Below are 111,801 nucleotides of genomic sequence, written 5' to 3'. Positions count from 1 at the left end.
CGGATGAGTATAAGAGACAGGCTTCTCCGGCGGCGGAGGCTCGGCGTGCGGCGGGTCCTCCACCGGCACCTCCTGCGCCGGCGGGGTCGGCTCGGGCCGCGGGCCGCCGGACGCGGCGGCCCAGGTGGGCGTGACGGCGACGCCGGGGATGTGGGTGGCCACGACGGCGGGCACGCCGGTGACCGGCGCCCCGGTCACCCCCAGCGGCCGCGTGGCCGTGCTGTCGAGTACGGGCTCCACGGTCAACGGGACATCCTGGGGCTCGGCCTGCCAGGGCAGCCGGATGCCGGGCGGCTCACCCGTCGCGGGGAAGGCGGCCGTCGCGATGCCCGACGCGCCGCCGTTGTCCCGGCCGATCTGCTGGAAGATCACCGCTATCGCCACCACGGTCGCGACCGCCGCCAGCGCGCCTGCCAGCGCCTGAGGCCACGCCCGAACGCCCTTCCCCGAGGAAACGGGAAACCCGGCGGCCCCGAGTGCGCCCGTACGCCTGGCGACGTAACTGCGGTAGGGCAGCAGCTCGGGGTCGATGAAGCAGCTCATCACCCTGATCCGCAGCGACTCGGGCAGCGCGGGCAGCGGCGTCAGCTCGAAGACCTTGGCGGCCGACACCTGCCGGTTGCGGTGCGGCGCGCACGTCTCGCAGCGCGCGAGGTGCCTGACCAGGTGCTCGCGCATCTCCGGGGTCAGCTCCCCGGAGAGCCCGGCGAGGATGCGCGACCCCGGGCCGCAGTCCAAGGAGCCCTTCCTGGCCAGGACCTCGGCGGTGATCGCGTCGGCCAGCCGCGCCCGCGCCGCGTCCTGGACGGGCTCCACGTGGCGGGCCGGGATCCCGAGCACCTGGGCGAGCTCGGGGCCGGGCAGCTCGTGCCGGTAGGAGAGCTCCAGGACCTCGCGTTCGGCGACGGGCAGGCCGTGGACGGCGTTCCAGGCCATGATCCGCAGATCGGCGTCGGCCTGGTCGTCCAGCGGCGGCGCCTCCGCCAGCGCCTCGTCGGCGCCCGGCGGCGCGGCGGCCCGGCGGCGCAGGCACTCGACGCGGGCGAGTGCGTACAGCCAGGTGCGGAGCCTGTCCGGGTCGGACAGCGCGCCCGCGTGGGCCTCGGCGGCGATCAGCGTGTCGCGGAGCGCCACCTGCGCGCCGTCGGCGCTCAGCAGCAGGGACCAGCAGTAGCGGTAGACGCTCTCCGCGTACGCGTCGTAAAGCGCGGCGAGGGCCCCCTGCTCGCGCGCGCGGAGTGCTTCTACCAGGACGCGGTCATTCATGTAACTGAAGGTAATGGATCGGTAACTAGTAGTTCCACCTATTCACGCCGATGGCATCGGTTGTCGGGGTCGCGGGCTTGTTTTCCGCCCTCATATAAGGACAGAAACCACCATTTGCCCTGAAATTTCGGAGTCTTACTGCTTGTGCTCGGAAATGACCTGAGTGCTCCGGTCCTCCGCGAACGGCTCGGTCTTGGGCGCGACCGTGTGCACCGGCATCACGCCGCCGAGCGCCAGCTCCTCGAAGGGGCGGCCGGTCGAGCCCCAGGTCCTGGCCGTGATCTCGGTCTTGGCCACCTTCGCGCCCGCGGGCAGCCCCGTGACGGTCAGGATGAACCGGGGCGGGCTGCCGGCCTTGACGTCGTCCACGAACGTGCTGCCGCCGCCCAGCAGTTTGCCCGCGCTGTCACGGAGCAATGCGTTGACGACCAGGCTGCTGGCCGCCTCCTGATAGGGATTTCCGACATATCCCGTAATAAGATATGAGCCGTCCTTTTGGCGCAATGTCTGAGAACGTGAAATCGGGAACCGGTGGAAGGCCGAGGCGATCCTGGCCGCGGGGCGCCACTGCGCGGGGCGGTACTGGATCGTCACCTTGGCCGGCTTCTGGGCGGCGTTGGCCTGTCCGGTGAAGGCCAGCGAGCCGCCCGGCGGTACGGCGTCGAGCGGCTGGTCCATCCGGACGACCTCGGCGCCGGCGGCGTCGTGCCCGACGATCGTGGCCACCACGTGCTCGCCGAAGTGCCACGGGTTGGCGTTGCTGAGCACGCCCGCCCAGTTGACGGCGTATCCGTCGGACGACTTGACGATATTGGAGACCTGCTCCTTGAGAGCGAGCGGCTTGAGCGTTTGGACAGGACGGTCCTCGCTCGCGCACCCGGAGAGGCAGATCGCCCCGAGTGCGAGGAGGCTGACGGTTCGGCTACGCGGGATCACTTTGCCGTGATAACCCGTAGATGGGCACGGCAGGCAGGTGACACGCTCCTGCCGTACCAACTCTTTAACGGGGCTGATCAGCGGGGCCGCACGACCCGGGCCTCGTCCCAGACCGGCTCGGGCGACTCGTAGACCGCGCCATCGGAGCCGAAGACCAGGTAGCGGTCGAAGTCGGCGGCGAACCACCGGTCGTGGGTGACCGCCATGACCGTGCCGTCGAACGCGTCGAGGCCCGTCTGCAGCGCCTCCGCGCTGGCCAGGTCGAGGTTGTCGGTCGGCTCGTCGAGGAGCAGCAGCGTGGCCCCGGACAGCTCCAGCAGCAGGATCTGCAGCCGCGCCTGCTGCCCGCCGGAGAGCGTGTCGAAGCGCTGCTCGGCGACCAGCCCGGCCAGCTCGTAGCGGGCCAGCGTCTTCATGGCCTCGTTCTTCAGCTTGGCGTGCTCGCTCATGACGATCTCGACCGGCGTGCGCCCGAGCAGGTCGGGCCGGGCGTGGGTCTGGGCGAAGTGACCGGGGACCACGCGAGCGCCCAGCCGGGCCACGCCCGCGTGCGCGACCGGCTCGCCGGCCAGCAGCCGCAGGAAGTGGGACTTGCCCGAGCCGTTGGAGCCGAGCACGGCGACCCGCTCGGAATACCAGATCTCCAGGTCGAACGGCCGCATCAGCCCGGTCAGCTCCAGGCTCTCGCAGATGACCGCGCGCTTGCCGGTGCGCCCGCCCTTGAGCCGCATCTTGATGTTCTGCTCGCTCGGGGCCACCTCGGGCGGGCCCGCCTCCTCGAACTTGCGCAGCCGCGTCAGGGCCGCGTGGTAGGGGGCGGCCATGCCGTCGTTGTAGCGCGCCTTGTTCTTCAGCATGTTGACCAGGGCCTTGATCTTGGCGTGCTCCTCGTCCCAGCGCCTGCGCAGCTCGTCGAGCCGCTCGTTGCGGGCCTTGCGGGCCTCGGCGTAGGTCGCGAACCCGGCGCCGTGGATCCAGATGTTGCCCGACTCGACGGTGACGATCCGGTCGGCCGCGTTGGCCAGCAGCTGGCGGTCGTGGCTGACCAGCAGGACGGTCTTGGGCGTGTCTCTGAGCTGCTGCTCCAGCCACTCCTTGCCGGGGACGTCGAGGTAGTTGTCGGGCTCGTCGAGCAGGAGGGTCTGGTCGGGGCCGCGCAGCAGCGCCTCCAGGACCAGCCGTTTCTGCTCGCCGCCCGACAGCGTCGAGACGTCACGATATTTCACCTTCTCGTACGGCACGCCGAGCGCGGACACCGTACAGGTGTCCCAGAGCACCTCGATGTCGTAGCCGCCGGCGTCGGTGTAGTCGCTGATGGCCTGCGCGTAACGCATCTGCGTCTTCTCGTCGTCGCGCTCCATCATGACCAGCTCGGCGTCGTCGAGCCGGGCCGCCGCCTGGCGCACGGCGGGAGGCGCGACGCCGAGCAGCAGGTCGCGTACGTTGCTCCCGTCGCGCACGCTGCCGATGAACTGGCGCATCACGCCCAGCCCGCCGGAGCTGGCCACGCTGCCCTCGACCGGCTGGAGGTCACCGGCGACCAGGCGCATGAGCGTGGTCTTGCCCGCGCCGTTGGGGCCGACCAGCGCCGCCTTGACACCGTCGCCGATCCTGAAGGACACGTCGTTGAGCAACGGCCGGCCGTCGGGCAGCACGTATGTCAGGTGCCCTACTTCAACATGTCCCACGACTCATCCCTCCGAACCCCGGCTCGCAGGGTATCCGCCCGCCTGCGGCCGGGTCATTCGGATTTCCGCTCAGGCCCGGTGGCTCAGACGAGCTGGGTCTTGTAGAAGATGCTGGCCTTGCGCGCTTTCTCGACGCCCGAGGCCAGCCCGAGGCACAGCCGCGGGGCTCCGGAGACTATCTGGATGGCCATCCCCTCGGGCTCGCGGAAGTCCAGGGACTTGCCCGCCACGCTGCGCGCCCGCTGGACCTGCTCGCCCGTGCGCAGGTCCACGCACGTGATGTAGGTGTTGCCCTCAGGGGCGATCTCGTAGGAGTTGCCGGTGAGGATGTAGACGAAGTTCCCGTACGCCGCGTAGCCCTGGAAGGTGCCCAGGCCGGACGGCTGGTCGATGTCGTACAGCTTGCTGGGCGCACCCGCCTTGACCGACGCGAGCGTGAATGCGGCGATGCGGAACCCGGTCGAGCCGTAGTAGCGCATGATCAGCCGGTTGGTCGAGGGGTCGATGGCGCACGTGGTGTTGTCCACGCCCGCGATCGGCGAATACTTGGTGAGCGCCGATGACGACGTGGTCAGCGTCTGGCCGTTGACGAACTTGAACCTGGCCAGCCTGGAGCCCCGGGAGGTCTCGCCGTCGCTGATGCCGTCGGTCTCCGTCCACAGGTACGCGGAGGAGCCCGACGGCTCGACCCCGATCTGGACGCCGTGGCCGAAGCCCGTCAGGTACATGTGACCGAGGATCGTGCCGGTCAGGCTGAGCTTGGTCAGGCACAGGTTGCCGGCGGCGTCGGAGCCGCCGCCGTTCCGCACCTGGATCGTGTAGATGTGTCCGTTGGCGTTGTCGATCGCGAACGACTGCAGGACGGTCTCGTCGTACATCGCCTTCTTCCAGAGCAGCGACGTCGCCGGGGCGGTCAGCTCGAACCTCCCTTCCGCGGCGGAGGCGGCCAGTGGCTCGGCGGCGGCCAGCGCGGCGGTCGCGGCGGCTCCTGCGCCGAGCTTCAGCAGCCCTCGGCGGGTGACGGGGGAATGAGATGACATTTCCACATCCGTTCCATTTGGCGGAATTTCGCGATCATCACCATAGCCGCGGCACGTACTCACAAGGGCTCTAGACAACAAGTGATCTAATGACTAGAACTGTAGGGAACCCCCACCCCTAGGAACAGTGATGACGCGATTCCGCTCCGCCCTAGCACCCCTGGCCATCGCGTTGCTCGGTCTGACTGCCGCACCGCAGCCGGCCTGGGCGGCACCTCCCAAACCGGTGCCCTCGGTGGCACAGCAGCAGCAGTCGCCGGCCACGGCCGCCTCCGCGTGCGCCCCGGCCGTCAAGAGCGCCACCACCGACGCCCGCCTGACCAGCCTGTTCACCAACTACGGCAACGACAACAGCCGTCTGGACGACTGGACGGGCGCCGACGGCACCTACTCGCTCAAGCTGCCCAGCGGCAAGGAGCTGTGGGTGTTCTCCGACACCTTCCTCGGCCAGGTGAACCCCGACGGCTCGCGGCCCCCCGTGGTCGAGGAGGGCGGGACGACGGTCTTCCTGAACAACTCCTTCGCCGTCGAGCGGAACGGCCGGCTGTCCACGATCCACGACGGCACGGCCGCCAAGCCGACCGCCGTGATGCCGCCGCGCGACTCCAGCCACTGGTACTGGGCCGGTGACGCGACGCTGGCCGGCGGGATCGTGGAGGTGACCTACCAGGAGTACGAGCGCTTCGGCACCGGCGCGTGGGACTGGCGCTGGCACCGGAACGTGGTGGCCAGGTTCGCCCCCGGCCGGCTCGAACGGCCGATCAGCGTGCACGACCTCCCCTCGGCGCACGGCGTCGCCTGGGCCTCGGCGACGCTCAAGGACGGCGGTTACACCTACGTCTACGGCGTCGAGGACCTCGGCTCCCCCAAGTACATGCACATCGCCAGGGTCAAGGGGCAGAGCCTGCTGGGCCGCTGGGAGTACCTCAAAGCCGACGGCACCTGGTCGCAGGACGAGGCCGACTCGGCGCGGGTGATGAGCGGGGTGGCGAACGAGTACAGCGTGAGCCGCGTCGGATCCGGATATGTCCTGATCACGCATGACACGACCGAGGTGCTGAGCCCGAACATCGTGGCCTACTCCTCCTGCTCCCCCTTCGGCCCGTTCACCGGCAAGCAGCACGTCTACACGACCCCCGAGACCAGCGGGAACATCTTCACCTACAACGCCCACGCGCATCCCGACGTCGCGGGCGACGGGCTGGTCGTCTCGTACAACGTCAACAGCTTCGTGAACACCGACCACTACCGTGACGTGTCCATCTACCGGCCCCGATTCCTGGACGTGACTTTCGAGTGAGACGCAACTGGGCGGCCCGCCTGCGGCACGTCACGATCGGCGGGCTGCGGGCGGTCGTCCTGGAGAACGAGCGGCTGCGCGTGACCGTCGTGCCGGACAAGGGCGGCGATGTGGTGGAGTTCCTGCACAAGCCCACCGACACGGACTTCGTCTGGCTCTCCCCGCAGGGCCTGCGCGACCCGCACGACCATCTCCAAGGCGCGGCCGACGACGTCGCCCAGTTCATCGATCACTACGAGGGCGGCTGGCAGGAGATCTTCCCGAGCGGCGGCGCGCCGAGCGAGTATCGCGGCGCGCGGCTGGCCCAGCACGGGGAGGTCTCCGGGCTGCCGTGGGAGTGCGAGGTCGTGGCCGACTCCGAGTCGGAGGTCGCGGTCCGGCTGAGCGTGCGCACGCGGCGGCTGCCGTACCGGATGGAGAAGATCTTCAGGCTGAGGTCGGGCACGGCGGCGCTGGAGATCGAGGGGCGGGCCACCAACGACTCCCCCCTCCCGCTGCACGCGATGTGGGGCCAGCACATCGTGTACGGCCGGCCGTTCCTGCGCCCTGGGGCCACGATCCGGCTGCCGGAGGGCGTCACCGTGATCCCGCACGAGAGCGCGATCAACCCGGCCGGGCGCCGGGTCAGGGCGGGCGGCCCCTGGTCGTGGCCGGTCGTGCCGGCCGACGGCGGGGGCGAGACGGATCTGAGCGTGGTGCAGGAGCCGGGGTCGCCGAGCGACATCGTCTATCTGACCGGCTTTAACGAGGGTTGGTACGAAATTTCGGGGGATATCGGTATTCGGGTGATGTGGGACGCTGCCGTCCTGCCATACCTGTGGATGTGGCAGGAGCTCGGCGCGTCCACGGATTATCCCTGGTGGGGACGGGCTTACACGGTGGGCCTCGAGCCGTTCTCCAGCATGCCGACCGACGGCCTGGCCGCCGCGGTGGCCAACGGCACGGCCCTGCCCCTGGGGCCATATGAGACGAAGGTGTTGCAGTTGCGCGCGGAGGTCCTGGCGTGAGTGGCGAATTCAACGGCAAGGTGGCCCTGGTCACCGGAGGCTCGATGGGCATCGGGCGGGCGGTGGTGGACCGGCTGGCCGACGGCGGGGCGTCCGTGGTCTTCTGCGGGATCGGCAAGGAGGCGGAGCTCGACAGCGAGCACGTCACCGGGGTGGTCGCCGACGTGCGCCGGGCCGGCGACATGCGCGACCTGGTGGACCTGGCCGTGGCCAGGTACGGCGGGCTCGACATCGTCGTGACCTGCGCGGGCGTGCAGCGCTACGGCACGGTCGAGGACACGCCGGAAGAGGTCTGGGACGAGGTGCTCGACATCAACCTCAAGGGCGTCTACCTCGCCTGCAAGGCGGCCGTCCCCCGGCTCAGGGCCCGCGGCGGCGGCTCGATCGTGATCATGTCGTCGGTGCAGGCGTTCTCCTCGCAGGCGCAGGTGGCGGCCTACACCGCGAGCAAGGCCGCGCTCAACGGCCTGACCAGGGCCATGGCGCTCGACCACGCCTCCGACGGCATCCGGGTGAACGTGGTCTGCCCGGGCTCGGTGGACACCCCCATGCTGCGCTGGGCGGCGGACCTGTGGCGGGGCGACCTGTCGCAGGAGGAGCAGATCCAGCAGTGGGGCCGCTCCCATCCGCTGGGCCGGGTCGGCCGCCCCGAGGAGGTGGCCGAGCTGGTGGCGTTCCTGGCCGGGCCGCGCTCCTCGTTCATCACCGGGGCCGAGCACCGCGTGGACGGCGGCCTGCTGGCACAGAACCCGGCGGCACTGCCCGAGTAGGTCGAGCGCACCCCACGGGTTCCTCCAGTCGCCCACCTGAGCTGGCAACAGTTGCGTCAACGCGGCGAACACCCAGCTCACAGGGCTGATACCAGTGAGTCTGCGAGCCGGGGCACGCGACCCCTTCCTGGGGCGCGGAGCCCTTACGGGATCGGCGAGTCATCACGACTCGCATTCGATCAGGCGCGCTAAGTTACGAGGTCGAAACGACTCACCGATCGAGGAGAGACCTGTGAGGCTATCCAGAAAGGCCGCTGGTTTCATCGCCGCAGCTGCGATGTTCACCGTGGTCGCCCCCGCCACCGCCGCGGTGGCAAGCCCCCGCTCGACCTGCTACGGCGGTCGAGTCTGTCTGTACGCCGGCTTCGACTACAACCGCGGCCAGGCCGACCACTGGCGCGACTTCGTCCAGGACGACTCCGACCTGACGGACAACAACTGGCTGAACTGGGACTTCAGCAACAGCTGGCACAGCATGAACAACGAGACCAGCTCCGTCAGGAACCGGGTCGGCTGCAGCGCCACCCTGTGGCAGCACGCCGGCTACACGGGCGCTCACAGCACGTTCACGCACAACTCGAACGACGGTTTCCTGTCGAACAACGCCATCGGTAACAACCGCACCAGCGCGATCGACATCTGGTGCCGCTGAGCAATAACGGGAGTGCCGGTTTCCGGGCTTGGCCGCCGGAAACCGGCTGGCGCGGACTCGACGCGAGCGCACTGCCGCTGGTGTCCGTGCCCTTGGTGTCCGTACCACTGGTGTCCGTACCGCTGGTGTCCGTGCTGCTGATGTGCACGGCCTGCGCCGCCGACAAGCCCACGCCTCAGACGCCCGCGAAGGGCGTCGCGTCGGTGTCGGAGCTGGTGCTGCCGTTCGACGCCTACAAGACCACTCCCGAGCAGCGGGCCGTCCTGGGCAACGCCCACAACACTCTCGTCGTGCGCTGCATGCGCAAGCGGGGCATCACGCTCGCCCCACCCGCCGAGGATCCCGACACCCTCGCGGCGATCGATCCCGGCAACTCCCGCCGCTACGGCGTCGCGGACACCGAGGCGGCCCGCAGCCACGGCTACCACCTGGCCAGGCCGCCCTCCCCTGACACGACCGGCGCCTGGGCCGGCAAGCTGCCCAAGCGCACCCGCCACCGCCTGTACGGCACCGCCGCCGACCGGGGCTGCCTCGACCGCGCGACGCTCTTCCTGGACAAGGGAGCGCCGAAGGCCGACTGGTCGTGGCTGGGGCTGCAGGACTCTCTCACGCTGGAGCAGTCCGCGAAGGACCCGGCCGTGACCGGGGCCGTCAAGCGCTGGCAGTCGTGCATGAGCCAGGCCGGGCACTCCTACCCCTCGCCCGAGGCGGCCATCGCCGACGGCCGCTGGGACCTGGACAAGCCGGAGGTGAGCGAGGACGAGAAGCAGACGGCGACCGCCGACACCGCGTGCAAGTGGTCGTCGGGCCTGGTGGCCGCCTGGTACGCGGCGGACGCGGCGTTGCAGCGGGCCGTCATCCGCGACAACCCCGACCGCTTCGCCGCGCTCCGCGACAACCTCAAGCAGCGCCTGAGCCGGGCCTCGCACCTCTCGGCCGCGGACTGAGGCGCCCTGTCACGCCTCCTGGCCGGCGACGAAGGCGGCCAGGTCCGCCGACTGGCGCAGCCTGCTGGGCTCGTGGACGTACATCATGTGGCCGGCCTCGTAGTACTTGAACTCGACGTTGGCCGCCAGCTCCGCGGGCACCGGCAGGTGCGCGAACGCGTGCTCCGCCGCGTAGTACGGCGTCGCCCCGTCGTGGTAGCCGCAGGCCACGTGCACGCGCAGGTGCCGGTTGGCCCGCATGGCGCCGGCCAGCTGGCCGACCACGGTCACGTGCGCGCCCTCGAACTCCTTGTACGACCACGGCTGCACCCGCGAGGTGAGGACCTCGTAGGGCAGGTCGCTGGCGTAGCCCAGCTCCGTGCGCAGGTAGTGGTTGAGCGCGGCGCTGTAGGGGCCCATGATCGCGTTCATGCTGGGGTCGGTGGAGAAGCGCTCGCCGCCCGCGTCGGGCTCCCAGCCGGTGAAGCGGCCGTCCAGGCGCCCCACGGTCTGGCGGCGCGGGCGCAGCACCTCGGTGAAGAAGCGGTGGTGCTCGATCCTCAGGTCCACCCGGTCCACGTAGTCCTCGCTGAGCCCGGTCAGCGCGGCCACCCTGGCCACCGCGGCCGAGCGCTCCTCGGCGGTGAGGCGGCTGCCGCGGGCCAGCGCCCACGGGTAGTCGCGCTCGGCGTACGCCTCCGCCTCGCGCAGCACGTCGGCCAGCGGCCGGTCACCATGCAACCCGTGATAGTGCGCAATAGCCGCATAAGTCGGCAAATAGAGGGCGTAGGACAGGTCGTTGCCCTTGTTGAACCGCACGGTCGCGAAGTCGAGGATCGAGGAGATCAGCATCACGCCGTTGAGGAACATGCCGTAGCGCGACTGCAGGTGATCGGCCAGGCCGGCCGCCCTGACGGTCCCGTACGACTCCCCCGCCAGGAACTTCGGCGACATCCACCGGCCGTTCCTGGTGGTCCACAGCCTGATGACCTCGCCGACCGACTCGAGGTCGCCGGTGAAGCCGTGGTACGCCTCCGCCTTCTCCCCCTCGGCCGCCCGCGAGAAGCCCGTGGAGACCGGGTCGATGAAGACCAGGTCGCTCACGCCCAGCAGGCTCTCCTCGTTGTCGGCCAGCCCGTACGGGGGAGGCAGGAGCGAGCCCGCGTCCCCCATGACGACCCGGCGCGGGCCGAGCACGCCCAGGTGCAGCCACACGCTCGACGAGCCGGGCCCGCCGTTGAACGCGAACGTCACCGGCCTGCTCAGCGGCTCGGCCCCGTCGAGGGTGTAGGCGGTGATGAACATCTCGGCCTTGGGGCGCAGGCCGTCGAACTTGCCGTCGGTGACGACCTCCTCGCGCAGCACCATGGTGCCGGTGGTGGCGGTGTAGGTCTGGCCGGACGGCAGGGTGTGCGAGGTGGTGACGAGGTTGTCCGCGGGCGGGGCTGGCTGTGTTACTTCCGACATATCGCCCAATTATGGTGTGATTTCCAAGGACACGGTCGGGTCGGCGAAGCGCTCGTTCGGAACGGTGGCGTACCAGCCGGGCCGCCCCGGGTCGCGGTCGTAGGGATAGCCGCCCATCTCGCGATAGAGCTCGGCGTACCGGGCGACCCGCTCCTTGTCCAGCCGCACGCCCAGCCCCGGCCCGTCGGGCACCGCGATGGCGCCGTCCGCGTAGGCCAGCTTGCCGCCCTCGATCACGTCGTCGCGGAGCTGGTGGTAGTGCGCGTCGGCGGAGTAGGTCAGGTTCGGCAGGACCGCGCCCAGGTGCAGCATGGTCGCCAGCTGGATGCCCAGCTCACCCGACGAGTGCACGGCCACCCCGAGCTGGAACGTCTCGCACACGCCCGCGGCCTTCACGCACGGCCTGATCCCGCCCCAGAACGTCGTGTCCAGCAGGATCACGTCGGCGCCCCTGCGCAGGACGTTCGAGGCGAGCTGCTCGAAGTTGACCACGACCGTGTTGGTCGCCAGCGGCACCTTGACCTGCTCGCGGACGATCCTGAGCCCTTCGAGCCCCCAGACGGGGTCCTCCAGGTAGTCGTTGTTCAGCCCTTCGATGGCCCGGCCGAAGCGCAGCCCCTCGGCGACCGACAGCACGGCGTTCGGGTCGTACCTGAGCCGGTCGCCGGGGAACGCCTCGGCCAGCGCCCGATAGCACTCCAGCTCGTAGTCGGGCGGGAAGACCCCGCCCTTGAGCTTGTGCACGGTGAACCCGTGCGCCGCCTTGAGCCGCGCGGTGTGCTCGACGAGCTGGTCGGGCGTGCGGATCTCGGCGTGGCCCTCGGCCGCGTAGCGGAAGAACAGGTACGAGGCGAACGGCACGGCGTCGCGCACCCGCCCGCCGAGCAGGTCGCAGGCGGGCACGCCAAGGTGCTGCCCGATGAGGTCGATGCAGGCGAACTCGATCGCCGCCAGCAGCTGGGTCCGGTTGTTGTAGAGCGAGGCCGTCGGGTTGGCGATCTTGAACCGCAGCGCCTCCAGCTGGAAGGGATCATGATCCTTCAGGTACGGCATCAGCGCGCGGAACGCCGACTCCGCGCTCTCTCCCCCACCTCCCATCTCCCCCAGGCCGACCAGCCCGTTGTCGGCCTCGACCTCGACGATCGTGCGGACGAACCTGCCCCAGTGGGCGCCGTTGCTGTGCCGCAACGGCGCTTCGAGCGGGACCGCGACCGTCGTGGCCCGGATGTCAACGATCTTCACGAGCACGTCCCCCAAACGGCGGCCACCCCACAGGCGGGCAGCCGGACCTTGACCGATTCCGCGGTGACCTCCAGCGGCCGCATGTCGCGCGCCAGCCCCGCGCTCACCCTGGCCGAGCGCAGCCCGGGCAGCCGCACGGTCGCCTCGACCGGCTCCGCGGCCAGCGACTGCAGGCGCACGATCCGCTCGCCGCCGTCCTGCCCGATCGACGTGACGAGCACGTCGGGGTGGTCGACGGACACGTACGACTCGGTGACCGCCGGGCTGTCGCTGATCAGCGCGCCGACGAACGGCTCGGTCAGCCCGGACGCGGCCGCCGCGCCCAGCCGCCGGCCCTGGGCCGCCGGCTCACTCGTCACGGCGTAGCGGAAGGTGGTCTCGCCCTGCTGCTGCGCGGGGAAGTTGGTGTCCCAGATGTTGTTCAGCGCCCACGAGTAGACCGTGCCGTCCTCCTGGTCCAGGGTCGGCGGGAACGGCGCGTACGGCATGTGGATGGTGCCGAGCTGGACCAGCGGCGCCTCCAGCGTGGCCCAGGCGATGGTCAGCTCGGCGTCCTCGAACGCGATCCAGTGCCTGATCGGCAGCATGTACTCGGCCGAGCCCGGCACGCGTGCCACGCCGGGGCCGCCGACGCCGCCGGTCAGCTCCCAGGCGGTGGGCTCGCCCGCGGCGAACGGGAAGGCCAGGAAGACCGCCTCCTTGGCCGGGGTGCCCTGCTTGGCGAGCTGGTAGGTCAGGTCCACCCTGGGCACGCCGTAGTGCAGCTCGATCGTGGTGCGCAGCCAGTCGACGCCCTTGCCTTGGAGCTCCACCACCAGCTTCTCGCCCGCGGCCGTGCGCTGGGCCTTGACGACGGTCGCGTGCTTGCCGATGGCCCGGTCGCCGAGCAGCGTGCGGTCGTGCGCGCCCACGTGTCCCGACAGGTGGTTGAAGTGGGGGGCGGTGGCGTACTGGTCGTAGACGTACTGGCCGAAGCCCGCGGCGGCGTCACTGTTGACCAGCTCGCGGCCTGCCCGCTTGTCGAAGACGGAGCTGATGTAGCCCTCGCGGACGTCGTAGGCCACCCGGTAGAACTCGTTCTCGATCACGCCGCCCAGGTCCAGCTCGACCGGCTCGGGGGCCTGGCTCTGGCCGGGCACGACGTCGATGCGCGCGTAGCTGAAGCCGGGGAGCTCCGGGACGACGGCGTGGATGTGCCGCCCGATCGGCCGGGTCGGCCAGTCCACCGGGTCCACGAACTCCTCGTGGTGCGGCAGCGTCTCCCCGCTGCGCGAGTCGACCAGCGCGATCGGCACGTCCACGCCCACCACGTCCCGCGGCAGGAACGCGCGCACGACGTCGGTCCGCGTCCAGGTGCCCGGGTTGAAGACGGCGAAGGAGGCCAGCGCGCCGCCCTCGGTGCCCGACTCCGACAGCGCGGCGGCGTACCTCCGGGTCGCGGCGTGCAGCAGGTCGGCCGCGTCGTCCTGGGCGGAGTAGGCCCCCGACGACTTGCGCGTCCACTGCAGGCCGCCGGAGTCGCCGGCCTCCTCGGCGTCCTCCCACGGGTTGGCCGCGCCCCAGGTGTGCTCGTTGAACAGCGCCACCTTGTCGTAGGCCAGGTCGATCTGCTCGGTGGCGTCCGCGCCCGCGAGCGTGTGCAGCGTCTCGGCGACCCGCAGCGCGGACTGCGCCCGCCGCACGTAGCCGAGCGGGCGCGCGCCCGAGCCGAGCCCGTCGGCCCACCAGTCGGTCCAGTCGCCCTCGTGCACGGCCAGCCGGTCGTGGTAGCGCTCCTCGACGTGCTCGAAGAAGTCGCTGTTGACCGCCGAGCGCAGGCGCGGGTAGGCCCACTGCTCGTTCCACCTGCGGGCGATCGAGGCGGGCACGATCGAGGGGCCCGCGTTGTCGGCGTGCGCGCCCTGCACCCGCAGGTGCAGCACGTCCAGCTCGTACGGCTCCCGCGGCGCGTCCGGCCCCTGCCAGCCGAACGTCCCAGGCCCGTACGGATACCCCCGCGTGGCCAGCGCCGACAGGTACCGCGGCAGCAGGTCGTCGGCCAGCTCGTAGGAGTCGGTGAGCCCGACCGTGTTGCCCTCCATGTACGCCATCCCGTGCGGCGTGTCGGTGAACCACACGATGACCTCGTTCCCGCTGGGCGCCCGCCAGCGGAACGGCCTGGTCAGCTTGTCGCCGCCGTGCAGGTAGGGCACCGAGCGCCCGGCCCAGTTGTGCGCCGCGGCCAGGTAGCGCACGCCCGCGGAGTTGAGCGCGTCCACCAGGCCGACGACCGCGCCGGGCACGTCGGTGTGCATGGCCGACTTGGTGGCGAAGCCGTAGCGCTCCTGGAGCTGGGTGGTGAAGCGGAGCTGCCGGTAGAGCTCCTCGGTCGAGCACGCCTCGGTGTGCAGCTGGAACGGCAGCGCGGTCACCTCGATCACGCCCTCGCGGGCCCGCGCGGCGAACGACTCCACCATCTCGGCCGGCCGGGCGTCGAGCCACTTCAGCGCGGGCATCGACGACTCGACCGACCATCTGAACTTGGCGTCGTCCGGCCAGGACGCGGTCTCCTCCGCCAGCCGCAGCGCCGCGTCGAGGTAGTCGAGGTGGTGGCGCAGCACCGTGCCCTGCGGGTCGGTGTAGCCGATGTCCAGGTGCGAGTGGTGCACCACGAACACGCTCCACTTGCGCTGCGGCGTCACCGTGACCTGGGCGGTGCCGACCACTCCCGCGTCGTCGCGGCACTCCAGCGTGAACGTGCGCGGCGCGTCCACCTCGGGGACCAGCAGCGTCACGTCCTTGCCCGAGGCGCTGTCCACGCCCACCAGCACGTGCGTCAGCGGCTCGGTGCTCGACACCCGGACCGCCTGGCGGCCGTCATGGGTGAACAGCGGCAGCACCGCGACCCGCACCTCCACGCCGCGCACGCTGATCACGGGCGTCGAGGTGTCGTCGCGCAGCGCCTGCCGGATCCCGTCGTAGTCGGGGCTCCCCAGGCTCCGCTGGAGCAACCGGCTCGTCATCAAACACTCCCTAGAGACAGGCCCCTGGCGAAGAGGCGCTGGGTGGCGAGGAACAGCAAGACGGTCGGCAGCGAGACGACGAGCCCCGCGGCCAGGCCGACGGGCACGGGGGTGCCCGCGTAGACGTCGGTCATCAGGCCGGCGATGGCGGTCATCACGGGCCTTACCTCCTCGGTCTGCGTGAGGGTCAGGCCGAAGATGAGGTCGTTCCAGATGAAGGTGAACTCGAGGATGTACACGGCGGTCAGCGCGCTCAGCGAGATCGGCAGGTAGATCCGCCAGAAGATGCGCCAGGTGGAGGCGCCGTCCATCCGGGCGGCCTCGAAGATGGAGAAGGCCACGCCGGTGTAGAAGTTGCGCAGCACGAAGGCGGCCAGCGGCACGTTGATCGCGGTGTAGATGAGGATCATGCCGAGGCGGCTGTCGTACAGGCCGGCGTCGCTGTAGCCGACGAACAGCGGCACGAGCAGCATCTGCGAGGGGAAGATGGTGCCGCCGAAGATCAGCAGGAACCACCAGAACCCGTGCCGCAGCCGCAGCACCACGATCGTGTAGCCGGCCAGCGCGCCGATGAGGACGCCGAGCAGCGGGGAGACGATGCTGTAGAGCGCGGTGCTGGCCAGGCTCTGGGTCAGGTTCGCGCCTTCCAGCGCCTTCGCGAAGTTCTCGAAGAGCGCGAAGTCGCCGGAGGGCACCCACGCGTGGCCCGGATCGTACGAGCTCGCCGGCCTGGAGGCGTTGACGAGCAGCAGGTAGGTCGGCCCGAGCCAGATCAGCCCGAGCACGACGAGTACGGCACGCCTGATCACGGGGTGCTCACCTGCCTCTTGAGGTAGAGGTAGGACGCCAGCCCCGTGACGACGGTCAGCATCACGGCGACGGCCGAGCCGTAGCCGTAGTCGCTGGCCACGAACGTGTCCTTGTACATCGTCACCGCCAGCGTCTCGGAGTTGCGCCCCGGGCCGCCCTGCGTCAGCACCCAGACGATGTCGAACGTCTTGAGGCTGGCCACCAGCGCGAGCCCGACGACGACGGCGGTCAGCGGGCGCATCAGGGGCCAGATGACGTGCCGGAACAGCCGCCACCCCGAGGCCCCGTCGATCCTGGCCGCCTCGATCGGCTCCTTCGGGATGGACTGCAGGCCCACCACGAACAGCAGCGTGTTGACGCCGAGCTGCTGCCAGGTCCAGACCAGCAGCATCGCGATCGTGTTGGCCGGCGCCTCCTGGAGGAACGCGGTGTCCACGCCGAGCAGCAGGTTCGCGATGCCGTCGTGGGAGAGGATCGGGCTCCACACCATCGCCAGGCCCGCGCCGCTCAGCGCGTACGGCAGCATGAACGGCACGCGGAACCACGCGCCGCCCTTGATGTCGTAGGAGAGCACCGCGACCAGCAGGCCGAGCCCGACCGGCAGCACCATGGTGCCCACGACCCAGATCAGCGTGTTGCGGGTCGAGGTGAGCAGCGCGGGGTCGTCGAACAGCTTGGCGAAGTTGCGCAGGCCGATCCAGGCCGGCGGCTCCAGTCCGTCGTAGCGGGTCAGGCTCAGGTAGGCCGTCCAGAGGAACGGCGCGTACAGCAACCCCGCGACCAGCAAGGCGGCGGGAGCCACGTACCCATACCTGAACCTGCCGAGCATGGGCGCCCGCGTGCTCATGGCCTCACTCCGTGAGGCGGGCTCCCTCGCTTCACTGGTGGGTGCTCCAGTACTCGTCGGCTGCCTTCTGGATGGTCTCCAGGACCTCCTTGTAGGTGGCCGGTTCGGTCACGAACTTGCCGAAGCCGTCCAGCGCGGCCGTCAGCACGGGCGGCGGTGTGGCCTCGAAGTAGCGGTTGACCAGGCGGTACTTGCCGCCGCCCGCGTCCTTGGTGACCGTGCCGAGCGCCTCGTCCTGGATGCTCACCTTGGGGTTGGCGCTCACGTCGCCCCTGCTCGTCGCCCACTTCTCCTGGGCCTGCGAGGTCGTCCACCACTTGAGGTACTTCATGCTGGCGTCCGGGTCGGCGGCCTTGGTCAGCGAGCAGAGCGGGCCGCTCTCGAAGATCATCGAGGTCTTGGGCAGGGAGGCGTTGACGTTGGGGATGGCGAAGAAGCCGTAGTCGGTGCCCGCCTTCATGTCCCGCGAGGTCATGCTGGTGTTGAACCAGCTGCCGAACGAGACCATCGCCGCCTTGCCGTTCTTCAGCACGTCGCCCGGGTCGGTCTTGTCACCGGGGTTGATGAAGTAGCCGGCGTCGATGAGCGACTTCCACTTCTCCATCACCTGGACCACGCCGGGGTCGGTGTACTTGGCCTTGCCGGTGGACAGGCGGTCGTACAGGTCCGGGTCCGTGCCGGCCATGAGCTGCTCGAACCAGACGAAGGAGAACAGCACGCTGGTGTGGTAGAACGCCTTCACGCCGTTCTTCTTCAGCGTCTCGGCCGCCTTGATCAGGTCTTCCCAGGTGGCGGGCGGCGTGAGGCCGTACTTGTCGAAGATCTTCTTGTTGTAGAACATGCCCCAGTAGGCGACGTTCATCGGCACGCAGTACTGCTTGCCGCCGATCGTGTAGTAGGGGGCGAGATCCTGGGACAGGTCGCCGGCCTTGATCGCCTCCTGCCAGACGGCCGTGGTGTCGGCCACCTGCTTCTGCTTGACGATCTCCTCCAGCATCCCCCCGGTCTGCCAGGTGAACAGGTCCGGCTTGACGTTCGTGCGGAACGAGGCCTTGATGAACGCCTGGTACTGGGCCGAGTCGGTGTAGCCCGTCGGTTTCATGCCCAGGCCGATGCTCTGCTTGGACAGCGCGCCCATCTCATCGAAGTACTTCGTCCACGCACCCTTGTCGTTGTACAGCGTCAGCTCGGTCTTCTTCTGCGGCGCCTCCGCGCCGTTTCCACCGCAGGCGGTCAGGACGAGCGCCGCCACGCCGAGCGTGGCCACACGTGACCGGAACATGGGCCGGCCTCCTTGGTTCTATCGGGGGGATTGCAACCTGTGCTCTATTACCGTCTTCACGTCGACCAGGTGGGCCCGCATGCGCGACTCGGCCTGCGCCGCGTCGCGTGCTTCGATGGCCTCCAGGATCGCCAGGTGCTCCTCGTAGTCGCGGCGCCGGTCGTCGAAGATCTGCAGGATCTCCCGCTGCTCCGGTCCGTGGACGGTGAGCAGCGAGTCGACGACCTCGTGCAGCACGCTGTTGCCCGCCATCCGGGCGGTCGCCCGGTGGAAGGTCATGTTCGCATCGTGCAGCTCGGCGTCCTCGCCTCGCAGATGCCTGCCCGCCTCGTCGAGCACCCGCTGCAGCGCCGACAGCTCCTCGCGGCCGGCGTGCTCCGCGGCCAGGGCGGCCAGCGGCGGCTCGATGACGATTCGCGCGCCGAGCAGCTCCAGGAGCTGGGCGGCGTGGATCTCGCGCATGTTCGGGTTGGGCAGGACCAGCCGCTCGATGTCGGCTCCGACGTAGATGCCGGACCCGTGCCGCATCTCGATGGCCCCGGTGGCCTCGAGCCTGCGTAGCGCCTCGCGCAGCGTCGGGGTGGTGACGGCGAAGCGCTGGGAGAGCTCCCTGGTCGAGGGCAGCCTGTCGCCCGGCCGGTGCCCCCCAGTACGGATGAGCTCCAGCATGCGCTCGGTCAGAGCGTCGGAAAGCGTGGGCCGCGTAACCTCGGACATATCAAGTGATCTAATCACTTATTCCCATGGGCGTCTATGAGGAGAGTGGTTTTCGCGACATGAGGTAAGTGAGGAGCCGCCCGCTCCGCCGGGAAGGTCAGCGCTTGAGCAGGTCCAGCATCATGGCGACCTGCGCCTTGCGCGAGGACTGCACCTGGGCCGCCCACTCCTGCACCGCCGGGTTGACCCCGCCGGCCACCTCTCCCGCGGCCATCTGGATGGCGTCGTCCTGGTGCGCGACGAGCAGGTTGAGCAGGTCGTACTCGAAGTTCTTCGACTTCTTCAGCGCCTCGATCCGCTTGACGTCCGTCTCCGGCATGCCGCCATGGTGGTCGTGCGCGCCCGTGGCGGGGGTGAGCGGCTGGTCCCAGGAGTGCAGCCAGCGCAGCATCCGCTCGACCTCGTCCTGCTGGGTGGTCTCGATGGCCGCGGTCAGCGTCTTGATCTGGGGTGTGGTGGCGCGGGCGGTGCCCACCTTGGCGATCTCGATCCCCTGCCGATGATGTTGCACCATCATCTGCACGAACATCACGTCCTCGGCGTTGACCGGGGGCTCCGCGGGCTCCACCCCGCCACAGGCCGCGGTCAGCAGGAGGATGAGGACCGCCAAGACTCCGCGCACCTGGCCACTTCCTTCAACTAATAGGAAACCTTCCTAAGAGTTGACGATTTCCGCGAGTCGCGCAAGGGCTCGCCGTCACCTGCCGGACTCTACTCCGTAGCGCAAATAGACGATGCCGGACGCGAACGCCCGGGTCTCGATCAGCCGGGTCCTGACCAGGGCGTCGAGCTCGGGGAAGAACGGCTTGCCCCGGCCGGCCAGGAGCGGATGGATGAAGATCCGCAGCTCGTCGACCAGGCCGAGCCGCAGCAGGCTGTGCGCCAGAGTGGCCCCGCCGACCTCCAGGTAGCCGTCCCCCCGCGCCTTGAGCGCACGCACCTCCGTCTCGACGTCGCCGGTGACGAGCGTGCTGTTCCAGTCCACCTTGTCGAGCGTGGAGGAGAAGACGTATTTCGGCATGGCCCGCCAGATCCTGGCGAAGTCCACCTCGATGGCGGGCGCGTCCGCGCGGGCGTCGGCGGTGGGCCAGAAGGCCGACATGTTCTCGTAGAGTCGCCGGCCGTACAGCGCGCCGCTGATGTCGCGCGACATGTCGTTGATGAAGGCGTGGACCTCGTCGTCGGGCGCGGTCCAGCTGATGTCGCCGCCGGGCGACTCCACGTAACCGTCGAGGGAGATGAGCATCGAGTAGATGACTTTGCGCATATCCCATTAGACAGGGCCGCCCGGCGGAACTCATCGGTCAGGTCGTGGGCGGATCCGGTGGCTCGATGTTCCGGTGCGGGTCCGGCCAGGCGATGTTCGAGCGCTCGAACTCGTCATAGACCTTGAAGCGGAAGTCGGCCGGGCTGCTGACGTACCGGTTGTCCTGGATGACCTTCACCACCGCGCTGGTCCGCGAGTCCGTGAAGCTGCGCGGCTTCGGCACGTCGATGTGGTCGGGCTCCTCGGCCCACGCGACCCCCTTGACGACCTTGGAGTAGAACGCGCCGAACCGGTCGTCCCGATCCGCGTCGGGAACCGTGTCGTCGAGGAACTCGGCGATCTCGGTGCCGACCCTGTCGCCGTCCACGTCCCGCTCGTCGGTCCCGTAGTAGAGGACGAGCTTGTCGTATTTGACGGGCCCTTCCGTGCCGCCCGCCTTCGTGGACAGCTTCACCTTGAACTGCCTGAAATAGGGAGCGACCGCGCGGGAGTCGGTCAGGTCGAACAACCTGACCAGTTTGCCCGCCAGGCTCAGCGCGGCCTGCTGGCTCTTCAGGTTCACGACGAGGCGCCGCTCGTGGATCTTGCCGCCGTACGCTCCCTTGCTGCTGGTCTTCTGGCGGATCTTGCTGTCGAAGTAGAAGTAGTCGCCCTTCGCCAGGGCCTCCGACATCGTGCCCTTGCCCTGGGGGAACACCTCGCACAGGGGCGCGACGGTCTGCGCGAGCTGGAGGACGTCGCCCTCCTTGAGCGGCTTGCTGGTGTACTCGGAGGAGCCGTACCCCGAGAACCGGTACACGCTGTTGTTCAGATCGCCCTGTTCCACCCTCCTGCTGTTGCGGTAGTACCGCCGGTAGACGTCGTTCAGGAAACCCTGGTTGTCCCCCGCGGCGCTCGGCCGGCGCGGCGGGCGAGGCTGCTGCACCGAGCGCCGCCTGGTCTTGACCAGCTGTCGCGGCCTGATCGGGGAGCGACCCTGCAGCCGGTCGTCGTCCTGCTGGGCGCCCCGCCTGACGTCCGGATCCGACCGCCGTCGCTTCAGCGCCCGCTTGGGGCCCTGCTCCGGCTGATTTCTCTTCACGTGCCCTGCTCTCCTTCGTGAGTTCCGCTACTGGACGCCGGCCCGGTAGGTCAGGACCAGTCCCGCGCCGGCCAGCTCCGCCTTGTCCCCCTCCAGCACGAGGGTCCAGCCGGCGCCGCCGACCGCGAGGCCGGGCGTGGGCAGCAGCCTGCCCTCGTCCAGCGCGAACTGCCGGTCCCCGTTGAGCAGGAAGCGCACCGGGGTGTCGCCGGTCAGCTCGTAGCGCGGGTAGACGCCGGTGATCTGGCGGCCGACCATGCCGGGGAACATCTCCCGCGTCAGCGGCAGCGTCAGCCGGTCGGCGTCGCCCTCGACGAAGTCCGTCCACAGCTGGGGGAACGCGGTGGCGAGGTCGAGGAAACGGGCGGCCGGATACGGCCTGAGCATGCCCTTCACCGCGTTGGCGAACGGCTCGCCCCCCTGCTCCGCGGCGTACTTGACGGTGATGGTGACGTCGCGCAGCTCTGGCGCGCCCTTGGCCGACAGTTCCAGCCGCCATCTGGAGACGGCGCCCGTGCCCTCGAAGGGCAGGTAGCGGTCGTCGTCGTAGCGCAGCTCGAACAGCCCGTTGTTGTCCTTGTACGGTTCGAGGTCCGACAGCGCGATCTGCTGGCCCGGCCGCCAGTTGGCACGAAGCGTGCCGGGCATCGGGCCCTTCGCGTCGATCAGGTATTTGACGGCCTTGGGGTCGGCCGCCAGCACGGTCTTGCTGTCGAGCTGGGTGAGCGTGGCGTTGAGCCCGAGCGGCTCCTCCGCCCCCTCGAACGTGACCGACAGCGTCTTGATCCGCCGCCGGTAGTGACCGGGGAAGTCCCGGTCGAACAGCGCCTCGGTCAGGGCGAACTCGCACCGCCCGGTGCTGCGCAGGCTGAGCGCGGCCAGCGGGTCCAGGGCGAGCAGCGACACCTTCTTCGTGATCTCCAGCCCGCGGCCGTCGGTCTCGGCGTACGCCTTGCCGAGCCGGTCCAGGTCGGCCCCCAGGCTCTCGCCCGCGAGCAGGCCGTTGCGCCGGCTCTCCCAGTAGAGCGGCTGGATGAAGCCGGCCTCGCCCTCGGGGATGCCGCGTTCGTAGTGGAAGGCCCGCTGCGCGGACAGCGCCAGCTCGTAGGCCATGTTGTAGGTCTGGAAGTACATGCCGGACAGCCGCCCCGACATCCAGTGGTAGAGCTGCGCGCCGGCGAACTTGTTCTTCATGAACGAGCCGACCGCGTCGAGGTTGGCGATCTCCTGCCGCTGCACCTCCAGCTCCCGCTGCGCGACCTTGACCTGCAGCTCCGCGCCGGCCACCTGATGCTCCAGCTGCGCCACGTCGCTGTGCGCGGTGGCGAGCTGGAGCGCCCAGTCCTCCGCCATGCGCTCGTGCTCGGCCCTGATGCCGAGCAGCTCCCCGAGCAGGCTGAGCCCCTGGCCCAGCGAGGCGGCGAAGTCCGCGCTGTGGCCGAGCACGGACCCGACCTGGACGCCGCCCTGCTTCGTGCCGATGATGAACGGGCCGACCAGCACCTCCGGGACGCCGGACGCGATCGCCGCGGCGACCTGGAGCCCGCTCGCGGCGAACTGGGAGGCCGCCGCGCCCGTCATCGCCTCAATCTGCGCCTCCTGGAGCTCGGTCAGCCCCTCGGCGATCAGCCGTTCGTAGTGGCGCACCCGCTCGCCGGCGCCGTCCCTGCCCGCCTGGGCCTCGCGCAGGCCCTCCGTGGCGATCTCGACCTGGGCCTCCTTGATGGCCAGGGTCATGGCGAGTATCGCGCCCTCGTTCCGGTTCTGCAGGAGGGCCAGCTCCTCGACGTCGCGCCGCTCCAGCACGTTGAGCAGGTCACCCGCGAACTGCCGCAGCCGGTCCACCAGCTCCTGCGCCTTCCTGAAGGCGAAGGAGAAGCGGTAGTGCGGCACCGGCGCCATGGCCGCCGCCGCGAGCTGGTCCAGCCCCGCGCCCCCGGCCACGCCGCGGACGAGCGCCATCACGTCGGCGGGCGGCTCGAACAGCGGCAGCGGCCGGCTGACGCCCATGATGTCGAGCGAGGCCCTGATCTTCCGCAGCCGGTCCTCGACCCTGGTCCAGTAGTCCAGGAACACGGTGTTGCCGGGGACGTGGAAGTAGGGGCTCTCGACGCTGCCGTGCACCGCCCCCGGCCCGTCCAGGAGCGCCCCGCCGCCGGTCAGCTCGGCGTTCTGGGCCGGTCGCGGAGCGCGTTCGAGCTGCTCGTAGCTCTTGGCGGCGCTCAGCGCGCGCGGGCCGAGGTCCTCCGGCCGCGCGCCGAGCAGGTCGTAGGCGAAGATGTAGAGCATCCTGGCCTCGTCCACGCTCTCCGCCGTGTACTGGCGGAAGAGCAGGTCACCCCAGTCGAGCAGGTTGTCGACGTAGGCCATCACGACCGCGCGGCGGTAGGCCGAGGGCCGCAGCTCGGCGATCGCGTGCGGGTCGAACGGATCCTCCATGTACGTCCTGATCAGCGTGTCCCGGTCGCCCATCAGGTCGTACTGGAGCCGCAGCCGCCCGATCATGGCGACCCGCTCCAGCAGGCTGTCCATCGGGCGCGTGGCCTTCGGCGTGACCTTCGCCGCGCGCAGCGCCGCCTCGATCTCCGACAGCCCGCCAGTCGCCAGGCCGGACAGGTAGGCGGCCTCGTCGCCGGTCAGCTCGCGGACCTGGAGGAAGGCGGGGGCCAGCGCCTCCAGCCGGTCGAGCTCTCGGCCGAGCAGCTCGCCCGCCCGGCCGGCGTCCACGCGGAGCGCTTCGAGCTCCGCCAGGTCGTCGCGGCAGCCGGCGACCAGCGCGGCCACGTCCACCGCGAGGAAGGGCAGGAAGCGCCAGTACCTCGGCTGGGTGGGGTCGAAGACATACTCGTACCAGGTGCGGGCGTCGTCGAAGCGCTGGGCGCCGTTGAGCGCCTGCGCGATGAGCACGGTGGCGTGGAAGAAGACCTCCCAGTAGTAGATGCCGTTGCCGCTCTGGAAGTCGAGGTGCGAGCTGGCCGGCATGCCCTGCTCGGCCACGTCCGGCAGCACCCTGATCGTGGTCGGGTCGGAGACGTCCACGCTGAACGCGGGCAGCTCGTCGATCTCCTGCGTCCGCGGCGCGAGCAGCTCCGCCACCCCGCCGGTCAGCAGCGCCTTGTTCAGCCGGTACGCCGTGCTCGACGTGAGCCGGACGACCTGGTGCGCCAGCCCCGCGATCTCGTACGGCCGCTGCGCCCCCTCGCCCGCCGGGAACTTGACGTACTCGGCGCCGAGGAACAGGTAGAGGTCGCCGGTGTTGAGGACCCCGGTCAGCTCTTCCTCCCAGCCGGCGGGCAGCCCGCCCCAGTTGCCGGCGACCGGGGCGAAGGCGAGCTCCTCGCCCAGCTCCTGCTCCGGCTCCAGGACGGCGTAGTCGGTGCCGCTGAGGACGTAGCGCAGGCCCCCGCGGCTGAAGACGGCCCGCACCGAGCGGTGCATGGGCTTCGGATAGCCGGCGTCGGCCAGCAAGGGGACGGTGTGGTCCTTGTCGAGGGTGTAGCGGACGTACTCCAGGCCCCTGGTGAGGAACAGCTTGCCGTCCGCGACGTACGCGGCGTCAACGCCTGCCCTGGTGATCTGGCTCCCTGCCCGGCCGAGCCCCCTGGTGTCGGACGGCTCGCTCCGGACCCACTCCTTACCGTCCTTCTTGTCCTTCTGGTCCTCGGCGGGTTCCTTCGGCGTGATCGTGACGTAGGTCATGGCCGTGTTGTCGAAGAAGACGGCGCCGTCCCCGTACGGGAAGGCGGCGTTGACCGGACCGGCGAGTGGCAGGCCCTCGGTGTTCTTGTCCAGCGGGAGCGGCTGGTCCTTGTCGACGGTGCCGTCCTGCTTGAAGCGGTAGTACTGGTTGCCGACGAAGGCGTACACGTTGCCGTGGAGCGCCGCGATCCCGTCCACCTTCGCGGGGAGCTGCCACGGGACCTGGCGCGGCGGCGAGCCGAGGCTCGACGAGTCGGTGTAGCCGACGTCGCGGGCGTAGAAGTACTCCTTGCCGTCCGGGCCGACGCCGGCCGCGTCCACCTGCTGCCACTTCGGCAGCCGGTCGCCGTTGGTGGCGATCTCCTTCGGGTAGCCGTCGTCGACGACCCCGAGCGGCCGCCCCGAGTAGCGGTAGTAGAGGGCGCCGGAGAAGACGAACGTCTGCTCCTCCCGCACGAGGACCGCGTCCACGGTGCCGGAAGCGGACAGGGGGGTGGGGACGTAACCCCATCGGTCGGAGATCGCCGGCCTGCTCAGCCGGGCGGCCGTCTTGTCCTTCCCCACCTCCACGTAGAACAGGTCCTTGGTGTTGAAGTAGTACCGGGTCCCGATGACGGGCAGCTCGACGGCGGCGTCGATCGGCGACCAGGCGACGGGCAGCAGGTCCTCGTTGCCGCTCAGCGGCATTCGCCGCTCCTGGCCGCCGGGCGGGATGACCGGGCGGCACAGGAAGCTGCCGCCCTTGTGGTCCACGCTCAGCCACACGCCGCCCTCGGCACCGACCGGCATGGCGAACCGCACGACCGACGACTCGGCGATCGCGTCGGCGTCCGCCTTGGCGAAGATCCGATCCAGCCGCCCGCCCCGTGGCGGCTCGGCCGGCTCCGGCGCCCGGACCGCGTACAGCTCGGGGGTGAGGGCGAAGGCGGCGTTGACCCGCTCCTTGTCATTCGGCCGCGTCACCGTGTACGAGCAGGTGACCATGATCGAGTCGTGGACGTCCCTGGACTCGCCCGGCCCGGTGGGGACCGTGGCGGACGCCTGCACGTACAGGCTCACCTCGGAGATCGGCGCGTCCTGCCGCTCCTCCACCGGGAGGACCTGCGCGGGCACCCAGTCGTGGGTGAGGTTGCGGAAGGAGTAGTAGATGCGCACGCGGTGGGCGGCCGCCTCCGGAGCGGAGACCTTCTGGGTGTCCCCGGTCCGCTCGGCCCTGATCACGGTGCCGGCCGCGTTCTCCGGCGCGACGGTCTCGACCACCGGCCAGAACACGAACACCCGGCCGAACGCGTGCACCGGGTACACCAGCTCGGCGTCGATCGCCACGTCCACCTTGAGCCACGGCTCCCAGCTGGCCGACAGCCGCTCGCCGTCCCTGAACTCGGCCTCGCGGCAGTAGTAGCCGCGCGGCTCGGTCCTGGTCCGGCCGAACAGCACCAGCCTGCGGACACCCGCGCCGGCCCCGTCCTCGGCGTAGACGTAGCCGCCGGCGATCGCGAGCCTGGAGACCTCGGTGTACTCGTCGAGATAGCGCTTGTAGGCCCGCTCCACCTTCTCCCGCGTGATCTCGCCCTGCAGCAGGTCCTCTTCCAGCGCCTCGAACGCGGGCGTCTTCGCGGTGCGCAGCTCGGGGCGCACGTAGTTCTCCGGGTAGAGGAAGACCTTCCTGTTGGCCTCCCAGATCCGGTAGTTCTTCATCCAGGCCCACCAGGTCTTCACCCGCCGCCTGGTCTCGTCCTGCTCCCGCTTGTCGTTCGGCGTCACCGCCTCCAGGTCGAGCAGGTAGCGGTGCAGGTAGAGCTGGGCCGCCGCGATGGCCTCGCGCACGCGCGAGGTCCGGCCCGCGCCGCCCGTCTCCACGTCGATCAGGAAGCGGTCGTACAGCTCCTGCGAGGAGCCGGTGCCCCGGGCGACCGCGACCAGCGCGTCCCGTTTGAGCACGTTGAGCTCGTCGTGGAGGGCGGCCGCGACCGTCTCCCACTCCTGCGGGCCGTACCTGCGCTCGATGACGCCGAGGAGGGCCGCGCCGGCCGCCTGGCCGTCCGCGATCTCGTACGCGTTGTGCCAGACGTCGGTGTACAGCGTGGACGGCGCGGCGCCCAGCCGGTCGGTGAGGGCGAACAGCTCGACCAGCTTGAGCACGAACTCGATCTCGAAGCGGCCCTCCTCCGGCGTGGCGACGGTCAGGAGCGCGGCGTTGCGCTTGGCCCATCTGATCTCGTCCACGTCCCAGCCGAACAGGTCGGCCAGATACCGGTACGGATCCGGCACCGACGTCGGGCCGTTCAGCAGGAACGCGGCCAGCCCGTCGGGCCGCGTCCGCGCGAGGTCCACGAACCTGACGATCGTGTGGACGTCGCTCAGCCGGTATTCGGCGGTGTCCGACCAGCGGTGCCTGAATCGCTGCGGGAACGTGGGGTCCACGCTGTCGTAGCCGCCGGAGTAGCGGACGTACTCCTCGCCCCTGCACAGGTACGTGCGCCCCTCGAAGACGAAGGCTCCGTCGGGGCCCTCCTCGAAACGGCCGGGCAGGTCGCCCCAGTCGTCCTTGACGGTGCGCGGGTAGCCCTCCGCCACGAACTCCGTCTCGCCCGGCCGGTAGCGGACGTACTGCCCCGCCCTGAAGGCGTACAGCTCGCCGGTCGGCGCGGCGAACGCGGTGTCGATGACCGCGCCCTCCGCGAAGGCGTTGCGCACCTTGCCCCACAGGCTCTCGATCGGCTGCGGCTCGTCACCCGCCCGCAGGTAGCGGGCGCCCTTGAACAGGTACGTGGCACCGCCGGCCGCGCGGAAGGCCGCGTCGAGCCCGTCCGCGAACTCGTCCGGCAGCGCCGGGATGCCCAGCTCGCCGGGCAGCGAGCCGCCGATGGTGCGCGGGTAGCCGTCGTCGGCGTACTCGTACTCGGTGCCGGTGTAGCGCACGTACTGGTCGCCGGAGAACAGGAAGGTGTGCGGGCCCGCGACGAGCGTCGCGTCGACCTGCTCCCGGTCCACGACGGTGTTCCTGACCCGGCCGATCCCGCTCAGGTCGTAGGTGGCCGTCGCGGCGGTGGAGACCACGTGGCAGGAGCCGCCGACGACGAGGTAGGCGGTGCGCCGGTTCGCGAACGCCGCCTCGATCCGCCGGGTCTGCCCCCGGTCCTGGATCGCGTCGTCGAACGACTCCGGCAGGTTCGCGAACGCCGCCTCGTGACGCAGGTTGCCGATGATCTTCTTCGGGTAGCCCGGGTCGATGTAGCGGTATTCGGAGCCCGAGTAGCGGACGTAGTGGTCGCCGGAGAACAGGTACGTCTGCTCATCCTGGTGGACGAACGCGGCGTCGATCCTGGCCGTGCCGTCGTCGGCCACGAACGGGTTGGGCGACCTGCCCCACCTGTCGCGGATGGCGGCGAGCGGCGCGAAGGCCCGGCCGGCGTACCTGGCGTACTGCTCGGCGAAGAAGAAACAGGTGGATCCGTCGGGCGCGGTGAACGCCGTGCGCAGGGCGTCCCCCGGCTCCAGCCCGCGGCCGAAGCCGGGCCAGATCCGCTCGGCCGGGCGCGGGTAGGACCACTCGCGGGTCGTCTCGTTGAACTGCACGCAGCGCTCGCCGTACAGCAGGAGCATGGTGTCGCCCTCGAACAGCACCGCGTCCGGCCTGGCGTGCCCGGCGATCCGGTACGCGTCCGGCACCTCCCAGAAGCCCTCGTCCACGGCCGTCGGGTAGCCGTCGTCCGGCCGGGCGTAGTCCTCTCCCGAGTAGACGAGGTGCCGCATGACGCCGTCGGCGTCCGGGCGTTCGAACAGGTAGGTCTTCGTGCCGCGCACGTAGGCGAGGGCGACGTTGTCCAGCCCGCCCCAGTGCGCGGCGACGGACCTGGGCTCGCCGTCGATCGTGCCGTCCACGTCCGTGTAGGTGACGAACTGGTCGCCGCTGAACAGGTACGTCTTCCCGTCGCGGCCAACGAAGGCCGCATCCACCCGGTTGTCCTGATAAATCGTGTTACGCGGCCGGCCCCACTCCTCGGCCAGCAGGTACTCCCTGTTCAGCCGGGTGTTGAAGCAGTACGGCCCCTTGAACAGGTAGGTGTTCCCGTCCGCGCCCCGCAGCACGGAGTCCAGCCCCGTCCTGAACCCCTCCGGCACCCCGCGCAGCAGGCGCGGCCTGACCGGCGCCGAGCTCACCACGGTCGCCTCGATCGCGGAGCGCTGGTGCCAGCCGTCGGCGTCCTCCGCCAGCACCGAGCCGTCCTCGATGTACGCGCAGCCGGTCCCGGCCAGGCCGAGATCGTCGTAGCGCCGGTAGAGGCCGTCGGAGACGACGTGGCACCGGCCGCCGCGGAACAGGTAGACGTTGCGCCGGTCCGCGAAGGCCGCGTCGACCCCGTCCAACGTGACGTCCAGGCTCGCCAGGCTCGCCAGCCGCGGCTCCTTCGACAGGTCGGACAGGGCACGCGGGTAGCCGTCGTCCACGTGGGTGAGCTCGTCGCCCGAGTAGCGCACGTACTGGTCGCCGGAGAAGAGGTAGGTGTGGCGGGTGGTCACCTCGGAGCCGTCCACGAGCTCCGTCGCGTCCGTGACCAGCGCCGCGTCCACCCGTCCCGTCCTGGCGATCCGGCTGACCACGTTGCCCCAGTAGGCGGGCACGCTCGCCGGGAAGCGGTCGTCGATCTTGGTGTAGTCGCCGGTCGAGTAGCGCACGTACAGGTCGCCGTAGAACACGTACGTCCTGCCGTCCTTGCCGATGAAGGCGGCGTCCACCTTCCGGAGCGGCGGCCTGTCCCAGTGCTCATCGATCGCGCGCGGCTCCGACCACCAGCGGTGCCTGCTGTCGAACACCACGAACACGTCGCCGGCGAACAGGTACGTCTGCCCGTTCGCGCCCGTGAACACGGCGTCGATGACCGCGAGGCGCGGATCGTCCGCCAGCGCGGCCGGCAGGTTCCACCAGTTGTCGGAGACCGGCTTGGGGTAGCCGGGGTCCGGGCGGGTGTAGTCCCTGGTGGAGTAGCGGACGTAGAAGTCTCCCCCGTCGGCGTGCACCTGGACGTGCAGGGGGTTGCTCCTGAGCGTGACCGTGACGCCCTGCTCCGTGGTGAGCTGCCACTCGGTGGTCCGGCCGCCGACGGCCGCGTCCTCGGCGAAGGACAGGCCGTGCTCAAGGAAGCGGCGCCGCAGCGCCGGCGACAGGCGGCCGGCGTCCAGCTCGGGCACCTGGTCCAGCGGCAGGTCGAAGAGCCGGCCGCCGGTGCCGAACAGGTAGGTCATGCCGTCCATGACGAAGGAGGCGTCCACCCGGCGCAGCCCGCCCCAGTCGCCGGCGATCCCGCGCGGGTAGCCGAGGTCGACGACCGAGTAGTCGGCGCTGGAGTACCTGATGTACTTCGTGCCGCTGAACACGTACGTCTTGCCGTCCAGGCCGACCATGCCGGCGTCTACCGTGCCGCCGGCCAGCACCTCGGCCAGGGTGCCCCAGCGCTCGGCTGTGGCCTGGGGCCGGCCGACGCCCGAGGTGCCGCCGGCCACCGTCCTGCCGTCCTTGAACAGGTGGACGAGCCCGTAGGAGTCGGTGAAGGCGGCCTCGATGCCGCTCTCGAACTCGCCGGGCAGGCCGGGGAAGCGCGCCCCGATCCGCCGCGGGTAGCCGTCGTCCACGCGTACGCCGTCGTTCTCCAGGCTGTCGGAGTAGCCGATCACCTGGTTGCCGCGGAACAGGTAGGCCCGGCCGTCCGCGGCGGTGAACGCGCTGTCGACGCGCTCGGTGCCGTCGAAGGCGTTGCGGATCCGGCCCCACCGCGCCGAGATCGGCTCCTCGCCCACGCCGACGGCCAGGTAGCGGCCGCCGGTGAACAGGTGGGTCCGGCCGTCCACGTCCTGGAACGACGCGTCTATCGACCGGCCGAACGCCGGGGGCAGCGGGGTGTCGTGCCCCTCCGCCTGCCACCACTCGGCGATCCCGCGCGGGTAGCCCTCGTCCACCACGCTGTAGTCGGAGCCCTGGTACCGGACGTACTGGTTGCCGCAGAACAGGAACGTCCGGCCGTCCTCGTCCACGAACGCGCTGTCGATCCGCCGCGGCGCGTCGAAGTTGTTCCTGACCTTCCCCCACACCTGCTCGCGCGGCGCCCAGCGCAGGCTCCCCGGCTCCTTCACGAACAGGCGCGAGGCCCCGTCGGCGCCCCTGCCGACGATCCACTCCGCGCCGCCCGGATAGGCGAAGGCGGCGTCGATTCCGCTCAGCCCCTCGAACCGGGGCGACAGCTCGGCCAGCGGCTTGGGCCGCGGGTCGATCAGCTCGTACGTGGCCGCCGAGTAGACCCAGTACCCGCCGGGGGCGAACAGGTAGATGTTGCCGTCAGCGCTCCTGAGCAGGGCGTCGATGCGCTCCACGCCCGGCGGCAGGGCCAGCGGCTCGGGATGCTTGCCGGTCAGGTCCTGGTCCTGGAAGGCGACGGCGATCTCGGTGGGATCCATCCCCAGCTTGCCGGCCAGCAGCGCGAAGCGCCTGATCCGCCGGTAGGCGGCCCGCAGGTGCGGGTCCCGCGGCACGTCGAGGACCTCGCCGCTCTCGTCTCCGGCCGCTAGGACGGGCGGCACGAGCACCTCGACCGCCTCGGGCAGGCTGCCGGCCACCCCGGCGCAGATCGCCGCCACGCTCGCCTGGGGCACGCCGGCCGCGTCTGCGAGCGCGGCGGTCAGCGACGCCTGCTGCCGGCGCTCCGTGCTCTCCAGCGCGGCGGTGATCTCGCTCGTCGCCGCCGCGATCTCCACGGCCACGGCGTGCAGCAGGAAGAACAGGTCCTTGGCGAAGTCCTCCAGCCCGGGGAGCACGAAGCCGACCGCGTTCCCGGGGTTGCGGAAGTAGCCGACGGCAGTGCGCGGCACGGCCAGCCGCTCGTCGAGATGCCCGGCCGCGACGAGGTTCTCGACGAGCGCGTCCTGCTCCTCCTCGTCGAAGCCGAGGTCCGCGACCCGGCCCAGGTCGAGCCGGTACGGCCGCTCGTCCGCGACGCACTCGGCGATCCGCGCGGCGACCGTCGCCGTCTCCGCGGCCGTGAACCGGTCGTCCAGCGTCAGCTCGGCCAGATCGGCGGCCACCCGGCCGTCGCTCAGGTAGACGCCTTCGAGCGCCTCCATCACCCGCTGCGCGACCGCCTGGTCCGCCACGTCGGCGAAGTCCTCCGGGGTGAAGGTGTACAGCTCGGTCTCCAGGGCGGCGATCTGCTGCTTCATCGCGTCGAGGATCGCCCGCCGGTACGGATGGAACTCCGGCGCCAGGGCGAGCTCGTCGAGCCTGAGCCCGGCCAGCGCCACCTTGTCCAGATAGACGCCGTGCTCGTCGAGGTAGCCGTTGAACCGCAGGCTCTCGGTCAGCTCCGCCGTCCGCGCATCGCTCAGCCGCAGCTCGGCGAAGATGCCGGGGTCCAGCGCGAGCGGCAGCCGCCGGAACCAGGCGACCCGGCCGCGCAGCTCGTCGAGCACGGCCGGCGCCACGTCCGTGAGGCCCGCGTTGACGGTGAACCGCCCGAGGTTCGCCTCGTCGGCGAAGAACCCGGGATCGGACACCGTGCCCTCTTCGTCCACGTACCCGTGGTAGATCAGGTTGTCGTACAGCTCGGCCTGCTGCTCGGGCGTCAGGTCGCCGAGCGCCGACAGGTCGGACGGGTAGAAGACCGAGGTGCCGTTGCCGACGCTGTTGATCAGCTTGAACAGCAGCTCCTTGTAGGAGCCGAAGTCCCGCTCCAGCCGCAGCCCGTGCGAGGTGTCCGGCAGCCCGTCGGTGACGAGCCGGCCGTCGGCCGCCAGCCGGCCGGTGCGGACCAGGCCCGCGTGGATCTTCCCGGCCAGCCGCTCGCCGAGCCCCAGCCCGATGAAGTCGTCGCCGACGATCACCCCGAGGCTGGTGACCGCGTCGTACGCGGCCACGGCCGCCTTGTCCGGGTCGAGGCGGAGCAGCCGGTCGTCCCGCGCGGAGACGACGCCGTCGGTGCGGCCGGCCAGGACGCCGTGCAGGACCTGCGCCGCCCGCTCGCCGAACCGATCGCCCTCGAACGCGTCCGGCTCCAGGGCGGCGAACCGCTGATAGAGGCTGTCCAGCGCGGCGACCTGCTCCGCGTGCTCCTCGGCCGGCCTTCCCGGCGATCCGCCCAGGATGTCCAGCAGCTCGGCGCCGCTGAAGCCGGCGGCCTGCATCCACCGCGTCACGGCCAGCGAGATCTGCGCCAGCCACAGGCAGGAGGCGACGTCCGCCCCCGCCGTCCTGGAGGCGTCCGCCCCCTCCAGGATCCGGTAGCAGTCCTGGAGGCGCGGCTCGTTCCCGCCCAGGATGGAGAAGGTGGAGTAGCGCTGCACCGACGGGTCGCTCTCCAGGATCTCCAGGAGGTCGAAGAACTCCCCTGCCGAGATCCCCAGCACCGCGACGAACCGCCCCACCCGCTGCAGCAGCGCGATCGCGGGCAGCCCGATCTCCCCGCGGTCGAACGGGCTCGGCTCCAGCGCGCTGTACCGGTCGCGGAAGCGCCGCACGACCTCGGCTATATCGCTCTCCGACGTCTGGATGGAACGTGCCAGCCTGCGCCGGTACTCCTTGTTGTGCGTGGCGAGCAGGTCGCCCGACACGTCGGGCAGGTCCTCCAGCTCGGCCGGCCTGATCGGCACGGCCAGGCCGCACACGCCGTCGATGGTCAGGTCGTAGCTGCCGCGCAGGTGCACGACCACCGCGATGGTGCGCAGGGCGGCCGCGTCGAGGGTGCCGCCGCAGCACGTGGTCAGCACGCGGTCGAGGTCCGTGGTGGTCAGGCCGGTCCTGCGGGCCAGCCGGACGAGCCGGTTGACGCGGTCGTACCAGGACAGCGGCACCGGCCCCGTCCCCGCCACCAGCCTGGCGCCGTCCTCGGACAGCGTCACCGGGGTGGCGCCGAGGTTGACGAAGAACCCGGACGGCGGCCGATCCGGATCTTCCGCCTGCACCAGCAGCTCGCGCAGTTCAAGCGCGCTCAGCCCGGTGACCTGCTTGAACCGCTCGACCTCGGCGAGCGGGGTGAGCGAGTCCTGCGCGGCGAGCCCGTAGCGGCTCTTGACCAGCGCCTCGCCGGCCGCCGCCGTCGCGCTCGCGACGTCCTCGGCCGACAGGCCCAGAGCGAGCCTGGCGACGGTGCCGGCGTCCGCGAGCGGCGCGAACAAGCGGTAGAGCTCGTCCGGGCCGACCCGCAGGTGGCGGAGGTAGGTCTTGAGCTCCTCCTCGTGCAGCGAGAACGGCAGGCTGAACGGGTACTCCAGCCGGCGCAGCACCTCGTAGGGTTCGTCCCCGACGAGTTGTTCGAGCACCTCGATGACGATGTCGAGGTACGGCGACTCCGCGAAGGTGTTCTCGGCATCGAGGAGGATCCTCTTCAGGTCCGGCCGCCGCTCCGCCCCCAGGAGCGACGGCTGCTCGAAGACCTCCTCCATGAGCCCGAGCAGATCGGCGAGATAGGCGCCCGGCGAATACACCGACCGGGCCTCGTCCTCTTGCCGGTAGTCGAGATCGACGTCGAACAACTGCTCATAGCTCGGTAACGCATCGTGCCTCGCCACGTGTCCCCCCTCAGGAACGCCGGCGCCTGCCGATCTCCATGAGGCGGCCCCACCTGGCGATGAGGGCCCTCACCTGGCGATTTCACGGGATCGCGCACGACTGCGACGATCTCTTCGGCGGCTTCCGGGTCAGGTCATCCTGGTCAGAGACGGTTGTGGCCCGATGAATACGTCGGATTCGCCCGGCTGTCCGGTATCGGTCACCGAGTTCGCCGGGCATTGCCTCCCGGCGTCCAGCCGCGTACGGTGCCCCGGGTCGGACCCGGGGACGACGGACTGTCCACCGGGTCATCAGGACGCCCGGGCGGCGCTCCAGCAATCCAGCGCGCCGGGCTTGCCGCAGCTCACCAGGCCGTCGAGAGCCTGGCCGAGGCCGGCCGTGCGGGCGTTGTCCGGGTCGTTGCTCTCCTGGGCCGGGTCGGCCACGGTGTCGTAGTACTCCGGCCGGGGGTCGCCTTCGTACTCGACGTACAGGTCGCCGGCCGTGCGGATGGCGGCGTACGACGGCGGCTGGGAGTTGCCCGCCTGGAGGGTGTCGGCGTCGGGGTCCGGCTCGCCGGGTGCGCCCGGGTCCGGCTTGACGTGCTCGATCAGCGCCGCCTTGCGCCAGTCCTTGACCTTGTGCCCCTGGATGATGGGTAGCAGGCTGCGTCCGTCTCGGCCGTCCCGCGTCGCGGCGTCGACCCCGGCCATGTCGAGGAAGGTCGCGAACAGGTCCACGTTCTGGGCGATCGCGCTGGTCGAGAGGTTGCCGTGCCGCCCCGCGGCCGGGCGCTTGACCAGCAGCGGCACCCGTACGTCGTGGTCGTAGGCGGTGGACTTGCCGCGCACCAGGCGATGCTGCCCCAGGTGGAACCCGTTGTCGCTGGTGAAGACGACGTAGGTGTTGCGCTTCTCCGCGTCGGTGAGGGTGGCCAGGACGCGTTCCACCATGTCGTCGACCGACTGCACCATGCGGATCCGGTCGCGGAAGTCCTTACGCAGCTCCTTCATGATCGGCGCGCCGAGCGGCTCCCGCCGTACCCAGGAGGGCTTGTCCGTGGTGTCCTCGTTGACGGCAGGCAGCGCGGCGACGTCGATCGAGGTGCAGTCGGGGCCGCCGCAGTCGCCGTGCGGGAACTCGCCGGCGGGCCACTGGGTCTTGGGCCGGTCGCGCCGCGCGGGCGGGAACCGGGGCTCCTTGTCGCCCGGCTGGGCGCCGATCCTGGAGTGCGGCGCGAACGGCGAGACCTGGAGGAAGAACGGCCGGTCCGGCGCGTACTCGCGGGAGCGCGCGATGAAGTCGACCGCCCGCTGCCCCAGCTCGTCCACCAGGTATTTCCCGCCGGACGGGTCGATCGGCTTCCCGTCGCCGGCCTCCTTGACGTACCGGGTGAGCTGGTACTTGAACTCGCTGTAGCCGCCGCCCGCCGCGACGTGCCACTCGTCCCATCCGGGTGGCACCTTGTAGTCGGCGGGCACCAGGTACTCGTTGATGTACTTGCCGAGGTAGCCGGTCCGGTAGCCCGCCTGGTCCAGGGAGACGGCGTACGTCCTGCTCTCGTGCGGCTCGAACGCCTGGTAGCCGCCGCCGTCGGAGCCCTGGTTGGTGGCCACGCCGGTGTTGTGCGGGAACTGGCCGGTGAACATGGAGGCCCGGGACGGGCAGCAGAGGGAGTTCGAGACGTAGTAGTCGCTGAACGTGGTGCCGTCCTCGGCCAGGCTGCGCACCGTGTCCATGTACGGGAGCAGGTCGGCTGACATGTCGTCTACGAGGAAGAAGATGATGTTCGGCTGTTTCGGCTTGGCCGCCGTGCCCGCTTGGGAGGCCGTGCCCGCTTGGGAGGCCGTGCCTGCGCCCGCCTGGGAGGCGGTGGCCAGGCCCAGGACGAGGGCTAACGCCACCGCAAGAATTCTCCTGATATTTCGGGTCATGGAGATGACTGCCCCTTTTACAACTGATGGGAGATCAGAGTTGCGTCGAACGCTAACCCCCGGCAAACCACCCCATCAATCGATTCGCCCTCCACAATTCCTGGCAAACTCCCCTACGCCTCGCGCCGTCCGGCGATCGCCTGGCCCGAGCACTCCCTGATCGCGCTCTCGTTCAGCGGCCCCGCGGGATGGTTCATCACGAGACGCAGCTCCGGCGGCGGGTCGGTGAACAGCGGCGCCAGCCCGGCGGGCGCCGACGGCGGCAGCCGGTCGGCGCCGACGTGGAAGAGGCCGACCGACTCCGGCGTGGCCTGGAGGTACTCGGCGAGCAGCGGCCAGCGCGTCTGCAGGACGGTCCACAGGGCGAGCGGCCCGACGCCCACCACCGAGCCCTCGGCGGTCCGCACGGCCCGCAGCATGCTGTAGGCCATCACGAAGCGCTTCATGGCCCTGGGCGTGGGCGGCAGCAGCGGCGCGTACGGCTCCAGCACATGCCGCGTCTCCCGCGCGGCGTCCTTGGCGGTGACGAGCCGCTCGATGGCCATGTCCGCCGCCTGGACCCGCTCGATGGGCTCGGCCTCGGCGTAGATCTCCAGCGCCTTGGCGGGAGTGGCGTTCTTCAGCCGCTCGGTCAGCTCGGTGGCCCCCGCCGTCCGCTTCTTCCCCGGCTGCCTGGCCAGCAGGTCGGTGAGGTACTGCGACTTCAGCTCCTCCGACAGCCGCGGCACCGGCACGCTGATCTGGAACAGCTTCTCCAGGAAGAGCGAGCCCACCGTGGTCCCCGGCTGGCCGATCGCCGCCGACTGGGCCTGGTAGGCGTCGTCGTAGCTGCTGCGCACCCAGCGCCCGTCGGCCGCGACCACCACGATGAGCGCGTGCGCGCCCTCCTTGCGCCCGCGCTCGCGCATCAGCTTCTGCACCGCGTCGAGCAGCTCGATCACGAACGGCTCCGGACACCGGTCGAGGTCGTCGACGAGCAGGAGCACGGGCCTGCGCGCCTGGCCGAGCAGCCAGTCGAAGTGCACCGCGAGGTCCTCCATCGGATCGGCCCTCGTGTCCACGAACTGGCGCGCGGAGCGCCGCGAATCCAGCGACACGAACCGGGCCGCCGCCTTCGCGAACAGCCAGAGCGCCGCGAGCAGCGGCACCAGGCCGCCGGCCAGCTTGGCCAGGTCACCCCACGTGGTCAGGCTGACCCCCGCCAGGGGAACCAGCACGAGCACGCCCACCGCCGCCATCAGGCCGGCCGCCAGCCACTGCCGCGCGTCGATCAGCCGGGCGCGTTCCCGCAGTGCGAACAGCGGCCCGTTCCGCTCGGCGCGCACCGCCCTGCGGAGGGCCTGCAGCAGCGAGAGCCACGGCGGCCCGCCGCGGGTCTGCCGCCACGCGTCGTACTCCACGACCAGCCACGGATCGTCGTCCTCCGCGTCCAGCTCGCGCAGAAAGCGCAGCAGGGTGCTCTTGCCGGTGCCCCAGGCGCCGTCGATGTGGACCAGGAAGGAGCGGCCCGGCAGCTCCTGGACCAGGGACCGCAGCTGGGTCTGCAACGCTCTGGCGACCCCGATCCGCCCCAGCTCGTCGCCGTCCGTCCCGACGGTGTCGTCCACGAGCAGGCGGACGTGCTTGCGCTGCTCGCGCTCGCCGCCCGGCGCCGTCCCGGACTCCTCCCGCTGGGGCGAAAGCGACTCGTGGGAGGCGGCGAGGGACTCCGGGGAAGCCGCGAACGACTCCTGCGAGGTGGCGAGAGACTCCGGGGAGGCCGCGAACGACTCCGGGGAGACCGCGAACGACTCCGGGGAGGCCGCGAGCGACTCCTCCTGCGGGGCCTTCGACGAGGACGACTCCGCCCGCAGAGCGGAGAGCGCCTTGTCGCCCATGCTGCGCCCCAGTGCCGGGTCGAGCCCGGCCAGCGCCAGCAGCACCTGACGCCCGTCGATGACCTCGCCCTCAGCCGGCGGCCCCGACCGGTCGCGGACCGCCCCCAGCCAGCCGGTGACCGGCCTGCGCTCGCCTTTCCCCACGGGGAACGTCACCTGCCGGAGGAGGCCGCCGGCGTACTCCGGGTGGCTCTGGACGAGCCGCTCGGCCAGCGCGGCGGCCGTGATGGCGGTATCCCCGGTGAACGAGCCGGCCGCCGCCCGCACCGACCCGGAGAACAGGTCGGACCGGGGGCGCTCCGGCGGGGTGAGGCCGATCATCTCGCGTACGTCGTCATGCCCGTAGAGAGAGCGCTCCGCGGCCCGTTCGGCGGAGGACAGGCCGCTGGGCAGCTCCACCACGGGTACGTCCAGCCGGGCGAACTCCTTGTCCCGGAGCAGGTCACGGTCGTACACGGTGGCGACCAGCCACCTCTTCTCGCCCCGCACCCATTGCGCCAGGGCCTGCAGCAGCCGAGGTCCGAGCACTCCGTAATGGGCGCCCAACTGGTCGATCCACAGCACGGCGGAACCACTGTGGTCCAGCCTGCCCAGATCGGCGGAATCGAACTCGCCCGGTCTCCTGGCGATGAGCACGTGCTCGCGCGGGAGCACCTGGTTCAGCACCTCGTACAGGGTCCGGGTCGCCCCCGAGCCCCGCTCGCAGGCGACGACCACCGCCCGGTCCTTGCGCAGGCATTCCTGGATGACCTGGTCCACATCTCGCGGGATGTAGGGGTTCAGGTCGCGTCCACGCGGCCCGGCGGCTCCGGTCATGACGCCGAAGTCGTGCGGGTCCACGTCCTGCATCCGTGGCGGCGGCCAGATCTTGAACGACCCGCCAAGCTCGTCCATGGCCACACCGTAGAACGGCCTGCCGCCGCAGGCGACCCTCTCGTACGCGTCCGGTCATCCCCCGGCGGCGGCGGGCTGCCTGAACAGCTCGATCATGGCCGCGTAGCCCTCGCCGCCGTGTCCCCCGGCCACCGCCCGGTCGGCGAGAGCCTTGACGAATCTGGGCAGCTCGGCGCTGACGCCGAGGGCCTCGCTCTCGTGGACGAGGTGCTCCATCGCCGCGAGATGGGTGTCCACGGTGGAGTCCAGGGCCGGATACTTGCCGCTGTCGATCTGCGCCCCGTAGCCCGGCAGCCACTCGGCCACGGTGGACATCCCCTTGACCACGGCGGGGGCGAACGTCGCGGCAGGCACGTCCGCCGTGCCCAGCAAGGCGGCGCCGTGCAGGAAGCCGTTCAGGATGCTCCACATCATGGTCAGCATCGCCATGTCGTACAGCGACGACAGGCCGTGGTCGGCACCCAGGTACACGGTGCCCTCGCCGAGGCTCCGCAGGGTCGGCTCGTGCCGGTCGAAGGCCGGCCGCGGCCCGCTGTAGTAGAGCACGGCGCCGGCCGTGCCGATGCCCTGGGGAACATCCATGATCACACCGTCGAGGTAGTCGATCCCCCGCCGCTCCGCCCAGCGGGCCGTCTCCCTGGCCTGCTCGGACGTACCCGAGGTCAGGTTGACCAGCACCCGGCCGGCGAGCACGTCCTCCAGCGGGTCCAGCAGCTCGCGCACGGCCTGGTGGTCCGAGACGCAGACCACGACCAGCGGGCTCGCCCCGGCCGCCGCCCGCGCCGAGTCCGCGCGCACCGCGCCCTGGGCGGCGAGCTGCTCGGCCTTGCCCGCCGAGCGGTTCCACACGGTCGTGGCATGCCCCTTCGCCAGGAACGCCTGGGCCAGTGCCTGCCCCATCAACCCCAGTCCGATGACCGTGACTTCCGACATTTCGCGCATCTTGTGCCCCCTTGCACCAGTGGTCCGTATCCGCTGACCACGCTCGCATCGGCTGGACCACCCTCAACAGTGGCAGGAGCGACCATCTTCGAACGTTTCCTGCCATACCCTTACGGTCATGACAACCGGCTCCGTCGCGATCGCCATGGCGGGCGACATAGGCGCATGCATGTGGGATCTGTACGAGATCGCCATCCCCTGCTCGGTTTTCGGCATGCCGCAGCCCGATCTGGCCGACCCCTGGTACGACCTGCGGGTGTGCACGGCCGACTCGGCCCCCGTCGCCGACCAGGGATTCTCCCTCCGCACCCGCCACCGTTTCACCGACCTGGCCGCCGCCGACACCGTGATCGTCGCCGCGGTGCCGGAAGCGGTCGTCTACGGCCAGCCGTTCGCACCGGGGCTGGTCGAGTCGCTACGCCAGGCCGCCGACGCGGGCGCGCGCATGGTGTCGCTGTGCTGCGGCGCCTTCGCCCTGGCCGAAGCCGGCCTGCTGGACGGCCGCCGGGTCACCACGCACTGGATGTACACCGGGAAGCTGGCCAAGCGCTACCCGAAGGTGCAGGTCGACGACTCGGTGCTCTACGTCGACGACTGCGACGTGCTCACCAGCGCCGGCATGTCAGCCGCGCTGGACCTGTGCCTCCACCTGGTCCGCTGCGACCTGGGGGCGCACGTGGCCAACCAGCTGGCCCGGCGGATGGTCGTCCCGGCCCACCGCTCGGGCGGGCAGGCCCAGTTCATCGACCTGTCCGTCCCGGTCACGGACGACGAGAGCCTCGGCCCCGTGCTCCAGTGGGCCGTCGAACGCCTCGACCAGCCGCTCACCGTCGACGAGCTGGCCAGACGCGCCGGGATGAGCACCCGGACCTTCTACCGCCGCCTGCAGTCGGTCACCGGCACCACCCCGTTGAAGTGGCTGCTCAACCAGCGGATCGCCCACGCGCAGACGCTGCTCGAAACCACTTCCCTGCCGATCGAGAAGGTCAGCGAGCGCAGCGGGCTGGGGACGGCGACCAACCTGCGCCGCCACTTCACCCGGCACGTCGGCGTGACACCCACCGAGTACCGCCGCACCTTCGACACCTGAGCCCCACCGAACCCCGGCCCGCCGGCCTCAGCCGCTCGCGACGACGGTGTGATGGCTCACCGTCGTATCAAATCCAGTGAGAGCCGCCTCGGCGGCGGGCTCGACCACCGCACGCGAGACCTCCGCCCCGGCGAACCCCTGGATCGTCTCCCACGAGTCCCACATGGTCATGACCTGGAGCTCGACCTGGCCGTCACCGTCGCGGCGCAACAGGTACGCGCCCCGATGCCCTTCGACGCTCCGCAGCGCCGGCAGGACGGACTCGGCGAAATGCCGCTCGTACGCGGCGGCCCCTTCTGCCGTGGCGGTCGCGTGCCAGATCCTCGCGATCATCGCTGCCTCCTGCCGGTGAGATCCCCGAGCCGGATGCTAGCCCCGCCCGGCACCACCACGCAGGGACGTCCACCACCGCGCGCTCACGCACCCTGGGCGCCGACGACCACGGCCCCATCCACACCGGAGGGAGCCGAGGCCGCCACACCTCCCCGGCCACGCTCGCGCCCGGAACAAGGTGTGCCTCAGGCCGGAATATCGGTCAGGCGACGCAGCACGAACGGCTCGGCCAAGATCTCCTCCAGCACCCCGGCAATGCGCTCGAAGTGCGGCAACGTGAAGTGGTACGCCAGCGCCGCAGCGTCGGTCCACTCCTCCAGGAGGATCATCCGGCCAGGCCGGCCGGGGTCAGCATAGGGCTGGTAGCCCAGGCACCCCTCTTCTTCCAGGGGCGGCGCGATCATGGCGGTCAGTTCCTCGCGCAGCCGCCCCTCCTCCCCAGGCTTGGCGACGAAGGTGGCCACGATGGTGAGCGTGTTCGGCATGATGCTCAAGACTCCTGCTCTGGTTGCGATCGACGGTGTCCGCCGAGGCGAACGATGTCCATCCTGCGCACTCCGCCACCGCCCACCCAGAGCCCCGTTCCACCCCGGCAGGCCGTGCCTGGGTCTGACAGGACCAGGCACAAAGCACCAAACATCGCAATACTGAACGACATGGATCGCGCCCAACAGCTCAGCGAGTTCCTCAAGGCTCGCCGCGCCCGCCTGCACCCCGACGACGTCGGGACCACGAGCTTCGGCGGCCAGCGGCGCGTCCCCGGTCTGCGGCGCGAGGAGCTGGCCCTGCTGGCCGGGGTGAGCGTCGACTACTACACCCGGCTGGAACAGGGCCGGGCCCGCAACGTCTCGCCCGACATCCTGGACGCCGTCGCCGAAGCGCTGCGCCTCGACCCTGACGAACGCGGCCACCTGCACAACCTGGCCAAGCCCGCCTCCACCCGCAAGCGGCCCAGCCGTCCCCAGCAGGTCGGCCCGGAGCTACGCCAGGCCCTTGACGCCCTGGCCGGCGTGCCCGCCTACATCATCGGCCGCCGCCTGGACATCCTCGCCTGGAACGACCTCGCCCGCGCCCTCATCACCGATTTCGCCGCCCTGCCCGCGGCCGAGCGCAACATGGCCCGCCTGGTCTTCCTCGACGAGGCCGCCAAGGACCTGTATCCCGACTGGCTGACCAAGGCCCGCGACACTGTCGCCAACCTCAGGCTGGACGCCGGCCGCCACCCCGACGACCCCCAGCTGGCCGGCCTGGTCGGCGACCTGTCCCTGCGCAGCCCCGACTTCCGCCGCCTGTGGGCCGACCACAACGTCCGTGGCAGAACCCGTGGCCGCAAGCGCTTCGCCCACCCCCAGCTCGGCGAGCTCGCCCTCGACTACGTCGCCATGAAGGCTCCCGACGACCCCGACCTGACGCTGATGATCTACAGCGCGCCCCCCGGATCCGACGCCGCCACCTCGCTCCGGCTCCTGTCCAGCCTCACCGCCCCGGCCGCCGCTTTCCCGGCACCGACCACCCGCTGACGTGCCCTCCCCGAGATTCACATTCCGGTAAGAACCGGCAGCCGAGTGAAACTCTTGCTTCGGTCTCGTATGGACGTTCTCAAACGATGGTTGGGCCAGGTCACATACGGAGATCTACGCAACACAGCGCGCTGTGATCAGCACCTTCAAGGGGGAACGATCTCGGGGGGCAAGATGTGTGAATTTCCACCGTCCGCGTTCATCCGTAGTGCACCGTCCAACCCCAGACGAGCCCGTGTGCCGCTCAGAATGGCACTTGTGCTCACCGCCACCATGGGATTCGGGGCCGGGGCCGGCTTTTCCGCCGGCCACGCCATCCAAACGCACAGCCCCGCCATTCCACCCGCCACGCTGAACCCACCCCTGGCCCTGCAAGCTGCGATTCCCCCAGCACTCCCAGCACCGAAGCCACCGCCACCCACCCCGACGCCGACCGCCGCAACAAACCCCGCATCAACCCGGCAGGCGAAAAGTCCCCCAGCACCCGCGAAGCAACGCATACAACCCGCCAAAGCCCCCCGGCACGTGACCGTCCCCAAAAAGCCCACCACCGCCAAGCGCCCGCACCACCTCCGGATCGCCGGATTGAGGGAACGCATCCGCAAGGCCATTTACCACCGAATGCTGAAACACTTGAGAGCACACTCCAGCCCCTGAAAAGGCAGCTGATACGGGGGACCCATCACGCTGATCAAATACCACGGGTCTGGTACGTGCAGCCCGGGCCGGACGAGGCACTCGTGTCGAACCGGGCACCGAATCTCACGAACACCTGGTGCGCCTTCGGCCTCATCACCCAGACGTTCCGCGAGCCCGTCCTGCCGCCCTGATAGTTGAAGGCCTTGAACACGATGTCCGGCCGAGCGTCCTGCATGAAATAGAAGCGGACGGTGTTCTTGCTCCCGACATTGCCGGCGATCCGCCAGGACAACTGGTTGAACAAGTGATGCGTCCCGGACGTCCGGTAACGGGCAGTGATCTCGATGCCGAAGTTGCCGTCCTTGCAGCGTGCGACAAGGTACTGGTCGGCCGATGCCGTGGCCGGCGCGGCCGTGATCGACGTGGCCAGACCCATGGCGGCGACAACAGCCACGTTACGCAGAATCCTCATGGTGTCCCTCCCGTAGGTCGTGAAGCACCATTATTGGAAGGGGCGGTATGGCGCAGGTATGTCAGAGGCGCGTGCCATGCTGTGCCCGTGATGGTCGTCTTCGATGCCGAGTTGTGGATCTGGGATGCCCGGCGGGCTGACAGCTGGACCTTCGTCAGCCTGCCCGTCGATGAGTCCGAGGCGATCCAGGACATGACCGGCGGGTCGCGGCGCGGGTTCGGCTCGCTGCGGGTGCGGGTCACGATCGGCAGGAGCAGCTGGAAGACCTCCATCTTCCCGAGCAAGGAACGCGGCAGCTACGCACTACCGATCAAGCGGACCGTACGCGAGGCCGAAGGTCTCGACGCGGGAGACGTGGCGAGCGTAACCGTCGAACTCCTCGACATCTGATCCCCCGCTCGCGTCCCGCACACCTCAAGGACGGAGCCGGGCTCGGCCCGTTCGCGAAACGACAGCACGCGCCACCGCCCCTACATTCGCCGGCAGCCGACGCGACGCAACTCACTGTTCGACCGACCACCTACAGGACACGAAGCGGTCCGCCGAAGTGCGTCTACCCCACACCCCGGGCCCGACGATCGACCCACAGGCCACAGCAGCAAGCGCGAGTTCCGCTGCTCCTCTAGCCGTTCTTGGTCACGGTCCCGGTCTTGGCATCGACCTTGACCCCCTGCCACGCGCCGTCCGAGGTGACGACATCGACATCCCAGACAAGAAGGTTGTTGTCGTGCCTGTCCAGACTCATATGGATGATCTTGCCCTGCGGCACCGAAGAGGCCACCTTCTCCACCGCCTCCTTGAAGGTCACCTTGGCATCCTTGGCGATGCCCACAACCCGGGACTTCTCCTCCTTACCGGTGTCCTTGACCCTGGGCCCTGAGACCACCTTTCCAGACGCGTCCACTTCCAGCACCCGCTCTGTGCCGTCGGATCCGGCCAGCTGAACCTCCCAGATCTGGCCACCGTTCTCCGACTGAACCGAGAGCACCGTGGAGTCCTTGACGGCGTTCGTGGCCGCAGCACTCACCTTCTCAAGGCTCACCGCATCGCCAGGCGCCTCACTAGGGTCAGCCGGCGGCCCCGACGGTGACATGAGGCCGGCGGCAGCACCCCCCGCGGGCGCCACTTTGACGGCACCGGACTGAGTATCGGCGCCCCCGCAGGCCGCGACCCCGAGCAAGGCCGAGCCACCGAAAATGATGCCGACGATGGTCTTCGTCCGTCTTTCACCCTTCATACCGAAGACGCTGCCCGACCCTCACTAAAGGCACGCCCGAAAGTCGGACAACAGCCCCTCCACGATCGCCCACCCCGCCGACGCCACCTCGACGCCGTACCGTGCCGACCTACACCCGGCCGGTCCTCTGCCCGCCCGCCATGTGGAAGCAACTGCCCGAACGAGGCTGCTGGGCCTCTGACACCCTCAACGTCCACCCGCGCGTGGCCATGCGCATCCTGCGGCACTCGCGGATCCCGGTCACGATGAACGTCTACACGCAGATCGCCACCTTGAGACCCGGAAGGCCCTCGACCAGCCCACCACCAGCCTCGACGGTGAGAACCCGTGACTGCACTCCACTCCTCCACGCCCACGCAAAAGGCCCTCCCGGACGAACCGGAAGGGCCTTTGAACTGGGAGCCGCCTTGGGGATTCGAACCCCAGAGCCCTTCATTACGAGTGAAGCAAAGCATCGTGGTCGGGGCCTGGCGCCGCTGGTCAACCGTGTGACGCCGTACGGGACGATCAGGCTGCGTGAGGCGGCGTTGCTGTACTTCCCTGCTGTACGGCAGACCACAGCAACCCACTTATCCGGTGGCAACCCGGCCCGGAGCGCAGGGCCGCCAGGCCCGAGCACCGGAAGCGGCGCGGCAGTTACGCTTTTCGCACGTCCACGACGGCATCAGTGAGGCTTTTCCCACCTGATCGGGCTGATCAGCAGGAGAGAACCGGGACGGGTTGGCATGAGAAGAGGCTCTCGGCAGCTCGTACGCCCGGGTCTGACCCCATGAAGACCAATAAGCTCCTGGTTGCCAGATGTGCCGGTTGAGCGGTCTTTTGACGGCTCGGATCATGTGTGGAGGGATCTCGGTGATGATGATCAGCCAGCTCGTGATCGCCGGGCTGTTGTTCCCGAACCTGTCCGTACAGGCACAGCCCCCTCTCCTCCACGTGATGACGTGGAACGTCTGTGCGGGCACCAACGCTGGGTGCGCGCTCTTTCGCCGTTCGAACGCCGAGCTGGCCTGGCACGTGGCAGTGCTGGCGACCGAGGCGGACGTGGTCTTCCTTCAGGAGTTCTGCACGGACGCCGACGCCGACCTGGAACACGAGCTCGAACGCCGTACCGGCCGGAATTGGAGCGTCCGGTCGGCTGGGCTGATGTACTCGGACGGTTCCCCGTACCAGTGCCTGCCCGACAGAAACGGCAGGCCGCGGGGGGTGCTGAGCGTCACCCTGGCCGTGGCCGGAGCGGACACCGGCCTCGTCGTGCACGCGCTGACCTCGCCGCCGTGGGGAGCCCGCAGGTACGCCGTCTGCACGGCCGACCGGGCGTTCTGCACCGCGCACTTCTCGTCGGGATCGAGCTACGACGACAGGCAGAAGGGCAGGCCCTACCGGCACATCCAGTTGCGCGAGCTGTTCAAGCTCGGCCGGGGTGTGATCGGCGGCGACCTCAACCTTGTGCCGCGCGACGCCGCGGCGGCCTACAAGGGCCGCGACGAATGCGACCCGCGCCGGCGCTGGACCTACGTGACCCGCAAGCGGAAGATTGATTACGTGTTCGCCGGCGAGGGCCGCCTGCGGAAATGCTTCGTCGATTATGCCCGGAGCACGTGGTCTGATCACGTCCCGCTGCACGCCTGGGTGAGAGCAGGCTCAACGCCGCCTGCACCACGTTGAGCTGGCCCAGCACCAGGTTGTTCGTCATGCCCTACCAGCGAAACGCGGATTTTGCGCATCCAGCTTGCCGGCCAGGGACGAATTGGGATACGCCTTCACTGAGGCCTTTCATCCGTGGGTGAGCTCGTAGTTTTGCAGGACGGCGATCGCCTTGCATAGCTGTCCTGCCTTGTGCGGGCAGCAGCGAAGCTTGCGGAGGATGCGCCAGCCTTTGAGCTGGGCGTTAGCGCGTTCCCCGGGCCCGCGGAGCCGGGCGTGGGAGCGATTGGCCGCCTTTTGTGACAGGGGCTTGTTGCGGCCCTTCTACGGTGTGGCCACCGGGCCTTCGGCGCCTTGGTAGCCCTTGTCGGCCAGGGTCAGCATGCCAGCCTGCGTCAGCGCGCGGAGGACGGCCCAGATGCGGGCGGCGGTCAGGTCGTGGGTGCTGCCCGGCAGCGAGCCGGAGACCCAGATGATCGTGCCGTCTGGAGAGGCGATGACCTGGATGTTCATCCCATGCATGCGGTGCTTGGCCGAGTAGGACGGCCGGTCGGCGCGCACGCGTTCGATGGGGATGAGCATGCCGGCCAGCACCAGGTAGTGCAGGCCGTCTTGCGCGGCGTTGCGTAAGGCGTGGTCAAGCTTGGGGGCGCGGGCGCGCAGCAGGGCTACGGTCTCTTCTACGTACCGCCAGGCGGTGGCCACCGATACGCCGAACCCAGAGGCGAGCTCGTTGTACGTCTCGCCTTTGCGCAGGTAGATCAGGACCAGCAGGGCATGCTAGGCGGGGTTGAGCCGCCGCCAGACGGACCCGATGGCCTTGCGGTGGCGGGGGATGATGCCGGCCACGTAGTTCAGCGTTGGGCGCGATAAATCGACGGCAGCACGATAGAAAAGCATCCGAGCCCCTGGTGGTGACGGCGTTGATTGTGGTGATCCACCCGTCTACCAGGGTTCTTCGCGTTATCAGGCGAACGCCGGGCTCGCGATCATGCTGTGATCAGCAGATGCCCGCCGAGAATGAAAACAGCCCAGCGTGATGGCATTATTTCCGCTTAGTCAGACGACGATTTCTATACTTCTACTGAGAGGCGTCACGTCGATAGGCGAAAAGTTCCCTCCACACCACAACAAGCGATCCCGTGAGTCCGTCGACAATAGCGCCTTGCGGATTCGAATCAGAATACATCCTGCAGTGGACGTGACGGCCAGCAATGAGATTATCCATGAAGGCAGAATGCTCAAAAACTCGATCGGGATACCGGAAATCATGCTTTCGGCCCTCTGATGGAGAATGAGGCGTCGCCAAGGAAAATGACATAGCCATTCCCCGATCGCCTGTATGTAGCCCCTCGAATCCCTGCCTCAGTCCATCGTCGTCGGGGCCCGGTGCCGCCGTATCCCCGCCTCCTCGCTGGAGGCGTACGTAACCCAGCTCTGTGAGGAGGCCGCCTGATGCCCGCCAAGACCACCCTCGCGACACTCGACGAGCCCGAGCGCGGCCCTCGCAAGAGCCGGCGAACCCGGGCCAACAACGAAGGCTCGATCTTCCCGTACAAGAACGGCTGGGCAGGCTACGTCTGGGTCACCACCCCAGAAGGCAAGAAAACCCGCAAGTGGGCCTACGGCAAGACCCGCGAGGAGACCCACGAGAAGTGGCTCAAGCTCCACGAGCAGGCTCGCAAGGGACCCGTGGCCACCAAGCACGAGACCGTGGCCGCGTTCCTGACCCGCTGGCTCGCCGATGTGGTGCAGCCCAACCGCGAGCCGACCACCTACGCGGGGTACGAGGCGCTCGTGCGGCTCTACCTGATCCCGGGATTGGGCAAGAAGCGTCTCGACAAGCTGACCGTCCGCGACGTACAGGCGTGGCTGAACACCCTGCCCACCGTGTGCGCCTGCTGCGCGCAAGAGAGGAAGCGCAAGCAGCCCTGCTGCGCCATCGGCAAGTGCTGCAAGGACTACCCGTCACGGGGCACGATCGAGAGCGTCCGCCGCGTGTTCCGCTCGGCGATCAGCCACGCCATCCGAGAAGAGCTGATCGGCAAGAACGTGGTCTCCCTGACCACGCTGCCAAAGACATCCGTCAGGAAGCGCAAGAGCACGGTGTGGGGCGTCGAGGAGGCCCGGACGTTCCTGGAGCACCTCCGGGCGGCCGACGAGCCCCGTACGCCGCGTTCGTGCTCCTGCTGGTCCTGGGCCTACGTCGCGGGGAGGTCCTCGGCCTCACCTGGGGCGACATCGACCTCGCCGGCCAAGAGCTGTCGGTGAGCCATCAGCTCAGCCGCGTACACGGCGTACTGCTGCACCGGGACACCACCAAGACAGCGGACTCTGACGCCACCCTCCCCATGCCCGCCTTGTGCGCCACCGCTCTACGGCACCGTCGCCGCGTCCAGGACGATGCCCGCCGCGAGGCCGGCGACAAGTGGCAGGACTCGGATCTCGTCTTCACCACCAAGTGGGGTACGCCGATCGAACCCCGCAACTTCAACCGCTCCTTCGAGCTCCACACCAGAAAGGCCAGCCTGCCGCGCATCCGCGTCCACGACACCCGCCACACCTGCGCCTCGATGCTGGCCGCCCTCGGCGTCCACCCGCGCGTCTCCATGCGCATCCTGCGGCACTCGCAGATCTCCGTGACCATGAACGTCTACACCCAGATCGCAAGCCCGGAGACCCGCAAGGCCCACGACCAGCTCAACGACAGCCTCGATGGTGAGAACCCGTAGCTGTACTTCGCTGCTGTACGCCCACGCAAAAGGCCCTCTCGGACGAACCGGGAGGGCCTTTGAGCTGGGAGCCGCCTTGGGGATTCGAACCCCAGACCCCTTCATTACGAGTGAAGTGCTCTGGCCGACTGAGCTAAGGCGGCGTGCTGTTGCAGCGTGAAAGAGTCTACAGGAGCCCAAGGGGTTCTCGCTCCGCCGATCACCCGATGCCAGGACAGACTGTGCCGTCCGCCGGTGCCGTGCCCGTCAGAAGGTATCGGTCCACGGCGTCGTCCACGCACCCCGACCCGTTGTAGTACGCGGTGTGGCCGTCCCCGTCGTACTCCAGCAGCACCCCCGACTCCAGCTCGCCCGCCAGCGCCCGTGCCCAGCGGGAGGGGGTGGCCGGGTCGCGGCTGGTGCCGAGGACGAGGATGGGGGCGGCGCCCTCCGCCTTCAGGGGGTGGGCCTTGAAGGTGGGTGCGGCGGGCCAGTAGGCGCAGGGCAGCGACGACCACATGATGTACGGGCCGAATCTGGGCGACCGCCTGAACGCCTCGGCCGCGCCCTGCCCGTAGGCGGCAGCGTTCCGGGGGTAGGCGCCGTCCACGCAGTTGACGGCGGTGTTGGCTTCCGTCTGGTTGGAGTACGTGCCGTCGCTGTGCCTGCCGGTGAGCTGGTCGGCGTTGCGGAGCAGCAGCGTGCCGTTTCCCTTGAACGCCTGGCGCAGCGTTTCGGTCAGCTCGGGCCAGGAGTTGCGGTCGTAGAGCGGGGTCAGGACGCCGAGCGTGGCCAGCGCCTGCGTCACCTCGCGCCCGTCTCCTTGCAACGGCTGCCGGTCCGTACGGCGCAGCAGCCCGGTCACCTCGTCCAGCGCCCCCTCGACGGTACGGCTCCTGAACGGGCAGCCGTCCTCCGCCAGACATGTCGCGATATATGCGCGCAGCGCTTGCTCGAAACCCGCCGCCTGATCCGCGTTCAGCCGCAATCGGGAGAGCGCCGGATCGAGCGCCCCGTCCAGCACCAGCGCCCGCACGTTGCCGGCGAACATATCCGCATAAACAGCACCCAGGAACGTGCCGTACGACTTACCGAGATAAGTCAGCTTCGCGTCCCCGAGCTCCTGCCGCAGCAGATCCAGATCCCGCGCCACGTCGACGGTGCCCAGGTGCGCGAGCAGCCGCCCGGAACGTCTCTCACACCCCTCCGCGAACCCCCTCGACCCCGCCTCCAGAGCCTGGCGTTCGCGGGCCGAGTCCGGCGAGGTGTCCAGCGCGACGAACGCGTCGAGCTGCGCGTCATCCAGGCACTCGACCGGCGCCGACCCGCCGACGCCGCGCGGGTCGAATCCCACGACATCGAACCGCTCACGCACCTTCGCACTCAGGATGATCCGGGCCGCCCGCGCGTATTCCACCCCCGAGCTGCCCGGCCCGCCTGGGTTGACCACCAGCGACCCGATCCGGTCTCCGCCGGCAGGCAACCGGATCACGGCGAGATCGAGCCGCTCGCCGCCCGGCGCCGCGTGGTCCAGCGGCACTCGCAACGTCGCGCACTCGAACCCGCCACCGCACTCGGACCAGGCCAGCCCGCTCGCGGCTTGCTCACCCGGCGCACAACCGGAGCCGAGCGCCGCCACAGCCACAACGACGACAGCGGCGGCGGCCCGCCTCCTCACGCCTCGTGCGCCCAACCCGCCCTCAGACCGGGTCCGAGTCGCCGTACGTCGAGTCGTACGCCTTGCGCGGCCCGCACACGCTGGCCTTCGAGCAGGCGCACCGGCGCCCGCCGTCGTTGAGCCGCACCACCACGGAGTCGGACGGTACGTTGTGCCCCACCACCGTGCCGGCCCCCTGCGGGGTCTCCACGCTCGCGCCCACCCGTGGAGCCGACGCCCGGAACTCCTGGTAAAGCGGATGCTCGTACTTCAGGCAGCACATCAGCCGCCCGCACGCGCCCGCGATCCGGAGCGGGTTGACCGGCAGGTCCTGGTCCTTGGCCATCCGCACGGAGACCGGCTCGAAGTCCTTCAGGAACGTGGCGCAGCACAGGTCGCGACCGCAGGGGCCGATCCCGCCCTGGAGCCGCGCCTCGTCCCTCGGCCCGATCTGCCGCAGCTCGACCCTGGCCCGGAGGTTGCGGGCCAGGTCGCGCACCAGGGCGCGGAAGTCCACCCGGTGCGGCGCCGAGAAGTAGACCGTGTAGACGTTGTCCTGGTCGAGATAGTCGATGCCGACGACCTTCATCGGCAGGGTGTGCCGTTTGATCAGCCGTTTGGAGACGCTGCGGGCCTCGGCCCTGCGGCGCTTGTTGGACTCGTCACGGGTGAGATGCTCCTCGCCCGCCGGTCCCGCGCACACCGGCAGTCCGTCGATGTCTTCGCTCGTGTATTGCGGTGCCCACACGCACTCCGCCACCTCTGGCCCGGAATCGGTTGGTACGAGCACCTTGTCGCCGACCTTGGGGCTGTGCCCGCCGGGATCGAGGTAGTAGAGCCTCCCATAACGGGTGAAGCTCACGGCCATGATCATTCCCATGGGCTCGCGCTCGCCTCCTGACGGCCTCGGGGTCTTACCGCCTTCGGTGCCACATTACGTGTGTCCGTCCGCTGACGGCGCGGGGTGGGCGCGGCATTTCGGCAGGGCCTGGTCGCGCCCGCCGCATCAGCCGCCGGTGGGGCACACCTTGCCTGCCGGCAGCTGGAGCAGAAAATGATCGCGGAGCCGGGACTGTTCGCCCACGCAAACGGGGTTGACGACCTGGCTGACCCCGGGCTGCCGGCTGAGCTTGCTCAGCGCCTTCGCCCACTTCGTCTCCGGCCGCATGGTCAGCCTGAACGACTGGGGCATGTCCGCTATTTTGGTCGCTTTGACCAGCGCATCCTGGCTCTTGAAAGCGCGCTTGAAGTTTTCGTACGCCGTCGCCTGGTCCTCAGAGACGAAGGACTCTCGGCAGCCCGGCATGGACGGCGTACACAGGAAGACGGTGCCGCCCTCGACGACCCTGTCCGCGAGTCCCTGCCCCCGCCACACCCCCGCGTCGGTCAGGGACGCAGCGCGAGCATCATCGCCTCGACCGCGATCTGCGGATTGACGTTCGCCCCGAGCCGTTCCCTGCACTGCATGATCGCATCGATCCGCCGCAGCGTTTCCTCCGGCGTGCAGGCCCTGGCCAGTTGGTCGAGGTCAAAGCGGATGTCGTCGTTCGCCAGCTCCACCCCGGCCCCGAACTGCATGGCCAGCACGTCCCGGTAGAACGACACCAGCTCCAGCAACGCCGAGTCCAGCGAATCCCGCTTGATCCGGGTGGCCCGCGACTTCTGCCGGTCCTCCAGCTCCTTCAGGGCTCCCGCCCCGCCGCGGACGAGCCCGCGGTTGAGCCCCTTGCCGGTGGATCCCTCGCCGTACAGCCTGCGCAGGTCCGTCGTCTCACTCTCGTTGAGCGTGGTCGTGGCGGCGGCGGCCTCTTCCTCCGCGGTCTTCACCAGCCGTTCGGCGGCGGAGATGCACTCGCCGACCCCGGTCAGCGAGCGTGGGATGCCCAGCACGGCCTCACGACGTCGCCTGACGCCCTCGTCCAGGGCCAGCGCCCGCGCCCGGCTGATGTGCCCCTGAGCCGCTCGCGCGGCGAACGTGGCCGTCTCCCACGGCACGCTGTCGCGGGTGGCCAGCACGTGCGCCACGGCCTCCGTGCCGGGAGTGGTCAGGTTGACCGCGCGGCAGCGCGACCTGATGGTGATCATCAGGTCGTCCAGAGCGGGCGCGCAGAGCAGCCACACCGTACGGGGCGGAGGCTCCTCGATGGCCTTGAGCAGGGCGTTCGCGGCGGATTCGGTGGCGCGGTCGGCGTCCTCGAACAGGATGACCCGCCAGCGCCCCTGCGTCGGCGCCCCTGCCGCCCGCAGGATGAGCTCCCTGGTCTGCTTGACGCTGTAGGAAAGCCCCTCAGGACGTACGGACTCCAGGTCGGGGTGCGAGCCGATGAGCACCTGATGGCACTGGTCGCAGTGACCGCAACCGCCGTCGGGGCACATCAGCGCGGCGGCGAACGCCCGGGCGGCGTCTTCACGCCCGGAGCCCGGAGGGCCGGTGAACAGCCAGGCGTGCGTCATGCCCGCGCCGCGCCCGCCCTCGACGACCTCACGCGCCGCCGCCGAGGCCCGCCTCAGCACGGCCGTCGCCTGGTCCTGCCCGACGAGGTCATCGAAAACTGTCACAGAGGTAAGGCTAGCCGCGGATGGCAGGCGTCGTACCCGTGACGTTCCAGCCGCGAACGGCAGGCACGCGCCGGCACCGTCACGGCGGCCAGCCGCTAGTCGCGGATGGCCGGCATCGTGCCGGTGGCGTCCTCCGACTCCCTGGGCACCGGGTCGGGCAGGAGCTCGTGGATGCGGTCCTGGATCTGCCGGGTGATCGCGTTGATCGCCAGCGTGCCGTCGACCACGAGATAGCGCTCGGGCGCGGCCGCCGCCAGCGCCCGGAACTCCTTGCGCACCCGCTCGTGGAAGTCCAGCGGCTCTGCCTCGATCCGGTCGGCCGCCCCGCCCAGCCGGGTCAGCCCCACCTCGGGCGGCGTGTCGATGAGCACGGTCAGGTGCGGCACCAGCCCGCCCGTCGCCCAGGCGTTGATCTTGGACACGTCCTCGGGGTCGAGCGCCCGGCCCGCGCCCTGATAGGCGAGTGAGGAGTCGACGTAGCGGTCGGTGATCACCAGCGAGCCCCGGTAGAGGGCCGGCCTGATGACCTTCTCCACGTGCTCGGCCCGGTCGGCGGCGTAGAGCAGCGCCTCCGAGCGCGCCGAGAGCCCGCGCTCGGCCGCGTCGAGCAGGATCGCCCGCAGCCGCATGCCGACCTTCGTGGACCCGGGCTCACGCGTCTGCACGACGTCGAAGCCCTGGTCGCGCAGCCAGATGGCGATCAGCCTCGACTGGGTCGTCTTGCCGGAGCCCTCGCCGCCCTCGAACGCCACGAACAGCCCGGGCACATGCTCGGCCGGCTCCGTGGGGAAGCGCTCGCCACGCACCGCGGCGAGCAGGTCGGCGGACAGGGGCACGCCCTTCTTGTCGTCCATGTGGCGCAGGGCCAGGATGCCGACGGCCGTGGCGAGCGCCCCGCCGATCAGCAGCACCAGGTTGGTCCCGTCGAACCGGTAGGCGAACTCACCCAGCCCCAGCTCGTGCACCCCGAAGAGCGCGGCCAGCGGGTTGGCCACGGCGACCACGAGCAGCAGCGTGACGCGCGCGGTGGACTGCAGGAAGGAGAACGTCCGGCCGCGCAGCGCGTCTTCGACCTCCAGCCCGATCAGGGTGTAGCCGATGATCCAGGCGATCCCCGCGCACGCCCCCAGCACCACGGTCAGCATGACCACGATGACCAGGTTGTGCACGAGCGCGATCGCGGCGAGCACCAGGCCCGCGACCGTGATCGCCAGCCCGAACAGCCGCCGCCTGGACAGCTGGTGCAGCAGCCTGAGCCCGAAGAACATGCCCAGCGCCATGCCGACGAAGACCGCGCCGAACACCACGCCGTAGGCCGCGTCGCCGCCGCCGAGGGCCACCACGTAGATCTTCGCGACGCCCACCACGGCCCCGCCCGCGGCGAACGCCCCGAGCATGCCGATGATCAGGCCGCGGACCAGCCGGTTGCCGCCGACGTATTTCCAGCCCTCGATGATCTGCTTGAGCACCGAAGGCGTCGAGATCGTGCCGTCACGCTTGGGGATGTCTCGCAGCGTGAAGATGAGGAAGGCGGAGACGAGGTAGGCGCAGGCGTTGACGAACAGCGCCACCCCCGTGGTGTCCCGGCCGGACAGGAACGGCACCATGCTCGTGGCCACGTCGCCCACCACGGACAGCGCCGCGAACAGCATGGCCGCGATCGGCGCGGTGCCGTAGGTGACGAGCAGGTTGAGCTGGTTGGCCGACTCGAGCTGCTCCTTGGGCACCAGGTTGGGCACCGTGGCGTCCTTGGCCGGGACCCAGAACAGGTTGACGCACTCGACCAGGATGGTCGCCACGATCAGCCACTGGTAGCTGTAGACGAACGGGATCGACAGCACGATGGCGAAGCGGGCCAGGTCGGCCCCGAACATCGTCAGCCGGCGGTCGAACCGGTCGGCGAACACCCCGGCGAGCGGCCCGAGCAGGACGGCGGGCAGCATCTTGGCGATGAACACACCGCCCACGGCCAGCGACTGCACACGGTAGTCGCCCTGGGTGAGATTTCCGGCGAGGGCGGTCACGGCCAGGATGTTGAGCCAGTCACCCAGGCTGCACACCGACATAGCCGTCCAGAGCCGTCGGAACGGCGCATTGGCCAGCACGTGAGTTGGGCGGCGTCGGCCAGGGGCAGTCATGATTTCAGCGTATCCAGGTGTTGGCCAGAAGCGGGTAGTCAAGAGATGAGCCAGATATTCCCGGCTGCACGTGGCTGAGGGTATTACGATCGCGGGCCGGTGCGCAGGTTACACACCTGGAATAGGCCCCCAAAAACATCATCAATTCACAACTCCGGCCTCATGTCGGGCCTCTTCCACCAAAGGCCACCATCCGGCACGGATCTCCGGCGGCAGAACGAGCTCGTCCCAGAGCTCGACGAGCAGCACCCCGTCCACGTGATCGAGCAGCTCCTGCGGACTCCCCTCGCGTAGGAGCGCGACGTAGGCCGCCCGCCGCTCATCCCTGTCGGCCAGATCGTAGACCCGCCCGCCCAGCCGCGCGACACCCAGCGCGGCGGCGACCGGCAGCCGCGGCAGCCGGCTCGGCACGTGGAACGCCCGGCCGTCCGCGCCCGCATGGGCGGCGAACTCGACCTTCGCCTCCAGCACCAGCCGGAACCCGGCGGCGTCGAGGATGCGCCCCGCGGTCTCCAGCGTCGGCGACTTCCTGCCGTGCTCATAGGCCGACAGCGTCGTCCTCGACGTGCCGCTGACGCCGGCCAGCGCCTTCTGATTGAGACTCGCGGCATGCCTGGCCTGCTTGAACAGCAGCCCGCCGCGCTTGGCCCAGAAGGCGACCTCCTGCTGAAGCGCCTCCTCCACCGGCGAAGAGACCATGCTGCACCTCCGAAGGGTATCCGGTTGGATACTACGCCACGATGGCACGGCGTGACCACCGGACAGCGGAAGGTCAGCTGCGCAGCTCCAGCAGCGTGATCTCCGGCGGAGCCCCGACGCGCACCGGCGGCCCCCAGAACCCGGCGCCCCTGGACACGTAGACCTGCACGCCGTCGACCGTGGCCAGGCCCGACACCACCGGTTGCTGCAGCCCCACCACCAGGTTGAACGGCGCGATCTGCCCGCCGTGCGTGTGCCCGGACAGTTGCAGGTCCACGCCGTGCCGCGCGGCCTCGGAGACCTGGATCGGCTGGTGCGCGAGCAGCACCGTGGACCGGCCGGCGTCGCGCCCGCCGAGCGCCTTCGCGAAATCGGGGCCGTCCCCGGTGGCGGCGCCGCCCACGTCGTTGACGCCGGCCAGGTCGAGCACCGCGCCCTGGTGCCTGATCTCCACGCGTTCGTTTCGCAACGAGCGGACACCGAGCTCCCCGAGCTCCTCGATCCACTCGCCTGGGCCTTCCGGCGCGAAGTATTCGTGATTGCCGGTGACGAAGAAGGCCCCGTAACGGGACTCGAGGCTCTTCAGCGGCTTGGCCAGTGCGCCGAGCTGGGCCACCGACCCGTCGACCAGGTCACCCACGATCGCTACGACGTCGGCCTCGAGCCCGTTGATCATGCGGACGATCCGCTCGGTGTGCCCGATGCCCGTCAGCGGGCCGAGATGGATGTCGCTCACCACGGCGAAGCGCAGGCCGCCGAGCCGCGAATCCAGCTTGGGCAGCGCGACCTTGACCCGTTCGATCACGGGGTCGCCGAGTGCGGCCGACATGCCGTACCCGACCGTGGCCAGCGCGCTCACGCCCGCGATGGCGGCGGTGGTCCGCCCGAGAAAGAGCCGCCTGCTCATGTCGCCCGCCACCGCCCTGGCCGCGGCGGGCGCGTCCTCCCCGGAACCAACCGGAGACACCGGAGACTCCAAACCAGCCGGAGGCTCCAGACCAGCCGGAGGCTCCAGACCGGCCGCAGGCCCAGAGGAGGGTTGATCCGCCGGTGCGGCCGTGCCCGCCAGGACCGCGACCGGCTCGGGCGTCGCTTCCGGCGCCCGCTCCCGACGCCCGGCCCTGCGCAGGACCGCCGCCACCACGGCCCGCGGAATCTCCAGCACCGCGAGGATCACGACCAGGTAGAACATCACCGCCAGCCAGATGTAGCCCGGCCAGGCCACCCAGCTCTCCAGCCCCATCCTCGCGCCCACGAACGTCGTCACGAGCACCGCGAGCAGAGCCGCCAAACCCCAGGTCAGCGACTTGCGTAACCGCCCGGGGCCCGTGGTGCGGCGGACCAGCCGGTGCCACAGGTAGTAATGCGCCAGCAGCACCGCGGCCACGAAGATCAAAACGAACACATAAACGATGCTACTTAGGATTTGGCCGCCGGCTTCTTCGCGGGTGCCTTTTTCGCCGGAGCCTTCCGCGTGGTCTTCTTCGGTGCCGGAGCCCGCTCACGACGCTCGGCCAGCAGCTCGGCCGCCCGCTCGATCGTGATCTGCTCCACCGTGTCGCCCTTGCGGAGCGAGGCGTTCGTCTCCCCGTCTGTCACGTAGGGCCCGAAACGTCCCTCCTTCACCACGACGGGCTTCTTGGAGGCGGGATCGTTGCCCAGCTCGCGCAGCGGCGCGGCCGCCGCGGCCCGCCGCCCCCGCTGCTTGGGCTGCGCGAACAGCTCCTTCGCCTGCTCGATCGTGACCGTCAGCAGGTCTTCTTCCGAAGCCAGCGAACGCGAGTCGGTGCCCTTCTTCAGGTACGGGCCGAACTTCCCGTTGTGCGCCACGACCTCCTCGCCGTCCAGCTCGCCCACGGGCCTGGGGATCGCCAGCAGCTTGAGCGCGTCGTCCAGCGTGATCGTGTCGAGCGACATCGTCTTGAACAGCGAGCTCGTACGGGGCTTCGGCGCGTCGGCCTTCTTCGTGCGCCGCTTCGGAGTCTCCTCCTCCGACGGCTCCGGCAGGATCTCCGTCACATAAGGCCCGTACCGGCCGTCCTTCGCCACGATCATGTGCCCGGTCACCGGGTCGGGCCCCAGCTCCCGGTCACCCGTCGGCCGCGAGAACAGCTCCTCGGCCTTCTCCGCGGTCAGCTCGTCGGGCGTCATGTCCTCGGGCACGTTGACCCGTGCGCCGTCCCTGTCCAGGTAGGGGCCGTATCGGCCGACTCGTAGAACGATATCCGAGTCCCGGACGGGGAACGAGCTGATCTCCTTGGCGTCGATGTCGCCGAGGTCGGTGACCATCTCCTTGAGACCCTCGTCACCGTCGGCGCCGTAGTAGAAGCGCTGCAGCTCGGGCACCCGTTCGGCCCGGTCGTTGGCGATGTCGTCGAGCACCTTCTCCATCTCGGCCGTGAAGTCGTAGTCGACCAGGTTGCCGAAATGCTGCTCCAGCAGGTTGACCACCGCGAACGCCAGGAACGACGGCACCAGCGCCGTGCCCTTCTTGAACACGTAACCGCGGTCGAGGATCGTCCCGATGATCGAGGCGTACGTCGAAGGCCGCCCGATCTCCCGATCCTCCAGCTCCTTGACCAGCGACGCCTCGGTATAGCGGGCCGGCGGCTTGGTCGAGTGGCCGGCCACGTCGAGCCGCGACACGGTCAGCGCGTCGCCCTCCGCGAGGTTCGGCAGCCGCTTCTCGGAGTCGTCGCGGTCGGTCGACGGGTCGTCGGACCCCTCGACGTACGCCTTCAGGAACCCATAGAAAGTGATCGTCCGGCCGGAGGCGCTGAACTCGACGTCCTCGCCCGACGACGACCTGCCGCCCACCTTGACGGTGACCGACTCGCCGACCGCGTCCTTCATCTGCGAGGACACGGTCCGCTGCCAGATCAGCTCGTACAGCCGGAACATGTCACCGGACAGCCCGGTCTCGCCCGGCGTGCGGAACTCCTCGCCGGAGGGCCGGATGGCCTCGTGCGCCTCCTGCGCGCTCTTGACCTTGCTGCTGTAGACGCGCGGCTTGTCCGGCACGTACGCGGCGCCGTACAGCTTGATCGCCTGCGACCGCGCGGCCGCGACCGCCGTCTCCGACAGCGTGATGCTGTCGGTACGCATGTAGGTGATGAAGCCGTTCTCGTAGAGCCGCTGCGCGACCTGCATCGTGTACTTGGCGGAGAACCCCAGCTTCCGGCTGGCCTCCTGCTGCAACGTGGTCGTCCGGAACGGCGCGTACGGCTTACGCGTGTACGGCTTGCGCTCCACGGACTTGACCGCGAACGACGCCCCCTGGAGCCGGCCCGCCAGCTCGCCCGCGGCGGCCTCGGACAGGTGCAGCACGTCGGCGTTCTTCAGCCGGCCCGTGCTGGCGAAGTCGCGCCCCTGCGCCACCCGCCTGCCGTCGACCTGCGTCAGCGTCCCGGTGAAGTCGCGCGGCCGCTCCTCGGCCTTGTTGGTGTCGAAGAGCGCCTGCAGGTCCCAGTAGTGGGCGGGCGTGAACGCCATCCGCTCCCGCTCGCGCTCCACCACCAGCCTGGTCGCCACGGACTGCACGCGACCGGCGGACAAGCGGGGCTTGACCTTCTTCCACAGGACCGGGCTGACCTCGTAGCCGTAGAGGCGGTCGAGGATGCGCCGGGTCTCCTGGGCGTCCACCAGGCGCAGGTTGAGGTCGCGCGGGTTGGACACGGCGTCGCGGATGGCCTGTGGGGTGATCTCGTGGAACACCATGCGGTGCACCGGCACCTTGGGCTTGAGCACCTCACGCAGGTGCCACGCGATGGCCTCGCCCTCGCGGTCCTCGTCAGTGGCCAGATAGAGCTCGTCAGCGTCCTTCAGCAGCTGCCGCAGCTTGTTGACCTGCGACCTCTTGTCGGCGTTGACCACGTACAGCGGCTCGAACTCGTGCTCGACATTGACACCCAGACGCGCCCATGGCGCCCCCTTGTACTTCTCGGGGATGTCGTCGGCCCTCTCCGGCAGATCGCGGATGTGGCCGATGCTCGATTCGACGATGTAGCCGCGCCCGAGGTACCCGGCAATCGTCTTCGCCTTGGCGGGCGACTCGACGATCACCAGGCGTGTTCCGCCGGCGCTGCCGTTCTTGGCTGGCACGCTGCTTCCTACCTCGCTGTTCGCTTGCAAATCCCCCTGCCGGGAGTCGGCACAGACTGAAAGGTAACCCGACTCGCGGAAATTTCCTTCCCCCGGGCTACCCACTAGCTTCCGGGTCCACCCGCAAGCACGCAGAATAAGGCCCATCGAGCGGCATGGCGCCCTGACTCACCCTGGAGACTAATCGTTGTGCTCGACTACTCCTACATGGATATCTTCATTCCACGCGACCTCACTCGCGAAGCAGCACGTCAACTGCTGACCGAACACGCAGAGTACGGGCAGTGGGAGCTCGCGCGCGTCCGTGTGCATCCGGACGGCAGCCGGCACGTACGGCTGCGCCGCAAGGTCATGCGGGTCCGCAGGACGCTCTGAACGTGGACATGGCTTTGCCCGCCCCGGGCCGCGCCCCCGGAACGGGCAAAGCGTCTATCGCTGACTGCTCACGGGCTGTGAGCAGTAGCCGTACTTGGTTTTCGTGCTATCCGTTTTCCTGACTTCTGACCGAACCGGAACTCGCGGGACCGCTTGTCCGCGGCCGGACCGGAACCGGCCGGCCGTCTGCTTGCGGCCGAACCGGAACCGGCGGGTCGCTTACTTCCGGCCGAAGCGGAACCGGCGAGCCGTCCCGAACAGGGTCGCCGAAGCGGCCAGCAGCGAGCCGAGCAGGAGGGCGAGCACGGAGCCCGAGTTCATCCCGGTGACACCGGCCGGCTGGGCGGCGCTCATCAGGCCGATGTTCCCGACGGGCAGGCTGTGGGTGGCGGAGGTCACCGCGCCGCCGACCGGGGTGGAGGCGACCAGCGAGGTCGCGGGGTCGAGCGCGGAGACCGGGCCCGAGGGGCGGGCCCGCCGCCCGGCGCCGTCGCCCTTGGAGGCCGACGCGGACTGGGCGCTCTTCTTCGGCTGGGCAGGGGTCTGCGCCTGGCCGGGCAGGCCCGGCAGCTCGGGCAGCTGCGGCAGGCCGAACGTCGTGGAGGCGTCCTGGACCAGCGGCACCGAACCTGCGGCGTCGCGGACCGCGGGGAGCGCGGTGGAGGCGCCCTCGACGGCGGGCACCGAGGTGGAGGCGCCCTCGATCCCGGGCAGCGAAGTTGTGGCGTCCTTGACCACCGGCAGCGAGGCCGAGGTGTCGCCGACCACGGGCAGCGTGCTCAGGTTCGTGCTCTGGAGCTGCTGGGTGACGCCGCTGACGTCCTTCAGGCCGCCCAGGACGGGAACGGCGGGCAGCGCGGGCAGCAGGCCGCTCTTGGCGGCTGAGGCGTGACCGGCGCTACCGGCGAAGCGGTCGAAGCTGGAGGGCCGCTCGACGCCGGGCCTGCCGACGTTCGCCCCGCCGAGGCATCCGGCCGCGGCGTCGCCCAGGACGGCCACGGCGTTGCCGCAGACGTTGACCGGGGCGGTGATCGGCGCGACGATCTGGTTGCCCGCGAGCACCCCGGCCCTGCCGGAGGTACGGTTGCCGCCCGCGCCCACACCGCCCTGCCAGACGCCGGCGCCGCCCTTGCACTGGGCCCGGGACGCACCGAGCACGGCGGCCGCGTTGCCGCAGATGTTGATCGGCGCGGTGATCGGCGCCACCGCCTGGTTGCCACTCAGCACACCGGCGGCCCCGGAGGTGGTGTTGCCGCCCGCGCCACGCCCGCCGTTCTTGACGTGGGCGCCGCCCTTGCAGCCCGCGAACGCGTGCCCGAGCACGGCGGCCGCGTTGCCGCAGATGTTGATCGGCGCGGTGATCGGCGCCACCGCCTGGTTGCCACTCAGCACACCGGCCGCTCCGGAGGTGGTGTTGCCACCGGCCCCCGAGCCCGCGTGGGTGTTCTCGACCTTGGCGCCGCCCGTGCAGCCGGCCGAGGCGTTGCCCACGGCGTTGCCGCAGGCTTCCACCGGCAGGCTGATCGGCGCGATGACCTGGTTGCCGCTGCCCACTCCGAAACGCCCGTCGGTGTCGTTGCCGCTCGACCCGGCGGCCTGGTGACGGCTCTGGTAGCCGCGTCCGGGCCCGCCGTTGGTGACGGTCGAGCCGCCCCGGCAGCCCGCGAACGCGTGCCCGAGCACCGCCACCGCGTTGCCGCAGATGTTGATCGGAGCGCTGACCGGGGCGATGACCTGGTTGCCGCCGAGCACGCCCGCGTCGCCAGAGGTGCGGTTGCCGCCGGCGCCCACGCCGGTGTTCCAGACGCTGGAGCCGCCCTTGCAGCCCGCCGTCGCGTCGCCGAAGATCGCCACCGCGTTGCCGCAGGCGTTGATCGGTGCGGAGATCGGCGCGGTGATCTGGTTGCCGCCCAGGACGCTCGCGTTCCCGGAGGTACGGTTGCCGCCCGCGCCGCCCTTGCCCTGGGTGCGGACGGTGGACCCGCCCTTGCAGCCGGCGTCGGACTTGCCGAACAGCGAGACGGCGTTGCCGCAGGCGTTGATCGGCGTGCTGATCGGCGCGTTGACCTGGTTGCCGCCGAGCACGCTGGCGTTGCCGGAGGTGCTGTTGGGGATGCCGCCCCTGCGGGAGTTCACGACCTCGGCGCCGCCCTGCGAGGTGGCGTCCGCGCTGCCGGCCGCGGCGACGGAGTTGCCGCTGATGTCGATGGGGATCGAGATCGGCAGGTCGACCTGGTTGCCGCCGCCGACGGACGCGTTGCCCGAGGTGTCGGCCAGCGCGGTGCCGCCGCCGAACGACATGACGGCCACCGCGAGAAGGGCCGCGGGAGTAGATGCCTTTGCCCACGTACGCATGAGAATGCTCCTAGTGGTTCTTGGGGGGATACCTGAACGGTTCGCGGCAGCCCGAAGCCAGGCGCGGTCACGCGCACAGCGGAGACCTCGGGATCGTTCGCGAACTAGCTGAACTGACGTTGTTTCACCCGTCGGCGGAGGGGATGCTTGCCGCGCTCCGCCGCTCGCTGCTGGAGGGACCCGGCGGCTCGTGAGAGCGCCGGCCGGGGTCCTGGGCGGGATCCCTGGACGGGGTCCTGGGGGATCCTGGGGGGATCAGTCAGGTGAGAAAGAGGGGTCGTCCGCCGCTGTGCGGACGACAGGGGGCAGCACGGACGCCAGGATGGCGCGCCGGGCCTGGAGCCGCGGGTCGAACACGGACCTCGCGACATCCCCGGAAGCGGGCCCGAAGGGGCCGCTGCCACCGCCGTTGGGCACCAAACCGTTGGTGTCCAGGATCTTCCCGGCAGTGGATGGTGCTGGCAGACCAGGATCCCGCTGGCTGTTGAGCCCGTCGACCGTGCGCCCGGCCATCGCCTCGGCGTTGTCCGACGCCGAGAGCTCGGGGCCGGCCAGGTCTTGGGAGCGGGGTGTGCCGGCTCCTGCGGCCGCGGACGGATCCGCGGTCGTAGGCACCGCCGCGGACGGATCCGCGGACGGCGCGGTCGCTCCTGTGACCGCGGTGGAATCCGCGACGGCAGGAGCGGCGGTGAGCATGCCGAACAGGAAGGCGAGCAGCCAACCGGCGGCCATCAGGGCGCCCATGGCGACTGCACGCACAACGAGCCGACGGGCACCGGCCGCGAACCGCGCCATCCGGCCCGCCCGATCGGTGCTCGTGTCCTGCTCGCGGGTGGCCACGGGTGGACGGCACGCAGCGAGGGCGATCGCCCTCGACTGCTGCACCGTCTTGCGCACCACGTGATCCTCCCGAGCTCCAGAACCGGCCTCACGTCGTGAGGCCGGTCCGTGGACTCACCCCTCAACGATCCGTAACCGTAGCAGCACCCAAAGTTGCTGCAAGGGCTTTTCACCCGAGACCCAGAAATTGGCCAAGCCCCCGCCACCCAAACCCGCCCCAACTGCCACAAGGCCCTTCCGGGGAGGCCACGAAAGGCCCATCGGGAGCTCCTGGAGGGCCTATTTCGGGGCTCTGGAGGGGTTCGTAGCGGGGACGCGGATTCTTGGTATGACGCACCCCTCAGAGTTTGCTAACCTTACTGAGCCGACGCGGGATGACGGTCTCGCGTGCAGGCACCAAGTCCGGGTGGCGGAATAGGCAGACGCGCTAGCTTGAGGTGCTAGTGCCCAGTGATGGGCATGGGGGTTCAAGTCCCCCCTCGGACACACACCGATCGCACATGTGGGGGTTCCGGTTCAACCCGGGCCTCCACATACTGCTTTTCCGGGTAGTACGTGAGCTTCAACCCGAGCTGGGTGTAGAGCTCGGCCTTGTCGTCCGGGTCCGCTTCTGAAACCAGACGCACCAGATCGCCGACTTCCTCGATCATCGCTCTGATCTCCGCGACACTGATGCGCTGCGCGGTCGGGAGCGCCTTCAGTTCCCCCTCCAGACGGGCTCGTTCGCTCTTCGTCTCGTTGATCCACGAGGAGATCTCGATAGGGTCACCTCCCGCGTCGAGCGCGGAGCGGTACTGGCTGAGCTTTCGATCACACTGTGTCAGCCGCTTTCGCAGGTCGATCAGCGCCGCCTCGCTGGGGTCGATCGCCTGGTCGGCCATCGCCGCGATCGTACGTTCCAGACTGTCCGGACCGAACGCGGTCCCCAGCCAGCCATCGACCTCATCCAGGATCTCCGACTCCCGGAGATAGACGACCTTGGGATGGTCGAGATCGTTGGTGATGGCGTATTGGGCGGGGAAGCGGCACCGATAGTAGGCCTGCTGGTTGTTCCAGTTGCCCTGCATCCGACGCTTGCAGTACCCGCAGAACAGCACCCCTCGGAAGGCGTACGGCCGACGGGTCGGATGTGGGCGGTGATTGAACTGGCCATTCGCCCGTTTGGCAAGGATCTCCTGGACGCGCTGATAGACCTCGACGCTCACGATCGCGTCATGGACTGGCTGCTCCGACCAGATCCACTGGTCCTTGGCGTTCCACCGCTGCTTGGTCGTCGTCCCCAGGGCGACGTTCTCGACGTCCAGCAGGACCTCGTCCTTGCGCTGCTTGTTCCACACCTGGTGGCCGGTGTAGCGCGGATTGGTGAGGATCACCCGGACGGCGTACTTCGACCACGCCCGCTGGTCCCGATGCTTATTCCGCGCCGGGTCACTGGCCGAGGGCGACAAGATGCCCTGCAGAGTCAGGTCCTCGGCGATGTCCAGATAACCGCGCCCCTTGAGGAATTCGCTGTAGATCCACCGCACCACGCGCGAGGTGACCGGATCGGGCGCCAGCCGCCGGAGCCTCCGCCCATCGGCCGCCTTACCGGGGTTCGGGTGCGGACCAGCATCCTGGAGCGTGTACCCGTACGGCGGACGCCCACCGAGAAACCTGCCCTCAGTCGCTGTGATCGCCGCCATCGCGGCCCGTACGCGGATCTTGATACGGTTCCGCTCGCCCTTCGACAGACCGCCGAAGACGCCCATGATCATGTCGTGGGCCTCGTTGGCGGGATCGATGGGGCCGCCGACCTCAGGCACCCACAGCGGTACCCCGAAGTGCTCGAACAACGGGAACGTGAGGCTGTACTGGTTGCCGTAGAACGCCCGCTGCGGCTCCCCGATCACCACCGCGTCGAAGCCTCGACGCGGGTCCTTCAATTCCTCGATCAGCGCCGCCGCGTACGGCCGGAGCTGCCAGGGAATCGAGCGGGACTTGTCGACGTCGAAGAATTCCGCGACGATCTCGCCGCCCCGCGACTCGATCAGCGCCCGCGCCCGATGCAGCTGCCAGGCCCGCGACGCCTCCGGGTCCTGGTTGTCCTCTGTCGACACCCGGCCGTAGAAGCCGAACCTGATCGTCATTTCTCCTGCTCCTTCACGGTGTGCGGCTGCTTCACGCGGGCGACGGCCTTGAGCAGGATCCGGAGCAATACGCCCGCCGCGCCGGGGGTGAGTCTGAGCTCCTCCCCCGGCACGACCAACCGCAGCCCGCTACCCGCGCCGTTCACGCCCCGCCCCGGCTCGGAACGAGTCCCCGCGCCCACCGGCGACCGATTTGGGCCCTACGTGCCCGACCGCCCCGGCGGCCCTACATGACCGCTCGCCTCGACGACCGATGTCAATCACCGCCTGGACACGAACCCCCGCCCCTCGAGCCGCTGACGGCCATACACAACCTGTGGACAACGAGTCCAGGCATCGCTCGCCGCAGTCCCTACCGCCATAGAAGGTCGCCCTCATCCCCGGCCATCCCCTGTGCGGAGAATGAGAAGGTCCTCGTGCGCCACGGCACACACCGGCCGCCCCTTCTCTTGGTTCCTCCACGCCTCCAGCATCTGGAAGAACGATGCTCGGTTGATCAGCCGACCGTCCCGGACCCCACACAGCAGTGCCGCCAGGCGGTGCGTGAGCACCAGGCCAGCTGCCTCTGCGGTATCGATGACCTGTCCAGGCAGATCAACAAGGTGTCCGTTCACCCGGATCGGCCGAACCGTGATCGCGACGACTCCGTCGGGCCTCAGCAGCTCCCCGCACCGAGCGAGGATCTGTCCGAAGCCCTCCATCAGCTGGGGCAACCGCTGGTGGGCGAGATTGCGCTTGTCTGTGGAGTACCGGTGATTCGACTTCTGCACCGGCCCGCCGCCTTCCCGGCTTCCGCACCGGACATGACCGTGCGTCCGCACCCCGTAGGGCGGAGAGGTCAGCACCAGCGCCGCCATGCCCTGAAGGTCCCCGAACACCGTTGCGATGTTCCGCGCATCCCCACAGGCCACCCGGGCGAATCCTGTGGCGCCTTGAGAGCGGGCGTGCTGAACGTTGGCGGCAGTGAGGCCGGCGAAGTCAGCCTCGTACTCCATCCCCGCAGCGTGCCGCCCCAGATGCACCGCCTCTACCAAAGTGGTCCCGATTCCGCACATCGGATCCAGCACCAGATCCCCCGGCTCGGTGAATGCGGAGATGACATGGGCGGCGATCGACGGAAGCATCTTGCCCGGATGTCTCATCGACTCTGGGACATACCGACCGCGCCGCTGTACCCGCGACTGAAGCTGCCCCGTGGCCAGCACCGACGACAGGACACTCTCGCTCATCGACCACCTCCGCCGGGACGAGCGAACAGGCAGACATCCGCATGCACCGACACCACCGGCGGCAGCTCCGCAGACTGAGCTCGGCGAAGCTGTGCCAGCTCCGCCGGGCCGGTCTGAACAACTAGCGTGTCGCCCTCGACGGGCACACGTACTGCGATGACGTGCTGCACGTAGGCAAGCCCCGCAGCGGCCGCGCGCCGGATGATCCCCGGAGCCAAATCTATGAGCCTGCCACGCTCGTGGCGCGCTGTCGTGATCACTGCCAGGTGTCCGCCGGGCGTGAGAGCACACCGTGCATCCTCCAGGAACCGACCGAGCTGGGGCATCGCCAACGTAGGCTGCTCCGTCCTGCATGAAGGACATGACGTCGGCCCCGAGCCGACTGCCCATCCGGCCTCGGGATAGAACGGAAGAGCTGCAATCAGCAACTCGACCTTGCCCTCGAAGCCGGACAGCGCTTCCCGCATCTCATGCGGCCCGTGTGGACGCAGCCTCACCGCCGCCCGCTGCTCCGCGGTGAGTTCCTCCCGAAAGCGACCGACCAGGTGCTGAGCGACCGGGAGACGCGGAACGAAACCGATCCCCAACCGCCCCATCTCCGCCGCTGCGACGAGCACGGTCTCGCCCGTCGTGAAGACATCCGCGACGACCCCGCCCGGGCGAGTGCAGGCGTCGATCAAATGCCGCGCCAGTTCCCGCCCCACAGCCTGGCGATGCCGGCCGCACATTGCTTCGCCCGCACACGGGCTGTCCTTGGCCCTGGCCGTTTCGGTCGTGGTGTCAGAACACAGCCACACCGAGAGTGGCACCAGCCGCCTTTCGGCAGCCCGCGAGCCTCTCGGCCGCGATCCCTGGTTCTTGCTCATCTACGGTGACCCGCGACGGTCACCCGTTCCCATGCACTGAAACACCAGCTGATCGGCGCCAGTTGGAACCGCTCGCGCCTCCTTAGCCGTCTTCTCCAGACACGGTCTCGGAGTCCTGCTGCGCTGCCCTCCACTTATCGTGAAGTCGCCTGCGCACCACATGGCCGGGCCATGTGCACACTGCTTGAGGTTCGACGCGCTCGACGGCCATGGCAAGCGCGTACCCACGACGAACCGGGTCACCAGGCGGAGGCACGGAGCTGTACCGGCTGTATTCGGTGCTCGGCACATCCCACACCAAGATCCGCCACTCGGTGTCGCATTCGTCTTCGAACAGGTAGTAGTCCACTGCTCCCGGAGCGACGACGATCAGATGATTCAAGTACGCATCGAAGGTCGCACGGGCGAAGCTGAGGGGGCTTCCTGCTATGTCATCCTCCACGCCGCTTCCCGCCACCCCATCATCGGCGGCTCCATAGTCGAGGACCCAGGACCACTTCCTGTCGAGCTTGTCCCTCGTCTGGATCACGAAGGCGTACTGATTGCCAGCCGAATCCATCCTCCGAGTGTGGCCAAAGCTGACCACCACGTCGCCAGCAGCCTCGAAATGCCCATGCCTAGTGACAACACTCTGGCGGTGAAGGAGGAGTGTGGACGGCGGGCGATAGACCGCCCGTTCGCCCGCTCCGTCAAGGGCGCGACGGCTTGACCTGATCTTGCACGACCCTCCTCGGGAGAGCGGATACCAGCAGGTCAGATACGACTTCGCCAGCTTGGCGAGACCTATGAGCGCATTCTCGATGCCTTGCCATTTCCGCTGTTCAGAAGCCTGATAGGAGCTCCCGCGGCGGTTCATGGTGTCCGCGCTTCTGCTCCTGGCGGTTCCGGTTCTTCCCATCCGGTGGTCGAGACCTTGATCGACCAATCCGACCTGACCCACGGGGGACACCATGACCGTCGATCTGCAGGACACAACAGCCTCGAAGAGCTTCAGTCAGAACGCTCTCAGCGCGGCGGACAAGGCGTTCCGCCTCCTGGTCACCGATCCAAATCCGCTCTCGGTAGATGGCCGTTCCATCGGGTGTGGGCTCCCTCGGCGGCCAATCCATCTCGGTGAACTGAAGAACCTGCTGCTCACGCCTCAGGCCGACGACGAGCTGAAGGACGCCGTCTGGGTGCATCTTGTACGGCGTTCACGATCCGACGGTCCGGCGTGGGTCATCGGGTGTGTTGGGATGGCGATGCCAGGGCTGAAGAACCTAGCCGCGAGGACCACGCAGGCCTGCCCTGCCCATGTGGTCGACGACATCGTCTCTGAGATGGTGACGAACTTCGTCGCGCAGCTCCGTCGGATCGATCTCGACCGGCCGAACATCCTGCCTCGGCTGCTGATGTGGGCGCGGAAGGGCGCGCTTCAGGTTCGGGCGCGTGAGCTCGCCTCGATCGAGATCTGCGCCGAGACGCCGGAGCAGGTGGTCCTGGATACGGAGCCGTTCATGGTGCTCGCCGAGGCCGTCCGGTGTCGTGTCATCACCGCGGACGAAGCGAAGCTGATCAACGCGACACGGTTGGAGGGCCAGGCGTTGCGGGCGTACGCCGGGCGCTTGGGGGTGCCGGCGGATCGGCTGTACAAGCGGCGGCGAGCAGCGGAGACACGGCTGGCAAGGGCGATCGAGGAGGGTCAAGTCTCGGTCAGCTACGACGGGCAGGGCTCCAATTCCGGGGGCTGAGTCGGTGGTTCATCAATGTCAGCCGTGATCACGGCTCGGGGCGGAGATCTGGGGGGCGGTTGCCCGTTCCCATCGAGTTCATCGTCCCTCGTCCCTTGAAGGAGGACACCCATCCCGGCCCGCTCCGGGCTCGTGATCACAGCTGGCTTTCCGTTCAGGACCTCTCGTCTGGGGGAGCCATCTCATGAAGTCGTCTCGGCCGTGTCCGTTGTTCGTTTTCCGGGTTCCAGCAGGTACGAGCTGGATCCGGCGTGGTGCCGCGTCGTTGGTCTGGACAGCCGGTTGTCTGGGGGCCGCGCTGACCGTGCCGGGAGTCGCCGAGGCGATGACCAAGCTGGCCTCCGCCTCGCTCGATCAGGTCATCACCAACCTGCGCAACGTGGTGATCGGGCTGCTTGTCGGCCTCGCCACACTGTTCTTCACCATCGGCGGAGTCCGCTACATCCTGGCCGGCGGAGACCCCGCAGAGGTCGAGGCGGCCAAGAAGACGCTGCGCTACGGGGCGCTCGGATTCGGGGTGGCGATGCTTGCCCCGGTCCTGGTGGAAATCCTTCAGCGGATTGTGGGCTCCTGACGTGGCGGCCCTCACCCGCCTCAGAGCGTTCGGGCTGATCGCCCTGCTGGCGGTCGGCGCGGCACTCAGCTCGGCGCTGCTCAGCGGGCCCGCGGTCGCCGCGCCTCCCACACCCGCGCCGACTCCCACGCCTTCTGCCACGCCCAGCCCGGCGCCTTCTACGGTCAGCCCACCAGAGTCGGACTGCGGCTTCATCGATGTGGCGTGCAAGACGCGTCAGGCGGTGGACGAGTGGTTCACACATCTCGTGGAGTCGGCGACCAAACCGGTGTTCGAGATGCTCGGATCGACCGTGCTGGCGACGCCGGAGCTGGACTCCCCGCAGATGGCGCGAGCCAAGCAGCTCTGGGAGCTGTCGCGGACGATAGCGAACACGTGCTTCGTGCTGCTCGTGACGATCGCGGGCGTGATGCTCATGGTCGGGCAGGCACTGCCTGGTGGGATCTCGGCGCGGGAACTACTGCCGCGGCTCGTGTGGGCGTTCCTGGCCGCGAACCTGAGCCTGATCGCGATCAAGTACGCGATCACTCTGGCGAACGGGCTGAGTCAGGCGTTCCTCGCCGACGGGGCCGACCGAATCGATCCGGAGCTCGTGTTCGATGCGATCAAGAAAGCGGCTCTCGCGGGGATCATCCTAAAGGCGTCTTCTTCGCGATCGTCGCGCTCGTGGTGGTCGTCCTGGCGGTAGGTGTGCTGTTCACCTACATCGTCCGCCTCGCGCTCACGATGGTCGTGATCGTGGCCGCGCCTCTTGCGTTGATCTTGCACGCACTGCCGATGACGGAGGGGCTCGCCCGGCTGTGGTGGCGGGCGTTCACGGGGCTGCTGGCGATTCAGATGTGCCAGTCGCTCGTGCTCGTCACCGCGCTGCAACTGATGTTCTCCGCCAACCCTGCTGACGACGACTCGTTCTGGATCTCGAGCACGGCGGACATGACCGATCTGCTCATGGCCATAGGCCTGCTGTTCGTCCTGCTCAAGATTCCCGGATGGGTGGCGCGGACCATCTGGCAGGCGAGCAAGCCCCGGACGCTCTCGCGTCTGGTCAAGTCCCTGATCATCTATCGCGGGCTGGGCATGCTGCTCGGCAAGGGGTTCAGTGCCGCCCGCGCGGCGCGTCGTCCCAAGCCGCCGAAGCCCCCTTCTCCTCCCAACGGCGGCGGAGGTGGGCCCAGTGGTCCCCCTGGTGGGGGTCCGGGTGGTGGTCCCGGTAGGCGGGGGCCGAACGCGGGTGGGCCCCGTGCGGGGACGCCGCGCGCCCCGCGTCGGCCACCGGGGATGGCCGCCAGCGGCCGCCCTGGCGGCCGTAGCGCGGGGGTTCATCGTTCGTCCCCGGGTGGACGCCCAGCGCGTCCCCACGGGCCAGGAAACGGCGTGGGAAACCCCCTGGCCCCCGTCGACCCCCCACAGCCGCAGCCGGTATGGCTTCACCGGCCTGTCGTCCGTCGCGATCGGCCGCCGAACGGTGCCGTCCCGTTCGAGTCGCCCACGGCTCGTCGTTCATCGCGCCGCCCTGCACAAGTCGCGCTGCGGCTCCTAACGCCTCGTTCACAAGGAAAGGCAGCGCGTCGTGCGCCACGCAAGTAGAGAACAGCTGGTAGCCAAGATTCCGGCCGATGTGGAGATGCCGGACAAGCTCTTCGCGAATCTGACAGTTCGGCAAGTCGCGATCCTGGCCGGTACCGGGGTGCTGGCTGCCTGGGTGTACCTCATGGCCGGTGACCGATTGCCCGTCCCGGTGCTCGTCGCGATCGTCCTGCCGATGATCGCCTGTGGATGTGCACTGGCGCTCGGCAGGCGAGACGGGCTCAGTCTCGATCGGCTCGTCCTCCACGCCTTCACCCACCTGCGACGGGATCGCAAGCTCGTCTCAGCAGAGGAAGGGGTTCTCCCGCCTCCGGCCTGGTGCCGAGTTCGCGGCCGGCTTCCGGGTGCGCTGCGGCTCCCTGTCCGGGCGATTCGTGAGGACGGAGTCCTGGAGCTGGCCGAAGGCGGAACCGCGGCGGTCGTCCGTGCCGGGACCGTGGCGTTCGGGCTGCGGACCAGCGAGGAGCAGGCGGCGTTGGTCGGGGTGTTCGCCGGGTGGCTGAACTCGCTGGACTCGCCCGTGCAGATCCTTCTGCAGGCCCGCCCGGTCGACCTGTCCGCCCTCGCCGGAGTGATCAACGACGAGGCCGGGAATCTGGCCGATCCAGCGCTGGAGCAGGCGGCACGCCGGCACGCCGAGTTCCTCACCGATTTGAGCGCCACCCGAGATCTGCTGACCCGCGATGTCCTGATCGTCGTTCGCCATCAAGACGCCGAGCAACCACCCGGGTGGGCGCGAAGGGCCCGGCGTACGGCTCGTCGGGACAGTTCGGCGGCCATCGTGACTCGCCGCGCGGAGGAGACCGTGCGTTTCCTGCTCGGTCTCGGTGTTCACGCCTCGATCGTGGATGCCGATCAGGCTCGCGACTTGCTCGTGCGGTCGCTGTCGCCTCGTCATCCGGAACCGGTCGGAGTCGCCCGCCCCGAGGAGCCGATCACGCTTGGAGAAGAGACTCGATGAGATTCGCCCGACTCGCCAAGGCAACCGCGGACCTGGCCAAGGCCACCGCCGCTCTGCCCGGCCCGTCCTCGTTGAAGATCAATGCCCGCTCGGTCGAGTTTCCCGACGGAGTCTGCGCGTCGTTCGCGATCGCCGGATACCCCCGCGAGGTCGGCGCGGGCTGGCTCGAACCGCTGATCGGCTATCCAGGTCACCTCGACGTGTCTCTGCACATCGAGCCCGTACCTCCGCTGATCGCGGCTCAGCGTCTGCGCCGCCAGCTCGCACGTCTGGAGTCCGCCTCCGCGGGTGCCCGGACACCGGACTTCGCGGCCGAGGCGGCGGCCGACGACGCCGCAGAGCTGGCCGCATCCCTCGCCCGGGGACACGGGCGTCTGTTCCGGGTCGGCCTCTATCTCACCGTCCACGCCGCAGACTCCGAAGAGCTGGACGCGGAGGTCCAGCACGTCAAGGCGCTGGCGGCCTCGCTGCTGCTCGACGCGCACCCGACGACGTTCCGGGCGATGCAGGGCTGGACGGCAACGCTTCCGCTCGGAACCGACACGCTGAAGACGCGCCGGACCTTCGACACCTGGGCGCTCGCTGCGGCCTTCCCATTCGCCTCACCGGATCTGCGCCCCCGGCTCGGCGATGCGCCGGTGCTGTTCGGGCTGAACGCGTACTCCTCCGGTGTCGTGCTGTGGGACCGGTTCGCCCACGACAACTACAACTCCGTGACGATCGCCCGGTCGGGGGCGGGCAAGTCGTACTTCACCAAGTTGGAGGTGCTGCGGCTGCTGTTCCATCAGGTAGAGGTATGCGTCGTCGACCCCGAAGACGAATACCGCCGCCTGTCGGAGGCCGTCGGCGGAACCGTCCTCGGTCTCGGTACACCGGGTGTCTGTTTCAACCCCTTCGATCTGCCCGCCTCCGCCGAGGACGACGCGCTCGACCGACGCGCGATGTTTCTCCAGACCCTTGTCGGAACCATGCTGGGCGAGCCACTCACCGCCGCGACGAAGGCCATCCTGGACAAGGCGGTGATCGCCACTTACGCCGCCAACGGCATCACCTCCGACCAGCGCACGTGGAAGCGTCCTGCGCCACTGCTCGCCGATCTGGCCACGATGCTGGACGCCACCGACGCGCCGGAGGCGTCCGAACTGGCCACACGACTCTCCCCGTACGTGTCCGGTTCCTACCGGAGCTTGTTCTCCGGTCCGACAACCACCCGCCCGGACGGCCACCTGATCGTGTTCTCCCTGCGGGACCTGCCTGAGGAGACCCGACCGGTCGGGATGCTCCTGGCACTGGACGCGATCTGGCGGCGTGTCTCCAATCCCGTTGACAGGCGACGCCGCCTGGTCGTGGTCGACGAGGCATGGACCCTCATGCGCGAGAACGAGGGCGCGAGGTTCCTCTACCGGCTCGCCAAGTCCGCCCGCAAGCACTGGGCCGGCCTCGCCGTCGTCACCCAGGACGCTGCTGACCTGCTCGGCTCCAACCTCGGCAAGGCCGTCGTCTCCAATGCCAGTACGCAGGTCCTGCTGCGGCAGGCTCCGCAGGCCATCGAGGAGATCGCCGAGGCTTTCGACCTCACCGAAGGAGAACGGCGCTTCCTGCTGTCGGCCGGCCAGGGAGAGGGCCTGGTCTGCGGGGGTGTTGGAGATCGTGCCGCCTTCGTCGCTGTCGCCAGTGCGTCGGAGCACGCGCTCGCCACCACGGACCCGGCCGAGTGATTCCCTACCTTCCGGATCCGTCCCTCTGCGGAGCCGTGATCGGTGGTGTCATCGCCCTCGTCGTGGCCGAAGCCATCGTCTGGCGATGGCGCAACGCGCGCTTCGCCCGTCACGCTCGGCTGGTCGAGATCGCAGTGCCGCCGCACGTCGAGCCCGGCAGCGCCGCTGCCTGGTGGTCGCAGGTGATGGGGCTGACCGCACCACGCTGGAAGCGCGTCCTGTTCGGCCAGCCTCACCTCGCCTGGGAGTACGTGGCCGATGCTGCTGGCGTTCGGGTGCAGTTGTGGGTGCCTGGTCTCGTTCCACCCGGGCTTGTGGAGAAGGCGATCCGGTCGGCCTGGCCCGGCGCGGCGGCGACCACCAGCCCCGCCGGACCTCCTACACCGCGAGGTGTCACGACTTCGCGTGGTCGGATGATCCTGGCTCGGCCTGATCACTACCCGCTCACGGCCACGCATGGCAACGACCCGTTGCGTGCGCTTCTCGGGGCTTTGTCGGGGCTGCGCCAAGGTGAGCACGCTGCCGTCCAAGTTCTGGTCCGTCCCGTGACAGGGCGGCGGCTGTCGGCCGCCCACCGCGCCGCCTCCGCGCTGAGGAACGGCAGGTCCAGCAGCCTTCGCGCCGACTTGTTCGACGTCATCACGCCGGGCGGCCTCAATCGCGCCCGGCCTGGCGAGCTGTCCCGCATGTTTCCCGAGCGCGCAGAGGAGATCCGCGCCATCCTCGCCAAGGCGAGCCAGTCACGCTTCGCCGTCCAGATCTCCTACATCGTCACGAGTGACCGACCCGACGCCCGGGAGCGTCTACGTGGTCGAGCCCACGAGATCGCCGCCACCTTCGCGCTGTACGCCTCCGGCCACCAATACCTCCGGCGCCTACGCGGACCAGATCTCCCTGGCCGCATGAGACATCGGCGTATGAACTCCGGTTACCTCCTGGCCGTCGACGAGCTGGCCGCACTCGCTCACCTGCCCTACGACCAAGCCGCTCCAGGCATCGCCCGAGCCGGGGCGCGCCCCATCCCACCAGCGCCCGACATCCCCACGTACGGTCATGATGTCCGGGTCCTGGGCGATGCCGAGACCGGCCACCCGCGCCCGGTAGGGGTCACGGTGGCCTCGGCGCGCCAGCATCTGCATGTCCTCGGCCAGACCGGTGTCGGCAAGTCCACCTTCCTGGCCAATCTCATCCTTTCCGATGCCCACGCCGGCCGAGGAGCCCTCGTCATCGATCCCAAGGGGGATCTGATCGACGACGTCCTCGACCGCCTCCCCGAACGCGCCATCAAGCGGACCGTCCTGTTCGACCCGGCCGAGTCGGGCAAGCCACCGTGCTTCAACGTCCTGGCCGGGCCGGACCCGGCGTTCGCGGTCGACTCGATCGTCACGATCTTCCATCGGTGCTTCGCCTCGTCCTGGGGACCGCGCCTGGACGACCTCATGCGCTCGGCCTGCCTCACCCTGGTACGGATTCAGCGCGAGCGCGCGACCCTCGCCGACGTGCCCAAGCTCCTCACAGACACCCCGTTCCGCGCCCGGATCGTCGGCCGGCTCGACGACGAGCTGCTGCGAGGTTTCTGGTCCGCGTATGACGAGTTGTCCCCCGCCGCCCGCGCCTCGGTGATCAGTCCCGTCATGAACAAGCTCCGAGCCGTCCTGTTGCGCCCGTTCGTCCGGGACGCGCTCTCCGGAGGAACCTCCACGTTCGACCTGGCCCGCACCCTGGACACCGGCGGCTTGGTCCTCGCCCGCCTCCCGAAGGGCGTCCTCGGCGAAGATGCCGCACGTCTCTTCGGCTCGCTTCTTCTCGCCCATACCTGGCAAGCCATCACTCCTCGGGTTCGCCTGCCGGAGCACGAACGCCGAGACGCCGCCGCTTACATCGACGAGGCTCAGAACTTCCTCAACATGCCCATATCGGTCAGCGATCTCCTGGCCGAGGCCCGCGCCTACCGCTTCTCGCTCACCCTCGCCCACCAACATCTGTCTCAGCTGCCCAAGGACCTCCGCGAGGCCGTTTCCGCCGATGCTCGCAACAAGGTCTACTTCACCACGTCTCCGGAAGACGCCCACGACCTCGCCCGCCACGTCGGCCCCATACTCACGGCACACGACCTGTCCCACCTGGGCGCTTACCAGGCCGCTGGACGAGTCATCACCGGCGGAGGAGGGCCGTCACCGGCGTTCACCTTCCGAACCCGTCCCCTCCCCGATCCCGTGCCCGGCCGTCAAGAAGCCGTCAGGGCCGCTTCGCGTGCGGCGTATGCCCGCCCCGAGACCACCGCCGCGAGCAAGCCGAAGGTCCGCATCCCGACCGACCCACGCCGAGCCCACGAGGAGGGCACCCAATGACTCGACCCAACGCACCTCGCCGTCTGCTTCCTTCCCGGCACCAGCGCGCCCGAGTTGGTCAGGCTCTCATCGCCGGCCTCGCCGAACGCCTGACGCCACGGGATGCCGAGATCCTCGACGCCGTCTGGGAGCACCGCGTCCTCACCACCGACCAACTCGCCGCGATCTTCTTCCCAAGCGTCCACCGAGCCCGTCATCGCCTCCTGGACCTCTACGAGCTACGTGCCCTGGACCGCTTTCGTCCCTGGGCCCCTACCGGGAGCCGCCCCTGGCACTGGATTCTCGGCACCACCGGTGCTCATCACTTGGCCGCCCAGCGCGGCATCACTCCTGCTGCGCTCCGCTACCGTCCCGATTCGGCCGGCGCGATCGCCTTCTCATCTCGTCTGACGCACCAGATAGGCGTGAACGAGTTCTTCGCTCAACTTCACGCCACGGCCCGCCGTCGAGCTGACGGATCCGAGGTGGCCGAATGGTGGCCTGAACGCCGATGCGCCGCCCTATGGGGTGATCTTGCCCGTCCGGACGCCTTCGGCCGCTGGACCGAGTCCAGCCCGACCGGCAAACCGGACACGATCGACTTCTTCCTTGAACACGACACCGGTACCGAGCCGCTGTCCCGCGTCCTGGCTAAACTCGACGGCTACGCCGCCCTCGCCGAAGCAACCGGAATCACGACGCCCGTTCTCTTCTGGTTTCCGAATCCCACGCGGGAGGCCAACTTCCGTAAGCTCCTGACGGCCTCCAGCGTGCCCGTCGCCACGGCCGTCCACACTCCCGCTGTAGCCCCTGACGGCCCCGCTGGACCCATATGGCTACCGTCCGGATCAGCGAGTCCCCGCCGCCGCCTGATCGGCCTGCGGGGCGCATGGGCCCAGGTAGATGCCGCTGACCCCAACCGCGTCATCGCGTAATGCCGGTCATCACCGCCACGGCGATCGGGGCCTTCGCCCTGATCGCCGTGCTTCTCAGCGTGCTCGCGACCGCGCTACCGGGTTATGACGCTCCAAACGCTTCCTGCGGTACGTCCGCGCCCACCGACATCCCGCCCCTCTACCTCGATCTCTACCAGCAGGCCGCCGCTCGCTATGGCATCCCTTGGACCGTCCTGGCAGCAGTCGGCGAGGCCGAATCCGACCACGGCCGAGGCACCGGACCTGGAATCCTCAACGGCACCAACCACGCCGGAGCGGCCGGACCGATGCAGTTCATGCCAACCACCTGGCACTCCTACGGGGTTGACGGTAACGCCGACGGACGCAAGGACGTCTACGACCCGGCCGACGCCATCCCGGCCGCAGCCGATCACCTGCGCCGCAATGGCGCCCCAGCCAACCTGGAACAGGCTCTCCTGCGCTACAACCACGATCCTGCGTACGTCGCCAAGGTCCTACGTCTGGCCGAGTCCTACGCCACAGCCACCGCAGACTCTGCCTGCACGCCACTGGCAATCGACGGAACTGGGCACAGCGCGGCGGCGATAGCAGCAGCATCCCGGTGGCTTGGCACCCCCTACTCGTACGGCGGCGGTGGCCTCGACGGCCCCACCCGAGGGATCGGACAGGGCGCGAACATGGTCGGCTTCGATTGCTCCGGCCTCACCCGCTATGCCTGGCACCAGGCCGGAACAGCTCTGCCGCGCACGACGACGGAACAGTGGCGTGCTCTCCCCCACGTTCGGCCCGGCGAGCAGCTACCTGGAGACCTCGTGTTCTTCCAAGGGGCCGACGGGGGCCCCGACCATCCCGGGCACGTCGGCCTCGTCCTGGACGGAGACCGCATGATCGAAGCCCCACGCACCGGCGAGCGCATCCGTGTCAGCAGCTACACCGATCGCCAGGACATCGTCGGTTACGCCCGGCCGATGAGCATCACTAGGTCCGGGCCGTAGGGCTAGGAATGAGGGCGGGCGTGTCAGCCGTGGCCGACACGCCCGCCCTCCTGTGCCGTGTGTCAGATGTCGCCGCCGCGTAGGCGGCACCTGCGCTCGTCCGCCGGATCCAGAAGGATCGCGGGCAGCTTCTCCATCCTTAGGTCGAGGGCACGGTGTATGCGGTGCCAGCCGTCGATCACCAGGCGGTTGCCGGGAGGCAGGGCGCATGGGAGCGGGACGACCAAGAGGGGTTTGGTCAGGTCCACCGTCGCGGCGTGGTCAGGGTCGATGCGGATGAGGTCCTTGACACCGATCAACGTCCGGATAGCAGCCGGGCGTACTGGGTGGCGTCGGGCCAGGCGAGTGGCCAGGTCTACATCCCATGCCCACCCGAGGAGGGTGAACATCTCATCGGACATGGTTTCTCCTCACGTCAGGGCCATAGAGGCCACTCACTAGGCCTCCTGAGACCTGGCCGCACGGAAGCGGTTGGGGCCCTCGCTGACGAGCTCGGCCTCACCGGTGCGGGCGAGGGTGTCGAGGGCGTTGGCGACCGCTCCGGAAGACCGGCCGAGCACCTTCGCGATCTCGTTCGCGGTGAACGCCAGGTCGGGATGCTTCGTCAGATGGGCGACGACGTCCGGGCGCAGCGGCCGAGGGGCGCTGCGGTCGCCGCGCGAGGAGCCCCATGTGCTGGTGGTCTTGGGCTGACTCGTACGGGCGGCCTTACGCACATCTGCGGTGCCGGTGTAGATGGCCTCCAGGCCCTTGGTGAAGGCCGTTTCGTCGTCGGACAGAAGGGCCGCGTAGGTAGTGGTCACGGCATTGAGGAGATCGGTCAGGGCGCGTCGCGTGTCCTCGACCGTGCGGGCCTTGGCCAATGCCTCGGCGGCCTGCTGGCGTCGGGCTTCCTCCTCAGCCTGCGCTTGGGCCAGCTGTGCCTCGGCGAGCGCGCGACGGTCGGCTTCCTGTTCCAGAATGCGCATCGCCTCCTGGAGGGAGATCGTGGGTGTCTGAGCGTTGGTTCGATCTGGGGTGGCCTGAGCCTCCTGAGCGGCTGATTCAGGGGCGTCCGGAACCGCTGACGCCACGGTGCTCTCGTCGGGTGTTGTGGGCGTGTCGGTCGTTGTCGTAACCGTGTCGTTCTGGCTCTTGGCGTGGGCGATGATCGGGGCCCAGGTATCGGGTAGGGCGCGCCCGTCCTCGGAACGCCCGCCCGGCGTGCGGACCGCGTGACCTGCCTCAGCGAACGCCGTAAGGGCTTTGGTGGCGGTCGGCCGAGAGACACAGGCGGCCTCGGCGATCGCTGCGATGGAGGCAGAAGGCGTTGCCTTCAGCGCCGTCCACACCTTGCCCGCCGTACCTTCGGGGTGAAATTCCACCGAGGCGCCACTCGTCTCGGACGTCATTTTCATCGCCATTCTTTCTCCTCCGGCTTGGCTTTGCGGCCCCGAATTGACGGGGCCTAATTCGTTCGTACACAACGACTATTTCTCAACCCCAAACGCAAAGCAAGCCGATCCGGCGACGCTTGGGTAAAAACAATGGACTCGCGAACATCGAATCTGGCAATGATCTCTCCGCATTGCTATGCCCCAGCCCATTAACCCCAGCGCAATCAGGGGCCGCCCACGGCAGGCCAGAATGCAGAGCCAAAGAATCCAGGGAAGGGCTCGCACGGGCCAATAGATGGAGGAATCAATGGAGGCAGTGGCAGCAGCACGGCCGGATCGCTTCGAGTTATCGACTCGTAAGGCGAGTCGGGCGGGCCACCGGTACCCTGCACGACCGCACTCACGTGCGCCCGGCCGGTAGCGCGAGGGTGCCGATCAAGACGGCAGGACGATCGGCAGAGCGATCGGCGCACCGACCGGCGGGACGATCGACAGCGCGCAAAGGAAGCGCAAGGAAGGTCCGCGCTTCAGGGAAGCAGGTCTTCCTGCGCGTAGGGCGGGTCGTACTCTAAGGGAGTGGGACCAGCCGGATAGCAGCCGGTTGGTCCCACTCTTCGTGGGCGTTCACCCGGCCCGAACTAGCGCATCACCAGGCAGGCATCTCACTGCCGCGCATGACGACAAGCGTGACGACTCCACGGCCTCTTGGCGCCCTCGATGCCAGCGTGGCGGCAACAACACGTGACAGCGAGGGCGCCGGAGCCGACGAGATCACTCACCTCGACGGTCTTGTTGACTCGATCACTGGGCGTCCCGCATCCTCCGATACTTGCACGCCCCTCGCGAGCCTATGGAATTACATCCGTAATAAGCGCATGGCCTGCGAATCCTTTCCTTGCTACGTGCTCACCGTTGCGCGCGGACGCGCTGGTATATCAAGCGTCAACTCGCCGGCTCGCGTCAAGTCGTCAATAAAGGCTAGCCGCGCTGATCCAGCTCCTCATTCGCAGGCGGAAATCCTCCTGTAGAGCTGTTCTGTTTGAGGAGACGGCTTCCTTCCTCGATCACGCAGGTGTTCGCGTAGTTCGTCGTAGCAGTAATGGACGGCCTGGAGTCTGCCGAGACGGGCGTAAACTTCCATTCGCCTGCGGTAGAGGTGTTCAGCGACGCCGTCGAGTTCTGTGGCGCGTTCGAGGTAGCCGATCTCGGCTTCGGGCTGTTCCTCCAGATCCGCGAGCTGGGCGAGGGCTTGGACGATGCTGCGGTTGAGAGCGTCCGCTGCCTGCCGAGCCCAGAAATGCGGGACGGTGGAGAGGTAGGAGCCGGTGTAGAACTCCGTGGCAGCGATCAACGAGGCCATCCTCTCCGGACCTCCGGCCCGAGCAGCTGTGATGAGAAGGTCGCGGATCTGCCAGACGTCACAGGTGTAGAGGTCGGGGTTGATGCGATACCCGGTGCCGCCGACGAACTGGATGACGACGCGTCCATAGTTGCCGGGCATCCCGATGGCCTCGCACATCTTGGCGCGCGTTGCCTTCAGGAGGCCGGCGAACCGGTCGTTCGGTGCATCGACGTCGGGCCAGAGCTTGTCGCCAGCGGCGGTCTTGGTCAGCAAGGAGGAACGGTGCTCGGCGAGCAAGCCCATGAGCGCCCATGTGTCGGTTCCCCAGCCACCTGCCGTTCGGCCACGCCCCTCGATGGCGCACTGGCCGACGAGACGGATCACACCGCGCCGATCGGCTCCTGCGGTGCCCAGGACGGCGGTAGATCTGATGGTTGCCAAAGCGGGCTGCGCGGAGAGGCATTCCTCATCCGTCCTGACATGCGAAGTCGTCGCTGGCGCCTGCTGCGCGCCCGTATCACTGTGAGGGACTACAGGGGCGAGGACCGTCCGCGCAGTGCCCACACCGTGAAGGCGAGCGTCCGTGGGTGGATGCGCCAAACGGTTGCGCGAGTGGAATGAGCCGAACGCCACCAGGAGTCCGGCCATAGCCTTGATCGCCATCCTGACGTGCTGCCGCCGCATGCTGCCTCCTTGCCGCTCTTGACCGTGCGGACTGATCGAATCGCGCGCGGCGGCGGATCAGAGGTCCTGAAACTCCTCACGGCGGCTACTGAGCAGGGGTACAGCGTCCAGGATCGCTAGAACGCCTTGCGCTACGGGGTTTCTGGGCCGCTGCGCCCGCTGGTGAAAACCCACCATCGCGTGGAACCACCCACCGCTCGACACGTCCTCAGAGCATCATCACCGTGAGCATCGAACCCACTACCCTCTGTCTGGGGGTGTTAGTGGACGGGCAGAATCAGATCAATGCACAGCGCCTGCTGGCAGGCGTTGTTCCGGACGAGATCTTCGCGTCGTACTCGAAGCTGCTCGCGGAAGACGGCTGTCATGAGAGCGACGCCGCCTCCCTCCTGGGCGGTGATGAGCGGGTGGCGGAGCTGACCGCTCGCGGGATGGCACATCTTCGACCGGACGGTCCGTTGATGCCACCGCGGCTGGTGCCCGCGCCGCCCGAGCTGGCGTTGCAGGGTGTTCTGTCGGACCTCTCACGCCGCCTCGTCAACGATCAGGAACGGCTGCTGGCCGGGCACAAGCGGCTAAGTGAGTTCCATCAGACATCCGCTGCCGCCTCGCCGAGCGCCGGGATGGACCGGCTCGTGCAGATCGTCACCGACCGGGACGAGATCAGCCGCCTGTCGTACGCGCTCATCAACGCGGCCCGGCACGACTGGCTCACGTTGGACAACTACGTCCTGGAAGCGCCCGTCGAAGACTCCACCGGATACGCACCACTACCGGTGTTCGAGGGCCAGGTGCGGTGCCGCGCGATCTACGAGACCCGCTGCGCAGAGCATCCGATCGGCGCGAAGACGATCGAGGCCGCGGTGGCCGCCGGAGAGCAGGCGCGGCTGCTGCCTCGTATTGGAATGAAGATGAAGCTCGCGGACGAAGCGGTCGCGCTCCTTCCGCTCACACCCACGGGGATGGGCGGAGCACTGCTCGTACGCTCCCCCGTCATCGTCGGCGCCCTGCGGGAGTATTTCGAGCTGCTGTGGGAGAAGGCGATCCCGTTCGGTAGCACCAAGGCCGCCGGGCCGCTCACGCCGGCACAGGCGCAGGTGCTGCAACTGCTTACCCAAGGACTGTCCGACGAGGCGATCGCCCGGCGGATGGACATCAGCGTCAACACCATGCGCAGACACTGGACCGCCATTCGCGATGAGCTGGGTGTGGAGACCCGCTTCGCCGCAGGAGCCGCAGCGGCGCGCCGCGGCTGGATCGACTGACTCGAGAGGCTGTCACATGCTCGGATATCTGGACTTCGTCCCCCAGCAGCGATTCCAGCGCACGCTTGCGCTCTCCCCCAATGGCCGCATGGTCGCCTATTCCAGCCATGCCTCCGGCCACTACGATCTGTGGATCATCCCCGTAGCCGGTGGTGAGCCGCGCCGCGTGGCGGGCTTCGACAACCGGACGGTACGGCAGTTCGCCTGGACACCCTCCGGCGACCAGCTGGTCTTCACCGCCGACGAGAACGGGGACGAGCAGTTCCGCATCTACATGGTCGCTCTGAAGGGCGGCGAACCGACCGAGATCGGCTCCGGGCCGGACTGCCAACGCATCTTGGCCGAATCGCCGTTCGACCCCACCGGTCGTTTCCTGGCCTACACCGCCAACGACCGCGACCCGGCCGCCCAAGACCTCATCGTCCACGACCTCGAGACCGGCGGCCTCCGCCGCTTCACACCTCCTGAGGGTGTCGCGTTCGAAGCCGTCAGCCTCTCCCCCGACGGCCGCTGGCTCCTGTCGACCGGCTTCCGTTCCAACACCGACATCGCGGTCTATCTCACCGATCTTAGTAATCCGGACGCCGAACCTGGTTGTGTGACGTCCGCCCTCGGCGAGGGTGTCTTCGAACCCGGCGCTTGGGCTCCGAACTCCAGCGGCTTCCACCTGCTCACCGATCACTGGAGCGAGTTCACGGCCGCCGCCTTCTACAACCTCAAGACCAAGTCCCTGGACGCCATCGCCAATCCGAACTGGGACGTCGAAGCCCTCGACGTCGCCGACGGAGTCCGGATCTGGTCCGTCAACGAAGCCGGCCGTTCTCGCTTGCACGCCGAACGCGACGGTTCCCCGATCCCTCTTCCCGACATCCCGCCCGGAGTCATCTCGGCTCTGTCCCTGGCTTCGGACGGTTCCCTCGCGGTCGTCCTGATCGACTCGGCGGCACGGCCGGCGGAACTCGCGATCCTGGACCTGGTCGGCCAGGAGTTCCGCTACCTCACCGACACTCGCCCCACGGCCCTGCGTGTCATCGACCCCATCGTCCCCGAGCTGATCACTTACCCAGCCCGCGACGGACGCGATGTCCACGCCTTGCTCTACCGGCCGAACGGTCCAGGGCCTCACCCGGTCCTGCTGTCCATCCACGGCGGCCCGGAAGCCCAGGAGCGCCCCATCTACGCCCGCTCCGGCCTCTACCAGCACCTTCTCCACCGGGGAATCGCCATCCTGGCTCCCAACGCCGCCGGATCGACCGGTTACGGCACCGCCCACCAGAAGCTCATCTACCGCGACTGGGGCGGCGTCGACCTCGACGACCTTGACCACGGCGTCCGGTACCTGCAGACCCTCGACTGGACCGACACCAGTCGCCTCGCTGTCATGGGCGCTTCGTACGGCGGATTCGCCGCCCTGTCCTGCCTGGCCCGTCTTCCCTACTCATGGGCCGCAGGCGTCTCCATCTGCGGTCCCAGCAACCTGGTCACCTTGGCGAAGGCATCACCCCCCACCTGGAAGACGTTTGTCGCCACCGTCCTCGGCGATCCCGATACCTGCGCCGAGCACCTCTTGGAGCGCAGCCCCGTCACTCACGCCGACGGCATCACCGCTCCCCTGTTCGTCATCCAGGGAGCCCACGACCCACGTGTCCCCCAGGCCGAATCCGATCAGATCGTCACCCGCCTGCGCGACCGGGGCGTGGAAGTCCGGTACGACATCTATCCCGATGAAGGCCACGGGTTCACCAACCGCGCCAACGAACTCACCGCGTACGAGGCCATCAGCACCTTCCTTCATGCCCACCTGATCGCCACCGGCGCCAATCACCCCGAACCACTCCAGACGGGATGACGGCCCAGAACTGAGCGGTGCCCACCCGCAGAACGGATGGGCACCGCAGTTCACACCAGTCAGGGCTCAGAGCTTCTCCAGGACGGTTCCGAGTCTGCCTGTGCTCATCGCCTCTCTTCTCCACGCGTCGGCCTGATAGCAGCAGGCCGACGCTTTCATCCCGCTCCGGTGCCCGCGCCCTCGACGTCCCGGGCCTTGAGCTCCAGGTAGACCCATACCGTGTGCCCGGTCTGCGGGCTACCGACCCGCGAGAGCTTCATGGAGAGCTCCTTGACGATCGCGAGCCCCAGCCCGCCCACGCTCAGCTCCTGCTCGGCCTGCTGACGCTTGTACTGTGGGATCCCGGCTCCACCGAGATCGCAGACCCCGATGTACGCCGGGCCTTCGATCGGTAGCTGAACCTCCACCCCGAACCAGCCTCCCGTGTGACCGGACCGGGTGTGCAGCAAGGTGTTGGTCGCGAGCTCAGACACGATGAGTCCGGCGTCGTTCTCGCGACCCGTTCCGGCGAACAACGCCTCGACCATGCGCCGGGCTTGCCGTACCTGGTCCATTTCCCCGGAGAACACGCACCGCCACGCCATCCGTGCGGGCGCGCGCATCCAGTCCTGTCGTTCCTGCGGGGTCGTCGTTTCGATCATTCGCGGCGTTCCTCCTACTGCCGTGGGCCGTCGCGTCCGGACGGATGCGACGGGCCCCCATGGGGACCTGACTCCGCATCAGGGGTCAAGTCGTCAGATGGATGCGGGAGCTCCTTCCGGAGTTGGTGGGCGGCAGGGCGCCTCTGCGCCCGTTTCCTGACCCGACTCATGGCGCATCAGCGGCTCCTCGCCTCTCAGGTAAGTAGCGATTTGGTCACCCACAGCGAACACCTGCGAAAACGGGGCTGTCAGGAAGAGACTGGAGGAGATTGCAGGAGGACCTCGGTTACCAGCGCATAGGTGATCCCAGAATGAGCGAAAATGGCGCTAGGCCAGACTGGGTGGAGGACATCCGCGCGAAGCGCCTCCGCCGGTGCTGGACTCAGAACGAACTGGCACGGCAGCTCGAGCTCGCTGCTGACCCGAGGACACGCGCCACTCTGCCGAGCCGAAGCTCGATCATCCGGGAGGTCCGCTTCCATGAGGCAGGCGCTCACCAGCCCGGCCCGGTGTACGCCGAGCTCTACCGACGTGTATGGGCTCAGAACCCTGAACCTGAGACGGAATCGCCATCCGGTCTGCCCAGCGACCACATGGCCCTGGCTTGGACGGTAGGGAGGCTCAACCTGCGCGTAGATCGCCGAACCATCCTGCAACTGGCGGCGGCCGCCACCGCGGGCGCTGCGCTCGACCCTGCCCAACGCCTCATGCGGGCTCTGGCTGGAGACCACCGGCCGGACGATGCGACCATCGCTCATCTTGAAGACCGGACACGAGGCTTCCATCGCATCGAAGAGCACATCCCCGCCAAGTCCCTCTACCCGGCGCTGATCAGCCATTTGAACGAGGTGAGCACCTTGTTGGAAGGTGGCCTTCCGGATGACCACCGGGATCGCCTGGCGGTAGTGGCCGGGGAGAGCGCCATCCTGGCCGCATGGTTCGCCTGGGAGTTGGGGGACGAGCAAATGACGGCCTCCCACATCCGCCTGGCCAACGCGGCTGCACGACACGCGAAGGATCACTCCGTCGCTGCCTGCATGGCCGGGTACCGCTCGTACATGACGGGTGGAGACGGCGCTCGGAGCACCCGACTCGTTCAGTGGGGGCTCGACCGGATCGGCGCGGGTGACCCCGCGACACGAGCATGGTTGCTGGCCCGCCATGCTGAGGAGAGTGCACTCCTTGGGGAACACCGTGACGCGTTGCGCTCGATCCGCGAAGCGGGGGACGTCTACGCGGGCGCGGACATAAACGCCCGTCCATGGACGTGCTTCCTCGATCCGGGGCGCTTCGCGTCCATGACGCTGACCGTCTACTCACGGCTCAGACGACATGAAGATTCCGTCGCCGCCATGGACGAGATCGCGCTTCACCTCGAGCCGACCACTGAGATCAAGAAGTTGTGCGTCGTCAAAGCCGAGATGGCACTCGCGCATTACCGCCTCGGAGACGTCACCGAGGCGGTCGCCTGCGCGCGATCCGCCCTCGACGCCACCACGGCGATGGGCTTCCCGCTCGGCTGGGAGCGTCTCGACAACGTCGCCGCGGAACTCAAGCCCTCACGGTCTCAGATCGCGACAGAGTTCCGCACCGAGTACGCCGCTACTCGCCCTTCGGGGAAGCAGCCGTCTCCTCTGTGATCCAGTTCAGGTAGCCGGCGAGGCCACCCTCGATGGGGACGGCTACGATCTCCGGCGTCTCGTAAGAGTGGGCCTCCCTGACAACCACGATGAGATCATCGAGTCGGTCCATCGTGGTCTTCATGAGGATCAAGTACTCGTCATTGCGCTGGATCTCGCCCTTCCACCAGTAGGTGGAAGTGATTGGACCGCTGATCTGGGCGCCTGCTGCCACGCGGCTCACAACCACCGAGTTGACGATGCGCTCAGCCTCTTCACGGCTGTCAGCGGTCACGTGCACTTCGACATGGCGCCTCATGATGTCGAGCGTACGTCCCTGAAACGATCACTACCGTTGTTCTGAACGCGTCCGCGCAGAACCTCCAGTTCCCGCCTCAAGGCATACGGCCCGACGAGCATCAGGGCGTGTACGGCGCTCACTTCCCTAGCGGATGCCCAAACACCCGATGTGGGGGCCTGGAAGGGGAGGACCTCGATCGAATGGACACGGAACGCGGTCGGGTCCAGGTATCGCATGCCTCCGGTCCCGCACAGATAGGTCGTCGCGCCGGTCAGCCACGCGAGATCGGCCAGCCTCTGCGATCGTTCACCCCGCGCGAGCAGATCGCTGCTGTGCAGGATTTGCCCCGGCCACCCGACCTCCTCAAGCAGCAGACGCGTGGACAACTCCGTTACGTCCGCCAGCCGGTCCGTTCTCTCGAATTCGGCGAGCAACGGTTCCAGCCGCCTCTTGAACGCCTGCCAGTGAGCGCTGTGCCCATAGTGGTCGGCGAGCAACTGGGCAACGCGCCGGCGGCAACGGATCGGATCGGCCAACCTCGCTCCACGGATGGAAGTTGAGCGACCGTGCGGCAGGTGGGTGGCGATGGAGAGCCACTGAGGCTCCCGCGAGCCGTCGAACGAGGTGAGACGTGCCCGGTGCTGGTAGTCCCTGCGGGCGAACTGCACGTCGTCCAGGACGATCCAGTAGTCGGCGGTGAACAACTTGGCCAAGGTGGCCAGCCGGGGGAAGAGGTTGGGCTGGTGGATCGCGCACACCTCGCCGTACGGCGATTCAGGACGACAAGAGCCTGCTGTCGAATCCGGCGCGGAGAAGAGCCTGGTAGGCGTCATGTACCTCTCCTGGGACGAGCTGCTCGATGGCGTAGCCGAGCTTGGGGTACTCGATCACGCGCTGGAGGTCGCCGACGAGCATGTCGATGACCAGTTTCGGATCGCCGATCGAGCTGACGTAGTCGTCCAGCTCCAGCGGCTCGGAGGCACACACCACCTCGACGTCCGGCCACACCTTCCGCGCCGTGGCGTACGCCCGGCGCTCCATGTACGGCTTGGAGACCAAGAGGACCGAACCGGGTTGGATGCCCGCGTCGGCCAGCACCTGACGGGACAGTGCGATGTTCTGGCCGGTGTTGGTGGCGTTCGATTCCAGAAGGATCGCTTCATCCGGTACGCCGAGTTCGAGCGCGTGCTCGCGATAGTGGACGGCCTCGCCACGAGGGAATCGGCCCGCGGTCGTGGGGCTGGTGGCGCCGGAGAACACCAGCAGCGGGAACCACCCGGCGCGGTACAGCTCGACCGCCGCGCGCGCGACGCCGAGGTCGTGGCTGCCCAGACCGATGGCCACATCGCACCGGCGCAGGTCGTGGTGCATCTGGTGGTAGTCCCAGATCGCGCGCGCGTGTCGCCACTGCTCGTCGGTGATGACCTGGTGTTTGACGCTCACTCGGCTGCTCCCTGATCGCCGTGGGAGAGAAGAACGGTGGTTCTCCCCTGCATGGACCGCTGGATGCCCTCGATGCTGCGCAGTTGGTGCGCGAGCCCATGCTTTGCGGCCGCGCGCGCGGCACGATCGAGGATCACCAGCCCATCATCCACGGTGGCCCGGTCGGAAAGCAGGATGTGCCCGTAAGCCGTCTCCAGCCGTACTCGTTGCATGGGGACGTCGGTGACGGCGGTGGCGCGGGCGAGGTCGATCAGGCGTAGCGCCTCCGAGAGGTTCCCGGAGCCGCGGTGGGCCAGAGCGAGTTTCTGGTGCGCGACGGACCAGTCCTCGGGCTCCCCGAGGCTCTCGAACTCGCGGATGGCGGTCGTCATCAGGCGGGCCGCGTAGTCGTTCTTGTCGTTCTTGCTCAAGGTGGTCCCGACCCACAGCCGGGCTCGTGTCCGGTCGCGTGGGGAGAGCCGGTCGTCTACCGCCAGCGACTCGTACTCCTTGGCGGCCTCGTCCAACCGGCCCGACATCTCGGCGACGACCGCCAGCGACAGGTCGAGCTGGGCGATGCGGCGGGGGATGTCGAGCTGGCAATAGATCGAGCGCGCGCTGAGGTAGGAGCGGCGAGCTGACAGAGGGCCGGCCACTGCGCCTTGGTCGCGTTGGAGGTCGCCGAGCAGCGTGGTCGATCGGGCGAACAGGTACAGGCCCTTGTCATCGAGAGCGTGGGGATCGTAGCGGGTGAGCCATCGGTTCAACAGGTCTCTGGCGTAGCTGAAGCTCTGGCGACTGAGGGCGACCACACTGCGGTCGAGGTCGTCGGTCCACGTCTCGTAATCCCAGGCCCGTGGGCCCACGCGCGTGACTCGTAGGCCTTGGTCGGTGTTCTGGGCAAGTTCCAGGAGTTGGGTCTCGAACCGCAGGTGGGCCGCCGAGTCCGCGCGGGCGAGCGCGGTGTCCAAGATGGCCTGGGTGTCAGGGCGGGGCCGGGTCGCGTGGCCGAGATGGTCCCACTTCGCCACAGTGCGGGGAGCCACTCCGAGGTGCTGGGCGAACACCCGCACGCTCATCCGCAGGGCAAGACGAAGCGCACGGGCTTCGAGGCCGGTCCACTCATGCACGCTCGTCACGTCGCTGCTCCCTTCCACGGCCATGGAAGCACGCAGAGCCATCGAGGGACTACTGAAGTGCAACGGAAGTGCGACAGCAGGTCGTTTCCAGCCGGGTCGGCGCTGGCCATGCTCGAAGAGCGGGCCAAGAACCCCGACCACGGTAAGGACGGCTGCCTTGTGGACGCTCACCGAACAACACGATGTGGATCGCCCGATCGTCTACGGGTACCTGCGGCTACACCGCTCGACTCCCGAGCGACAGGCAGCGCTCACGGTGGCCCTCGCCCAATACTGCGACCAGCACGAATTGCGGCTCTGCGGAATCTTCACCGATCAAGGAACCGTGTCGGTGGTTGCCCCGGCATTCGCCGGCCTGCTGGACGTCCTGCCCCTGTCGGGCGCCTACGGGGTGGTTCTGCCCTCCGCCCATCACCTGGGCGGGAAGCAGGTGGCCGCTCGGCGGCGGGAACAGCTCAAAGCGACTGGCGCACGACTGCTGTTCGTACGTGGCCCTCTCCGTACCGCGCTCCGGAGGACGGACCTGGCCAGCGTCCCCGGAACGGCTGAGCCCAGCGTGGCAGCCGCCACAACACGCGGTCCTGCCACGCCGAGCGTGAGCTGCCCGGTGTAGTCGTCCCCGCCGTATCGCGCCTTCGGCGCAGGCCGAGCGGTTGTCTCGGTCGGCCTGCGCCATCAGAACGTCCCTGTCACCAAGGAGGAGCCCGTGCTGACCCGTGAGGCCGAAACCGGCGCTGACGCGACAGCGAGGAGGCAGGTGGCGGATCTTGCTGTGAGGCGGCCCTCCGGTCTGCGCCATCAGCCGGTCCTCAAGGAGATATCGATCTTGGCGCCCGACGCCGACGAAACAGCGTGCAGGGACGTCCCTGGCCAAGGCGATCGTGCACGCGCGGCTGAGCCGACGTTCACGCCAGCCAACCTCAGGTGGGAGGCGTACACGCCCAGAGGCGCTGTCCTCCGCATCAGCTGCACATCCTGCTGTGGGGCCTACGAACTGGCGTCCGAGGGCGGGCAATCGCTTGTACTACGGCCGGACGGAGACGGAGGCCATGAGGAGACAGCGCGCGGCCTCCACCGCCAGGCCCTCCGCGTCTACATCGCTCTCGCCGAAGCACACCGCTCCGAGCATCTGCGCCGCGGCGGACGCCCTTCCCCAAAGAGAAGGGACGACGCGGCTGAGCCACCCAGCCGCCCGCCGGCAGCCTCGACCGACCAATTGCCCATCACGAGCAAGAAGTCTGTCCAGTCGTGATCGCTGTCGCACTGGCGCCCGACATACAGGCCATGCAGCTCGTACAGTCCGGCATCCGCTTAGGGACGCGCGTGTCGGAAATCGACCAAGGAGGGTCCATGGACCGTTCCGTACTGCTCCCGTCCGGGAGGCTCAGCATCGGCAAGGTGTTCGACTTCGAGGCGGGACACCGGCTGCCTGGCCTCCCGCCGGGGCACAAGTGCTCTCAGCAGCACGGTCACAGCTATCAGGTCGAGGTGATCCTCACCGCGCAGGCACTGTCAGGTCCCGGCTTCGTCACCGATTTCGGAGACCTCTCACCCTTCAAGAAGTTCCTGGATGCCGAGCTCGACCACCACAACCTGCACGAGCTCCTGCCCTTCGAGCCGACCTCAGAGCGCCTGGCTCAGTACCTGGCCGGATGGTTCATCCAGAACATCGAGCCGAACATTCCAGGCCAACTGGTCACTGTCCGGGTCCGCGAGACCCAGCGCAGCTGGGCTCGCTTCGACGTGGAGCAGCGATGACGGGCACAGACGCGGTAGCCCCCGTCAGCGATGCGGCATTCCGGCTGCTCATCGCGGAGTGCTTCGGCGTCTCCAAGCCGACCTTCCAGGGCGAAGGCCGAAGCAGCGGCGTGCCGGCCCTCTTCATCCGGCTATCTCGGTGCAACCTCACGTGCGACTGGTGCGACACCAAGTACACGTGGGATTGGAACCAGTTCGACCCGCGCAAGGAGTCGACGCGGCGAACCGTAGCGGATCTGCTCGCCTGGGCACTCGCGTCGCCGGTCGAGCTGGTCGTCATCACCGGCGGCGAGCCGCTGATCCAACAGCTGGCGCTGATCCCTCTGGTGCAGGGCCTGCTCGCGGGAGGCAAGCAGGTCGAGTTCGAGACGAACGGCACCCTGGCTCCGAACTCGGCGCTGCTGGTCGACGGGGTGCGCTTCAACGTGTCTCCCAAACTCGGCAACTCCGGCGTCGCCGAGGACAAGCGGATCGTGTCCAGCGCGCTGAAGGCGTTCGCGGACAGCGGGCGGGCGACGTTCAAGTTCGTCACACGCATGGTGGCGGAGCTCGATGAGATCAGCGCCATCGTGGACCGGCACGGCCTGGCCCCGGTGTACGTGATGCCGGAGGGCACCACGGCAGAGGGTCTCATCGAGACCACGCGCCTGCTCGCGGACGCCGTCGCGGCCCGCCGATGGCACTTCACCCCACGTCTGCACGTCCTGGCGTTCGCCGAGACCCGCGGACGATGACCCCCTTTCCCCCAGCCTTCGAAAGTGAGGCGACGTTCGTGACGAACGCCGTGTACAGCCAGAGCATGGTTCTGCCTCCACCGCAGACCAGTCTGCCGGTCCCGGGCCCGATCGATACCGGGCGGGTCGCCGACCTGATCGGCCAACTCCTGGCCGCATTGGGTGAGGACCCCCGGCGGGAGGGCTTGGCGGACACGCCTGCCCGAGTCGCGGCCTGGTGGGGTTCGTTTCTGACGTCGGACACCTCGGCGTCGGTCATGTGCTTCGCGGAGACCCACCTGAGCGAGCAACTGGTCGTGGTCGGCGGCATGAGCGTGTGGTCGCTCTGTGAGCACCACCTGCTGCCCATGCACTTGGAGGTGGCCGCCGGATACGTGCCTGATGGCGAGGTGGTAGGCCTGTCGAAGTTCGGGCGGATCGCACAGCGGCACGCCGGTCGCCTGCAGGTGCAGGAGCGCTTCACCCGGCAGGTCGCCGAGGAGATCTGCGCTGTGATTGGCAGTGGGGATGTCGCTGTCTCTGTCCGCGGCGTGCATCTGTGCATGAGCATGCGGGGGGTGCGGTTGGAGGCTGCCCGCACCACCACCCTGCAGGCACGCGGCCGGTTTCAGGACGATCCCGTGCTCTCCCAGCAGTTCCTCACCCTGGCCACTCATCAGTGGGGGACGGCGTGATGGCCAAGAGCATCGAATTCTCCGTCATCGCCCCGCCCGACTATCTGGAAGCCTTCGTCTCTCAGGAGCCGGCCCGCGTGCACCATGTGGCAGCCCAGCGGGTCCTGTCCGATCGCGCCTATCAGGCGTTCTTCCGTCGTGAGGCCGCGCGGGGCGCGGAGATCATCGTCGACAACGGGGTCTTCGACCTCGGCCACGCCCTGCCGACTCCGGACCTGATCGCGGCGGCCCACGCGGTCGACGCCCGCGAGATCATCCTCCCGGATGTCATGCGGGACGGCCCCGCGACGATCAAGGCCAGCGAGCAGGCCGCGCACGAGATCCGGGACCTGAGCGAGGAGTTCCGGCTGTGCGCCGTGGTGCACGGCGCGGACGACGATGAGTGGCTGCGCTGCTACGACCACTTCGTGTCCAGCGGCTACGTCGGCGCGATCGCGCTGCCCGCTTCCCGGCACCCGGCCCCCGAAGAGGAACTGTGCCGTACCCGATGGACGGCCACCCGCTACCTGGAGGAGCGCGGCCTGGTCGAGCAGCGGATCGTCTACCGGCTACTCGGCCTCGGCAGGACCGGGCACCTGGAGCTGGTGCAGCAGCGCGAGCATGAATGGATCGCTTCCGTAGACGGCGCGGCCCCGGTCATCCTCGGCGCGATGGGCATCGCCATGCTGCCCGACGGCCCGTACGAGAAGCCGAAAACCCCGCGCATCGAAGACCTCGGCCCGATCCCCGATACCCGGTTCCGCCTGATCCGCCAGAACATCGCCGTGGTGCGCAAGGCAGCTGGCAGCAACGTTCGGATTGGACAGGTTCGCCCATGAGCCTCATGCCCGGCTCCTTGCTCACCAGGGGCGCCGACGTCGTGCTGCCCGCGGCACCGATCACAGCGGACACTCACACGATGGGCGCGGAAAGCCTGCTGCGCTACCTGGAGATCAAGGTCCACCACCTCATCCAGGAACGGTCCTGGAAGAACATCCACCTCATCGGGAGCTACGATCGCCAGGCCGTCGTCTCCCTTCACGAGAAGACCGGCAAGCTGTTCAACTGGGAGCGGCCAACCGCCGAAGTCCACGGCCGCGAGCTGGTGGTCAAGGCGTTCCCCGGCATCGACTACGTCCACCACTACGCCCTGATCATCGCCACCTATCTCGCGATGACCGGCCGCAGCTCCGAGACAGTCACCTACCAGCTCCCAGACCCAGCACTACGCCGCGCGGCGGTCGACCGGCTCCACCTTGCCCTGGAAGGTGACCTCGTCATCGTCGGCTGGGCGCTGGAACACCTCGCCCCGGACAGCGGAGTCTGGAGGCGCCGCGCGGGCTACGCGTGGCAGCGCGCGACGATGCACGGCCGCCGGGTGGTCTACCTCGGCTTCCAGCACAGCATCTGGGGAGACGTCGCCGGCCAAGTCGTGGCCCGGCTCGCCGAACTCGGCGCCCGGGACGTCGTCTACGTCGGCAAGGTGGGCGCTCTGGTGCCCGAGGTCGAACCCAACACGCTACTCGCCACCGGCAACGAGAGCCTTGTCGACAGCTCCCTCATCAAGTGGGACGACTTCTTCGGCGATTTCGCCGCAGCTCAGCCCGGCGTACGCACGGGTGTCCATGTGACCTCGCCGTCGATCCTGCTGGAAAATCGCGAGTGGCTGGCCAAGCACGCCGAGCACGCCTTCGTCGACCCGGAGATCGGCTGCATGGGGGCCGCCGCGCACCGAGCGGGAATCGGTTTCGGCTACCTCCACGTCATTTCCAACAATCTCGCCCGCCGCTACCCGGCGGACCTGTCCAATGAGCGTCACCACGAGGTCGTACGGCGGCGCGCCATCCTCGTCGGCCGGATCCGCGACATCATCGCGAGCCGTCTGGCCGATCTGAACAGCCACGGAGAACGACAATCATGACGGCCGCAGCACGCCCCACCAATCCCGTTCACGGCCGGGAGATCACCGTCACCGGAATCGACGGAGCAGGCAAAACCACCCTCGCGACGCGCTTGCACCAGGCCCTCGTGGACGCCGGACACAAGGCGATCCTGGTCGGCAAGCACACCACCGACGTCCCCATGGACGCGGAACTGTCCGCCTACCTCGACCGGCTGAACGAGCTCGTCTACCGCCGCGACGCGCGCGTCGCTCAGGCTTGCGGTGAGCACTACTGGCTGATGGCGCTGGCCGCCTGGTACACGCTTCAGGAGAAGCTCGTGATTCGGCCTGCCCTTGCCGCCGGCACTCACGTTGTCCTCGACAACGCCCACCACAAGATCCTCGCCCGATACGCGGTCAGCCCGAACGTCTCGACCCGACTCGCCGAACATGTCTTCGCTCACCTCACCGAACCCGATCTTGTGATCTTCCTGCGCCTCGGCGCCCGCGAAGCCCTGCGCCGCAAGGGCGAGTTCACCTCCCTGGAAGCCGGCCACCTTGGCGCCGGCGACAAGGACTTCATCCGCTACCAGGACACCGTCCTCAACCAGCTGGACGAACATGCGCAGCATGGCGGATGGCTGTCCCTGGACGTCACCGACGTGGACCGCGACGACGTCTTCAAGATCGCGGCTGATGCCCTCGTCGATCGCCTACGGCTTTCCCTCTGACCCGCACCCCATCACGAGGAAACGCACATGCCAGTGCCTCCACCCGACGGCGAGTACGTTTGCCATGGCGTCACCTGGACGACCGGTGATCCCCGGCTGCTGCTCGCCCCTCTGCCCGACGGGCCGCTGATCTACGCCGAGATCATGAAACAACGGCTCGGCTTCCAGGTGATGAGTACCGGCCGATGGTGCACCGGTCGATACCGGTTCGCTGACACGGTCCGCGTTGAGGCCCTCGCCTGCCCTCATCGCGCAAGGGCCACGCAGAGCGGCCAGTGCGCCGCGTGCGCGGGTCAGGACGACTTCCGCTTCGCCCACCAGGTCCACCAGGGTGGCCACGCCCCCGATGCCCTTCGCCGGTACATGGCCCAGCCACACTGGCTGTACATGGCCACCTTCGCCGATGGCACCACCAAGGTCGGGACCGCGGCCGAGCCGCGCAAACGCTCCCGCCTGGACGAACAAGGCGCTCTGTGGGCTACTTACCTGATCAAGAGTCCCGACGGCCGCTCTGTGCGCCACCTCGAGGACACTCTCGCGAGCCGTCTACAGGTCCATCAAACCGTGCGGGCCACAGCCAAGCTTCAAGCCCTGGCGGACCTGGCCGACCTGTCCACCGCTCACGCCGCCCACCAGCAGACCATCGCCCGCGCGGCCGACGTGCTCGACGCCCCAATGGTGATGGAGGCATGGACGCCACCGGCCGAGGGTGAACGCCTCCGCACCGCCGACGGCACGCGGGTGCTGTACCCACATGACCTGCGTGAGGGCGAGCACGGCTTCACCCCCGTCTCCTTCCTGGGCTCCCAGGTCCTGGCCCTCCTGGAGCAGGGCGACGACATCGGCTATCTGCTCGACCTCGGCAAACTCAAGGGCTGCCGCATAATCCTGGGCCCGTTCACCTCTCCCGACACTGCGGTCCAGGCTTCCCTATTCTGACCCAGCTCTTGGCTACAGCGTTCAATCGCCCAATCCTGAAGTGAGGCACGCATTGGCACCCCCTGACGCCATCCTCGGTTGGGACGAGGACACCACGGCCGAGGCATACGCCGCCTTCACCCGCGACTTCCCCATGTACAGCACCACCAGCCGAGATCTCGCCCGTCGCGCCAATCTCACCGCCAGCCGGCTGGTGGTCGACCTGTGTGGCGGAGCGGGCGCAACCGCCGAGGCCATTCTCGCCCTGGCCCCGCCCCAGGCCCGAGTCATCTCCTTGGACACCGCCGCAGCCATGCAACGCGTCGGCCGCCGTACGCTGACCGACCCGCGCCTGTTCTGGATCAACGCCCCAGCCGAGGATCTGGCTGACCACGTCTCAGGTCCGGCCGACGCCGTGGTGTGCAACTCCGCGATCTGGAAGACCGACGTCCCTGCCGTGTTCGCAGCCGTCCACCGTGTCTTGCGGCCCAGCGGTCGCTTCGTGTTCAACATCGGCGGAGGCTTCGCCGGGGTCACCTACCCCGATAAGAGGACCGTACGCGCCCGTCCCTCGCTCAACAGGCTGATTCAACAGGTCGCCGCCCGCGACTACGGCTACTCCCAGCGCCCTGCCCCTGACACCCTCAAACTCCCACTGGAAACCGCCCTTGAGCACCTGGTCTCAGCCGGTCTGACCGTGGTGGACACCGAAGTCACCGCCCAGCACAGCACCATGGAGGAGCAGAAGGCGTGGCTCTCCATCCCGGTGTTCGCGCGGCCCGACGGTGACTTCACCCATGAGCAGCGTATGGAAATCCTGGACAAGGCATACGCCCTGACCACGCCCGGCACTCCGACCGTGACGAGCTGGCTCGTCGTGGTAGCCCAACGGCCCAGGGAGACACCGTGACCACCCCGTCCCGCTCCACTCCTGGTAAGAAGCGATGCGACCACACCAGCGTCGGGGTGCTGATCTCCTCGCCGGCCGGCATCCTGGTGTTCGAGCGGGCGACAGCCCCAGTAGGGATCGCGCCGGTGGGCACATCTCAGCCAGCTTCAGCAGTACGCCCAACGCAACGCCGCATATGCCGCCGGTCGGATCAGCGAGGCCGAGTTCACAGTACGGCCCCGGGCCGGAACCGGTTTGGGCGCGCTTCCTGCATGACCTGCGATTCGTACTCCTGACCGGTGGCGTCCTCGCCGAGATCGACCGAGGGATCTGACTGTGCCGCAGTGTCGCAGCACTCAGCGCGTCCTGATCGGATCCTCGGCCGCCAGCCAGCGCACGTACGCCTGGATACGGTGATGGTCCTCAGGGAAGACGGACTCCCACTCTTCATTGAGACCGAACCACCGCGCCGGCTGTCCGTGCTCACCGCCCAGCGGCACGTCGCGGTCGACGATCGCGGCGTACGACAGGCCCAGCGTCGGCGACCAATCGGCACGATAGGACCTGACGCAAGCGGCCGCAGGCACGGGCAGCAGCTCGGCTCGCAGTCCGGTCTCCTCAGCGAGCTCACGTGCCGCAGCGGCGCGCGGCGTCTCTCCCGGCTCCACCTTGCCGCCTGGCGGTACCCATCCACGCCAGCGGTGCTTGACCAGCAGGACATGCCGGAAGGCCGGATCGGTCACCCAGACCTCGGCGGCCAACGGCTCCATCGGCTGCCAGCGGGCTCGTTCCAGCCAGGCTCGCACGTCATCGAATTCGAGAACCGCCAGCCAGACGTCGGCGACCGCCGCCTCCAAGATCGCCTTGCCAGGCTCACCGTGGATCACCCGCACACCCTACGCCGACCGACATATCGATCGCCGCGATCACAAGATAGCTGAGCTTCCCCTTGTTCTCCGGACAGATCGCGTGGGAGAGACTGACGTCGTACTCCTTCGTGTATCCCGCACCGGAATCACGGTTCCAGTTGCATCAGCTCATCACCAGTGTTCTGTGCGGGCGGCTGTCAGCCGCGATTGGCTCACTATCGCACCGGCGAGCGAGACACCGGTTGGTACGAAGCTCCCCGTACCACCTCGGCTATACGCGCGGCCGCAGCGTATACGTCTTCGTGCTCCCATACGCGGATCACTGTCCAGCCAGCCTCGCAGAGCAACCGGCTGGTTTCGCGATCGCGCTGCTGGTTTGTAGTGATCTTCTGGCGCCAGAAGTCCGAATTTTTCTGGGACGGCCGATAATGCGTAGCTTCAGGGCAACCATGCCAGTAGCAGCCGTCGACGAACACCGCGACCTTGGCCTTGCTGAACACCAAGTCGGCAGTGCGACGCAATTCAGCGACCGGTCGGCGGGCGACACGGTAACGCAAGCCAAGGGCGTGTATAGCGGAGCGCAGCCGACGCTCCGGCACGGTGTCACGGCTCCGATTGCCCTTCATCACTTGACGAACGGCGGGGGTTGACGCCCACGAAGCCTCTATTGGCGACGAAGACGGCGCTCCAAGCAATCCTTTATCTTTCACAGCCTGCCATGCGGCGGCTAGATTCTCGGCGCGGGTATCGCAATCGACTTCCCCCACATAGACAGCGGGCGACTTCCCCTTATCCGACCAGCGAAGGTAGGCGCGGATACGCCGAGTCTTGGCATATACCTTGAGCTCAATAGAGGCACACGCCCGGCGCCCGTCACCAAGCTCGACATATCGGAGTTCGTGACCACCAGCGGCACGATCTTGCTCTGCGGAGCGTCCTTGACGGGTTCGGGCACGCCCCTTCCAGGCTCGCATAGGAGGCGGTTTGTCCTTCCAGCGCCCCTCACCAGAGGTCATATGCTCCCCTCAGCCTCACGCAGCGTTTCAGCCACCGCCTTAGCGAAGATCTCTCCGAGGCGCACCGGCACCGCGTTACCTAGCTGCCGCATCTGCTCACCGCGGGGGCCCTCAAGCCGCCAGGTGTCAGGAAAGGTCATAACTCGCGCAGTTTCGCGTACGGTCATATACCGATGAGTGCCGTCGTCGAGGATCATCACCGACTCCCCGCCGGGGACCCCGTGCACGCCGGCTTTGACTGTTTTCGCTGGGCGGTCGAGCTCGTTGGGGGTGTGACCGGGGTAGATCCGCGCGCCAGGCCAGCCAATGTGATCGGTTACCCCACCAAGGTTCCGTTCTTCTCGGTCCAGATACTTGGCCGGTATAGGTGGGAGCGGCTTGCCTTCGTTCTCGTCAATACCTCGGATCGCGTCCCGCAGAGTCCGCCACGGTTGGAGATCATCGGCCGTAGAGGGCGAACTGGGCACGCGGGCCATAACTCTCTTACGGACGTCTTCAGGAACTTTGTGTCGCTCCCAGTACGTCCCATCGACCATCGATCTGTAGAGCGCGGCCTCAGAGTGGGTGGGCTGCACCCGCCGCTGAAACGCCTCCAGATCGACGTTAAGGTCCGCCCGGAAGGCCACGATAATGATGCGGTGCCGGATTTGCGGGACGCCGTAATCTGCCGCGTTTACTTGGGTCACGACGACTTGGTACCGCCGACTTGGATCCGTGGTTCCATCAGCGAGTTTTCCTCGCAAGACCGCGTCGTGCTCCTGCCACAGCACATTGTTGTCACGCTTCTCGAAGGGAAGTTCCAACTCGCGCAAGATGTATTCGAAGTACGGCTTAAACGAGGGGCGTAGCAGGCCACGGACATTCTCACAGATGACTGCCTTGGGCTTCATCTCCCGAATGGCTCGGAACATCTCAGGGAACATGTTCCGCTTGTCTTCATCGCCCTTGGCCACTCCGCCCAGACTGAAGGGCTGGCACGGCGGGCCGCCAGCGAGGACGTCCACCTTGCCCTCCAAGTAGGAGAACTTGATCATCTTGATGTCCCCAATGGCAAGCGGCGGCCGCTCACCTGGTCCAGGGATCCAAAGGTAGCCGCCCTTCTCGGCTTCGTCCGCCTTCGCCTCTTCCGCCTCGACATCTACGGGGAGCGGCTTCTCGCCGTTAAGCGCGAGGGTCTCGCAGGCTCGCTTAGCGACCTCGTTGAACAGCAGTGGCCGGAAGCCAGCACGCTGGACCGCCATCGCCAGGCCACCGCCGCCGGCGAACAGCTCAACGCCGGTGCGGTCTATGTCTAGTTCTTCCCGCTGCTCAGCCATAGCGAAAGTGTACCGCGGAATTGTTGATCTTCAACTGTATTCGCGACCGGATTTGGACCAACCGAACGCCCGGACTAGAGCGTTTGTGCAGGATCGTGCCGCGACACTAGGATCAAGCACCGATGATCCGGCAACAAGACCTCATCCGGAAGGTTGCTCTGGGAGACTCTTGCCTGATCAATGGGCGAGTTGAGTGGGGGCCACGATGATCCTGGCAGCCAGCGCGGAGTTCAAGCTGAGCATCACCAAGGCCCTGACCGATCAGCTTGGCGCGACACTCGCGCCATTGAGCCCGGCCCCCCTTACAGCAGCCAACCTTGCGGTGCTCAATGCTCGCCCTGGCGTGTATGAGCTGTTTCTGCAAGGTCAGCGAGTGTATGTCGGCAAGGCCGCTCGATCGCTGCCGGACCGCCTGAGCCAGCACCTGAGGAAGATTTCAGGTCGAACCAACATTGACCTCGACGACATGTCGTTCGTGGCCGTGTACGTCGACGAGGACTTGGACGCAGCCGCACCCGAGAAGCTCCTGATCAAGAAGTACCAGCACAGTGGGGATATCCCCTGGAACTCGAACGGCTTCGGCAACAAGGATCCTGGGCGCAAGCGGGACCAGAGCATGGTGAAGGCTGCGCACTTTGACGCGCACTATCCAATCAACCTGAACTTCCCATTCGAGATCACGCCCGGCGACTACACCGCTGCAGCTCTGTTGAAGGAGGCCAAGGCTCTTCTTCCGTTCACCTTCCGGTTCGAACAGAAGAAGAAGGGCGCGACCAAGATCTACAAGGACACGGTCATCTCAGTTCTCGACGAGATTGCCACCGTGCAGGACCTCGTGGCACGCCTTGTGGAGACATTGCCCGGACAGTGGCAGGCGACCGCCCTTCCTGGCTACATGATCCTCTACCCGGAGCTGGCCGCCTACGAGAGCGCACTGATGTGGTGGCGACGAGGTGACGATGGCACTGTCGCCGTCACCCAAGGGCCCCAACACTTCGCCGGAGGTGACGTCATGGATGAAGGCGCTGATGACGAAGATTGAGCAGTGGAGACCTGACACTGTCGCGACACGTCCGGAATTGTCAGAGCAACCCCATAGCCTCTAAGACATGGGCAACGCCTTCGGTGGCTATGAGCCGTACAACCCCCTAGACGAGAAGAACTTAGCCCAGAGCGTCGCGGACGCTCTGGAGCGTGAACGCGTCCATCTCCTTCCACCTGCGCCCTTCACGGGTCCTGGCCTCTACGCCCTCTACTATGTGGGCGACTTCGAGCTCTACGCCTCACTCGGCGAGATGTGCCGGCGCAACGCCCGGCCCGGAAACCTGGATGTCGGCCCAGAAGCTGTACCGATCTACGTAGGGAAGGCAGCCGCCAGCGGAAGCCGCCACGGCAATCTGAAGAACGCCAAAGACAAGACCTTGAGCGACCGGATCAGGAAGCACATGCGCTCGATCGAGGCGGCTGCTTCCACGTTGCGGGTCCGAGACTTCCGAGTCCGCTACCTGCGGGTGAAGGACATCTGGATTCCGCTCGGCGAGTATGGTCTGCTCCAGCGCTACGCGCCCATCTGGAATAGGGTTTTGGACGGCTTCGGCAACAACGACCCTGGACGCGGCCGAGCCGATCAGGCACGTTCCCCATGGGACACCCTTCATCCCGGCAGAGTGTGGGCGGAGAGGCTCCCCGTTAACCTCGACCCTCCAGAGCACTTCGAAGCGAAGGTCCGACAGGCAGTGCAGGCAACGGTGCGCCATCAGCCTTTGCCCGAGACCGCGCTCTCAGATCAACCGGCCCTCGATCTTAGCGACCTCATAGATAGTTGATCGCCCATGCACGAACACCACAACCATGGAGTCCTTGGCATTGACTTCCTGGCTATCGTTCGGCATCACCCGTGAGAGTGGGCAGGTCCAGACCTGCCCACTCTCACGCCACAGCCCCGATTCAAGATCGCCTGTTCTGTCTCCACAACCTTGTACTCATAACCAGACCTCGTGCCGATTCCTCGGCGAAAACCGGCCTCCCCAGGCAGAAGACGGCCGCTTTCAAGGCATATAGGCCCAAACGTGCCCGGTTCGCGGTTTGTACATGACGGCGGATCGGGGGCAGAGCGGGACCTTGAAGCGGCGCGGGTGACAGGTTCGTCGAAAAGGGCGTCGACCGGGGATGGGGCGGGCAAGGCCACCCCGGACCGGCGTTGGGCGGTGGTTAGCTTGGAAGCGCTGCTCCAGGCTGGTTGTCAGAGCCAGCGCTGGGGGCAAGGCGGAAGACCACGTGCCTGCGGCTGTGGCCGGCGATGCGGACGGGAACGTCGCGGCGCAGCCTGACTCTACGGGCGGTCCTGCGCTGGGCGCTGGCGAGGCGGCGAACTTGCTGACCGAGAGCATGTGCGCAAGCGACCCACTGATCACGGCGCTAACCCTGCTACCCGACTGCCTGATCACGGTGTTGGGCCATGGGTCTGGAGCAGCCTCTACGGCTGTCGGTGCAGATCTGACGGAAGAGCCAGGAAGCGAACAAACTCGTCCTGACTGGCCGCAGCCTGCTCGTCGCCGGACGCGGCACATGACAAGCCGGGCGATGACAGGCCTTGCCCATCTTGCTGGAAGGCGGTATTGGAAGTTTTGGCGACCCGGGCATCGAACCCAACCACCAGCCTGGTCATACAAGATGGCGCACGCTGAGGCGATCCGAGCCCGGGCGCCTCAGGCATCGCCGTCGGCGTCGCCGTGACCTCGGCATTCAGTTCGATGGTGACCGATAACCGGGGTAGGCCCAAGTGAATTCACACAAGCAGGGAACGAACTCACCGTGAACGAGCTATCGTGTGAAGTAGCACAGGACGCACAGTAAGCACACAGCTCTCACTTTTATCTATTTCAGCAGGTCACGCGAGGGATACCCCGGACGTGCCCACCGGCGTCACGCCTTGTTTCTGCAAACCAGGAGCTTTGTCGTGTCTGCATTCCCTCACGGCCCCTCAGCGGCCATGACGTCTGATCAGTGTTACGACGCCCTACTGGGCTGTCTCTCCCGGCGCATCATCGATCAAGCCGTTGGGGTATCCATCCCAGCAGGCACTCGCTTGCTGGACCAGCCACACAAGCAACTGTGGCTTGGCATGCTCGCCAGCGAACCTAAGCTGATCGCCGAAACCAACGCGGGCTTCCGCGGGCTCCAGATAACCCCTCCCGCCCAGGGTTTTTCCTTTCGCGTGCGACGCCTTCCCGACAGCTTGACCGTCCAGGTGAGCGCGGCGGTCTACCTGGCCCTGCACCCGACTCTCGCCGAACAGCGCGACGCGGCCGATGCGGACTCCATTTCGGGCTCCGAAGTCGCAGTCGTCGAGACCGGGCTGCAACCAACGCTCTCGGCAGGGAGCTCACAGACTAGTAGCGTAGGATCTAGAAACGGCCACACGAGCGGCTACAAAATAGCCCGGATCTGGACAAAGGCCGCAATGGGTCCTGTTCAGATAACTGTCCCGCTTTCTTCAGATGGGGCAAGGTCAACGCGCGTGGGTGAGGCCGAGATCACGGCCGCGCTGCGTTCCGCCACCGCAGCCCATACCCCCCTGCTATTCCGACAGCGCCGTCCAGGTGTCACAGATGCGGGGTTGCCCCGTGACCACGACCTCATCAACGAACGAACCTGGGCTGCCTACAGTGCGCGCTGTCTCGTTCATCCGGCAGACATAACGCCGCCCGAACATCGAGCGGCTATCGAAATCGATGTCACACCGATCGACGGTTTCTTTGAGGTATTCGTCGCGGTGGTAAACACCAGTCCCGCTCCCAAGGAGCAGCTGATCGACGGCGTCCGCCCTTATGACGAGGCGTATCTGGACACCCGCCTCTGTGAGGTGACGCTGACAGCATGGGCCGATACCCATATCGAGCCATATGAGCTGGAGCAGGTCGCCCAGTCCCACCGCTATGAGCGAACCGTTCCCGCATTCGGACATGCGTCCCCCGTTACCTGCCAGACCGAAGCAGGACGAACGACACTGAGGACCGAGTTCGCCGCAGAAGAACCAACATGGCGCGCTTATCCTCGCGAGACCTCTAAGGACCAGCACGGTGGAGAAGCTCCGATCGACACGTCCTTTGACTCGCTGATCAAGGATCCGGTAGGCACTATCTCCAAGCTTGTAGAGATGCTCGAAATCTGGGTTAGCGATCACTGGGGGGAGACCGCCCTCGATATATTGCAGACAACGAGGGGATGGGATACCCACGCGCGAGAAGAAGCCGAACGAGATTCACGTGCCGCGCGAGAAGAAGTCGAATGGATACGGACCGGCCTGGAGGCACTACGCTCCGACCCGCACGTCCGTGACGCCTTCATCGCGGCAAACAAAGTGATCAAAGCCGCCGCGCAGGACGAATATTCAGCTTGGCGACCGTTCCAGATCGCCTGGATCGTCGGTTGCCTTCCTGGGATGGTTGCACCCAGGAAGTACCCCAAGGTAAACATCGTCTGGTTCCAGACCGGTGGCGGAAAGTCAGAGGCCTATCTCGGGCTCATGCTGGTAACACTCTTCTATGGGCGTTACACAGGAGTCACCGCCGGTGCACAGGTGTGGGCCCGGTTCCCGCTACGACTGCTCGCCATGCAGCAGACCGAACGCTTCGCGAAGATGGTTTTCAACGCCGAACTGGTCCGTCAGGATGACCCTCGCATCTCCGGCACAGCAGCTTTCGGCATTGGCTACTTCGTCGGGGGAGGCAACACCCCCAACAAGCTCTACAAACCTGGGGGCACTTTCAGCGGCCCCGACCCAAGAGCACCTGAAACAGCGGAAGCATGCCGCGTCCTGAGCGACTGCCCACTGTGTGGCAAGCATGTCGATGTCAAGTGGGATGACTCAAGTCACACCATGCGACATATATGCAACAACGTGTCCTGCCGGCTGGCTGGAGTACTGCCGGTATGGGGCGTCGACGACGATATTTACCGACGCGCCCCGTCCGTACTGGTTGGAACCGTAGACAAGCTTGCCCAGCTCGGGCAAAACCAGGCGTTCCAAATTCTCCTCGGGCGCGCACATTCCCGCTGCCCTAAGCATGGCTATTCGGCCAACCCCACTTGGTGTTCAGTGTTCGGTTGCAAGGAAGAACGGCATCCCGTACCAACGGGTTTTGGCCACATACGCCTGGAGATCGCAGACGAACTCCACCTGCTCGATGAAAGCCTCGGCGCGCTCGATGGCATGTACGAGTCTCTACTACAAACGATCAGCGAGCATCTTAAGAACGAGCCCTTTCAGATCGTCGGCGCGACCGCGACAATTGAGGGATATCACGACCAGGTACGCCATCTCTACGAGAGAGAAGCGCACCGCTTCCCGGTAAACGGCCCAGAACCCGGTGAGACTTTCTGGTCGACAACTCGGGTCGGCGATCCCTTGCGTCGTTATCTCGGCGTGCGGTCGCGAGCGAGCACCATGGTCACTGCTACCCGTGAGGTAGCGGTTGTTCACGCTCGCTGGGTAAAGGACCTTCGCGATTGCCCTAGGGCTGTGGTCGCAGAGGCTGGGCTCGACCCCGAGGATGGCGACGTCGTCGAAGCCGCTCGGATCGCGGGCGAAGATCTATACGAAGTGCTCGTCGCGTACTGCCTTCGCAACGAAGACCTGACCAGCTTCACCCGTGACCATGCGGTCCGTGAACTCCTCAACAGCGAGGACAACCTCGTAATCATCAACGGGGACGCCGATTCGGGGACCGTACGCTCTGCCGTTTCCCGACTGCTTAGTCCGCCAAAGGATGACTCTCGCCGAGTAAAGATCATCACAGCAACGAAGGCTATCGGTCACGGCTTCGATGTGGCTAGGCTCGGTGTTATGGCGGTCATGGGCACGCCGACCCAAGCTTCCGAGATCATCCAGGCTTCCGCCCGCGTGGGACGAAGCCACCCCGGCCTTGTGGTTAACGTGATCAATCCGAGCAGGGACAGGGACGCCAGCGTCTACCGCTATTACCCGGAATGGGTCCGTTACCTGGATCGACTGGTTCATAAAGTACCGGTGAACCGCCAGTCCGTGCCCGTACTCAAGCGCGTTCTGCCCGGCGGGCTCATGGCCTGGCTCCTGCAAGTGCTCGATCGAAAATGGATCACTGGAGGCCGGCGGCGCCGCTCTCTCGCGGACTCGACTGCGTTCCGCGACGCAGTAAACAGTGGTGAGATCAAACAGGACATGCTCGTCACCCTGCTACGTCGAGGCTTCTACATCAGCGACACGAGCGTCTACCACCGGATGCATCGAGAGGCAATCGACGCTTGGGTCGCGGATCAGCTCACCGGCCTCCCGCTACGCGCGGAGAGCGGCAAACGGATACCTGAGCTGCTGCATCCGTCTGTGCCTCGGTCTCTTCGTGACATCGAAGAGCCTCTGACTATCTACGGCGACGTATAGCCACGCGGACAGTCCGTCCGCTTCGCCGTCCTTTCCCGCCTACGAGGAAGAACTTCGTCATGGCCTTCGACAAGCTCAATCGCAGCAACATTGGAGCGCTCTGGCGCTACATGCCGGGGCAGCCTTACAACTGGTCATCAAGAGAATCTGTCATCGGTGAACCTCCGCGCCAGGTTACAGCCCTCGATGTCCCTGAGGGCTGGGTCGCCCCGCAGCTTCGCCGCCTACTCCTCCCCTTCGCCGCTGCCAACGCCTCCGGCCCAGGAGCCAAGGCTGAACTGGACGTCATCGATCGGCGACAGTTCAACCTGGTCAAGGCCGAGGATCTCAAAGCCAGTCGCTTCCCCAACACCTTCCTGTGTCGCCACTGCCGCGCCTTCCAGAAGGTCCATATCGGAGACCCGGTACCGGCCTGCCCCTTGGGGCAGCATGGGCCGATGGAGCAGTTCTCCTGGGGCGAAGTCCACGAGTGCGGCCACCTTGCGGAGATCACCGCACCCCGATGCGACTCCGGCTGCCGCGCGCCAATGCGGCTGCACAACACGCGGGATCTACAGATATCTCGGTGGTACTGGACCTGCACTCGGTGTCGGCAACGCCCCGAGCAACCAATCACGCGGTGGTGCACCACTTGCCGTTCCGGCCGCCCACAGGTGATGCGCGTGCCGCAGACCTCGGCTTACTACCCACAGCAGATCACTGTGATCAACCCTCCCACGCGAAGCGGCTATGCCGCCCTAGCGCATGAGCGGGTGTATGCGGCAGCCGTAGCACAGAGCCTTAGTATCCTGCCACGTGGCGCGGAAGGGCTGAGCCTGGCTGCCGGATCCTCCCTAGCTGACGGCGCTCTGCGACAGGCACGGGAGATGGCGGCCACCCTGGGACTCAAGCCAGGCGACCACCTGTACGAACAACTCCTCGCAAAAGCGAAACAGCGAACAGGCGACGCACCTGCTTGGGCTGCCGAAATCGATGCCCTTGGCAGAGATGGTGAAACCATCGAGGCGTTCGGCGAAGAGTGTCGCCAACTGGGGCTGGCATGGGATGCCGCCCCATTGACGGTCCAGAATCTCCTCGACGGAGACGCGGGAACCCCGCTGGAGCCGATCTATCAGCGATACCGCGAACTCTTCCTCCACTATGGGTTCGCCGACGTCACGCTGCTACGAGAACTGCCCATCGCATACATCGTGGCCGGATACACACGTATCAGTGGAAGAGCTGTGTCCACTACACGTCGCGGCACTGAAACCACAGCACGGTTCCGGTTCTTTCCCGCTGGCCGCGACAGTAAGTTCCCCATGTACGGTGTGCGCACCGAGACCGAAGGGCTTCTCTTTCAACTTGACAAGCTTAAGGTGATCCAATGGCTTGCGAATTCGGGTGTCATCGACGATCCCGTCGTTAGTACACAGAGGGATGCCCAGAAGTGGCTCTATAGGTTCTCCACCCCGGTGGCTGACGCCTTCAGCACTCCCGACAACTCCATCACAGAAGCGGTTCTAGGGCTCGTTCATTCGATAGCTCACCGCACCATGAAAGCTCTCGCCTCCAGATGCGGACTCAACGTCGACTCGCTCGCCGAGTACCTTTTCCCCACCAACTGCGCTTTCCTTATCTACGCCAATACGCGAAGCGAATTCACACTCGGGGGACTAGAGCACGTCTACCGGTTCGATCTAGAAGATGCGTTGCGTGAGCTAGATGCAGAAAAGCGATGCGTATTCGATCCCCCATGCCGACGAGACTTCGGCGGAGCATGTGCCGCCTGCCTCCACATCTCAGAGGTCGCTTGCACCCGGTTCAACACCGTCCTCGACCGCAACCTCCTGTTCGGAACACTCCCTCCGCTTGACGGCTCAGTCTATGCAGATCGCGAGGATGTACAGCGGTGGCACGGGTACTGGAGCCGCTAAGACCACTCGTAGCTCTCTATCTCCAGGCCCAAGAGCCGGACGATATCGCGGCGGCCGCAACCAACTTCGCGGCCGCCGCAGGCACCGGTTGTGAGATTGTCGAGCTCATCGGCAGCGCGGTGACAGATCGCCGTCTAGTTCTACCCGCGCTGATCCACGCGGGCGTTCTCGACCGTGGGGGGCAAGTTACCCGCACGGCGCCCCTCCTCTTAGCTCAGGCACATGCCATGACCGCGATGGCCGTAAAGGAGAGCTGGGACCTCGTCCTGACTGTGCCCACCTTCTTCAAAGCGACTCTTGGAGAGATGACCCGCGACCATGGAGGTCCTGGCATCCCTCTCGACACCGGGCCAACGATACGCGACGTCGCCGGGCAAGCCCGGCGACGCTTAGTGATCGCCGCGCCATATCTGCACGCGTCATTCATCGAAGTACTCGCCCCCCATGTGAAAGTATTACTGAAATCTGGAGGCTCTGCTCTCGTGGTCACGCGGGGGCTCTCATTCACTTCACCTTATCGTTCGGATTACAACGTGGAAGCGGTAGCCGTCTTGCGGGAGGCTGCCGGCCCTGCCATTGAACGGCTCTTTGTCCGTTCCTGGGATGAAAATGGTTTGGGCATTCATTTTAAGGTGGTCATGGCCGACAGCAACATCGCGTACATAGGCTCGGCAAACCTCACCCCGGGAGGCACCTCCGCTCACGCTGAGGTAGGCGTACTGTTACGGGGCACCAAGGTCAGTGATCTAGCTCGATGGCTCGAAGCTGTAGCTCAGCAACTCACGCCGCGTTGATTGCAAGTGTCACTCAACTGAGTGTCCAGCGCGTCCGGCGCTCTTCATCCAACATCCAGTGTCGGCGCTCCGTACGAACTGTTCCGCGATAGTTTGGCGACAGAGAGGTGACAGCGCCCGGTCGATTGCTCGTCCGGGCGGGCAGGTGGGACCACGCTAGGCGATGTGGATCCGGTGTAGGGGGCTGGGGATAACGCTGGGCCATGTGCGGCCGGTGGTGCTCGCCCCTCGGACACCACGAAGGCCCTGAGAATGTGCAGGTCACAGGCTCGGGGCTTTTTCATTTCTGCCTCCAGAACGAGCCGTGATACTCCGCTGATACTTGTGGGCCTGAGCACGAGGGTTACGCGCTCTCGACCAGGGCCGCGAACCAGTCGGCGGCCTCTCGCTGATTACCGGGCATGACATGAGCGTAGACCCGGAGAGTGATGGCGGGGTCGGCGTGGCCGAGGCGCTCGGCGACCATCTTCAGTGGCTTGCCGCCCGCGATGAGGATCGTGGCGTGAGTATGGCGGAGGTCGTGAGTGCGCCGTGAGGCGCGGTGAGTCGAGTGGAGGTGAAAGACCTTCACCGCTGACCCTGTCGCAGCAGGGAGGTGGAGCTGAGGGCAGCCTGATCCGGGTGGTGCCGGGGAGGGCGGGAGCAGCCCTGACAACGCCGGGACGGGCCAGTACTACCAGAT

87 protein-coding genes, 2 tRNA genes and 1 pseudogene are annotated in these 111,801 nt (G+C 68.1%); 38 read left to right on the top strand and 52 right to left on the bottom strand.

The window, feature by feature from the left end:
• The 4 genes from ETD85_RS03630 to ETD85_RS03615 all read right to left on the bottom strand — a co-directional run.
• Window positions 1-1,266 (bottom strand): sigma-70 family RNA polymerase sigma factor (locus ETD85_RS03630; protein WP_138688135.1); only part of this gene is annotated, 1,266 nt, incomplete at its 3' end.
• Window positions 1,267-1,401: 135 nt separating this feature from the next.
• On the bottom strand, window positions 1,402-2,202 hold the full coding sequence (locus ETD85_RS03625) for a hypothetical protein (RefSeq protein WP_138688134.1): 801 nt from the start codon (window positions 2,200-2,202) through the stop codon (window positions 1,402-1,404).
• A gap of 77 nt (window positions 2,203-2,279) precedes the next feature.
• Window positions 2,280-3,890, bottom strand: a complete 1,611-nt coding sequence (locus ETD85_RS03620; RefSeq protein WP_138688133.1) for an ABC-F family ATP-binding cassette domain-containing protein — start codon at window positions 3,888-3,890, stop codon at window positions 2,280-2,282.
• An 83-nt stretch (window positions 3,891-3,973) separates the two neighbouring features.
• Entirely contained in the window at window positions 3,974-4,930 is a 957-nt protein-coding gene (locus tag ETD85_RS03615; protein WP_138688132.1) for a phage baseplate protein, read from the bottom strand.
• Window positions 4,931-5,060: 130 nt separating this feature from the next.
• Between ETD85_RS03615 and ETD85_RS03610 the strand changes: the two genes are divergently transcribed.
• The 5 genes from ETD85_RS03610 (at window position 5,061) to ETD85_RS03590 (ending at window position 9,606) form a co-directional block, all read left to right on the top strand.
• Window positions 5,061-6,230 carry a DUF4185 domain-containing protein gene (locus tag ETD85_RS03610; RefSeq protein ID WP_138688131.1) on the top strand — a complete coding sequence of 390 codons (1,170 nt, stop codon included), beginning with the start codon at window positions 5,061-5,063 and terminating at the stop codon, window positions 6,228-6,230.
• Complete coding sequence (locus tag ETD85_RS03605) at window positions 6,227-7,237, top strand: DUF4432 family protein (protein ID WP_138688130.1); 1,011 nt, start codon at window positions 6,227-6,229, stop codon at window positions 7,235-7,237. The genes ETD85_RS03610 and ETD85_RS03605 overlap by 4 nt, the downstream gene beginning before the upstream one ends.
• Entirely contained in the window at window positions 7,234-8,007 is a 774-nt protein-coding gene (locus tag ETD85_RS03600) for an SDR family NAD(P)-dependent oxidoreductase (RefSeq protein WP_240778911.1), read from the top strand. The genes ETD85_RS03605 and ETD85_RS03600 overlap by 4 nt, the downstream gene beginning before the upstream one ends.
• A gap of 232 nt (window positions 8,008-8,239) precedes the next feature.
• Window positions 8,240-8,659, top strand: a complete 420-nt coding sequence (locus ETD85_RS03595; RefSeq protein WP_138688129.1) for a peptidase inhibitor family I36 protein — start codon at window positions 8,240-8,242, stop codon at window positions 8,657-8,659.
• 80 nt (window positions 8,660-8,739) lie between these two features.
• A complete protein-coding gene (locus tag ETD85_RS03590) occupies window positions 8,740-9,606 on the top strand; it encodes a hypothetical protein (RefSeq protein ID WP_138688128.1) in 867 nt (288 codons plus the stop codon).
• 9 nt (window positions 9,607-9,615) lie between these two features.
• Here the strand turns inward: ETD85_RS03590 and ETD85_RS03585 are convergent, their stop codons facing one another.
• From ETD85_RS03585 to ETD85_RS03520, 14 genes are all read right to left on the bottom strand, one after another.
• Window positions 9,616-11,052 (bottom strand): S10 family peptidase, encoded by a 1,437-nt coding sequence (locus tag ETD85_RS03585; RefSeq protein ID WP_138688127.1) that lies wholly within the window; start codon window positions 11,050-11,052, stop codon window positions 9,616-9,618.
• A 9-nt stretch (window positions 11,053-11,061) separates the two neighbouring features.
• On the bottom strand, window positions 11,062-12,294 hold the full coding sequence (locus ETD85_RS03580) for an enolase C-terminal domain-like protein (RefSeq protein WP_138688126.1): 1,233 nt from the start codon (window positions 12,292-12,294) through the stop codon (window positions 11,062-11,064).
• A complete protein-coding gene (locus tag ETD85_RS03575; RefSeq protein ID WP_138688125.1) occupies window positions 12,291-15,296 on the bottom strand; it encodes a glycoside hydrolase family 38 N-terminal domain-containing protein in 3,006 nt (1,001 codons plus the stop codon). The genes ETD85_RS03580 and ETD85_RS03575 overlap by 4 nt, the downstream gene beginning before the upstream one ends.
• The gene (locus tag ETD85_RS03570) at window positions 15,296-16,105 is read right to left on the bottom strand and encodes a carbohydrate ABC transporter permease (protein WP_138688124.1); all 810 of its coding nucleotides are present in this window, start codon (window positions 16,103-16,105) and stop codon (window positions 15,296-15,298) included. Before ETD85_RS03570 ends, ETD85_RS03575 begins: the two co-directional genes overlap by 1 nt.
• Entirely contained in the window at window positions 16,102-16,953 is an 852-nt protein-coding gene (locus tag ETD85_RS03565) for a carbohydrate ABC transporter permease (protein ID WP_240778909.1), read from the bottom strand. Before ETD85_RS03565 ends, ETD85_RS03570 begins: the two co-directional genes overlap by 4 nt.
• A 31-nt stretch (window positions 16,954-16,984) precedes the next feature.
• A complete protein-coding gene (locus ETD85_RS03560) occupies window positions 16,985-18,235 on the bottom strand; it encodes an ABC transporter substrate-binding protein (RefSeq protein ID WP_138688123.1) in 1,251 nt (416 codons plus the stop codon).
• An 18-nt stretch (window positions 18,236-18,253) separates the two neighbouring features.
• Window positions 18,254-18,952, bottom strand: coding sequence for a FadR/GntR family transcriptional regulator (locus ETD85_RS03555; RefSeq protein ID WP_138688122.1), 699 nt, complete (start codon window positions 18,950-18,952; stop codon window positions 18,254-18,256).
• Between the two features lie 97 nt (window positions 18,953-19,049).
• Window positions 19,050-19,574: a DUF305 domain-containing protein gene (locus tag ETD85_RS03550; protein ID WP_138688121.1), complete on the bottom strand. Its 525-nt coding sequence runs from the start codon at window positions 19,572-19,574 to the stop codon at window positions 19,050-19,052.
• A gap of 75 nt (window positions 19,575-19,649) precedes the next feature.
• A complete protein-coding gene (locus tag ETD85_RS03545; protein WP_138688120.1) occupies window positions 19,650-20,219 on the bottom strand; it encodes a dihydrofolate reductase family protein in 570 nt (189 codons plus the stop codon).
• 37 nt (window positions 20,220-20,256) lie between these two features.
• A complete protein-coding gene (locus ETD85_RS03540) occupies window positions 20,257-21,300 on the bottom strand; it encodes a T3SS effector HopA1 family protein (RefSeq protein ID WP_138688119.1) in 1,044 nt (347 codons plus the stop codon).
• 27 nt (window positions 21,301-21,327) lie between these two features.
• On the bottom strand, window positions 21,328-34,554 hold the full coding sequence (locus ETD85_RS03535) for a hemopexin repeat-containing protein (protein WP_138688118.1): 13,227 nt from the start codon (window positions 34,552-34,554) through the stop codon (window positions 21,328-21,330).
• A gap of 291 nt (window positions 34,555-34,845) precedes the next feature.
• Window positions 34,846-36,438, bottom strand: coding sequence for a sulfatase family protein (locus ETD85_RS03530; protein ID WP_170246480.1), 1,593 nt, complete (start codon window positions 36,436-36,438; stop codon window positions 34,846-34,848).
• Window positions 36,439-36,581: 143 nt separating this feature from the next.
• Window positions 36,582-39,239: a P-loop NTPase fold protein gene (locus ETD85_RS03525; RefSeq protein WP_138688116.1), complete on the bottom strand. Its 2,658-nt coding sequence runs from the start codon at window positions 39,237-39,239 to the stop codon at window positions 36,582-36,584.
• Window positions 39,240-39,293: 54 nt separating this feature from the next.
• A complete protein-coding gene (locus tag ETD85_RS03520) occupies window positions 39,294-40,172 on the bottom strand; it encodes an NAD(P)-dependent oxidoreductase (protein WP_240778907.1) in 879 nt (292 codons plus the stop codon).
• Between the two features lie 127 nt (window positions 40,173-40,299).
• Between ETD85_RS03520 and ETD85_RS03515 the strand changes: the two genes are divergently transcribed.
• Complete coding sequence (locus ETD85_RS03515) at window positions 40,300-41,271, top strand: GlxA family transcriptional regulator (protein ID WP_138688114.1); 972 nt, start codon at window positions 40,300-40,302, stop codon at window positions 41,269-41,271.
• Between the two features lie 27 nt (window positions 41,272-41,298).
• Here ETD85_RS03515 and ETD85_RS03510 read toward each other — a convergent pair whose 3' ends face one another.
• Window positions 41,299-41,604, bottom strand: coding sequence for an antibiotic biosynthesis monooxygenase (locus ETD85_RS03510; protein ID WP_138688113.1), 306 nt, complete (start codon window positions 41,602-41,604; stop codon window positions 41,299-41,301).
• A gap of 185 nt (window positions 41,605-41,789) precedes the next feature.
• Complete coding sequence (locus ETD85_RS03505) at window positions 41,790-42,089, bottom strand: putative quinol monooxygenase (protein ID WP_138688112.1); 300 nt, start codon at window positions 42,087-42,089, stop codon at window positions 41,790-41,792.
• Between the two features lie 171 nt (window positions 42,090-42,260).
• Here ETD85_RS03505 and ETD85_RS03500 point away from each other — a divergent pair, with 171 nt between their 5' ends.
• Window positions 42,261-43,124 carry a helix-turn-helix domain-containing protein gene (locus ETD85_RS03500; protein WP_138688111.1) on the top strand — a complete coding sequence of 288 codons (864 nt, stop codon included), beginning with the start codon at window positions 42,261-42,263 and terminating at the stop codon, window positions 43,122-43,124.
• A 691-nt stretch (window positions 43,125-43,815) separates the two neighbouring features.
• Here the strand turns inward: ETD85_RS03500 and ETD85_RS03495 are convergent.
• Window positions 43,816-44,217 (bottom strand): hypothetical protein, encoded by a 402-nt coding sequence (locus ETD85_RS03495; RefSeq protein WP_138688110.1) that lies wholly within the window; start codon window positions 44,215-44,217, stop codon window positions 43,816-43,818.
• Window positions 44,218-44,325: 108 nt separating this feature from the next.
• Here ETD85_RS03495 and ETD85_RS03490 point away from each other — a divergent pair, with 108 nt between their 5' ends.
• Window positions 44,326-44,625: a DUF1905 domain-containing protein gene (locus ETD85_RS03490; protein WP_240778915.1), complete on the top strand. Its 300-nt coding sequence runs from the start codon at window positions 44,326-44,328 to the stop codon at window positions 44,623-44,625.
• A gap of 232 nt (window positions 44,626-44,857) precedes the next feature.
• Here ETD85_RS03490 and ETD85_RS03485 read toward each other — a convergent pair whose 3' ends face one another.
• Window positions 44,858-45,472, bottom strand: a complete 615-nt coding sequence (locus ETD85_RS03485; RefSeq protein WP_138688108.1) for a PepSY domain-containing protein — start codon at window positions 45,470-45,472, stop codon at window positions 44,858-44,860.
• Between the two features lie 855 nt (window positions 45,473-46,327).
• On the opposite strand from ETD85_RS03485, the gene ETD85_RS03480 reads away from it, so the two are divergent.
• Entirely contained in the window at window positions 46,328-47,137 is an 810-nt protein-coding gene (locus ETD85_RS03480; protein ID WP_138688107.1) for an endonuclease/exonuclease/phosphatase family protein, read from the top strand.
• A 108-nt stretch (window positions 47,138-47,245) separates the two neighbouring features.
• On the opposite strand, the pseudogene ETD85_RS03475 reads toward ETD85_RS03480, so the two are convergent.
• A pseudogene (locus ETD85_RS03475) lies at window positions 47,246-48,016 on the bottom strand (transposase family protein).
• A gap of 555 nt (window positions 48,017-48,571) precedes the next feature.
• Here ETD85_RS03475 and ETD85_RS64445 point away from each other — a divergent pair.
• On the top strand, window positions 48,572-49,387 hold the full coding sequence (locus ETD85_RS64445; RefSeq protein WP_206058057.1) for an N-terminal phage integrase SAM-like domain-containing protein: 816 nt from the start codon (window positions 48,572-48,574) through the stop codon (window positions 49,385-49,387).
• Window positions 49,297-49,848 (top strand): site-specific integrase, encoded by a 552-nt coding sequence (locus ETD85_RS64440; protein WP_206058056.1) that lies wholly within the window; start codon window positions 49,297-49,299, stop codon window positions 49,846-49,848. Before ETD85_RS64445 ends, ETD85_RS64440 begins: the two co-directional genes overlap by 91 nt.
• A 69-nt stretch (window positions 49,849-49,917) precedes the next feature.
• Here ETD85_RS64440 and ETD85_RS03460 read toward each other — a convergent pair.
• The 9 genes from ETD85_RS03460 to topA all read right to left on the bottom strand — a co-directional run bounded on the left by ETD85_RS03460 (window position 49,918) and on the right by topA (window position 60,981).
• Window positions 49,918-49,991 (bottom strand) — tRNA-Thr (locus ETD85_RS03460).
• A gap of 56 nt (window positions 49,992-50,047) precedes the next feature.
• Window positions 50,048-51,472 carry an alpha/beta hydrolase gene (locus ETD85_RS03455; RefSeq protein WP_240778905.1) on the bottom strand — a complete coding sequence of 475 codons (1,425 nt, stop codon included), beginning with the start codon at window positions 51,470-51,472 and terminating at the stop codon, window positions 50,048-50,050.
• A gap of 55 nt (window positions 51,473-51,527) precedes the next feature.
• Complete coding sequence (locus ETD85_RS03450; protein WP_420847226.1) at window positions 51,528-52,364, bottom strand: PSP1 domain-containing protein; 837 nt, start codon at window positions 52,362-52,364, stop codon at window positions 51,528-51,530.
• Window positions 52,365-52,490: 126 nt separating this feature from the next.
• Window positions 52,491-52,790: a permease-like cell division protein FtsX gene (locus ETD85_RS62850; protein ID WP_240778913.1), complete on the bottom strand. Its 300-nt coding sequence runs from the start codon at window positions 52,788-52,790 to the stop codon at window positions 52,491-52,493.
• An 80-nt stretch (window positions 52,791-52,870) separates the two neighbouring features.
• Window positions 52,871-54,043, bottom strand: coding sequence for a DNA polymerase III subunit delta' (locus ETD85_RS03440; RefSeq protein ID WP_138688104.1), 1,173 nt, complete (start codon window positions 54,041-54,043; stop codon window positions 52,871-52,873).
• 95 nt (window positions 54,044-54,138) lie between these two features.
• Window positions 54,139-56,181: a dTMP kinase gene (gene tmk / locus ETD85_RS03435; protein ID WP_138688103.1), complete on the bottom strand. Its 2,043-nt coding sequence runs from the start codon at window positions 56,179-56,181 to the stop codon at window positions 54,139-54,141.
• A 141-nt stretch (window positions 56,182-56,322) separates the two neighbouring features.
• Complete coding sequence (locus ETD85_RS03430; protein ID WP_138688102.1) at window positions 56,323-56,880, bottom strand: helix-turn-helix transcriptional regulator; 558 nt, start codon at window positions 56,878-56,880, stop codon at window positions 56,323-56,325.
• A gap of 73 nt (window positions 56,881-56,953) precedes the next feature.
• Window positions 56,954-58,285: a metallophosphoesterase gene (locus ETD85_RS03425; RefSeq protein WP_138688101.1), complete on the bottom strand. Its 1,332-nt coding sequence runs from the start codon at window positions 58,283-58,285 to the stop codon at window positions 56,954-56,956.
• 14 nt (window positions 58,286-58,299) lie between these two features.
• A complete protein-coding gene (gene topA, locus ETD85_RS03420) occupies window positions 58,300-60,981 on the bottom strand; it encodes a type I DNA topoisomerase (protein ID WP_138688100.1) in 2,682 nt (893 codons plus the stop codon).
• A 189-nt stretch (window positions 60,982-61,170) separates the two neighbouring features.
• Here topA and ETD85_RS03415 point away from each other — a divergent pair, with 189 nt between their 5' ends.
• Window positions 61,171-61,356: a DUF5703 family protein gene (locus tag ETD85_RS03415; protein ID WP_090772450.1), complete on the top strand. Its 186-nt coding sequence runs from the start codon at window positions 61,171-61,173 to the stop codon at window positions 61,354-61,356.
• 219 nt (window positions 61,357-61,575) lie between these two features.
• Here the strand turns inward: ETD85_RS03415 and ETD85_RS03410 are convergent, their stop codons facing one another.
• Both ETD85_RS03410 and ETD85_RS03405 read right to left on the bottom strand, forming a co-directional pair.
• Window positions 61,576-63,711, bottom strand: a complete 2,136-nt coding sequence (locus tag ETD85_RS03410; protein WP_138688099.1) for a chaplin family protein — start codon at window positions 63,709-63,711, stop codon at window positions 61,576-61,578.
• Window positions 63,712-63,966: 255 nt separating this feature from the next.
• Window positions 63,967-64,608, bottom strand: a complete 642-nt coding sequence (locus ETD85_RS03405; RefSeq protein WP_240778903.1) for a hypothetical protein — start codon at window positions 64,606-64,608, stop codon at window positions 63,967-63,969.
• Between the two features lie 343 nt (window positions 64,609-64,951).
• Here ETD85_RS03405 and ETD85_RS03400 point away from each other — a divergent pair.
• Window positions 64,952-65,037: transfer RNA gene (locus ETD85_RS03400), tRNA-Leu, on the top strand.
• Here ETD85_RS03400 and ETD85_RS03395 read toward each other — a convergent pair.
• The 5 genes from ETD85_RS03395 to ETD85_RS03380 form a co-directional block, all read right to left on the bottom strand.
• Window positions 65,019-66,677, bottom strand: coding sequence for a recombinase family protein (locus ETD85_RS03395; RefSeq protein ID WP_138688098.1), 1,659 nt, complete (start codon window positions 66,675-66,677; stop codon window positions 65,019-65,021). The genes ETD85_RS03400 and ETD85_RS03395 overlap by 19 nt on opposite strands.
• Window positions 66,674-66,823, bottom strand: coding sequence for a hypothetical protein (locus ETD85_RS62845; protein ID WP_170246478.1), 150 nt, complete (start codon window positions 66,821-66,823; stop codon window positions 66,674-66,676). Before ETD85_RS62845 ends, ETD85_RS03395 begins: the two co-directional genes overlap by 4 nt.
• A gap of 228 nt (window positions 66,824-67,051) precedes the next feature.
• Window positions 67,052-67,906, bottom strand: a complete 855-nt coding sequence (locus tag ETD85_RS03390; RefSeq protein WP_170246477.1) for a TRM11 family SAM-dependent methyltransferase — start codon at window positions 67,904-67,906, stop codon at window positions 67,052-67,054.
• Window positions 67,903-68,772 carry a DNA methyltransferase gene (locus tag ETD85_RS03385; protein WP_138688096.1) on the bottom strand — a complete coding sequence of 290 codons (870 nt, stop codon included), beginning with the start codon at window positions 68,770-68,772 and terminating at the stop codon, window positions 67,903-67,905. The genes ETD85_RS03390 and ETD85_RS03385 overlap by 4 nt, the downstream gene beginning before the upstream one ends.
• 82 nt (window positions 68,773-68,854) lie before the next feature.
• Complete coding sequence (locus tag ETD85_RS03380; protein WP_138688095.1) at window positions 68,855-69,712, bottom strand: hypothetical protein; 858 nt, start codon at window positions 69,710-69,712, stop codon at window positions 68,855-68,857.
• A gap of 10 nt (window positions 69,713-69,722) precedes the next feature.
• On the opposite strand from ETD85_RS03380, the gene ETD85_RS03375 reads away from it, so the two are divergent.
• The 8 genes from ETD85_RS03375 (at window position 69,723) to ETD85_RS03340 (ending at window position 79,584) form a co-directional block, all read left to right on the top strand.
• Window positions 69,723-70,502, top strand: a complete 780-nt coding sequence (locus tag ETD85_RS03375) for a sigma-70 RNA polymerase sigma factor region 4 domain-containing protein (RefSeq protein WP_138688094.1) — start codon at window positions 69,723-69,725, stop codon at window positions 70,500-70,502.
• A gap of 325 nt (window positions 70,503-70,827) precedes the next feature.
• Window positions 70,828-71,076 carry a pilin gene (locus tag ETD85_RS03370; protein WP_206058055.1) on the top strand — a complete coding sequence of 83 codons (249 nt, stop codon included), beginning with the start codon at window positions 70,828-70,830 and terminating at the stop codon, window positions 71,074-71,076.
• Window position 71,077: 1 nt separating this feature from the next.
• Window positions 71,078-71,764, top strand: a complete 687-nt coding sequence (locus ETD85_RS03365) for a hypothetical protein (protein WP_138688093.1) — start codon at window positions 71,078-71,080, stop codon at window positions 71,762-71,764.
• An 882-nt stretch (window positions 71,765-72,646) separates the two neighbouring features.
• Window positions 72,647-73,624 carry a PrgI family protein gene (locus ETD85_RS03360; RefSeq protein WP_138688092.1) on the top strand — a complete coding sequence of 326 codons (978 nt, stop codon included), beginning with the start codon at window positions 72,647-72,649 and terminating at the stop codon, window positions 73,622-73,624.
• Window positions 73,621-75,342, top strand: a complete 1,722-nt coding sequence (locus tag ETD85_RS03355; RefSeq protein ID WP_138688091.1) for a VirB4 family type IV secretion system protein — start codon at window positions 73,621-73,623, stop codon at window positions 75,340-75,342. The genes ETD85_RS03360 and ETD85_RS03355 overlap by 4 nt, the downstream gene beginning before the upstream one ends.
• A 62-nt stretch (window positions 75,343-75,404) precedes the next feature.
• Window positions 75,405-77,693, top strand: a complete 2,289-nt coding sequence (locus tag ETD85_RS03350) for a type IV secretory system conjugative DNA transfer family protein (RefSeq protein ID WP_138688090.1) — start codon at window positions 75,405-75,407, stop codon at window positions 77,691-77,693.
• Complete coding sequence (locus tag ETD85_RS03345) at window positions 77,690-78,607, top strand: replication-relaxation family protein (protein ID WP_138688089.1); 918 nt, start codon at window positions 77,690-77,692, stop codon at window positions 78,605-78,607. The genes ETD85_RS03350 and ETD85_RS03345 overlap by 4 nt, the downstream gene beginning before the upstream one ends.
• Complete coding sequence (locus ETD85_RS03340) at window positions 78,607-79,584, top strand: C40 family peptidase (protein WP_138688088.1); 978 nt, start codon at window positions 78,607-78,609, stop codon at window positions 79,582-79,584. Before ETD85_RS03345 ends, ETD85_RS03340 begins: the two co-directional genes overlap by 1 nt.
• A 62-nt stretch (window positions 79,585-79,646) precedes the next feature.
• On the opposite strand, the gene ETD85_RS03335 is transcribed toward ETD85_RS03340, so the two are convergent.
• From ETD85_RS03335 to ETD85_RS03325, 3 genes are all read right to left on the bottom strand, one after another.
• A complete protein-coding gene (locus tag ETD85_RS03335) occupies window positions 79,647-79,883 on the bottom strand; it encodes a hypothetical protein (RefSeq protein ID WP_138688087.1) in 237 nt (78 codons plus the stop codon).
• Window positions 79,884-80,021: 138 nt separating this feature from the next.
• The gene (locus ETD85_RS03330) at window positions 80,022-80,987 is read right to left on the bottom strand and encodes a hypothetical protein (RefSeq protein WP_138688086.1); all 966 of its coding nucleotides are present in this window, start codon (window positions 80,985-80,987) and stop codon (window positions 80,022-80,024) included.
• Window positions 80,988-81,960: 973 nt separating this feature from the next.
• A complete protein-coding gene (locus ETD85_RS03325) occupies window positions 81,961-82,986 on the bottom strand; it encodes an AfsR/SARP family transcriptional regulator (protein WP_138688085.1) in 1,026 nt (341 codons plus the stop codon).
• A gap of 224 nt (window positions 82,987-83,210) precedes the next feature.
• Between ETD85_RS03325 and ETD85_RS03320 the strand changes: the two genes are divergently transcribed.
• Together ETD85_RS03320 and ETD85_RS03315 are read left to right on the top strand one after the other, a co-directional pair.
• Entirely contained in the window at window positions 83,211-84,251 is a 1,041-nt protein-coding gene (locus tag ETD85_RS03320; RefSeq protein ID WP_138688084.1) for a helix-turn-helix transcriptional regulator, read from the top strand.
• Between the two features lie 16 nt (window positions 84,252-84,267).
• Complete coding sequence (locus ETD85_RS03315) at window positions 84,268-86,100, top strand: S9 family peptidase (protein ID WP_170246476.1); 1,833 nt, start codon at window positions 84,268-84,270, stop codon at window positions 86,098-86,100.
• 155 nt (window positions 86,101-86,255) lie between these two features.
• Here the strand turns inward: ETD85_RS03315 and ETD85_RS03310 are convergent, their stop codons facing one another.
• Complete coding sequence (locus ETD85_RS03310; RefSeq protein WP_138688082.1) at window positions 86,256-86,741, bottom strand: ATP-binding protein; 486 nt, start codon at window positions 86,739-86,741, stop codon at window positions 86,256-86,258.
• Window positions 86,742-87,082: 341 nt separating this feature from the next.
• Between ETD85_RS03310 and ETD85_RS03305 the strand changes: the two genes are divergently transcribed.
• Window positions 87,083-88,381 (top strand): NsdA family TPR-like regulatory protein, encoded by a 1,299-nt coding sequence (locus ETD85_RS03305; RefSeq protein ID WP_138688081.1) that lies wholly within the window; start codon window positions 87,083-87,085, stop codon window positions 88,379-88,381.
• Here ETD85_RS03305 and cutA read toward each other — a convergent pair.
• Genes cutA through ETD85_RS03285 form a run of 4 tightly spaced genes read right to left on the bottom strand, consistent with a single transcriptional unit; the run spans window position 88,344 to window position 91,222 of the window.
• Window positions 88,344-88,679 (bottom strand): divalent-cation tolerance protein CutA, encoded by a 336-nt coding sequence (cutA, locus tag ETD85_RS03300; protein WP_138688080.1) that lies wholly within the window; start codon window positions 88,677-88,679, stop codon window positions 88,344-88,346. The two genes, ETD85_RS03305 and cutA, sit on opposite strands and share 38 nt — an antisense overlap.
• On the bottom strand, window positions 88,676-89,494 hold the full coding sequence (locus ETD85_RS03295) for a WbqC family protein (RefSeq protein ID WP_138688079.1): 819 nt from the start codon (window positions 89,492-89,494) through the stop codon (window positions 88,676-88,678). Before ETD85_RS03295 ends, cutA begins: the two co-directional genes overlap by 4 nt.
• Entirely contained in the window at window positions 89,436-90,104 is a 669-nt protein-coding gene (locus ETD85_RS03290) for a YdcF family protein (RefSeq protein ID WP_240778901.1), read from the bottom strand. The genes ETD85_RS03295 and ETD85_RS03290 overlap by 59 nt, the downstream gene beginning before the upstream one ends.
• On the bottom strand, window positions 90,101-91,222 hold the full coding sequence (locus ETD85_RS03285; RefSeq protein ID WP_138688078.1) for a hypothetical protein: 1,122 nt from the start codon (window positions 91,220-91,222) through the stop codon (window positions 90,101-90,103). Before ETD85_RS03285 ends, ETD85_RS03290 begins: the two co-directional genes overlap by 4 nt.
• A 157-nt stretch (window positions 91,223-91,379) precedes the next feature.
• Here ETD85_RS03285 and ETD85_RS03280 point away from each other — a divergent pair, with 157 nt between their 5' ends.
• The 9 genes from ETD85_RS03280 (at window position 91,380) to ETD85_RS03240 (ending at window position 98,808) form a co-directional block, all read left to right on the top strand.
• A complete protein-coding gene (locus ETD85_RS03280; RefSeq protein WP_206058053.1) occupies window positions 91,380-91,835 on the top strand; it encodes a hypothetical protein in 456 nt (151 codons plus the stop codon).
• Window positions 91,836-92,572: 737 nt separating this feature from the next.
• Window positions 92,573-92,980 carry a 6-pyruvoyl trahydropterin synthase family protein gene (locus tag ETD85_RS03275; protein ID WP_138688077.1) on the top strand — a complete coding sequence of 136 codons (408 nt, stop codon included), beginning with the start codon at window positions 92,573-92,575 and terminating at the stop codon, window positions 92,978-92,980.
• A complete protein-coding gene (locus ETD85_RS03270) occupies window positions 92,977-93,714 on the top strand; it encodes a 7-carboxy-7-deazaguanine synthase QueE (RefSeq protein ID WP_138688076.1) in 738 nt (245 codons plus the stop codon). Before ETD85_RS03275 ends, ETD85_RS03270 begins: the two co-directional genes overlap by 4 nt.
• 38 nt (window positions 93,715-93,752) lie before the next feature.
• The gene (gene folE / locus ETD85_RS03265) at window positions 93,753-94,388 is read left to right on the top strand and encodes a GTP cyclohydrolase I (RefSeq protein WP_240778892.1); all 636 of its coding nucleotides are present in this window, start codon (window positions 93,753-93,755) and stop codon (window positions 94,386-94,388) included.
• Complete coding sequence (locus ETD85_RS03260) at window positions 94,388-95,206, top strand: hypothetical protein (RefSeq protein WP_138688075.1); 819 nt, start codon at window positions 94,388-94,390, stop codon at window positions 95,204-95,206. Before folE ends, ETD85_RS03260 begins: the two co-directional genes overlap by 1 nt.
• Complete coding sequence (locus ETD85_RS03255; protein WP_138688074.1) at window positions 95,203-96,288, top strand: hypothetical protein; 1,086 nt, start codon at window positions 95,203-95,205, stop codon at window positions 96,286-96,288. The genes ETD85_RS03260 and ETD85_RS03255 overlap by 4 nt, the downstream gene beginning before the upstream one ends.
• The gene (locus ETD85_RS03250) at window positions 96,285-96,980 is read left to right on the top strand and encodes a dTMP kinase (RefSeq protein WP_138688073.1); all 696 of its coding nucleotides are present in this window, start codon (window positions 96,285-96,287) and stop codon (window positions 96,978-96,980) included. The genes ETD85_RS03255 and ETD85_RS03250 overlap by 4 nt, the downstream gene beginning before the upstream one ends.
• Window positions 96,981-97,007: 27 nt before the next feature.
• Window positions 97,008-97,919 carry a DUF2797 domain-containing protein gene (locus ETD85_RS03245; RefSeq protein ID WP_138688072.1) on the top strand — a complete coding sequence of 304 codons (912 nt, stop codon included), beginning with the start codon at window positions 97,008-97,010 and terminating at the stop codon, window positions 97,917-97,919.
• Between the two features lie 52 nt (window positions 97,920-97,971).
• A complete protein-coding gene (locus ETD85_RS03240; RefSeq protein ID WP_138688071.1) occupies window positions 97,972-98,808 on the top strand; it encodes a class I SAM-dependent methyltransferase in 837 nt (278 codons plus the stop codon).
• A 335-nt stretch (window positions 98,809-99,143) separates the two neighbouring features.
• Here the strand turns inward: ETD85_RS03240 and ETD85_RS03230 are convergent, their stop codons facing one another.
• The 3 genes from ETD85_RS03230 to ETD85_RS03220 all read right to left on the bottom strand — a co-directional run bounded on the left by ETD85_RS03230 (window position 99,144) and on the right by ETD85_RS03220 (window position 101,988).
• Window positions 99,144-99,644 (bottom strand): NUDIX hydrolase, encoded by a 501-nt coding sequence (locus ETD85_RS03230; protein WP_138688136.1) that lies wholly within the window; start codon window positions 99,642-99,644, stop codon window positions 99,144-99,146.
• 227 nt (window positions 99,645-99,871) lie between these two features.
• Window positions 99,872-100,630 carry a very short patch repair endonuclease gene (locus ETD85_RS67225; protein WP_338087123.1) on the bottom strand — a complete coding sequence of 253 codons (759 nt, stop codon included), beginning with the start codon at window positions 100,628-100,630 and terminating at the stop codon, window positions 99,872-99,874.
• Between the two features lie 38 nt (window positions 100,631-100,668).
• Window positions 100,669-101,988, bottom strand: coding sequence for a DNA cytosine methyltransferase (locus tag ETD85_RS03220; protein WP_138688069.1), 1,320 nt, complete (start codon window positions 101,986-101,988; stop codon window positions 100,669-100,671).
• 205 nt (window positions 101,989-102,193) lie between these two features.
• Here ETD85_RS03220 and ETD85_RS03215 point away from each other — a divergent pair, with 205 nt between their 5' ends.
• From ETD85_RS03215 to ETD85_RS03205, 3 genes are all read left to right on the top strand, one after another.
• Window positions 102,194-103,030: an Eco29kI family restriction endonuclease gene (locus ETD85_RS03215; RefSeq protein WP_138688068.1), complete on the top strand. Its 837-nt coding sequence runs from the start codon at window positions 102,194-102,196 to the stop codon at window positions 103,028-103,030.
• A 67-nt stretch (window positions 103,031-103,097) separates the two neighbouring features.
• Entirely contained in the window at window positions 103,098-103,814 is a 717-nt protein-coding gene (locus ETD85_RS03210) for an Eco29kI family restriction endonuclease (protein WP_138688067.1), read from the top strand.
• A gap of 1,298 nt (window positions 103,815-105,112) precedes the next feature.
• Window positions 105,113-108,409: a P-loop NTPase family protein gene (locus tag ETD85_RS03205; protein WP_138688066.1), complete on the top strand. Its 3,297-nt coding sequence runs from the start codon at window positions 105,113-105,115 to the stop codon at window positions 108,407-108,409.
• Window positions 108,410-108,633: 224 nt separating this feature from the next.
• Here ETD85_RS03205 and ETD85_RS03200 read toward each other — a convergent pair whose 3' ends face one another.
• Window positions 108,634-108,876: a hypothetical protein gene (locus tag ETD85_RS03200; protein WP_138688065.1), complete on the bottom strand. Its 243-nt coding sequence runs from the start codon at window positions 108,874-108,876 to the stop codon at window positions 108,634-108,636.
• Between the two features lie 399 nt (window positions 108,877-109,275).
• On the opposite strand from ETD85_RS03200, the gene ETD85_RS03195 reads away from it, so the two are divergent.
• Both ETD85_RS03195 and ETD85_RS03190 read left to right on the top strand, forming a co-directional pair.
• Window positions 109,276-110,325: a M15 family metallopeptidase gene (locus tag ETD85_RS03195; protein ID WP_138688064.1), complete on the top strand. Its 1,050-nt coding sequence runs from the start codon at window positions 109,276-109,278 to the stop codon at window positions 110,323-110,325.
• Window positions 110,301-111,119, top strand: a complete 819-nt coding sequence (locus tag ETD85_RS03190) for a phospholipase D-like domain-containing protein (RefSeq protein WP_138688063.1) — start codon at window positions 110,301-110,303, stop codon at window positions 111,117-111,119. Before ETD85_RS03195 ends, ETD85_RS03190 begins: the two co-directional genes overlap by 25 nt.
• Window positions 111,120-111,462: 343 nt before the next feature.
• Here the strand turns inward: ETD85_RS03190 and ETD85_RS03185 are convergent, their stop codons facing one another.
• On the bottom strand, window positions 111,463-111,690 hold the full coding sequence (locus ETD85_RS03185; RefSeq protein WP_240778890.1) for a tyrosine-type recombinase/integrase: 228 nt from the start codon (window positions 111,688-111,690) through the stop codon (window positions 111,463-111,465).
• Between the last annotated feature and the right edge of the window lie 111 nt (window positions 111,691-111,801).

The organism is Nonomuraea zeae (assembly GCF_005889725.1).
Classification (GTDB): domain Bacteria; phylum Actinomycetota; class Actinomycetes; order Streptosporangiales; family Streptosporangiaceae; genus Nonomuraea; species Nonomuraea zeae.
The sequence above is the reverse complement of the archived record's forward strand: the minus strand, read 5'-3'. Positions and strand labels throughout refer to the sequence as shown.

Excerpts from the sequence above, each read along its gene's own strand:
- ETD85_RS03615 (WP_138688132.1), bottom strand. The coding sequence starts at position 4,930 with ATGTCATCTCATTCCCCCGTCACCCGCCGAGGGCTGCTGAAGCTCGGC.
- ETD85_RS03610 (WP_138688131.1), top strand. The coding sequence starts at position 5,061 with ATGACGCGATTCCGCTCCGCCCTAGCACCCCTGGCCATCGCGTTGCTC.
- ETD85_RS03585 (WP_138688127.1), bottom strand. The coding sequence starts at position 11,052 with ATGTCGGAAGTAACACAGCCAGCCCCGCCCGCGGACAACCTCGTCACC.
- ETD85_RS03575 (WP_138688125.1), bottom strand. The coding sequence starts at position 15,296 with ATGACGAGCCGGTTGCTCCAGCGGAGCCTGGGGAGCCCCGACTACGAC.
- ETD85_RS03565 (WP_240778909.1), bottom strand. The coding sequence starts at position 16,953 with ATGAGCACGCGGGCGCCCATGCTCGGCAGGTTCAGGTATGGGTACGTG.
- ETD85_RS03560 (WP_138688123.1), bottom strand. The coding sequence starts at position 18,235 with ATGTTCCGGTCACGTGTGGCCACGCTCGGCGTGGCGGCGCTCGTCCTG.
- ETD85_RS03555 (WP_138688122.1), bottom strand. The coding sequence starts at position 18,952 with ATGTCCGAGGTTACGCGGCCCACGCTTTCCGACGCTCTGACCGAGCGC.
- ETD85_RS03545 (WP_138688120.1), bottom strand. The coding sequence starts at position 20,219 with ATGCGCAAAGTCATCTACTCGATGCTCATCTCCCTCGACGGTTACGTG.
- ETD85_RS03525 (WP_138688116.1), bottom strand. The coding sequence starts at position 39,239 with ATGGACGAGCTTGGCGGGTCGTTCAAGATCTGGCCGCCGCCACGGATG.
- ETD85_RS03520 (WP_240778907.1), bottom strand. The coding sequence starts at position 40,172 with ATGTCGGAAGTCACGGTCATCGGACTGGGGTTGATGGGGCAGGCACTG.
- ETD85_RS03515 (WP_138688114.1), top strand. The coding sequence starts at position 40,300 with ATGACAACCGGCTCCGTCGCGATCGCCATGGCGGGCGACATAGGCGCA.
- ETD85_RS03510 (WP_138688113.1), bottom strand. The coding sequence starts at position 41,604 with ATGATCGCGAGGATCTGGCACGCGACCGCCACGGCAGAAGGGGCCGCC.
- ETD85_RS03505 (WP_138688112.1), bottom strand. The coding sequence starts at position 42,089 with ATGCCGAACACGCTCACCATCGTGGCCACCTTCGTCGCCAAGCCTGGG.
- ETD85_RS03500 (WP_138688111.1), top strand. The coding sequence starts at position 42,261 with ATGGATCGCGCCCAACAGCTCAGCGAGTTCCTCAAGGCTCGCCGCGCC.
- ETD85_RS03490 (WP_240778915.1), top strand. The coding sequence starts at position 44,326 with ATGGTCGTCTTCGATGCCGAGTTGTGGATCTGGGATGCCCGGCGGGCT.
- ETD85_RS03485 (WP_138688108.1), bottom strand. The coding sequence starts at position 45,472 with ATGAAGGGTGAAAGACGGACGAAGACCATCGTCGGCATCATTTTCGGT.
- ETD85_RS03480 (WP_138688107.1), top strand. The coding sequence starts at position 46,328 with ATGATGATCAGCCAGCTCGTGATCGCCGGGCTGTTGTTCCCGAACCTG.
- ETD85_RS64445 (WP_206058057.1), top strand. The coding sequence starts at position 48,572 with ATGCCCGCCAAGACCACCCTCGCGACACTCGACGAGCCCGAGCGCGGC.
- ETD85_RS03450 (WP_420847226.1), bottom strand. The coding sequence starts at position 52,364 with ATGGGAATGATCATGGCCGTGAGCTTCACCCGTTATGGGAGGCTCTAC.
- ETD85_RS62850 (WP_240778913.1), bottom strand. The coding sequence starts at position 52,790 with ATGCCGGGCTGCCGAGAGTCCTTCGTCTCTGAGGACCAGGCGACGGCG.
- tmk (WP_138688103.1), bottom strand. The coding sequence starts at position 56,181 with ATGACTGCCCCTGGCCGACGCCGCCCAACTCACGTGCTGGCCAATGCG.
- ETD85_RS03430 (WP_138688102.1), bottom strand. The coding sequence starts at position 56,880 with ATGGTCTCTTCGCCGGTGGAGGAGGCGCTTCAGCAGGAGGTCGCCTTC.
- ETD85_RS03410 (WP_138688099.1), bottom strand. The coding sequence starts at position 63,711 with ATGCGTACGTGGGCAAAGGCATCTACTCCCGCGGCCCTTCTCGCGGTG.
- ETD85_RS03395 (WP_138688098.1), bottom strand. The coding sequence starts at position 66,677 with ATGACGATCAGGTTCGGCTTCTACGGCCGGGTGTCGACAGAGGACAAC.
- ETD85_RS03390 (WP_170246477.1), bottom strand. The coding sequence starts at position 67,906 with ATGAGCGAGAGTGTCCTGTCGTCGGTGCTGGCCACGGGGCAGCTTCAG.
- ETD85_RS03385 (WP_138688096.1), bottom strand. The coding sequence starts at position 68,772 with ATGAGCAAGAACCAGGGATCGCGGCCGAGAGGCTCGCGGGCTGCCGAA.
- ETD85_RS03375 (WP_138688094.1), top strand. The coding sequence starts at position 69,723 with ATGACCGTCGATCTGCAGGACACAACAGCCTCGAAGAGCTTCAGTCAG.
- ETD85_RS03370 (WP_206058055.1), top strand. The coding sequence starts at position 70,828 with ATGACCAAGCTGGCCTCCGCCTCGCTCGATCAGGTCATCACCAACCTG.
- ETD85_RS03355 (WP_138688091.1), top strand. The coding sequence starts at position 73,621 with ATGAGATTCGCCCGACTCGCCAAGGCAACCGCGGACCTGGCCAAGGCC.
- ETD85_RS03345 (WP_138688089.1), top strand. The coding sequence starts at position 77,690 with ATGACTCGACCCAACGCACCTCGCCGTCTGCTTCCTTCCCGGCACCAG.
- ETD85_RS03340 (WP_138688088.1), top strand. The coding sequence starts at position 78,607 with ATGCCGGTCATCACCGCCACGGCGATCGGGGCCTTCGCCCTGATCGCC.
- ETD85_RS03330 (WP_138688086.1), bottom strand. The coding sequence starts at position 80,987 with ATGGCGATGAAAATGACGTCCGAGACGAGTGGCGCCTCGGTGGAATTT.
- ETD85_RS03325 (WP_138688085.1), bottom strand. The coding sequence starts at position 82,986 with ATGCGGCGGCAGCACGTCAGGATGGCGATCAAGGCTATGGCCGGACTC.
- ETD85_RS03315 (WP_170246476.1), top strand. The coding sequence starts at position 84,268 with ATGCTCGGATATCTGGACTTCGTCCCCCAGCAGCGATTCCAGCGCACG.
- ETD85_RS03310 (WP_138688082.1), bottom strand. The coding sequence starts at position 86,741 with ATGATCGAAACGACGACCCCGCAGGAACGACAGGACTGGATGCGCGCG.
- cutA (WP_138688080.1), bottom strand. The coding sequence starts at position 88,679 with ATGAGGCGCCATGTCGAAGTGCACGTGACCGCTGACAGCCGTGAAGAG.
- ETD85_RS03295 (WP_138688079.1), bottom strand. The coding sequence starts at position 89,494 with ATGACGCCTACCAGGCTCTTCTCCGCGCCGGATTCGACAGCAGGCTCT.
- ETD85_RS03275 (WP_138688077.1), top strand. The coding sequence starts at position 92,573 with ATGGACCGTTCCGTACTGCTCCCGTCCGGGAGGCTCAGCATCGGCAAG.
- ETD85_RS03270 (WP_138688076.1), top strand. The coding sequence starts at position 92,977 with ATGACGGGCACAGACGCGGTAGCCCCCGTCAGCGATGCGGCATTCCGG.
- ETD85_RS03260 (WP_138688075.1), top strand. The coding sequence starts at position 94,388 with ATGGCCAAGAGCATCGAATTCTCCGTCATCGCCCCGCCCGACTATCTG.
- ETD85_RS03255 (WP_138688074.1), top strand. The coding sequence starts at position 95,203 with ATGAGCCTCATGCCCGGCTCCTTGCTCACCAGGGGCGCCGACGTCGTG.
- ETD85_RS03250 (WP_138688073.1), top strand. The coding sequence starts at position 96,285 with ATGACGGCCGCAGCACGCCCCACCAATCCCGTTCACGGCCGGGAGATC.
- ETD85_RS03245 (WP_138688072.1), top strand. The coding sequence starts at position 97,008 with ATGCCAGTGCCTCCACCCGACGGCGAGTACGTTTGCCATGGCGTCACC.
- ETD85_RS67225 (WP_338087123.1), bottom strand. The coding sequence starts at position 100,630 with ATGCGAGCCTGGAAGGGGCGTGCCCGAACCCGTCAAGGACGCTCCGCA.
- ETD85_RS03220 (WP_138688069.1), bottom strand. The coding sequence starts at position 101,988 with ATGGCTGAGCAGCGGGAAGAACTAGACATAGACCGCACCGGCGTTGAG.
- ETD85_RS03215 (WP_138688068.1), top strand. The coding sequence starts at position 102,194 with ATGATCCTGGCAGCCAGCGCGGAGTTCAAGCTGAGCATCACCAAGGCC.
- ETD85_RS03210 (WP_138688067.1), top strand. The coding sequence starts at position 103,098 with ATGGGCAACGCCTTCGGTGGCTATGAGCCGTACAACCCCCTAGACGAG.
- ETD85_RS03205 (WP_138688066.1), top strand. The coding sequence starts at position 105,113 with ATGCTCGCCAGCGAACCTAAGCTGATCGCCGAAACCAACGCGGGCTTC.
- ETD85_RS03195 (WP_138688064.1), top strand. The coding sequence starts at position 109,276 with ATGGCGGCCACCCTGGGACTCAAGCCAGGCGACCACCTGTACGAACAA.